This is a genomic window from Actinomadura sp. 9N407 (genome assembly GCF_044326315.1).
Taxonomy (GTDB): Bacteria; Actinomycetota; Actinomycetes; order Streptosporangiales; family Streptosporangiaceae; genus Spirillospora.
Window position 1 is genome coordinate 56,214 of sequence record NZ_JBIRAW010000022.1, and the last position, 105,364, is coordinate 161,577.

The following is a 105,364-nucleotide window of genomic DNA, read 5'->3' on the forward strand; positions in this document are numbered from 1 at the left end:
CTCGCGCTGGACGCAACCCGTGAGCATGCCCACGGTGGCCCGGCGCTCTCCGCGCGCGGCGACGCGTTCGGGAAGCTTGGGCGAGGGGCCCAGCGGCGGTGCGAGCCGTTCCATCGCCGCCAGGGACGGGGACAGCCGTTCCAGCAGGCCGCTGCGCCGTACGAGGCGGTCCAGACCCGCCTTCTGGTACGCGCGGAGCGGTCCTCGCAAGGCGCGCAGACGCCTCGGGTACGGGAACAGCTGGAAGATCGTCTCGCGGAAGGCCCGTTCGGGGAGCGAGCGCGGATGCTCCCTCTCCACCTTGGCGCGGGTCGTCTCGATGAGCTTGTCGTACTGGACGCCGGACGGGCACGCGGTCACGCATGCCATGCAACCGAGGCACTGGTCGAAGTGCTGCACCATCGGCGCCGACAGCGGGGCGCCCTCCAGGTTCTGCTCCATCAGGTGGATGCGCCCGCGAGGGGAGTCCATCTCCTCGCCCCACAGGACGTAGGTGGGGCACGTCGGCAAGCAGAACCCGCAGTGGACGCAGTCGCCGAGCAGCTTGGGCAGGTCCTCGTCGTTCATCGCCATCAAAGCCCTCCCACGAAACGGCCAGGGGACAACCGGTGCTCCGGATCGAACTGGTCCTTGACCCTTCGCATCAGGGAGAACGCGGGCACGGGCCCCCACAGGTCGATCGCGTTCCGTACGGCCTCGGGGGCGTAACGCACCACCGCCCCGCCACCCGGGTGCTCCCGGAGGCGTTCAAGAGTCCCTGCGATGTGCTCGGGCGTCGCTTCAGGCGACACCCCCATGTAGCCGCGCCCGTCCGCGGACCATGTGAGGGAGACCCCTCCGGCCTGTTCGTTTTCGGCCTGCTCCTTGAGGAGAAGGGGCAGCGCCGTAGGCGGGGCGGTCACGTCGATCAGGGTCGTCCCGTCCGGATAGACGCCCCACCACTCGGGAGGCTCGTCGGCCGTCTGCGCGTCCGTGCCCAAGAGGCTGGTGATCTGTCCCGTACGGGCCGCCACACCCTCCGGTATCCCTTCCAGGAGGACCCCTAGCGTGATGCCGCTCCCCGCTGGGGAGACGACCTCGACGGCGCTTGGGGCGGTGGGGGAGTGCAGCACCGCTTGGACCGCCTCGTACGCGCGCGTGGCATCGGGCAAGCGGCAGGTGATGTACGCGCGGGCCGCCGGGATCGGATGGAGCCGGAACGTCGCCTCCACGATCAGCCCGAGCGTCCCGGACGAGCCGCTGAACAGTCGGCCCAGGTCGTATCCCGCCACGTTCTTGACGACCTTGCCGCCGGAACGGGCCACCTGGCCGTCCGCGCGGATCACCGTGAGGCCGATGACCAGGTCGCGGGGCGTCCCGTACAGCAGGCGCAGCGGCCCGGCGGCGGCCGTGGCGACCGTCCCGCCGATCGTGGAGCCCGGCAGCGGGGTGTCGAGCGCGAGCCGCTGCCCCCGCTCGGCCAGGGCCTCGGCGAGCCGTTCCACCGGCAGGCCCGCCTCGGCCTTCACGACCAGATCACCGGCCGCGTGCTCGATCACGCGGTCCAGGCGGGCGGTGTCCAGCAGCAGATCGCAGCGCCGCGGCGGCGTGCCCCAGTCGAGCCGGCTCTCCCCGCCGCGCGGAACGACGGCCAGGCCCTTCGCGGCGGCCGTCCGCATCACCTCGGCCGCCTCCGCCACGGTCGCCGGCGCGGCCACGACGGCCGGGACGACGCCGAGCACGCCCTCCTCGGGCTCGCCCGGCCGGACGTCGCCGCAGACCTTCGCGAGCGCGTCCAGCGCTCCGGCGCCCGGGGGGCCGCCTGCCGAACCTTCAGGGCCGCCCATCAGAACTGCTCCGCCTTCCCCTGCTCGACCAGCGGATGCACACCCTTGCGGAACCCCGGCACCTCGCCGCACAGCCGCGGTGTCGGGAACACCTTGCCCGGATTGCACAGCCCGGCCGGATCGAAACCGCACCGCACCATCTGCATCGTGTCGAGATCGGTCTCGGTGAACATCCGGGGCATGTAGCGCGACTTGTCCACCCCCACCCCGTGCTCCCCGGTGATCGACCCGCCGTGCTCGATGCACAGGTCGAGGATCCGCCCCGAGACCTCCTCGGCCCGCTCGGCGGCGCCCTCCTCGGCGTCGTCGAACAGCACCAGCGGATGCAGGTTGCCGTCACCGGCGTGGAACACGTTCGCGACCCGTACGCCCGACGCGGCCGACAGCGCGTCGATCCCCGCCAGCACCTCGGGCAGCGAGGTCCGCGGGATGACGCCGTCCTGGACGAGGTAGGCCGGGCTGATCCGGCCCACCGCCGCGAACGCCGACTTGCGGCCCTTCCAGATCAGCGCCCGCTCGGCGTCCCCGGCGGCGACCCGGATCTCGAACGCGCCCGCCTCCCGGCACAGCCGCTCCACCTCGGCGAACTGGTGCCCCACCTCGGCCGCCGGGCCGTCCAGCTCCACGATCAGCACCGCGCCCGCACCGGGCGGGTAACCGCAGCTCACGGACGCCTCGGCCGCCTCGATCGACAGCGCGTCCATCATCTCGATCGCGGCCGGCACCATCCCGGCCCCGATGATCGCCGACACCGCCGTACCGCCGGCCTCGATCGAGCCGAACGCCGCCAGCAGCGTCTGCACGGTCTCCGGGACGCGGGTCAGCCGTACCGTGATCTTGGTGGTGATGCCGAGCGTGCCCTCCGCGCCGACGAACACGCCCAGCAGGTCGTAGCCGGCGCCGTCCAGCGACAGCTCGGTGATCTCGCCGTCCGGGGTGACGATCTCGCAGGCCAGCACGTGGTGCGCGGTGAACCCGTACTTCAGGCAGTGCGCGCCGCCGCTGTTCTCGGCCACGTTCCCGCCGACCGAGCAGATCTGCTGGCTGGACGGGTCGGGCGCGAAGTAGTAGCCGTACGGCCGGGCCGCCTTCGACACGTCCAGGTTGATCACGCCCGGCTCGACGACCGCCCGCCGGTTCGCGATGTCGATCTCCAGGATCCGGCGCATCCGGGAGGTCACGATGAGCACCCCGTCGGTCCGGGGCAGCGCGCCGCCGGACAGGCCGGTGCCCGACCCGCGCGCCACGTACGGGATCCCGGCATCGACGCACGCGCGCACGACGGCCGCGACCTGCTCGGCCGTCTCGGGCAGCACGACCAGCCCGGGAGTGGCCCGGTGGGTCGTCAGGCCGTCGCAGTCATAGGTGCGCAGCCGTACCGGATCGGAGATCACCGCTCCGGGCCCCAGCAGCCGCGCGAATCGCCCGGCCAGCGCCCGGAGTGCGGGGGGTGCCTGTTCCATCGTGTCCACCATGCTCCCGTGCGTTCCCGACCGCAAGATCGGGCCGGTGCCGCCCGCGCCCGGGGGACGCGGGCGGCACCAGGGGGTCAGGGCATCCGCTCGTACGCCGGGGTCGTGAGGAACTCCGAGTACTCCTCGGCCAGCGTGACCTCCTTGAACAGGGCCACCGCCTGCTCGTAGCGCGGCGCGTTGTACGCCTCGCCGAGCTCCTCGCGGATCTTGCCGAGCTCCTCCTCGAGCAGCCGCTCGACCAGCTCCCTGCCGACCTTCGGCCCGTCCTTGAGCTGGACCTCGTTGTAGATCCACTGCCACACCTGGGAGCGGGAGATCTCCGCGGTCGCGGCGTCCTCCATCAGGTTGTGGATCGCCACCGCGCCCGCACCGTCCAGCCAGGTGGCCAGGTAGCGCAGCGCCACGTCGATGTTGTTGCGCAGGCTGGTCTCGGTGATGTCGCCCGGCGTCGCCGCGACGTTCAGCAGGTCGGCGGCCGAGACCGTGACGTCCTCGCGCAGCCGTTCGCGCTGGTTGGGCCGGTCGCCGAGCACGCCGTCGAAGACCTCGCGGCAGATCGGCACCAGGTCGGGGTGGGCCACCCAGGACCCGTCGAACCCGTCGCCCGACTCGCGCGTCTTGTCGGCCCGCACCTTCTCCAGCGCGACCTTGTTGACCGCCTCGTCCCGGCGGGACGGGATGAACGCCGCCATGCCGCCGATCGCGTGCGCGCCGCGCTTGTGGCAGGTGCGCACCAGCAGCTCGGTGTAGGCGCGCATGAACGGCGCGGTCATCGTGATCGCGTTCCGCTCGGGCAGCACGAACGAGCGGCCCCGGTCCCGGAACTTCTTGATCACCGAGAACAGGTAGTCCCAGCGGCCCGCGTTCAGCCCGGCGGAGTGCTCGCGCAGCTCGTAGAGGATCTCCTCCATCTCGAACGCGGCCGGGATCGTCTCGATCAGCACGGTGGCCCGGATGGTGCCGCGCGGGATCTCCAGCGCGTCCTGGGCCAGGTTGAACGCGTCGTTCCAGAGCCGCGCCTCCAGGTGGCTCTCCATCTTCGGCAGGTAGAAGTACGGGCCCTTGCCCTTGTCCAGCTGCCGCCGCGCGCTGTGGAAGACGTACAGGCCGAAGTCGAACAGCGAGCCCGACATCGGCTCCCCGTCGATCAGCAGGTGCTTCTCCTCCATGTGCCAGCCGCGCGGCCGCACCACGATCGTCGCCAGCTCGCCGTCGTCCTTGAGCGCGTACGACTTGCCGCTCTTGGGGTCGGTGAAGTCGATCGTCCGGTCGAGGGCGTCGCGCAGGTTGAGCTGCCCCTCGACCATGTTGTTCCACAGCGGGGTGTTGGCGTCCTCGAAGTCGGCCAGCCACACCTTGGCGCCCGAGTTGAGCGCGTTGATGGTCATCTTCCGGTCGGTCGGGCCGGTGATCTCGACCCGGCGGTCCTCCAGGCCCGGCGCCGGGTCGGCGACCCGCCAGCCCTCGTCCGCGCGGACGTCCGCCGTCTCCGGCAGGAAGTCCAGCGTGCCGCCCGCCGACAGCCGCCGCTGCCGCTCGGCGCGGGCCTGGAGCAGCTCCTCGCGGCGGGCGCCGAACGCGCGCTGCAGGGCGGCGAGCAGGCCGAGCGCCTCGGGGGTCAGGATCTCGTCGTATCGGTCGTGGAGGGTCCCGTTGACCTGGATCCCATCGAGTGCAGCCATCTGCCTGCCCTTTCGTGTCCGTGTGCCGTGCTGGTCCGTGTCGTGCCGTGCTGAGCTAATTTCGTATGCCGAAATTCAACTTCTGTTATGTGGAGAACGCTACTCGGCGGTACCGCCCCCGGTCAAAGCGCCCCCGCCCGTCCGGCACCCGTTCGGCGGCCGGTTCGGCCGGGCGGTCCCGCCGGAGCCCACGCAGGCGGTCTTCCCTCCACCCACCCGTCAACCGCCCCGGCCGGCATACGCGCCGGGCACCGGATGTTCTCCCTGGTCGTACGGCATCGCGGGGAACCGGGCGGAGGGGGATAATCGGGTGACCTCCGCGAACCCGCGTGAGACGATCGCCCGGCGGACCACGGCAGGGACGGCCGGGGGAAGACTCAGCCGCCCTGCGGCGTTGACAGAGGACATATGACGCGAACCTTTTCCGAAGACGAAGGCCGAGAGACCCGAGTGACCGACACGTTCGAGGACCCCTCGTTCGGCTCCGACGCCGACGACGCCGGGTTCGGCCCTGACATCGAGGGCGCCGACGGCGAGCTCGAGCTCGAGGAGCGGCGCGCGCTGCGCCGCGTCGCCGGGCTGTCCACCGAGCTGACCGACGTCACCGAGGTCGAGTACCGCTCGCTCCGGCTGGAGCGGGTCGTCCTGGTCGGCGTCTGGACCGAGGGCACCGCCCAGATGGCCGAGAACTCGCTGCGCGAGCTGGCCCTGCTCGCCGAGACCGCCGGCTCCGAGGTGCTCGAGGCCCTCATCCAGCGCCGCGTACGGCCCGACCCCGCCACCTACATCGGCTCGGGCAAGGCCGACGAGCTGCGCGACGTCGTGATCTCCACCGGCGCCGACACCGTCATCTGCGACGGCGAGCTGGCCCCCAGCCAGCTGCGCCACCTGGAGGAGACGGTCAAGGTCAAGGTGATCGACCGGACCGCGCTGATCCTCGACATCTTCGCCCAGCACGCCAAGAGCCGCGAGGGCAAGGCCCAGGTCGAGCTGGCCCAGCTCGACTACCTGCTGCCGCGGCTGCGCGGCTGGGGCGGCAACCTGTCCCGGCAGGTCGGCGGGCGCGCCGCCGGCGGTGTGGGCATCGGCGGCCGCGGCCCCGGTGAGACCAAGATCGAGCTGGACCGGCGCCGGATCCGGACCCGGATGGCCAAGCTGCGCCGCCAGATCGCGGGCATGTCCAAGGCGCGCGACACCAAGCGCGGCGAGCGCCGCCGCCACCAGGTGCCCGCCGTGGCCATCGCCGGCTACACCAACGCCGGCAAGTCCTCGCTGCTCAACCGGCTGACCGGGGCGGGCGTCCTGGTGGAGAACGCGCTGTTCGCCACCCTCGACCCCACCGTCCGCCGGGCCGAGACCCCGGGCGGCCGCGCCTACACGCTGGCCGACACCGTCGGGTTCGTCCGGCACCTGCCGCACCAGCTCGTGGAGGCGTTCCGCTCCACGCTGGAGGAGGTCACCGACGCGGGACTGATCCTGCACGTGGTGGACGGCTCCGACGCCGATCCCGAGTCGCAGATCGACGCGGTGCGCGAGGTGCTGCGCGAGATCGGCGCCGACGGGATCCCCGAGATCATCGTCATCAACAAGGCCGACGCCGCCGACGACCTGACCATCGCCCGGCTGCGCCGCCGCGAGCCGCACAACGTGGTGGTCTCGGCCCGTACCGGCGCGGGGCTCCAGCGGCTCCGCGAGGCCATCGAGGCCGACCTGCCGGGCCTGGAGCGCGAGTTGCACGTCCTGCTGCCGTACGAGCGGGGCGACCTGGTCGCCCAGATCCACGAGCGCGGCGAGGTGCTCAAGCAGGAGCACGTGGCCGAGGGCACCGTCCTGCACGCCCGCGTGTCCGCCGACCTCGCCGCCGACCTGGAGCGGTACGAGGATCTCGCTGTGTCTTGAAGACCTAGCCCAGGTACTCGTGCGAGCGCGGCATCGCTTCGCGATCTGCCGGGTGAGGCTCGCCTCCGGCGTCGCCCCACCCGGCAGGTAACGCGCTCGCGCGGTAGTCCGTTCCAGGTTCCGTGGCCGGTTCTAGGTCGTCCGAAATAGGGCAATTGATCGGGCGAAAAGCCAAATGGCGGTCGCCGAACGGTGACGGCTTTCTGGATTCCGCTTGACGGCGGGCCTGGAATCCGTACGGTCATAAGACCAGGTGGGGCGAGGGCGGCGATGCGCGATGACCGTACGGTGTAGGGGCCATTTGCTATTGTGCGACCATTGTCAGGTCATCTTGCTTCGGTGACCTGCGGTAACGTGCGGCCCGCCCCGTCCGCCGCCGGCCGCCTCCAGGAACCATTCCGGCGGTGGCCGCGTTCGCCGAACAGAGGTTGTCGGCCGGGCCTCCAGTGCACTACCGTGACGAAACCGATATCTCCGGTCTCGTTGCTCCCGGTGATCATTCGATCACCAGACCCTCCAGTGGTGAACCGCCGGCACCCAGTCGGCGTTCCGGAACGAGAGCAGGTGGCCCAGTCCATGGCAGGTCCGTATCCGGGTCGTGCGATGACCCACACAGGCCGGTGAAGCGATGACGGTACGGCTGTTGACGAACATCGGCCGGCTCTGGACCGGCACCGATGTCTGCAGCAACGCCGCCGTGCTCATCCACGACGACCGCATCGTCTGGGCCGGCCCCGCCTCGGACCTCCCGCAGAGCGTCCCCGGCATCATCGACGACATCGTGGACGTCGACCATGTGGAGAACCTCGGCGGCGGGCTCGTCACCCCCGGGCTGATCGACGCGCACGCCCATCCGGTCTACGCGGGCAACCGCTGGGCCGAGCTCGCGATGCGTACCAGCGGCTCCTCGCACTCGGCGATCGCCGCGGCGGGCGGCGGAGTCAACTCCACCGTGACCGTCACCCGGGGCACCGACCCCTGGACCCTGTGCAACGGCGTCCGCGAGCGTCTGCGCCAGTGGATCCTCGCCGGCACCACCACCGTCGAGGCCAAGACCGGCTACCACCTCACCCGCGACGGCGAGCTGGCCGACATCCGGATGCTGCGCTCGCTGGAGGGCGAGCCCTCGATGCCCCGGATCCACGCCACGTTCCTGGCCGCGCACATCCTGCCGCCGGAGTTCTTCGGCCGCCGCCGCGACTACATCGAGGCCGTCCGCCAGTGGGCCGGCGACGCCGCCGTGGCCGGTGCCGACGGCATCGACGTCTACTGCGACGAGGGCCACTTCACCGCCGAGGAGGCCCGCGCCCTCCTGCTCACCGGCAAGCGCGCCGGCCTGAAGGCGCGGATGCACGCCTGCGCCAACGAGCGCGTCGGCGCCGCCCAGGTCGCCGCCGAGGTCGGCTGCGCCTCCGCCGACCTGCTCACCCAGGCCAACGAGGACGACATCAAGGCCCTCGCGCACGCCGGCGTCACCGCCACCGTCTGCCCCGGCAGCGCGCTCAACAGCGCCCGCCCGCCGGCCCCGGTCCGCGCCATGCTCGACCGCGGCGTGACCGTCGCCCTCGGCACCGACCACAACCCGGGCCAGTGCGGCATAACGTCCATGCCGCTGGTCATCGGCCTGTCCGTCGCCATGTTCGGGCTCAGCGTCACCGAAGCACTGCGCGCCGCCACCCTCGGCGGCGCCTCCGCCCTGCAGACCCGCGACCGCGGCACGCTCGCTCCCGGCATGCTCGCCGACATCGTGCTGTGGGACGCCGACCACGAGGGCGCGTTCGCCTGGGCCTTCGGCCTGCGCGCCCTGCGGGTCTGGCGCGGCGGCGTCCCCGTCCAGCCCTGATGCCGACCGCCGTCGTCACCGACTCCACCGCCTACCTCCCGCCCGGCCTCGCCGAACGGCACGGGCTGATCCTCGTCCCGCTCCAGATCGCGGTCGGCGCCGAGCTGCGCGACGAGAACGAGATCAGCACCGCAGAGGCGCTCCAGCGTCCCGCCACGACCTCCAGTCCCGCCCCCGGCCGCTTCGCCGCCGCCTACGAGGCCGCCGCCTCCGCCGGCGCGACCGCCGTCGTCTCCGTCCATCTCGCCGCCGCGATGTCCGGCACCCTGGACGCCGCCCGCCTCGCCGCCAAGGACGCCCCCGTACCGGTCCATGTCGTCGACTCGGGCAGCATCGGCATGGGCCTCGGCTTCGCCGCCCTCTCCGCCGCCGCGGCCGCCCTCCAGGGCGGAACACCCGCCGAGGTGGCCGCCGCCGCCGAGCGCCGCGCCCGCCTCACGCACTCCCTCTTCTACGTCGACACCCTCGAACATCTCCGCCGTGGCGGCCGCATCGGCGCCGCCGCCTCCCTCCTCGGCTCCGCCCTCATGGTCAAACCCCTGCTCGGCATCGACGACGGCCGGATCGCCCCCCTGGAAAAGGTCCGTACGTCCTCCCGCGCCATCGCCCGCCTGGAGGAACTGGCCGTCGCCCGAGCGGGCGACCTTCCCGTCGACCTCGGCATCCAGCACCTGGCCGCCGGTCCCCGAGCCGAAACCCTCGCCGCCCGCCTCCGCGACCGCATTCCCCAGGTCGCGGACGTCTACGTAGGCGAAGTCGGCCCCGTCATCGGCGCCCACGTGGGTCCCGGCATGCTCGGCGTCGTGGTGGCCCCCCACCTCTGACTCCGCGGCGAGTTATCCACAGTCAGCCGACCCTCTCCCGCCCCGCCACCCGCGTCCATACCGTCGAACGCATGAAGCGTCCCGACCAGTCGATGCGCTTGAGAACCCTCTCCCCACGGCTCGTCCCGTACACCCCTGGCCCCCCGGCCGAGAGCGGGACGAACCCGCCGCCCACGGCGCCCCAGAAGCCCACCTCCCCCCGTTCGCCCGTGGCTCTGGCCACAAGCCGCCGGACGGCCCACCCCGAGCCTGCCGCGCGTGCGGGGAAGTCTCCAGCGTCGCCGGTGCTGCGGGCCAGGACCGCGCGTTCCGGTGGCGGTGCGGAGGTCATCTCGATCGGCGGCGATCGGCAGGCTCGGGCCGAAGGTGATGGGTCGGAAGCCCGCGATAAGGCGGCTCGTTCCGGGGACGAGACGGACCCGCCATCGGCGGACGCTCCGCCGGCCACGCGGTTGCGGTCATCGCCCGATCCTCCAGGCGGGGCGCGCGCCTTCATCGAACGGGCCGTTCTCGGCCGGCGGCTGGATCCGGGAGCGCCCGGAGCACGCGTTCTGGTGCTGCTCGGAGTGCTGGCCGCGCTGGTCGCGGCCGGCTATCTCTGGATGGCCCGGCCACGCCCCGAGCCGGCCGCCGGCCCCTCCCTGGCCCCTGCGCCGGCCACCCCCGCAACGTCCGCGCAAGCCCAGGGCGGCACGGTGGTCGTTCACGTGCACGGCAAGGTGAGGCGGCCCGGGGTGGTCACCCTGCCCAAGGGGTCCCGGATAGCGGACGCGATCAGATCCGCCGGCGGAACGCGTCCCGGCGTCGACACGGGCGCGCTCAACCTGGCCCGCACGCTGGTGGACGGCGAGCAGATCCCTGTCGGTGTACGCGCTCCGGTCCCCGCGGCCGTTCCCTCCTCCACGACAGGAGCCGCCGGAACCTCGCTGGATCTCAACACGGCGACCGTTCAGCAACTGGACCAGCTTCCGGGCGTCGGTCCCGTCCTCGCCCAGCGCATCATCGACTACCGCACCCAGCGCGGCGGGTTCCGGTCCGTCGACCAGCTCCAGGAGGTCTCGGGCATCGGCGCCAGGCGCTTCGCCGACCTCAGGAACCTGGTCCGTGTATGAGCGAGGACGAGCGCCCTGGGCATGACCTGCGCCTGGTCGTCCCGGCGATGGCGGTATGGCTGGCCGCCGCCGTCACCATCGGGGCGCCTCCGGCCATCACGTACACGATCACAGCGACCGCAGCGGTCCTGGCCCTCTTCATGCTGCTCTCGCCAAGGCGAAGCCGCAGCTCTGCGGCAGCGTCGCGGACGGTGGCCGGGGTCGTGCTCGCCTGCGTTGCGGCCTCCTCCATGGCCGTTGGAATGCGGGCATCCGCAGTGGGGTCCGGGCCCGTACACGAGCTTGCCCAACAACGAGGCAGGGCGACGGTCGAGGTCGTTCTCACAAGCGATCCGCAGGCGGCGGTACGTCCCGGGCGGCCGATGGTCCTGATGAGGGCCAGGGTCGAGGCCGTCGATGTCCGCGGCCACCGCGTACGGGTGCGGGTACCGGTTCTGCTGGTCGCCGATGACCGCCGATGGCTGGGGTCACTGCCGAGCCAGCGGGCACGGCTGAACGGAAGCCTGGCCCCTCCCCGCCGGGCCGAGTTACTCGCCGCCGTCATCTTCGTACGCGGACCGCCGGGGGCACTGGGGCGGCCGTCGGCGGTGCAGCGGGCCGCGGAGTCGGTACGCGCGAAGCTGCGCGAGGCCGTGGAACGGCTGCCGCCCGACCAGCGCGGGGTGCTGCCCGGGATGGTGGTGGGCGATACCTCGCGGCTCGATCCGGAGCTGGCGGAGGACTTCCGCACCGCGGGGCTGGCCCATCTCCTCGTGGTCTCCGGCGCGAACCTCGCCATCATCATCGGGGCCGTCCTCGGGCTCTGCCGGTTCGCCGGGCTCGGACGGCGGCGCGCGCCGCCGCTGGCCGTTCTGGCGGTCCTCGCCTTCGTGGTGGTGGCGCGGCCGGAGCCCAGCGTCCTCCGGGCGACGGTGATGGGGCTGATCGGCCTGCTCGCGCTGGTGACCGGAAGGCAACGGCAGGGGCTGCCCGCGCTCGGCGCCGCCGTGCTGGTGCTGGTCCTCATCGATCCCGCGCTGGCCCGCTCGTACGGGTTCGCGCTGTCGGTGCTGGCCACGGCGGGGCTGCTGCTACTCGCCCCCGCATGGAGGGAGCGGCTGGGGCGGCGGCTGCCAGGTCCGCTGGCCGACGCGCTCGCGGTCGCGGCGGCGGCACAGGTCGCGGTCTCGCCCGTCCTGGTCATGCTCTCAGGGGAGGTGGGAGTGGTCGCCGTCGCCGCCAACCTGCTGGCCGCCCCGGCGGTCGCGCCCGCCACGCTCCTGGGCGCGCTCGCCGCCGTGGTCGCGCTGGTGTCCCTGCCGCTGGCCCGGTTGCTGGTGTGGCCCGCCGGGTTGGCTGTGGGCTGGATCACCGGCATCGCCCGTACCGCGGCCGACCTTCCGTACGCCACCCTGCCCTGGAAGAGCGGTGGCCTCGGGGCGGCCGGCCTGGTCATCGCCCTGGCGGTGGCGGTGCTCGTACTGCGCTCCCGCCCGGTACGGCTGATCGCGGCCGCCGCCATGGCGGGAGTCCTCGTCGCCGTCATCGGCCTGCGCATGGCGGCTCCCGGATGGCCCCCGCCCGGATGGACGCTGGTGGCCTGCGACGTCGGCCAGGGCGATGCCCTGATCCTGGCGGCCGGCCAGGGGAGAGGCGTCGTGGTGGACACGGGACCTGATCCCCGTGCCGTGGACCAGTGCCTGGCGCGCCTCGGCGTACGGGACGTACCGCTGCTCGTCCTCACCCATCCGCATGCCGACCACATCGACGGCACCGCCGGTGTCAGGCGTGGCCGTACGGTCCGGATGGTCCTGATCACCGCGTCGGGCTTCGGCCGGGAAGCCCGCCGTACCAATGGCCTGGCCGTACGCCCGGCACAGGCGGGCCAGAACTGGAGCGTCGGCGACCTCACCCTCTCGGTCCTGGGGCCGCCCCCGAACGCGCCCCTTCTCTCGGCCGCCGACGAGGGTTCCGCGATGAACAATGCCAGCATCGTCCTGGTGGCACGCAGCCCCGGTTTCAGTGCCCTCCTCAGCGGCGACGCCGAGGTCGAGGCCCAGCGCGCATTGGCGCCGAGCGTCCCGCCCGTTCAGGTCTTCAAGGTCCCGCACCACGGTGCTCGCCGCCAGGATCCGGCCTTCTTCGCGGCCGCCCGTGCCTCGGTGTCGATCATCTCCGCCGGAAAGGAGAACGACTACGGCCACCCCGCCCCCGCCACCCTCGACCTCCTGAAACGCCACGGCATGCGCGTCCACCGCACCGACCAGGAGGGAGATGTCGCCATCGTCCGTACAGCCGGAGGCCTGGCCGTTGTGACCCGCCACTGACCACCCACCGGGCCGGAGGCGCGTGGTCGTCTCGGCGCCGTGCCCACTCACGGCGCGGACTCGTGGACGGGATGTGCTCGGTGTTGCTAGGCCGGGGCCATCAAGCACTGCCGGGGGGCGGCTTGGAACAGGGGGTGGGCGTGGGATGCTGCTGGGGTGTCTGCTGATGCCATCACCCTGATCGTGGGGGACGAAGAGTTGCTCGTGGAGCGGGCGATCGGTGATGTGGTCGCCGTGGCCCGGGCGGACGATCCCGAGACCGAGGTGATCGACCTGGGGCCGGGCGGGCTGGAGCCCGGGCGGCTGGCGGAGCTGACGTCGCCGTCGCTGTTCGGGAGCGGGAAGGTGCTGGTGCTGCGGGCGGTCCAGGACCTGGGCAAGGACCTGAGCGCCGAGGTGCTCAGGTACGTGCAGCGGCCGGCCGAGGAAGTGGCGCTGGTGGCGGTCCATCATGGCGGGGCCAAGGGGAAGGCGCTGGTGGACGGGCTGGCCAAGGCCGGTGCGCGCCGGGTGTCGTGTCCCAAGGTCAGCAAGCCGGGAGACCGGATCGACTTCGTGCGGGCCGAGATCCGGCGGGCCGGGGGGAAGATCACGGCGGACGGGGCGCGCGGGCTGCTGGACGCGGTCGGCAACGATCTGCGCGAGCTGGCCGGGGCGTGCAGCCAGCTGGTGGCCGACACCGGGGGCAAGGTCGATGACGTGGCCGTCGCCCGGTACTACCGGGGGCGGGCCGAGGTCAGCGGGTTCGCGGTGGCCGACAAGGCGATCGAGGGGCAGCCGGCGGAGGCGCTGGAGCATCTGCGCTGGGCCCTGTCGACCGGTGTGGCGCCGGTGCTGATCGTCAGCGCGCTGGCGCAGGGCGTCCGGGGCCTGGCCAAGGTCGGCGGGGCGCCGCGCGGCGCGAGGGGTCCGTCGCTGGCCAAGGAGCTGGGCATGCCGCCGTGGCGGGTCGACCGGGTGCAGCGGCAGCTGCGGGGCTGGTCGGGCGAGGGCGTGGCGCGGGCGCTGAGCGCGGTCGCGGAGGCGGACGCTCAGGTCAAGGGCGGTGCGGCCGACCCCGCGTACGCCCTGGAGAAGGCGGTCGCCGAGATCATCGCGGCGCGGCGGATCAGGACTCGGCCAGGCGCTTGAGGCCCTCGGCCTCCATCGTGACGTAGCGCCGGATGAGGCGCCCGTACAGGAGCCCCAGCAGGGGAGCCGCCGCGCCCTTCTGCGTGAGGCTCAATGTGACGCCGTCGTCGGTGACGATGTGGGCGCCGGTCGTCACGATCCCGGGCGTACGGGACTCCCAGACGAACGATCGGCCGGGTTCGAACTCGGTGACCGTCCACACGGCGGGCTGGAGCTTGGGCTGGTCGACGCGGACCCGGCTGCCCTTCCCGAACGCTCCGTCGTCCAGCCGCTGGGCCTGGGTCACCGATGCGGTCATCCGCGGCCAGTGCTCGATGTCGATCAGCAGGTCCCAGATCGTTTCGGGGGCGGCGTCGATGCCGACGGTGATCTCGAAGCGCATGCGCGTCCGTTCAGGGGAGGGTGAGGAAAGGTGGGGGGACGGCGTCGACGAGCCAGACCCCGTTGGCGCTGACGCGGAACTCGTGGCCCGCGGCGGCCATGCCGGCGGCGTCGACGGTGAGGACGACCGGGCGGCCCCGGCGGGCGCCGACGCGGGTGGCCGTCTCCTCGTCGGGGGACAGGTGGACGGCGTGCCGGTTCATGGGCAGCAGGCCGTCCCGCCGGATGGTGGGCAGGGAACCGGCCACGGTGCCGTGGAAGAGGACCTCGGGCGGGGCGACGGCGGGCAGGTCGAGGTCGACCGGGATCGAGTGGCCCTGGCTGGCCCGGATCCGCTCGCCGGTCTCGTCGAACGCGAAGCGCTGCTTGTCGTTCGCCGCGACGACGTGGGCGAGCTCGTCGCGGGTGATCGGGAAGTCGTGCGCGGCGGTGGCGGCCAGCAGGTCGGCCACGGCGGTCCAGCCGGCCGGGTCGAGGGTGAGGCCGATCCGCTCGGGCTGGTGCCGCAGGTGCTTGGAGAGGTACTTGGAGACCTTCACCACACGGCGCTCGTCCATGATCTCTAGCTTAGGGGGCCATCACTCGCCAGGGACGGGGATTCCCGGGCATGACGAAGCCGCGGTGCCCCCCGAAGGGGACCCGCGGCTCTGTCGTGGAGCTCTCAGCCGACCTGCAGGGCGGCGGTTCGCTTCGCGATCGCCGACTTGCGGTTGGCGGCCTGGTTCTTGTGGATGACGCCCTTGCTCGCGGCCTTGTCGAGCTTGCGGGCGGCGTTGCGCTGTGCCGTGACGGCCTTGTCGAGGTCGCCGGCCTCGGCGGCCTCACGGAACTGGCGGATCGCCGTCTTCAACTCGGACTTGACGGCCTTGTTGCGCAGCCGGGCCTTCTCGTTCTGCTTGTTGCGCTTGATCTGGGACTTGATGTTAGCCACGTCGTAGTGCCTCAGCCTTGGTTGCGATCCTGGCCTGCCGCGCAGCGGGCGACAGGCTCCAACGTTCGATAGACGGGGGCGACGGTGCCCCAGGGCACGACGGTACGCCACACGCAGTGTCACAGCGTACCAATCCTGCGGCCCGCGCCCAAACCGGGTGCCGTACGGAGCATCCGGCCACGCATGGGACCATGGGATACGGCAAGATCTGCCATATCCCTGCCCACCAGCGAGCTGTGAACGGACCCCGGTGCCAGCGCCTGAGCCTAACAACACCGATCCCGCGATCATCCGGAACTTCTGCATCATCGCGCACATCGACCATGGAAAGTCGACGCTCGCGGACCGCATGCTGCAGCTGACCGGAGTCGTCGAGGAGCGCCGGATGCGCGCGCAGTACCTCGATCGGATGGACATCGAGCGCGAGCGCGGAATCACGATCAAAAGCCAGGCGGTCCGGCTGCCGTGGACCGGCCCGGACGGCACCGGCTATGTGCTCAACCTGATCGACACCCCCGGCCACGTGGACTTCTCGTACGAGGTGTCCCGGTCGCTGGCGGCGTGCGAGGGCGCGGTGCTGCTGGTGGACGCCGCCCAGGGCATCGAGGCGCAGACGCTGGCCAACCTCTACCTGGCGATCGAGGCGGGGCTGCACCTCATCCCGGTGCTCAACAAGATCGACCTGCCCGCGGCGCAGCCCGACAAGTACGCCGCGGAGCTGGCCGGGATCATCGGCTGCGACCCGTCCGACGTGCTGCGCGTCTCCGGCAAGACCGGCGAGGGCGTCAAGGAGCTGCTCGACCGGATCGTGGCGACGGTCCCGCGCCCGATCGGCGACCCGGACGCGCCGGCCCGGGCGCTGATCTTCGACTCGGTGTACGACACGTACCGCGGCGTGGTCACCTACGTGCGGATCATCGACGGGCGGCTGTCGCGGCGCGAGAAGAGCACGATGATGTCCACCGGCAACTCGCACGAGACCCTCGAGGTCGGGGTGATCTCGCCGGAGCCGCAGGCGGTGGGCGGGCTCGGCGTCGGCGAGGTCGGTTACCTGATCACCGGTGTGAAGGACGTTCGCCAGGCGCGGGTCGGCGACACCGTGACCACGTCCACGCGGGGGGCCACCCAGGCGCTGGGCGGTTACCGCGACCCCAAGCCGATGGTCTACTCGGGCCTGTACCCGCTGGACGGCGACCAGTATCCCGAGCTGCGCGACGCGCTCGACCGGCTGCAGCTGAACGACGCCGCGCTGGTCTACGAGCCGGAGACGTCGGCCGCGCTGGGCTTCGGGTTCCGCTGCGGTTTCCTCGGGCTGCTGCACATGGAGATCGTCCGGGAGCGGCTGGAGCGCGAGTTCGGGCTGACGCTGATCTCCACCGCGCCGAACGTGATCTACCGGGTCGTCATGGAGGACGGCACCGAGCACACGGTCACCAACCCCAGCGAGTTCCCCGAGGGCAAGATCAGCCAGGTGTACGAGCCGGTCGTCCGGGCCACCCTGCTGTCCCCGAGCGAGCACATCGGCGCGATCATGGAGCTGTGCCAGGGGCGGCGCGGCGTGCTGCTCGGCATGGACTACCTGTCCGAGGACCGCGTCGAGATCCGCTACACGCTGCCGCTGGCGGAGATCATCTTCGACTTCTTCGACCAGCTGAAGTCGCGCACCCGCGGCTACGCCTCGCTCGACTACGAGCCCAGCACCGAGCAGGAGTCCGACCTGGTCAAGGTCGACATCCTGCTGCAGGGGGAGTCGGTGGACGCGTTCAGCCAGATCGTGCACCGCGACAAGTCGCGCGAGTACGGGCTGATGATGACGGCCAAGCTCAAGGAGCTCATCCCGCGCCAGCAGTACGAGGTGCCGATCCAGGCCGCGATCGGTGCCCGGATCATCGCCCGGGAGAACATCCGCGCCATTCGCAAGGACGTCCTGGCCAAGTGCTACGGCGGCGACATCTCCCGCAAGCGCAAGCTGCTGGAGAGGCAGAAGGAGGGCAAGAAGCGGATGAAGACGATCGGCCGTGTCGACGTCCCGCAGGAGGCCTTCGTGGCCGCGCTCTCCACCGGCGACACCTCGCCCGCCGACAAGGGCAAGAAGTAGCCCGCACGGGCCGACCGCACGGGCCGGCCGCATGTGTCGATCGCACGGGCGGCGGGAGCGAAGTTCTTCCCGATACGGCAAAGCGGTGGTGACGTAGCGTCCGCACGAGGACACTGGGCGTTGTGACTCACACGTTGCTGCATCAGGTCCTCGTCTCCGGCCTGGTGGTTCCCGTCGGGCTGGCGGAGACGGCGGAGCAGAGGTCGTCGACGGGCACCGGTGCGTGGCTCGGCGACGACACCTGGATCCGCGCCGATCTCGTGGTCTTCCGCAAGGAGCAGGCCGACCCGTCGCTCCGGTACGTACGGGGCGTGCCGCTGCTGGCCGTCGAGGTCACCTCGGACGCCTCGCGCGAGCCGGATCTGGGCGACAAGATGCGGCTGTACGAGCGGTTCGGGGTGCCGTCCTACTGGGTGGTGGACGTCAAGGGCGACGAGCCCGAGCTGCTGGTGTACGAGCTCAGCGACGACGGCCGCTACGCCGAGGAGGCCCGGGTGACCTGGGGGCGGTCGTGCACCGTGACCCGGCCGTTCCCGATCGAGATCGCCCCCGACAAGATCTTCCGCCGGCTGCCCCGCCGGCCCGCCCCCAGGAGGCCGATGACCGTGACCGACCAGATCCAGGCGGAATGGCTCCAGACGGGGCACACCGGGCCCGATCTGCCGCACAGCGAGGACCCGATCCTGATCGACGTGTTCGGCCGGCGGTGGCCGACGGGCGCGGAGAAGGTCGAACTCTGGGACGGCTGCCCGGTCTTCTACGGCGACTGGGACGAGCGGGACGTCGAGATCGCCGAGCGCGCCTATCCCGGCCGGGTCGTACGCCTCGACCAGCCGCCCGGGGAGCCGGGCACGATGACCATCCTGCCCGGCCCGAGCGGGTCCTAGGCCGTCGAGACCGCCCGCTAGCGGCGGGTCTTGAGGAGGGGCCAGGCGACGAAGGGCGTGACCTGCCGGAACTCGCCGCGGTTGGCCGCGCGCCCCGCGTACACCAGGAAGAACATCACGGCGGCGGTGAAGCCGAGCGGTATCCAGATGAGCGCTTCCAGCAGCAGCGAGAGCAGGCCGAAGACCAGCCAGACCGAGATCGAGGCGAGGCCCATGTTGAGGCCCTGGGCGGCGTGCCGCCGGACGAAGGGCGAGCGGCCCTTGCCGAAGAAGACGACCACGGGGGCGATCGCGCCCACCAGGAACTGGCCCAGGTACGCCATGAGCGCCCAGGACTTGTCATCGTGGCTCACCGGGCCCTGGTGCTCGGGCATGGGGCTGGTACGCGGCGGCGGCTGCTGCCACCCGGGCTGCTGACCGTAGCCCGGCTGGCCGGGATTCTGCTGGCCGGGGTTCTGCTGCTGACCGTAGCCGGGCGATGGCGGAGGCCCGTAGGCCATGGCGCGTGTCCTCTCCGAGTGCGCTGCGAGGGCGCTTCAGGCTTTGGCGAAGTGTACGACTACTTGGACGCGCCTGAAGTTCGAGGGTTCCCGATGGTTCTCGATCGATTCGTCCACAGAACGGCGGTCGGGGCCTGTGGGGTGAGGGTGACGGATCCGGCCCATCGGACGGTGGACGGGCCCGGACGGTAGGCCCGGTCAAGGAAGAAGCCGCGCTGCAGTGCGGTGACTGTGGCGGGGGCGCCGTTGTCGCCGAGGCCCATGGGCGTTCGTATGGCCTCGATGCTCGCGATGTCGCCGACGGTGGTGCCGGGCGGCAACTCCACCGTGGTGGAGGCGGGTCCGTCACGTTCGATGGACCAGGCGCGCTCGCCGTGGTCGGAACGGTAGAGGCGGGCGTCTCCTTCAAGGCGGATCCCCAGGGAGACCCCCGGCGCCGAGCCCCAGGCGGTGGGCGCGCCCGTCGTTTTGGCGAGTTCGGCGAACAGGTACGTTCGCGGGTCGCCGACCTCCCGGGTGGCAGGGTCGGAGGGCTTCTCGATCCGGCCCTCGCGGAGCATCTCCTGGGCCATGACGCGATACGTCCAGGGCTCCATGACGACTTCGCGGGCGCGGTCGGCGGGACGCGTCCGTGAGGCGTCCGGGAGGAAGCGCAGGGGCGGGTCAGGGGAGATGACGTCGCACATGTTGTTGTTGGACGTGCACGTCTGCAGGACGGGATGGTCTCCCTCGTAGCGTCCGGTGAACTTCAGCGTGAAGTGCTGCGGTCCCTGGTAGACACCCGTTCCGCCTACGCGGCGGCCCTGCTCGTCCACCTCGACCTGGTAGACCCATTCGATGTCGGTCGAACGGCCCCAGCGCGCCATGAGGGCGGGGGTGTCGGTGCCGCCGTCCTCGTTGCTGAACACCATCGAGTACTCCAGGACGCGGTGCCCGGGAGTGGCCGCGGGGCGTGATTCGTGCCAGGCAAGGAGCGGGGTGTCGGTACGGGCGTTCTGGTACGGGTCGCCGAAGGGCCAGCCGGTACGTCCCACCACTATGGGGGAGTGCCGCAGCGCGACCTGGTCGGGCATGCGTACTTGGGGACGGGCCAGGGTGACGCGTTGCGCGGCCGGTGCGCTGCCCTTGGCGAACCGCAGGGTCACCTTGTGCGGGCCTTGCCGTACGGGTCCGAGGCCGAGGCTGCGCCGGGTGGGGTCGGCCCCGGGGACGACGAGGTCGGTGACGTGGCGGCCGTCCACGTCCACCGCCACGACGGCGGATTCGGCGCCCTTGCGGGCCCAGGAGACGCCGGGAGCGGCGGCCGTGAAGCCGATGACGGCCTCGCCGTCGCGGGCGGCGGTGAACGTGAACGTCCGCGCGGGGCCGCCGCGTTCGATCACGAAGGCGCCGGCCGCGACCGCCTGGCCGGGGAGGGCGATCAGCAGCGGGGCCCCGCCGACGGCGGCGGCGAGGGCGACGGCGGTGGCGCGCGCACGGGCTCTCATGATCGACGAATCTAGAGAAGCCGGATTGCGTTTGGGTGACGAACGGGCCCCTCGCGGATGTCGGACCCGTGAGGCCGTGAGGCTAACGCTGCCGGTTCCGGGAGGCGATGGTGGAGGGATGGGCCAGTGAGGCGCCTGTGAAGCGCTCAGCGGGCTCCTCGGCCGGTCTGTGCAGGGCCAGGCCCATCGCGGGCAGCCGGAAGCCGTGCCGGCCCCAGGGGAGGATCTCGTCGCCGAGATCGCGGAAGAGCGCGACGACGTCCGCGGCGGGCTCGTTCAGCAGGTCGATGCCGTTCAGCCGCAGCCGCAGCTCGGGATTGCCGCCCCAGCCGCCGCCGCGGACGCCGTGGATCTCGGCGACCCGTTCGGTGCCGTCGTCCCCGCGCTGCGTGGAGACGTCGAGACTGCCCCGGCCGACGCGCACGCTGCGGTGCCCGGTGTACCCGCACAGGAACGACGCGCTGGGCGGGGGCGTGCCGCAGCGCTCGGAAACGGCCGCGAGCGTCGTCCAGGCGTCGCAGGACAGCGTGGAGAACAGCAGGTGCGCATCGGGAAGCAGCGCGCCGCGTCCTGGCTCCAGGGTCACGATGAACGGGTCCACTTCGCCAGGGAAGCGGGCGGGATCGGGTTCGCGAAGGGTGATGAGGCCTTCCCAAGCCGCCGGTTCCTCTACGGCGAACCACGCGATGGTGGTTTCGGAGCCCAGTTCGGTGAACGCACGGTCCGTCAGCGTCCGTTCGATATGGCCGCGGAGCGCTTCGGCCGTCTCGTCCAGGTGGCGGCGCCACCACGGGGGCTCAGGGTCCTGGCGCCGGTGTCCCGTCGGGGCTTGCCAACGTACGCCGGGCCCGCCCAAGCGAACGTGTTCCTCGTCTCCATGCTGATCGACGACGGTGTAGCGCCAGCCGTCCGCCTCACCGCACAACAGCACGCGTGTGGGCACCCGCCCGTACTGCACCGCCCCCTGATCAGCCACCCGGACGACCTTATCGGCGCGACACGGCCACCGCTGCTCGACCTGGGGCGTGAGGTCGGTACGGTCGGGAGGGCAGTCACCTTTACCGTTCCGGAGGTTCGACCGTGGCGCACTCCGAGCAGGTCCTGCAGTCACCGAAGGAGCGGGAGGCGGTGAACGACGCCGTCCGCGCGCTGCGTTCGGCGGCCCCCGACGGGTGGGAGCGGCTCGGGTTCGAGTTCCGGGCGACGGTCGGCATCGACAGCGTCTCCTTCGAGGTGGTGGACGCCACGGGCGCGATGCGCACCGCCACCCCGCCCGGGCAGGCGGTCGGCAAGATGGACGAGCTGCGCCGGGCGATGTACCGGCAAGGCAAAGGGGCCTGGTTCACCGCCCGGCTGGACGTGCGGCGCGGCGGCCGGTTCAGCGCCGAGTTCGACTACGACGGCGAGCCGGAGTTCAACCCGCCGCTCAACCCGTCCGCGTACGCCATGGACCTTGAACGCTTCCCGCGCTCCGACGAGAACACCCCCGACTGGCTGCGCGACAAGCTCCGCGACGCCTAGACGCCTGACGGCGCGCCTGTAAGGCACATTCCGGGGCACGTTCCAGGGGGACGGAGCAGCGCGGCACGCACGGCAGACTGGACGTGTGCCCGCGACCCTGCCTGATGGCGACCCCGTCCCCGCCGATGGGGCGCTGCCCCCTGCCGCTCTCAAGGGCCTGGGGGAACGGCCGTTCGCGTTCTACGTGCACGTCCCGTTCTGCGTGACGCGGTGCGGCTACTGCGACTTCAACACCTACACGGCCACCGAGCTGGGGCCTGGGGCGAGCAGGGACTCCTACGCCGAGACGGCGATCCAAGAGGTTCGCCTGGCCCGGCGCGTACTGGGCGATGCGGCATTGCCGGTGGAGACGGTCTTCGTGGGTGGGGGCACCCCCACGCTGCTGTCCCCGGATGACCTAGGGCGCGTCCTCAAGGCGATCGACACGGAATTCGGGCTCGCGCCAGGCGCGGAGGTCACCACGGAGGCCAATCCGGAATCAGTGGACGAGCGCTACCTCGGCCGGTTGCGCGAGGTGGGGTTCACGCGGGTCTCGTACGGCATGCAAAGCGCACGCGAACACGTGCTGGCCGTTCTAGAGCGCACGCACACACCGGGCCGTGTGCCGCAGGTCGTGGAATGGACCCGCAAGGCGGGCTTCGAGCACATCAACCTGGATCTCATCTACGGCACCCCGGGCGAGAGCGACGACGACTGGAGGGCCTCCCTGGAGGCGGCCCTGGAATTGAGCCCTGACCACGTGTCGGCGTACGCGCTGATCGTGGAAGAGGGGACCCGGCTGGCCGCGCAGGTACGCAGGGGAGAGCTGGCCGCCCCGGATGACGACGCGATGGCCGACCGGTACCTCATGGCGGACGAGCTGCTGAGCGCCCAGGGCCTCCGCTGGTACGAGATATCCAATTGGGCCACCGCGCCCGAATCCGCCTGCCGGCACAACCTCCTCTACTGGACCGGGGCCGACTGGTGGGGCGTAGGCCCCGGTGCGCACAGTCATGTGGGCGGCACGCGCTGGTGGAACGTCAAGCATCCCGCCGCTTACGCCGCCCGCCTCGCGGAGCACGTCACACCCGCGCACGCCCGCGAGGTCCTCGCCGACGAGGACCGGCACGTCGAACGCGTCATGCTGGAACTGCGGCTGGCCTCCGGCTGCCCCGCGGAACTGCTGGACGGCGCGGCGGTACGGCGGGCGATCGCGGACGGGCTGATCGAGCCGGACCCCTACGAGCGGGACGGCCGCGCCGTTCTCACCGGGCGCGGCCGGCTGCTCGCCGACGCGGTCGTCCGCGATCTCACCTGATCCGGCTCACCTGATCCAGGCGGGCCAGGTCACTTGATCATGGGCCAGGCCATGAAGGACGGGAAGCGGTACCACTCGCCCCGGTTGCCGGCCACCGCGGCCATGACCAGGTAAACGATCTGGGCCACCCCCAGCGCGAAGGTCGGGATCAGCCAGAGCCCGAACGTGACCACGCTGAGCAGGAGGTTGATCATCAGGTACACGAACTGGCTGATCGCCAGATTGAGGCCCTGGGCGCCGTGGTGGCGCAGGAACGCCGACTCGTCCTTCTTGATCAGGTAGACCAGCAGCGGCGAGACGAACCCGATCAGGAACTGGCCGAGATGGCCCATCAGCGCCCACTGGCGCTCGTCCGGCGTCGTCTGCCCGTAGCCCTGGACCGCGGCGCCGTACGGCTGCATCTGCGCGCCGTAGCCCGGTGCCTGGCCGTACCCGGGCGCCTGCCCGTAGCCGGGCTGCCCGTACCCCTGCTGCCCATAGCCCGGCTGCCCGTACGCCTGCTGCTCGTAACCCGGTGCCTGGCCGTAGCCCGGCTGCTGCTGTTGCTCGTACCCCGGCTGCTGCGGCTGCTGTCCGTAGCCAGGTTGCTGTTGCCCATAGTCGGGCTGCTGCTGTCCGTACCCTGGTTGTTCCGGAGGCCCGTACGACATCGCGTGCTCCTCTGGGGGCTGGCGGCGATCAGGAAGGCGCGGGGGAGTGGGTGAGGGGCCGCTAGGGCTCCTCTGGGGCGGTGACGAAGTCGATGAGTTCCTCGACCCGGCCGAGCAGTGAGGGTTCGAGGTCGGTGAAGGCGCTCACCGAGCCGAGGATCCGCTTCCATCCTGCGCGCACGTCATCCTCCCAGCCCAGTGCGGCGAGCACCCCTTCCTTCCAGGGTACGCCGCGAGGCACGCGCGGCCAGGCGGAAATTCCGACCGCCGACGGCTTGACCGCCTCCCAGACGTCGATGAACGGGTGACCGGTGATGAGGACGTGAGGCGAGGACACCTGTGCGGCGATCCGGCTCTCCTTGGATCCCTGCACCAGATGGTCGACGAGCACGCCCAGGCGGCGTCCCGGGCCGGGCGCGAACTCGGCCACGATGGCGGGCAGGTCGTCGATCCCCTCCAGGTACTCCACGACGACGCCCTCGACGCGCAGGTCGTGCCCCCAGATCTTCTCCACCAGCTCGGCGTCGTGGACGCCCTCCACGTAGATGCGGCTCTCCTTGGCCACCTGGGCGCGCAGCCCCTGGACCGCGATCGAGCCCGACGCGGAACGCGCCGCCGCCCTGCCCGCGCCACCGGCACCGGTACCGGGGACGGGCCGTACGAGGGTCACCGGTTCGCCGTCGATCAGGAACGCCGCCTCGGTGAGCGGGAACACCCGCCGCTTGCCGAACCGGTCCTCCAGCGTCACGCCGAACTTGTCGCAGGCCACCACCGCGCCGCAGAAGCCGCTGCCGGGATCCTCCGCGACCAGCCCCGGGTCGGCGGGGATCTCCGGGATCTCGGGGGCCTCCGGGGGCCGGCTCGCGGGTACGGGCCCGCCGCGCGGGCCGCGTCCGAGCCGCCGGCCGCCGCGCCCCCGGCCACCGGACAGGATGTCGTCGCCATAGTCCTTGCTCCGCACGCTCAGGCACTCTAACGAGCCCTGACGCCGCCGGCACCTCCGAACTCGGCTCGGGTGCCCGTACACTTGGCACTCGGAAGTACGGAGTGCCAGTACGGGGCAGAGGAGGTGACCACGTGCTCGACGACAGGAAACTCGCGGTCCTGCGCGCCATTGTCGAGGACTACGTCTCCACCAACGAGCCGGTGGGCTCCAAGGCCTTGGTGGACCGGCACAACCTGGGCGTGTCGTCGGCGACGATCCGCAACGACATGGCCGTGCTGGAGGAGCAGGGGTACATCCACCAGCCCCACACCAGCGCCGGCCGCGTCCCCACGGACAAGGGCTACCGGCTGTTCGTCGACCGGCTGTCCACGATCAAGCCGCTGTCCAGCGCCGAGCGGCGCGCGATCGAGACCTTCCTCAGCGGCGCGTACGACCTCGACGACGTGGTGGGCCGCACCGTACGGCTGCTGGCCCAGCTCACCCGGCAGGTCGCGGTGGTGCAGTACCCCTCGCTGACCCGCTCGGCGGTGCAGCACGTCGAGCTGGTCCCGGTGGGCGCGCACCGGCTGCTGCTGGTGCTGATCACCGACACCGGCCGGGTCGAGCAGCGCATGATCGAGAGCCCCAACGAGCTGTCCGAGGAATCGATCGGGCACCTGCGGGCGTTGCTCAACACGTGCCTCGACGGCTGCGGGCTCGGCGAGGTCCCGAGCGCGGTGGCCGACCTGCCGGAACGGGTCCAGCCCGAAGACCGGCCGGTGCTGGCCGCGGTGCTCTCGGTGCTGCTGGAGTCGCTGGTGGAGAAGCACGATGAGAAGATCGTCTTCGCCGGCGCGGCCAACCTGGCCGCGGTGGACTTCTCCAAGAGCCTGCGCGAGGTGCTCGAGGCCCTGGAGGAACAAGTGGTGCTGATGAGGCTGCTCGGCGAGACCGGCGACTCCTCTACAGTTACGGTGCGGATCGGCACCGAGAACCCCGATGAGGGACTCCGATCCACGTCTGTGGTCGTGGCCGACTATGGCGTCGGCGACATGACCCTGGCCCGGCTGGGAGTGCTCGGGCCGACACGCATGGATTACCCCGGCACGATGGGAGCGGTACGGGCAGTGGCACGCTACGTCGGACAGATCCTGGCGGGGTCGTAAGTGGCAAACGACTACTACGCGACCCTGGGCGTCCGCCGCGACGCCGGCCCGGACGAGGTCAAGAAGGCCTATCGGCGGCTCGCCCGGGAGCTCCATCCGGACGTGAACCCGGATCCGGAGACCCAGGAGCGATTCAAGGAGATCACCCAGGCCTACGAGGTGCTCTCCGACCCCAAGAAGCGCGAGATGTACGACCTGGGCGCGGATCCGTTCGCGCCGGGCGGCGGTGGCGCGGGCGCCGGCGGCTTCGGCGGCGCCGGATTCCCGTTCAGCGACATCATGGACGCCTTCTTCGGCACCTCGGCCACCCGCGGCCCGCGCACCCGCGCCCGCCGCGGCCGCAACGCCACGCTGCGGGTCGAGCTCGACCTCGGCGAGAGCGCCTTCGGGACGACCCGCGAGCTGACCGTCGACACGGCGGTGGCCTGCACGTCCTGTTCCGGCTCCGGCTGCGCCCCCGGCACCCACCCCGACACCTGTGACACCTGTCACGGGCGCGGCGAGGTCCAGCAGGTGCAGCGCTCGTTCCTCGGCCAGGTCATGACGGCCCGCCCCTGCCCGCAGTGCGGCGGCTTCGGCAGCGTGATCCGGACCCCGTGCCCGGAGTGCTCGGGCGACGGCCGGGTCCGTACCCGCCGTACGGTCAAGGTCAAGATCCCGGCCGGCGTCGAGAACGGCATCCACATCCAGCTGGCGGGCGAGGGCGAGGTCGGCCCCGGCGGCGGCCCGGCCGGCGACCTGTTCCTGGAGATCGTCGAGAAGCCGCACGAGATCTTCGAGCGCGAGGGCGACGACCTGCACTGCACGGTGCAGATCCCGATGACCGCCGCCGCGCTCGGCACCAGCGTCACGATCGAGACGCTGGACGGCGCCGAGGACGTCGACATCAAGCCCGGCACGCAGTCGGGCCAGGTCATCACGCTGTACGGGCGCGGCGTCCGGCATCTCAACGAGAGCGGCCGCGGCGACCTGATGATCCATGTCGACGTCGAGACCCCGCACCGGCTCGACGAGGAGCAGGAGGAACTGCTGCGGGCGCTGGCCAAACTGCGCGGCGAGGAGCGTCCCCCCGGACGCTTCGCCCCTGGCCAGCGCAACGTCTTCTCCCGCCTGCGGGACGTCTTCAACCAGCATTGAAGAGTGACGGTGACGGCCTACCACGAGGGCCGCGACGAGGAACGGCGCTCATGACCGCGGGGAAGCGGTCATGAGCCCGCCGGTGTTCCTGGCCGACGACCTCGGCGGCGACCGCGTGACCCTCGGCGGCGCCGAGGGCCGGCACGCGGCCACCGTCAAGCGGCTGCGGCCCGGCGAGCGCGTCGACCTCACCGACGGCGCGGGCCTGCTGGCCGAATGCGTGGTCGTCACGGCCGACCGGGCCTCGCTCACCCTGGACGTCCTGGCCCGGCACCACCAGCCGGCCCCCGAGCCGCGCCTGGTGGTCGTCCAGGCCCTGCCCAAGGGCGACCGGGGCGAGCTGGCCGTGGAGACGATGACCGAGGTGGGCGTGGACGAGATCGTCCCGTGGGCCGCCTCGCGCTGCGTCACCCAGTGGCGACCCGAACGCCGGGAGAAGGCGCTGGGCCGCTGGCGCGGTGCCGCGCGGGAGGCCGCCAAGCAGGCGCGCCGCAGCCGGCTGCCGGAGGTCGCGGAGCTCGCCACGACATCCCAGGTGACCGAACGTCTCGCCGCCGCCGGGGCCGGTCTGGTCCTGCACGAGGAGGCCACCGGCCCGCTCAGCGCGGTGCGTCCCCCGGCTACGGGCGAGATCGTCATCGTGGTCGGCCCGGAAGGCGGGATCACCGAGGACGAGCTGGCCGCTTTCGCCGCCGCGGGTGCCCAGACCGTACGCCTCGGCCCCACAGTGCTGCGTACCTCCACGGCGGGCGTGGCCGCCGCCTCAGTGCTGCTGGCCGCCACCGGCCGCTGGTGACGCGGCACAGCCGTCCCACCCGCAGCCGACCCACCTGAAGCCGACCCACCGGACGCACCCAAAGCCAAAAGACCGGGCCCGCAGCCTCAAGGGCGGCGGACCCGGCCGGAACGTGCGGTCAGATCAGGCGGCGGGCTCTTCCGCACGCGCCGGGGCCGGCTGCTCCTCGGTGACCGGCGGCTCCGTCGTGTCGGGCGGGTTGGGCTGGGCGGAGCCGGAGTCCGACGGGCTCGGCGTCGGCGAGGTCGACGGGGTCCCGCTCGGGCAGGGCGTCGCGCCCGGGTCGGACCCGGCCTTGGTGCTCGGGCTGGCGCTCGCGGTGGGCGAGCCGGTCGCGGGCGGCGTGGCGCACGCGGTCGAACCCAGCGAGGTGTCCGGTGACGGCGAACCCGACTCGGCCGGGGCGCCGCTCTCGCTCGTGCCGGGCGACGCCGGCACCTGCGAGTTGGGCGGGACGCCCTGCGGGCCGCCCGGACCGCCGCCGGGACCGGCGTGCTGACCGGGATCGGACGGGCCGTTGCTGCCGGCGGACTGGATGAGGTCGATCGTCTGCGGGGCGGTGACGCCGATACCGGCGATCAGCACCGCGGCGGCGACGGCCAGGACAGGGCGGCCCCACGCCACGCCGAGGCCCGTACCGGAGAAGCCGAAGAACCAGTTCCAGCCGAACCGGCGCTGCGCCCGCTCGTCGACGCGGGTGCGGATCCGTTCCAGCCCGTCGGGCGCGGGGATGACCGCCTCCGCCTCCGCGTGCAGGGCGCGGCGGAGGATCTCGCCGTGCTCGTCGTGGGGCTCGGTGGTCATGAGAACTGCTCCAGGGTGTTGCGTAGCGCGGACATGCCGCGTGCCGTGTGACTCTTGACGGCACCGCGGGAGATGCCCATGGCCTGGGCGATCTGCGCTTCGGAGAGATCGGCGTAGTAGCGCAGGACGAGAGCCTCCCGCTGGCGGGTGGGGAGCTTGTGGAGCGCCTGGACGACCGCGGAGCGTTCGAGCTCCCCGATGGCCCCGGCCTCCGCGCTGGGAGCGTCGGGCAGTCCCTTGGGGGCGTACTTCTCGACGACCGCGCGGTGCCGCAGCACCGACCGCGACCGGTTGACCACCGACTGGCGCAGGTAGGACAGCGCCTTGTCGGGATCGCGCAGCCGCCGCCAGCCGCCGTGCATCGCCACGAACGCGTCCTGGACGACCTCCTCGGCCGTCCCGGCATCGCGTACGAGCATGGCCGCCAGCCGTACCAGCGAGCGGTAGTTGGCACTGTAGAGCGCGGTAACCGCCTGGTCGGCATCCCAGGCCACGGCCACCGCACCCGCCGTGCCCCTGGCCACGAGGGTCTCTGTCACGTCAGTGGGACGCCCACCCTCGTCGTCCGGTTTACGAAAGGGCATTTTCTGTCTTGCCTCAGTCAACCTGTCCGCCCTAGATGTAAAGGGCATGCTGTGCTGGTCCTGCCTCAGTCAACCCGTCCGCCCTAGATGTAAAGGGCATGCTGTGCTGGTCCCGCCTCGGTCACCTATCAGCCGCCTTCGCCGACCCCAGCCGCCTTCGCCGACCCCCGCCGTCCTCTCGGACGGTCTGTCCCCCGGCGGACGCGACGGGGTGAAGCGGCCGGTCGGGAGGCGTGGCGCCGCTTGCCGGGCCGGGGGTACGCCTGAGTTGACAACCCTAATCCAGCCGCGGGACGAAAAAGGTCCGAACCGGTCAGTAGTTGATCAATCCGCCTGTTGATCAGCGCGACCCTATCCGGGCCGACCACCCCGGGGCCATGGGCGGAGCGGTCTCGATAGGATCACCGGGATCGTGGCCACGCGCGGGAGGAGAACGATGACGGACTGCCTGTTCTGCAAGATCGTGTCGGGCGACGTGCCCGCGAAGATCGTTCGCGAGTCGGCGGGGACGGTCGCGTTCCGCGACATCAACCCGCAGGCCCCGACGCATGTCCTGGTCATCCCGCGTGCCCACCACCCGACCGCCGCCGAGCTCGCCGCCGCCGACGCCGGGCTGCTGGCGGAGGTGCTGGGCGAGGCGCACCAGGTCGCCGTGGACGAGGGCATCGCCGACACGGGCTACCGCGTCGTGTTCAACACCGGCGCCCAGGCCGGCCAGACCGTCTTCCACGTGCACGCCCACGTCCTGGGCGGCCGTGGCCTCAACTGGCCGCCCGGCTGATCCGTCGGCCGGCCGGCTGATCGGCGCCCCGCGGCTCCGACGTTTCGCGCGCGGCGAACCGGAATGAACAAGCGGAAAACCGGCGGCGTGACGTCGTGCACGGCCAGTACCATGGGAAGGGACACGAGCACGACACACCGCAGCGACAGAAGGCAGGTCGGAGAGGCCGCAAGGCCCGGCTGATGGTCGAATCAACTCACGCGGGACGCGGTGACGGGGCCCGCTCGCGGTCCCAGATCAAGATCGTGGTGCCGGACGACCATTCGATGGTGAGCCTGCTGGGCTCGCGGGATGAGTTGCTCCACGTCATCGAGCGCGCGTTCCACAGCGACATCCATGTCCGCGGCAACGAGATCACGGTGACCGGCGCCGGCTCCGAGACCGAGCTGGTGTCCCGGCTGTTCGCCGAGCTGATCGACCTGCTCAGGAGCGGGACCCAGCTCACCCCCGACGCGGTCGAGCGGAGCCTGGCGATGCTGCGCAACCCGGCCGAGGAGCGCCCGGCCGAGGTGCTGACCCTGGACGTGCTGTCCAGCCGGGGCCGCACGATCCGGCCGAAGACCCTGAACCAGAAGCGCTACGTCGACTCGATCGACAAGCACACGATCGTGTTCGGGATCGGCCCGGCCGGCACCGGCAAGACCTACCTGGCGATGGCCAAGGCCGTCCGCGCCCTGCAGGACAAGCAGGTCAACCGGATCATCCTGACCCGCCCGGCGGTCGAGGCCGGCGAGCGGCTCGGCTTCCTGCCCGGCACCCTCTACGAGAAGATCGACCCCTACCTGCGGCCGCTGTACGACGCGCTGCACGACATGGTCGACCCCGACTCCATCCCCCGCCTGATGGCCGCCGGCACCATCGAGGTGGCCCCCCTGGCGTACATGCGCGGACGTGCCCACCCAAACTCCACCAAAGTCCTCACCCCCGAAGGATTCCGACATATCGGCGACCTGGAGGTCGGTGACCTCGTGGTGGGGTCGAACGGTGAGCCCACCCCCGTGCTGGGCGTCTATCCCCAGGGGGAGAAGGAGATCTTCCGGGTCACCACCCAGGACGGGGCGTCGGTGCCGTGCACGGCCGAGCACCTCTGGGCGGTTTCGACGAGGGACGACCGCCGTCGCGGTAAGCCGCACCGCGTTCTCGAGACCCAGGAGATGATCGGCAATCTGCGTGCCGGGCACTATCACCGCTACGAACTGCCGCTCCTGAGCCAGCCCGTCGAGTTCCCCGCACGGGACATGCCGATGGACCCGTACGCGCTCGGTCTGCTGCTCGGGGACGGTTGCGTGACCGGATCCACGACGCCGAGCTTCTCCACCGAGGATCCGGAGCTGGTCGACTCGCTCGCCCGTCTGCTGCCCGGTACGGAGATTCACCGGACGAACCGCGTGGACCACGTACTGACGCGGGTCTCGGTACCCGGGCAGGTCATCACCATGGAGAATCCGGTGACCGCTGTGATGCGGCGCCTTGCTCTCGATGGCACGCGGTCCAACACCAAGTTCGTGCCTGAGCTGTATCTCTACAACTCTTCGGCGGTCCGGCTGGCCGTCCTCCAGGGGCTCCTGGATTCCGATGGCGGTCCGGTGACGCAGGCGTCCCGGACGTGTCGCATCCAGTACGCGACAACGTCGCCGCGTCTCAAGGACGATGTTCTCTTCCTGGTCCGGTCCTTGGGCGGCGTGGCCTATGAACGCGTGCGTCCGGCGGCCGGTCGCACGCCTGGCCGGGTGAAGGGCCGCTCTGTCGAGTATCGGCATGACGCCCACATCATCGACATTCGGCTGCCGGAGGGCATCGAGCCGTTCAGGCTCGGCCGCAAGCTCGAGAAGTTCAAGGCTGCGGGCGGCGGGCGTCCGCTGCGGTTCATCGAGAGCATCGAGCCCGAGGGTTCCGCCGAGGCCGTGTGCATCCAGGTGGCGGCGGCCGACTCGCTCTACGTGACCGAGGACTTCCTGCTCACCCACAACACGCTCAACGACTCGTTCATCATCTTGGACGAGGCGCAGAACACCTCGCCCGAGCAGATGAAGATGTTCCTGACGCGGCTGGGCTTCGGCTCCAAGGTCGTGGTGACCGGCGACGTGACGCAGGTCGACCTGCCCGGCGGCCAGCTGAGCGGGCTGCGCGTCGTCCAGGACATCCTGGAGGGCGTCGAGGACATCCACTTCTGCCGGCTCAACAGCAAGGACGTCGTCCGGCACAAGCTGGTGACCGACATCGTCGACGCCTACGGCCGCTACGAGTCGCGCGTCCCCGAGCTCAAGCAGGGCACCTCCCGCAAGCGGGGCCGCTAGATGAGGCGTCGAGCGGAGCGAGACTGATGAGCATCGAGGTGTTGAACGAGTCGGGCGCGGAGGTCGACGAGAAGGCGCTGCAGGCGCTGGCGCGGCATGTGCTGGACGGGATGCGGGTGCATCCGCTGGCGGAGCTGTCGCTGCTGCTGGTGGACGAGGCGGCGATGACCGAGCTGCACGAGAAGTGGATGGGCGAGCCCGGCCCGACCGATGTGCTGGCGTTCCCGATGGACGAGTTGCGGCCCGGGCACATGTCGGGCGGGGCCGATGAGGACGGTGAGCCCGATCCGGGGCTGCTGGGCGATGTGGTGCTGTGCCCGGCGGTGGCGGAGCGGCAGGCGGTCACGGCGGGCCATGGGCGGGACGACGAGCTGGAGCTGCTGTGCACGCACGGCATCCTGCATCTGCTCGGCTACGACCATGCCGAGCCGGAGGAGCACAAGGAGATGTTCGGCCTGCAGGCCGGCCTGCTGAACTCCTGGCAGGAGGAACGCGGGCAGCGATGATCGGGTACGGACCGCGATGAGCTCCACGCAGGGATGGCTGCTCGCGCTGGCCGTGGGCCTGGTGTGCCTGGCCGGGCTGCTGGCCGGGACCGAGGCGGCGCTGGCGCGGGTGTCGCGGGTACGGGTCGCGGACCTGGTCAGGGAGGGCCGCCGGGGCGCTGCGCGGCTGGCGGAGGTGGTGGCCGATCCGGCCCGCTACCTCAACATGGTGCTGCTGCTGCGGATCAGCTGCGAGCTGGTCGCCACGGTGATCGTGGCGGATCTGTGCATCTCGTGGCTGGACGAGACGTGGCGCGCCTACGTGGTGGCCGCCGCGATCATGATCGTGGTCAGCTACGTGGCGGTCGGGGTGGGCCCCCGTACGCTCGGCCTGCAGCATGCCGACCGGATCGCGCTGTCGGGCGCGGCGGTGATCCATCCGGTGACGCGGGTGTTCGGGCCGCTGCCCCGGCTGCTGATCCTGCTGGGGAACGCGCTGACGCCGGGCAAGGGGTTCCGGGAGGGGCCGTTCGCCTCGGAGGCGGAGCTGCGCGATCTGGTCGATCTGGCCGAGCAGCGCAGCCTGATCGAGCCGGACGAGCGGGAGATGATCCACTCGGTGTTCGAGCTGGGTGACACGCTGGTCCGCGAGGTGATGGTGCCGCGTACCGACATCGTGTTCATCGAGCGCGGCAAGACGCTGCGGCAGGCGCTGACGCTGGCGCTGCGCAGCGGGTTCTCCCGGATCCCGGTGGTGGGCGAGAACGAGGACGACGTGGTCGGCATCGCCTACCTCAAGGACGTGGTGCGGCGCAGCCACGAGCATCGCGAGGGCGAGTCGGTGGAGACGGTCGAGTCGGTGATGCGGCCGGCGACGTACGTGCCCGACAGCAAGCCGATCGACGAGCTGCTGCGGGAGATGCAGGCCCGGCAGATCCATGTGGCGATCGTGATCGACGAGTACGGCGGTACGGCGGGGCTGGTCACGATCGAGGACATCCTCGAGGAGATCGTGGGCGAGATCACCGACGAGTACGACGTGGAGACGCCGCGGGTGGAGTGGCTGGACGAGTCCACCGCCCGGGTGACGGCGCGGCTGCCGGTGGAGGACGTCGGGGAGCTGTTCGGCGCCGAGATCGAGGTCGAGGACGTCGAGACGGTCGGCGGGCTGCTGGCGCACGCGCTGGGCCGGGTACCGATCGAGGGTTCGACGGCGCGGGTGGCGGGGCTGTCGCTGCGGGCCGAGAGCATCGCGGGGCGGCGCAACCGGATCGGTACGGTGCTGGTGCACCGGCTGGAGGCGCCTTCCGAGGAGGGCGCCGAGGCTGGCCAGGCGGCGGGGCGGCCGGCCTCGGGTTGACCCGTTCCTCTCCGGGAACGGGGAGGTCATGGCGCGAATCGTTCCGCTGGCCGTGGCAGGGGTGGTCCTGCTCGTGGTCTTCAAGGGGTGCGGCAGGGAGGCGGAGTTCGACGAGCCGGGCGGTAACGCGGTGGCCGACGGTCCACGGACGCTGGCCCCGGCGCAGATGGGTGAGGCCGTGCTGACGCGCCCGGAGGTACCGGAGGCGTTCGCCCCGGCCGAGGACCGCGAGGTGTTCGCCGGGCTGCGGCCGGACGATCCCGACTGCGCCCGCCTGCTTCGCCTCGCCGATCTGCGGGACGGGGCGTCCTTGCAGGGACGTGAGGCGCATGCGGCGTTCTACCGGCCCCGGCCTCCGGCGTCGGTGGCCGAGCACGTGTTCCGGCTCGGGCCGGGTGAAGCCACGCGGTACGTCGCGAAGGCTCGTACGGCGGCGCGGGGATGCCCGGAGATCGGTATCCCTGCCGGGAGCCGGGAGGAGACCCTCGGACGTACGTGGCTGAGACGGCCTGCCGGGGTCAAGGACGCCGTGGGCGCCATCTATTCACGGGACGCCGTCTACTCACGCAGGCAGGGCGGGACCGCGTTGAGCATGTTGCTCGTACGGTCCCGCAACGATCTCCTGGTCCTGTCCTCCGCAGGCGAGGGCTTGGCCGGGGAGCCGATGGAGAAGCTCGCCGCCGGCGCCGTCCGCAAGCTCCAGGCGTTCCAGCTGGAACGGGCACGGCAGGCGACCCAGAAGACGCCCTGAGACCTCAGGTGAGGGTCGTACGCAGCGTTCCGTCGGGGGCTGCGACCAGGACGGGGGCCTTGGCGCCCAGATCCCGTACGGCGGCCACGTCGGGCGCGCGCGCGGTGTCGTCGGCGGTCACCACGGCGGCGGCCTCCAGGTCCTCGGCGCCGCTGGAGACGGCCATCGCCACCGCGACCTGCAGGGCGGTCAGTTTCAGCGAGGGCAGGTCGACGGTCGTGGCCGAGTAGGTGCGGCCGGTCTCGTCGCGTACCGCGGCCCCTTCCGCGGCGCCGGCGCGGGCGCGCGCCGAGCGGGCGAGAGTGATGATCTTGGCGTCCTCGGGGTTCATGTCGCTCACGGGTCCCAGACTAAGCCGTGCTGACCTGCGCTTGAAGCGGCGCCCGTACGGCCGCAAGCGAGCGGCAAGCGGCCGCCAAGAGGCGCGGGACAGGGTCGGAGACATCAACGGGCCCCTATCGCTGGGGCAAAGCTGCCATTGGGGAAAGCAGATGTCTCGACTTCTCTACCGCCTGGGGCGGGCCGCGGCGTTGCGGCCCTGGCGGTTCATCGTGGCGTGGGTGCTGGTCGTGGGTGCGGTGGGCGGTGTGGCCGCCGTGGGGGGCGGTGCGCTCCAGGACGACTACACCCTCGCCGGGACGGGGTCGCAGCAGGCGGCCGACCTGCTGAAGGAGCGGTTCCCGGACATGTCGGGGGCCGACGCGCGCGTGGTCGTACGCGCCGAGGACGGCGGTATCGACCAGGCCGGCGTGGCGGCGGCGCGCGAGCGCCTGGCGGCGCTGCCGCACGTGAGCGGGGTCGATCCGGCGCTGCCGAGCCGGGACGGGGCGACGACGCTGATCACCGTCCGGTACGACGTACCGGTCACCGATCTGGCGCCCGGCGAGACGCTCGACCATCTGCGCGCGGCCACGAACGGGCTGGCCGCGGGCCATCAGGTGGAGTTCGGCGGCCAGGTGCCCGAGAACGTGACCGCGCCCGGGGGCGTGGCGGAGGCGGTCGGGGTGGTCGCCGCGCTGGTGATCCTGCTGCTGGCGTTCGGTTCCGTCGTGGCGGCGGGGTTGCCGCTGGTGGTGGCGCTGGCCGGGCTGGGCGCCGGGGTCTCGGGGATCACCGTGCTCGCCGCGTTCGCGAACGTGGCGACGACGGCCCCGACGCTGGCGGTGATGACCGGGCTGGGCGTCGGCATCGACTACGCGCTGTTCATCCTCACCCGGCATCGGGAGGGCCTGGCCGAGGGACTGCCGGTGCCCGAGGCCGCGGGCCGCGCCAACGCGACCGCCGGCCTGTCGGTGCTGTTCGCCGGGTTCACCGTGCTGCTGGCGCTGTGCGGGCTGGTGCTGTCGGGCATCCCGGTGTTCATGACGATGGGCTTCGCCACCGGGATCGTGGTGGCGGCTACCGTGGCCAGCGCGGTCTCTCTGCTGCCCGCCGTACTGGGGCTGGCGGGACGCCGGGTGCTGCGCAAGCGCGACCGGGCCGAGGGCGCGCGGATCCCGACCGAGTCGCCCCGGGTACGGCGCTGGGCCGACCATGTGGGCCGCCACCCGTGGCCGTGGCTGATGGCCGCGCTGATCCTGATGCTCACGCTGGCCGCCCCCGCGCTCGGCATGCGCACCTGGCCCAGCGACGCCAGCAGCGAGCCGACGTCCAACACCGTGCGCCAGGCGTACGACATGGTGGCCGAGTCGTACGGCGCGGGCGCCAACGGGCCGCTGCTGGTGGCCGTCGACCTGCGCAAGGCCCCCGACACTGCCGGTCTGACCGAGCGGCTCGCCGCGACGCCCGGCGTGGTGTCGGTGGCGCCGCCGCAGGTCTCGCCGGATCGCGGTGCCGCCGTCATCGTGGTCACGCCGCGGTACGGCCCGCAGGACGAGCGGGCGCCCGGCGTGGTCGACCGGATCCGGGCGGACGTGCTGCCGCAGGGCGCGGAGATCACCGGGCTGACCGCCGCGTACGTGGATCTGAGCCGGACGCTGGACGAGCGGCTCTGGCCGGTGATCGGGGTCGTGGTCGCGACCTCGTTCCTGATGCTGATGATCGTCTTCAGGTCGCTGCTGGCCCCGCTGAAGGCCGCGGCGATGAACCTGCTGTCGATCGGTGCCGCGTACGGCGCGCTCACCGCCATCTTCCAGTGGGGGTGGGGGGCGGAGCTGCTGGGCCTGCCGCACAGCGTGCCGGTCTCCAGCTTCATCCTGCTGCTGATGTTCGCGGTGCTGTTCGGGGTCTCGATGGACTACGAGGTGTTCCTGCTCTCGAGGGTCCGGGAGGAGTGGCTGCGGACGGGCGACGCGCACGGCTCGGTGGCGACCGGGCTGGCCGTCACCGGCCGGGTGATCTCCAGCGCGGCGCTGATCATGGTCGCGGTCTTCCTCGGCTTCGCGCTCGACCCCGGCCTGGTGATCAAGCAGATGGGCGTGGGGCTGGCGGTCGCGGTCGCGCTGGACGCCACGGTGGTACGGCTGGTGCTCGTACCGGCGACGATGGCGCTGCTCGGCAAGGCGAACTGGTGGCTGCCGCGCCCGCTCGACCGGCTGCTTCCGAAGATCGACCCGCATGGCCACGTTCCGGCTCGGGCGGCCGGAACGGATGCCGAGAAGGCGGCACCCGAGCCGTCCCGGGTGTGATCTTGCCCGGCGTGTAACGGGGCCCACAGCATGAGCGCCATGTCCCGGTTTAGGCTGACCGGGACATGGCCAACGTGCGCGCGCTCGGGACCTTCGAGGCATGGCTGGACGGGGAAGCGGCCGATCTCGGCGGTCCCCGCCAGCGCTCGGTGCTGGCCAGGCTCGTGGTCGCGCGCGGCCGGATGGTCACGGCCGAGCGCCTCGTCGAGGATCTGTGGCCGGGCCAGGCGCCCCCGCGCGCCTCGGCGGGGCTCCAGTCGTTCGTGTCCCATCTGCGCCGCGCCCTGGAGCCCGGCCGCCCGCCCCGTACACCGGCACAGGTGCTGGTGACGGCGCCGCCGGGGTACGCGCTGCGGCTGCCGGACGACGGCGTGGACGTGTGGCGGTTCGAGACGCTGGTCGACCGTGCGGCCGGACGGCTGGAGGCGGGCGACCCGGCCGGTGCGCGCGGCTGCGCCGAGGACGCGCTGGCGGAGTGGCGGGGGCCCGCGTACGCCGAGTTCGCCGATCTGCCCTGGGCGGTCACGGAGGCCGCCCGGCTGGACGAGCGGCGCCGTACCGCCGTCGAGCGCCGCGCCGAGGCCATGCTGCGCCTGGGCGCCGCCGCCGAGGCCGTACCGGTCCTGGAGGCGCACGCGGAGGCCAACCCGCTGCGGGAGGACGCCTGGCGCCTGCTGGCCCTGGCCCTCTACCGGAGCGCGCGCCAGGGCGACGCGCTCGCGGCGCTGCGCCGGGCCCGTAGGGCGCTGGCCGAGGAACTGGGCGTCGACCCCGGCCCCGCGCTGCGCGGTCTCGAAGCCGACATCCTCGCGCAGGCACCCGGGCTCACCACCGGACCCGGGCCCACCACGGCACCCGGGCCCACCCGAGCGCCCGAGTTCGGCCCGCGACCGCGGCTGCGCCTCGCCCCCGCCGCCGACGAAACGATCTTCGTCGGCCGGCACGACGAGCTGGAACGGCTCGTCACGGCGGCCCGGAACGCGGCCGAGGGACGCTGCGGGCTCGTCCTCATCGGCGGGGACGCCGGAATGGGCAAGACCTCCCTCGCCGAACGCCTCGCCCCTACCCTTCCGGGCTGGACCGCAGGGTGGGGGCGCGCCTCCGAGACCGGCGGCGCCCCGGCGGCCTGGCCCTGGGCCGAGCTGCTGCGCGGGCTCGCCGCCGCCGAGCCGCCGCCCGCCGACCTGGCCGAACGGCTCGCGCCGCTGCTGTCGGACGGCGCGACTCCGCAAGCGGGCACGGGTTCGCAGGGTGGCACGGGTTCGCCAGGTGGCACGGGCGCGCAGGGCGGCACCGATGTCACCACCGGCCGCTTCCGCCTCCACCTGGCCGTCGGCGACTACCTGGCGGGGCTGGCCGGACGGGCACCGCTGCTGCTCGTTCTCGACGATCTGCACTGGGCCGACGAGGAGACCCTCGCGCTCCTGACCGTCCTGCCGCGCCGGCTGCGCGACCTGCCCGTCCTGCTGGTCGGGACGTTCCGGCAGACCGAGACGCCCGAACGCCTCACCGACGCGTTCGCCGCGCTCGCCCGGCACGAGCCGCTGCGGATCGCGCTGGCCGGGCTGCCCGCCGCCGACGTCGCCGCGCTCGTCCGCGCCACCTGCGCCACCGAGGTCGGCGACGACGAGCTGGCCGCGATCGCCGAACGCACCGGCGGCAACCCGTTCTTCACCCGCGAGACCGCCCGGCTGCTGGACGCCGAGGGCCCGGCCGCCGCGACCCGGCTCGTACCGGCGGGCGTCGGCGACGTGCTGCGGCACCGGATCGGACGGCTGCCCGAGTCCGCGCAGACGATCCTGCGGTACGCGGCGGTCGTGGGCCGCGAGGCCGATCTCGGCCTGCTCACCGACGTGTCCGGAGGTGACGAGGACGCGGTGATCGACGCCGTGGAGGCGGGCCTGGCGACCGGGCTGGTGACCGAGCCGGCAGCGGGGCGGATCAGGTTCGCGCACGCGCTCGTCCGCGACACCCTCTACACCGGCCTGTCCCGGGCCCGCCGCACCCGCCTGCACGGCCAGGTCGCCGGCGCGCTGGAGGACCGCCGTCCGGACGAGGTCGCCGCCATCGCCCACCACCATCTGGAGGCGGGCGCCGCCGACCCGGCCAAGGCCGTCCACTACGCCCGGCTGGCGGCCGAGGAGGCCGAGTCCCGCTTCGCGCACCGCGCCGCCGCCGACCTGTGGGTCCGGGCCGCCGAATCCCTGGGCGCCGGCGCCTCGCCGCACGAGCGGCTCGAGCTGGAGGCCGCCGCGATCCGCTCCAGCGCCCTGGCGGGCTCCGTCGTCAAGGCCCGCGAGCGCCGCCTGCGCGCCCTGCGCCAGGCCCGTACCCTCGGCGACCCCGCGCTGCTGGCCCGCGTCATCGTCAGCTTCGACGTCCCGACGCTGTGGACCAGCCGCGAGTACGGGACGCTCGACCAGGACGTCATCGACGCCGCCGAGGAGGCCCTGGCCGGGCTCGACGGCGATGCCGGGATGCGGATCCGGCTGCTGACCACGCTGGCGCTCGAACTGGAGGGCGAGCAGCACGACCGGGGCCTGACGGCCGCCGACGAGGCGGTCCGTACGGCCCGCGCGCTGGGCCGTCCCGAGCTGCTGGCGATCGCGCTCAACGGCCGCTACATCAACGGCTACCGGACCGCCGACGGGCTCCCCGAGCGGCACCGGCTCGCCACCGAGCTGCTCGACCTGGCCACCGCCCACGACCTGGGCACGTACCGCGTCCTCGGCCACCTCCAGCTCCAGCAGGCCTGCATCGCCGGGCGCGACCTGGAGGCCGCCCGCCGGCACCGCGAGGAGGGGATGCGGCTGGCCGAGCAGTACGGGCTGCCGCTGCTGGGCCTGATCGCCGACTGGTACGACGCGCTCGGCCACGCGTTCGCGGCCCGGTTCGGCGACGCCGAGCAGGCGTACCGGCGGGTCGGCGTCGCCATCGGCGAGACCGGCATCTGGAGCAGCGAGCGCGGCATGGCCCTCCTCGGGGTCTTCTGCCTGCGGCTGATCCAGGGCCGGGCGGGCGAACTGGTGGAGGAGGCCCGCTGGCTCTGGGAACGCTGGCGGCACGTCGGCGCCACCGCCGACCTGTACGCGCTCGCCCTGGCCGACGCGGGCCGTACCGCCGACGCCCGCCAGGTGGTGCGGGGCGCGGGCCCGGTCCGGCTCGACTACTTCTACGACCTCGTCATGGCCCTGCGCGGGCGCCGCGCGATCGCGCTGGACGACCCCTGTACGGCCGCCGAGGCGTACGAGGCGCTGCTGCCGTACCGGGACCACATCGCGGGCGGCGGCACCGCCGTGGTGACCATTGGCCCGGTCGCGCAGACCCTCGGCGACCTGGCGATCTTTCTGGACCGGCCCGGCGCGGCCGTCGGGCACTACCGGCACGCGGCCGGCATCGCGGCGCGGATCGGGGCGTCCTCCTGGACGGGTCTGGCACGCGAATCCCTGCGCGCGATGGGCGATCCGGCCGCCTGACCGGGCCGCGCCGGGTGCCTGTGGACGATCCATCCGCCGCGTACGCGACAATTGACAACGTGACATCGCTGGGAGAGACGACTCATCGGTCCGGCTTCGCGTGCTTCGTAGGGCGCCCCAACGTCGGCAAGTCGACGCTGATGAACGCCCTGGTCGGTACCAAGGTGGCGATCACCAGCAGCCGGCCGCAGACGACACGGAGGGCGATCCGCGGCATCGTGCACCGCCCCGACGCCCAGCTGATCGTGATCGACACCCCGGGCCTGCACCGGCCGCGCACGCTGCTGGGGGAGCGGCTGGACAGCCTGGTGCGCTCCACCCTCACCGAGGTGGACGTGCTCGGCTTCTGCGTGCCCGCCGACCAGACCGTCGGCCCCGGCGACAAGTTCATCGCCCGCGAACTGGCCGCCGTCAAGAACACCCCGATCGTGGCCATCGTCACCAAGACCGACCTCGTGCCGCCCGAGCGCGTGATGGAGCAGCTCGCCGCCGTGTCCGAGCTCGGGGACTTCGCCGAGATCGTCCCGTGCTCGGCCCAGAACGGCTTCCAGGTCGGCCTGGTCGCCGACCTGCTGATCCAGCGCCTGCCCGAGGGCCCGCAGCTGTACCCGGAGGGCGACCTCACCGACGAGCCCGAGCAGGTCCTGGTCGCCGAGCTGATCCGCGAGGCCGCCCTGGAGGGCGTCCGCGACGAGCTGCCGCACTCGATCGCCGTCGTGGTGGACGACATGGCCCCCCGCGAGGGCCGCGACGACCTCATCGACGTGTACGCGCACCTGTTCGTCGAGCGTCCCAGCCAGAAGGCGATCGTCATCGGCACCAAGGGCGCCCGGCTGCGCGACGTCGGTACCCAGGCCCGCAAGCAGATCGAGGCCCTGCTCGGCACCAAGGTCTACCTCGACCTCCGGATCAAGGTGGCCAAGGACTGGCAACGCGACCCCAAGCAACTCCGCCGGCTCGGCTTCGACTAGCTGTGTTCTAAAGCCCCGGCCCACGGCGACTCGCCTGGCGGCTCGCCGCCGTGACCGTGCCTTGTGCGAGCGCGGCATCGCTTCGCGATCTGGCCGCGTGAGGCTCGCCTCCGGCATCGCCTCACGCGGCCAGGTAACGCGCTCGCGCGACGGCTGAGGCCGTTTGAGACAGGCTTCTAGCGTCCCGGCTGCTCGGGCCCCTGCGGTGGCCCCTGCTCCGGCCACAGCGGCCACTGGGCCGCCTCCTGCTGTTGCCCCTGGCCCTGCGCCTGCTGCTGAGGCCACTGCCCCTGCTCAGGCCATTGCTGCTGGGCCTCTTGTGGTGGCTGCTGGGTGTGGGCGGCCTGCTCCGGTCGGGGTGTCGCGCGGTCGGCGCGGGCGGCACCGAGGCGGGCGGACAGTGGCCGGGCCAGGCTGAAGCCGATCACCAGCAGCGACATGGCCACCGCCAGGTACCACCCGGTGACGACGGCGACCTGGTATCCGACCGCGAGGTCGTCGGCGGCCAGCCGTTCCTTCAGATCGCCCAGGCGCAGCACGAACAGGCCGCAGACCACCAGCGAGAGGACGCCGGGGACGGCGCCGAGCGCCGAGATCCGGTCGTCCCGGCCGATGAGGCCCCAGAACGCCATGCCGACCGCGACCAGTGCCAGCACGGGGATGGCCACCACCACCCCGTCGGCCTCGATCCCGACCACCGTGCCCAGTTCGCGGACGATCCGGCGCCCGAAGATGTCGACGGAGATCCGTGCCTCGGCCCACGGCAGGAAGGCCGAGATCAGCAGCAGTACGGCCGACAGGATCACCGCGATGTTCCAGACGTTCCCCTGAGCGGCCGGAGCCCGTTCCGGTGGCGGCCAGGCGGCGGGATACTGCGGCTCCGCGTACCGATCCGCGGGCGGCAGGAACGCAGGCCGGGTCTCCTGCCCGCCCGCCGGATGGGCGCCGGCGGGCCGATCATCCTGAGCGGACGGATCATCCTGCGCGGGCGGGCCGGCCGAAGACGGGCCGGTGGGCTGCGGATCGCCCGGTGGCGGGCCTGCGGGCCGGCCTTCCGAGCCGGGATCGATGGGCGCCCAGTCGGCGGGATCGCTCGGGTGGTCCTCCCTGGAACCCTGGTCACCACTCATGCAGTCAGCGTACGGGGCCTGGCCGGTTGCGGTGGGGTGGGCACGACGGGGCCGGGCGATCGGTAGTTTGGAGGGAAGCCCGTTATAGGAGGAGAGTCCAGGTGTTCCTCATCTTCGGCCTGTCGGTGTTCTACCGGACCGTCAGCGAGGGGACGTTCTACTGTCCGCGCTGTGGCGGGGATCGCGCGTACCGGCGGAGGGCCGGGCGGCGCTGGTTCACGCTCTTCTTCCTGCCGGTGATCCCGCTCGGCTCGGTCGGCGAGGTCGCCGAATGCCGGACGTGCCGCTCCCGGTACACGACCGCGGCGCTGCGCTCGCCCACCGCGCAGCAGATGGCCGCGGCGCTCCCGGCGGGGATGCGTGCCGCGGCCGCCCTGGTGCTGCGGGCCGGGAACCCCTCGGACGCCACGGCGCGAGCCAAGGCCGTCGACGCCGTACGCGGCTACGGGGACGCGGCGTACGACGACAGGGGCGTGGAGGCCGATCTGGCGCTGCAGGGGCCGTTCCTGGAGGAGGAGGTGTCCAGCGCGGGCGCGCAGCTCGCGATGGAGGCCAAGGAGTGGTTCCTCGCGCAGGCGGCCCGGGTCGCGCTGGCCGACGGGCCGCTGAGCGACCCCGAGCGCCAGACCCTGCACCGGGTGGCCCACCTGCTCGGCATGTCGCACGCGCACGCGCTAGGGGTGATCGTCACCACCGAAGGCGCCGCCCGCTGACGGCGGCCCAAACGTTGCGAACGGCCCCAAGGGCTGCAAGATTGGTCGTCCGACGACATCAGCCCGCCTGCTCAAGCGGAACGAGCCCCAGGCGTTGCGAGCGCGTCCGAAGGCAGCCGAGATCAATGCCGAAGGCGAGATCAAGGCTGATCGCGAAGCGATGCCAGCGCTCGCCGCGTTCACGACAAGCGACGAGCGCCAGCGAGGAGCGCAGCTCGTGAAGGCAATAAACACTGATACAGCGTTGGTGAGGCGTCCTGGGCCGCGGCTGGCCGGCGGGATCGTGACGCATGTGGAGCGGCGTCCGGTGGACGTCGGCCTTGCCGGACGCCAGCACGAGGCCTACGTGGCCGCGCTGCGCGCGGCGGGCTGGAACGTGCGCGAGGTGGCCCCGGCCGACCGGTGCCCGGACGCGGTGTTCGTCGAGGACACGATGGTGGTCGCCGGTGGGACGGCCGTGCTGGGCCGTTCCGGGGCGGGACGGCGGCGCGCGGAGATCGGCGGGGCGGAACGGGCCGTACTCGACCTTGGCCTTGAGGTGTCGCGGATCAAGGCGCCCGGCACCCTGGACGGCGGTGACGTGCTGCAGGTGGGGGACACGGTCTACGTGGGCCGCGGCTCCCGTACGAACGAGGAGGGCGTCTGCCAGCTGGCCCATCTGCTGGGTGGGCGGCGCGTAGTCCCGGTGCCGGTGAACGGGGCGCTGCATCTGAAGTCGGCGCTGACGGCGCTGCCCGACGGGTCGCTGATCGGGCGGCCCGAGAACGTGGACACCTCGGTGCTGCCGTTCCTGCGGGTCGCGCCCGAGCCCTCGGGCGCGCACGTGGTGGTGCTGGGGCCCGAGCACGTGCTGATGGCCGCCTCCGCGCCGCGTACGGCCGAGCTGCTGGCGGCCGACGGCTGGCGGGTGACGGTGGTCGACATCGGGGAGTTCGAGGCGCTCGACGGCTGCGTCACCTGCCTGTCGGTGCTGGTCCCCGCGACCGGCTGAGGGCCGCACGGGTGCGGAGCGTCACGGTGAGACCTTCGTAAACCTCTTGTAACACGGCGATAGCCAGGCAGAAATCTATTTCCGGAGACTTGTCACAGAAAACGCTCGACCGGGGGCCTGTTCTGTGAGGAGTCACCGATGCGGAAAACATTTTGGCGACCTTTGGGCGTAGCGCTCGTGTTGCCGGCGGCGCTGCTCACCGCATGCGGTGGAGAATCCGGTGACGTCGCGAGTTCCGGAACCGACGGCAATACCATCAAGGTCGGGATCCTGCACTCGCTGAGCGGCACGATGGCCATCAGCGAGGTCACCGTCAAGAATTCCGAGACGCTGGCCATCGAGGAGATCAACGCCAAGGGCGGGATCCTCGGCAAGAAACTGGAGCCGGTGGTCGAGGACGGCGCGTCCGACTGGCCGACGTTCGCCCAGAAGGCCCAGAAGCTCATCAAGAAGGACAAGGTCGCGACCGTCTTCGGCGGCTGGACGTCGGCGAGCCGCAAGGCCATGCTGCCGGTGTTCGAACGCAACAAGGCGCTGCTGTGGTACCCCGTCCAGTATGAGGGGCTGGAGAGTTCCAAGTACATCTTCTACACCGGCGCGACGACCAACCAGCAGATCGTGCCGGGACTCGACTACCTCAAGGAAAAGGGCAAGAAGAAGATCTATCTGGTCGGCAGCGACTATGTCTTCCCGCGTACCGCCAACAAAATCATCAAGGCCTACGCGGCGGCCAACGGAATGCAGATCATGGGCGAGGAGTACACCCCGCTCGGGCACACCGAATACAGCACCCTGGTCAATAAGATCAGCCAGGCGAAGCCGGACGCGGTGTTCAACACCCTCAACGGCGACAGCAATGTCGCCTTTTTCAAGCAGCTCAAGAGCGCCGGTTACGGGGCCGACGAGTTGCCGGTGATGTCGGTGAGCATCGCCGAGGAAGAGGTCAAGGGCATCGGCGTCGACAACATCGCCGGGCAGCCGGTGGCGTGGAACTACTACCAGACCACCAAGGGGGCGGCGAACGAGAAGTTCGTCAAGGCGTTCCAGGCCAAGCACCCGGGCGCGGTGACCTCCGACCCGATGGAGGCCGGCTACAACGCCGTCCACCTGTGGGCCGAGGCGGTCAAGAAGGCCGGCAGCACCGACGTCGAGGCCGTGAGGAAGGCCGCCGCCGGGCTCTCCCTCGACCTGCCCGAGGGCAAGGTCACCATCGACGGCGCCACCCAGCACGTCCACAAGACCGCCCGGATCGGGATCGTCCAGCCGGACGGCCTGATCAAGGAGGTCTGGAGCTCGGACGAGCCGATCAGGCCCGACCCGTACCTGAAGTCCTACCCCTGGGCCACCGGGCTCTCCTGACGGCGGGAGCCTCATCGTGGAATCCCTGCTCAACCAGCTCCCGATCGGGCTCAGCATCGGCGCGGTGCTGCTGCTGATCGCGCTCGGGCTGACCTTCACGTTCGGCCAGATGGGCGTCATCAACATGGCGCACGGCGAGTTCATCATGGCCGGCGCGTACACCGCGTACATGCTCCAGGCCTGGGCCGGGAAGCAGGCCGTGCTGGTCGCGCTGCCGGTCGCGTTCGTCCTGGCGGGCGCGCTCGGCTGGATCCTGGAACGCACCGCCATCCGGCACTTCTACGGGCGGCCGCTGGACACGCTGCTGCTCACCTGGGGCGTCAGCCTCGTCCTGCAGCAGGCCGCGCGCGACATCTTCGGCGCGCCGAACGTCCAGGTCGTGGCGCCGGAATGGCTGTCGGGCCGGATCGAGTTCATGGGCGGCGGGCTGCCGTACTCGCGGCTGTTCATCATGGCCCTGGCCGTCGCCTGCGTGATCGGCATCTGGGCCTACCTGTCCCGCTCGAAGCAGGGCCGCCGGATGCGGGCGGTCATGCAGAACCGCGAGCTGGCCTCGGTCAGCGGCGTGGCGACCGGCCGGGTGGACCAGCTGACCTTCTTCATCGGCTCCGGCCTGGCCGGTGTCGCCGGGGTCGCGCTGACCCTGATCGGCCCGGTGGGCCCCTCGCTCGGTACGTACTACATCGTGGACGCGTTCCTGGTCGTGGTGGCCGGCGGGCTCGGGCAGCTGCGCGGGGCGGTGATCGCCGCGTTCGCGCTCGGCATGCTCAACTCCTACGCCGAGTTCTGGACCAGCGCCAGCCTCGCCAAGGTGATCGTGTTCGCGGCGATCATCGGCTTCCTGCAGGTCCGCCCGCAGGGCATGTTCGTGCTGCGGACCAGGGCGCTGACATGAGCGCCCGGATGCGCGGTTACGCGCTGTTCTCCCTGGTCAGCCTGCTCCTGCTGGTGGTGGCGCCGCTGGCGCTGCCGGCGTTCCGGCTGGACGAGCTGGCCAAGTACCTCTGCTTCGCCATCGCCGCCCTCGGCATCGGGCTCGCCTGGGGCCAGGGCGGGATGCTCACCCTCGGCCAGGGGGTGTTCTTCGGCCTCGGCGGCTACGCGATGGCGATGTACCTGAAGCTGCACGACGCGGGCGGCGACCTTCCCGACTTCATGGTCTGGAGCGGCGTCGAGCAGCTCCCCGCGCTGTGGAAGCCGTTCGGCGACCCGGTCGTGGCGCTCGCCGCCGTGATCGTCGTCCCGGTCGTGGTCGCGGTCGTGCTGGGCACGCTGGTGTTCCGGCAGCGGGTCCGCGGCGCGTACTTCGCGATCCTGACCCAGGCGCTCGCGGCGGCGTTCGTGATCCTGCTGGTGGGGCAGCAGGGCCTCACCGGCGGCACGAACGGCATGACCAACTTCTACGACTTCTTCGGCCGCGACCCCGAGGCCGAGAGCACCCAGCGGACGATGTACTTCATCACCGCGATCGTGCTCGGCGTCCTCTACCTGGGCGCCCGCCAGCTGGTGAAGAGCCGGTTCGGGCGGCTGCTGGTGGCCGTGCGCGACGGCGAGGACCGGGTCAGGTTCCTCGGCTACAACCCGGCGGCCGTCAAGACGATCACGTTCGCGATCTCGGCGGGGATGGCCGGCCTGGCGGGCGCGCTGTTCGTCCCGGTGGTCGGCATCATCTCGCCGTCCCTGCTGGGCGTCGTCCCGTCGCTGGAGCTGGTGGTCGCCGTCGCGGTGGGCGGACGGTACGCGCTGGCCGGCGCGATCCTCGGCGCCATCGTCATGAACTACGCCAAGACCTCGTTCAGCGAGGAATGGGCGGGCGGCTGGCTCTACCTGCAGGGCGCCCTGTTCATCCTGGTCATGACCCTGGCCCCCAAGGGCGCCGTGGGCCTGTACGAGCAAGCCCGGGACACCCTGGCCGCCCGCCGCCGTCCGAAGCCCGCGTCCCCCGTACCGGCCATCAAGGAGGAGGTCCCCGTATGAGTGACCGGAGTGATGAGGGAAAGCGCCGCCTTAAGGCGCTCCGGAGGCGAGCGGGGGGCACACCCATGAGTGAGCCGAGCATGAGCGCGCTGCTGGAGATCCGGGGGCTGGAGGTGGTGTTCGACGGGTTCCGGGCGATCGGCGGTGTCGATCTGACCGTCGAGCAAGGGGAGCTGCGCTTCCTGATCGGGCCCAACGGCGCGGGCAAGACCACGCTGATCGATGTGATCACGGGCCTGACCCGTCCCACCTCCGGGACGGTCCGGTTCGCCGGGACCGAGCTGACCGGCCGCAAGGAACACAAGATCGTCCGGCTGGGGATCGGCCGCACGTTCCAGACCTCGGTGGTGTTCGAGGAGCTGACCGTGGTCGAGAACCTCGATCTGGCCGCCGGGTTCCGCCGCCCGCTGCCGACGCTGCTGCGCCAGCGGCGCGGCATCTCCGGCCCGGTGACCTCCGCGCTCGACACGATCGGGCTGGGAGACCTGGCCGAGCGGCCCGCCGGCGTGCTCTCGCACGGCCAGCGCCAGTGGCTGGAGATCGGCATGCTGATCGCGCAGGGCCCCCGGCTGCTGCTCCTGGACGAGCCGGTGGCCGGAATGAGCCAGCAGGAACGGGAGCGTACCGGCGAGCTGCTCACCGAGATCGCCAGGGACCACACCGTGATCGTCGTCGAGCACGACATGCAGTTCCTGCGCCGGTACGCCTCGCAGGTCACGGTCCTGCACGAGGGCACGGTGCTGATGGAGGGCGACGTCGCGGCCGTCCAGGCCGACCCCCGCGTCCAGGAGGTCTACCTGGGCCGTTCGAGGGAGGAAGCGGCATGACCGAGCGAAGCGAGGGCATGAGCGCGGAGTTCTTGCCGGGGGGTGTGGGGGGTCGCCCCCCACAGCAGAGGGGCATGACCAAGCCCTTGCTGAAGGTCACGGGGATGGAGGCGGCGTACGGGCGGGCCCGGGTGCTGTTCGGAGTGGACGTGGAGGTCGCGGCCGGAACGCTGATGTGCGTGATGGGCCGCAACGGTGTGGGCAAGACCACGCTGCTGAACACGATCATGGGCGTGCTGAGCCCGAGCGCCGGGACGGTGCTCTTCGACGGCGAGGACGTCACCCGGCTGCCCACGCACGAGCGGGTTCGCCGCGGCATGGGCTACGTACCGCAGGGGCACGAGACGTTCCCGCAGCTCACCGTGTTCGAGAACCTCCAGGTCACGCTGGAGGCGTCCCGGCACCGCGACAGGGGCGCGATCGAGGAGGCGCTGGAGGTCTTCCCGAGGCTCAAGGAGCTGCTGGGCCGGCGGGCCGGGTTCCTGTCCGGCGGCCAGCAGCAGCAGCTCGCGATCGCCCGCGCGCTGGTCACCCGGCCCCGGCTGCTGATCCTGGACGAGCCCACCGAGGGCATCCAGCCGTCCATCGTGGCCGAGATCGAGGAGGCCGTGGAGCGCCTGCACAAGGAGAACGGCCTGGCGGTGCTGCTGGTCGAGCAGTACCTGGAGCTGGCGCTGCGGCTGGCCGACGGGTTCGTGATCATCGAGGGCGGCGCCGTCCAGTACGCGGGCGCCGCCGAAGACCTCCACGACGACCACGTCAAGCAACTCCTCGCCGTCTGACCCCGACCGCCCGCCCGCCCCGTTGACTCGTGGCGTGTTCGCCTTCCGGTACTGCCGGACGGGCGAACACGCCACGAGTCGGCGACGGGTGGGGTCTCAGATGGCGGACACCGTTTCGTGAAAGGTGGGGCCATCTGTTAACTTGACAAGCGTGTTGCGTGAGCTGCTCCTCCTTAGCGGCCGCAGCGGGGCCCCATAAAAGGTCGGCACCCTCGCTGCGGGTCATCTCCGTGCGCGCTAGCACGCCGATGTGAACGTCGGCCGCAGGATCTCGAGCAGAGGAACACCACGGATGTATCCGCAACAGAACGCTTCCGGCATGCCCTTCGAGCGCTACCGCGCCTTCGCGCCCATCGCGCTGCCCGACCGCACCTGGCCGGGCGCCGTGATCACCGAGGCGCCGCGCTGGTGCGCGGTGGACCTGCGGGACGGCAACCAGGCGCTGATCGACCCGATGGACGCCCAGCGCAAGCTGCGGATGTTCGAGCTGCTGGTCCGGATGGGCTACAAGGAGATCGAGGTCGGCTTCCCGGCCGCCAGCCAGACCGACTTCGACTTCGTCCGGCAGATCATCGATGAGGGCCGGATCCCCGACGACGTGGTGATCCAGGTCCTGACCCAGGCCCGGCCCGAGCTGATCGAGCGGACCTTCGAGTCGGTACGCGGCGCCAAGCAGGCGATCGTGCACCTGTACAACTCCACCAGCACCCTGCAGCGGCGCGTGGTGTTCGGCCAGGACCGCGAGGGCATCACCGCGATCGCGGTGGAGGGCGCCAAGCTGTGCGCCAAGCTGGCCGAGGACATGGGCGAGACCGAGATCTACTTCCAGTACTCGCCGGAGTCGTTCACCGGCACCGAGCTGGAGTACGCGGTCGAGATCTGCAACGCCGTCAACGACGTGTGGAAGCCGACCCCGGACCGCAAGGTGATCGTCAACCTGCCGGCCACCGTCGAGATGGCCACCCCGAACGTGTACGCCGACCAGATCGAGTGGATGAGCCGCCGGCTGGACCGGCGCGACTCGATCATCCTGTCGCTGCACCCGCACAACGACCGGGGCACCGCCGTGGCCGCCGCCGAGCTGGGCTACATGGCCGGCGCCGACCGGATCGAGGGCTGCCTGTTCGGCAACGGCGAGCGGACCGGCAACGTCTGCCTGGTCACGCTGGGCCTGAACCTGTTCACCCAGGGCGTCGACCCGCAGATCGACTTCTCCGACATCGACGACATCCGCCGTACCGTCGAGTACTGCAACCAGCTGCCGGTGCACGAGCGGCACCCGTACGGCGGCGACCTGGTCTACACCGCGTTCTCCGGCTCGCACCAGGATGCGATCAACAAGGGCTTCGGCCACCTGGAGCGCGACGCCGAGAGTGCCGGGGTCCCCGTGGACGCCTACGAGTGGGCGGTCCCGTACCTGCCGATCGACCCCAAGGACGTGGGCCGCTCGTACGAGGCGGTCATCCGGGTCAACAGCCAGTCCGGCAAGGGCGGCGTGGCGTACGTGATGAAGACCGAGCACGCGCTGGAGCTGCCGCGGCGGCTGCAGATCGAGTTCTCCCGGGTGGTCCAAGAGCACACCGACTCCGAGGGCGGCGAGGTCACCCCCGAGCGGATGTGGGAGATCTTCGAGACCGAGTTCCTGGCCAACGGCCCCCGGGCCGGGCTGCTGGCGCACCGCGCGACCTCGCGGGTGGACGAGAAGGACCTGCTCAACTGCGACGTCCGGATCGACGGCGAGATCCGCGAGATCGAGGGCGTGGGCAACGGCCCGGTGTCGGCGTTCGAGACGGCCCTGGCCACGGTCGGCGTCCACGTACGCGTGCTCGACTATGCCGAGCACGCGATGAGCGCCGGCGGCGACGCCCGCGCCGCCGCGTACGTCGAGTGCGACGTGAGCGGGACGACGGTCTGGGGCGTGGGCATCGACCACAACATCGTGACCGCCTCGCTCAAGGCCATGCTCTCCGCGGTCAACCGCGTGTCGCGGCAGTCTTTCTAAAGACCCGGCCCACTGCACTCGCCTGGCGGCTGTGTTCATAAGCCCCGGCCCACGGCGCTCGCCTGGCGGCTCGCACCGTGACCGGTTCTTGTGCGAGCGCGGCATCGCTTCGCGATCTGCCCGGATGAGGCTCGCCTTCGGCTTTGCCTCACCCGGGCAGGTCACGCGCTCGCGCGGTGGTTGAGGTCACTTTGAGGCGGCCCGAGCCGCTTTGGGGCGGGCCCTGGCCTGTGGCCGCGGTCAGCGGCTCTGGCCTAGGACGTGGTGGACGAGTTCGCGCAGCGGTCCCGCCAGCTGGGTCTCGCCGACGGTGGTGGTGTCGCCGTCGATGTCGATCTCGTACAGGAACTGGTCGGGGATCCGGCCGGGCGGCGGCAGTGCCGCCAGGTCGACCCGGTCGACCAGCCGGGACAGCAGGGGATCGGTGACGCTGTCGGACTGGCCGCGCCGCTCGATCCCGGCGAAGCCTCCGCTGCGGACCACTGTCACCCTCAATGCTCTCTCCCGCTCGCCTCGCGGCTCCCTCGCGGGTCGCCGGCCCGTCTCACCCGGGGACGGCCACCCCCACTCCCGCCCAGGCGTCCCGTACCGCGCGGGTCTCGGCTCCGTCGGCGCCGTACAGCCCGGCCGCGGTGGACACCGTGGCGGCCGCGAAACCGGCGAAGTCGGTCGCGGTCTGGATCCTGCCCCCGGTAAGGGTGTCGTACCACACCCGGCCCGCCTTCTCCCAGGAGCGGCCGCCGATGGCGGTGGCGGCGAGGTGGAAGGCGCGGTTGGGAATGCCCGAGTTGATGTGGACGCCGCCGTTGTCGCTGGTGGTCTCGACGTAGTCGTTCATGTGCCCGGGCTGCGGGTCCTTGCCGAGCCGGGGGTCGTCGTAGGCGGTCCCGGGCTCCTTCATCGAGCGCAGCGCCTTGGCGTTGACGCCCTCGGCGAACAGGCCCTGCCCGATCAGCCAGTCGGCCTGGTCGGCGGTCTGCTTCAGGTGCCACTGCTTGACGAGCGAGCCGAAGACGTCGGAGACCGACTCGTTGAGCGCGCCGGGCTGGCCCTGGTACTCCAGGTTGGCGGTGTGCTGCGTGATGCCGTGCACGAGTTCGTGGCCGGTGACGTCCAGCGGCCCGGTGAAGGCGAGGAACACCTTCCCGTCGCCGTCGCCGTAGACCATCTGCTCGCCGTTCCAGAACGCGTTCTCGTACGCGCGCCCGTAGTGCACGGTCGAGATCAGCGGGAGCCCGGCGCCGTCGATGGAGTTGCGCCGGTAGGCGGCCTCGAAGAAGTCGAACGTCGCGCCGAGCCAGTCGTAGGCCTGGTCGACGACCTTGTCGCCGGTGGCGGCGCCGCCCTCGGCGCGCGCCTTGTCACCGGGCAGGCGTTCCTGGTTCTTGGCGTCGTGGATGGTCCGGTTGGGGACGAAGTCCTCGTTGGGAGCGGGAGTCTCGACCGAGCGCGCCAGGCGGGCGGAGCGCTGCTCGGAGCTGAGGGCCAGGGAGCGGCGGGCGGAGTCACGCAGGGCCGGGTCTTCGGCCGCTTCGACGATCCGCTCCAGCATGTGGGGCGGCACGATGGTGCATCTCATAGAACAACGCTGCCACCTGAAAGTGATTCCGGCCACAGGTTCGTGAATACTCTGACGACCTAATGCGGTCACTTACGGTGATGCGAACCGGTCCGGCTTGGTACGGATGGGCCGCCGTTCGCTCCCCGGGACCTCGGTTCGGCACAGGGACGCCGGTACGGGACAATGGGGGCGTGACCCTCTACCGCGATGAAGGAATCGTCCTGCGCACCCAGAAACTGGGCGAGGCCGACCGGATCATCACGGTGCTCACCCGGCGCTCCGGGCGCCTCCGCGCGGCGGCCAAGGGCGTCCGCAAGACCAAGTCGCGGTTCGGTGCCCGGCTGGAGCCGTTCACCCATGTCGACCTGCAGCTGTACGAGCGGCGCTCGCTCGACCTGATCACGCAGGCCGAGACGCTGCGGCCGTACGGGGAGCTGCTGGTCACCGACTATCCCCGCTACACGGCCGGGACGGCGATGCTGGAGACCACCGAGAAGCTCACCGCCGAGGAGGGCGAGCCGGCACTGCGCCTGTTCCTGCTGCTGCTGGGCGGGCTGCGGACGCTGGGGGAGCGGGTGCACGACCCGCGGCTGGTCCTGGACGCGTTCCTGCTGCGGTCGCTGTCGGTGGCGGGCTGGGCGCCGGCGATCGACGAGTGCTGCCGCTGCGGCGACCGCGGCCGGCTGCGCGGGTTCGCGATCGCGGCGGGCGGCGCGGTCTGCGCCGGCTGCCGGCAGCCGGGCGCCGCGTCCCCCGCGCCGCCGACGTTCGCGCTGATGCTGGCGCTGCTGCGCGGCGACTGGGAGTACGCCGACGAGAGCCAGGGACGGCACCGGATAGAGTGCAGCGGCCTCGTGGCGGCCTACCTGCAATGGCACCTGGAGCATGGCATCCGGTCCTTGCGGCACGTGGAGCCCGAAGACAGGGGAGCCGGCCACGCCCGTCCCGGCGAGCATGACATGACGGGCCATGACATGACGGGCGAAGAGGACATGATCGGCGAGGGCGGTACGGCCGGCGCCGATGGTACGACCGACAGGGAGAGAGTTTGAGAAGGGCCGTTCAGTCCCCCGAGCCGCACAAGCATGGCGCGCGCCCGCCCGCGATCCCGGCGAACCTGGTGCCCCAGCACGTGGCCATCGTGATGGACGGCAACGGGCGCTGGGCCAAGGAGCGCGGGCTGCCCCGTACCGAGGGCCACAAGATGGGGGAGGACTCCCTCTTCGACGTGGTGATGGGCGCCATCGAGCTGGGCGTCCCGTACCTGTCGGCGTACGCGTTCTCCACCGAGAACTGGAAGCGCTCGCCCGACGAGGTCCGGTTCCTGATGGGGTTCAACCGGGACGTGATCCGGCGGCGCCGCGACCAGCTGAACGCGATGGGCGTGCGGGTGCGGTGGGCGGGCCGGCGGCCCAAGCTCTGGCGCAGCGTGATCAGCGAGCTGGAGGACGCGGAGGAGATGACCCGCGGCAACGACGTGCTGACGCTGCAGTTCTGCGTGAACTACGGCGGCCGGGCCGAGATCGCCGACGCGGCGGCGGCGATCGCCAGGGACGTCCGGGACGGCAGACTCAACCCGGACAAGATCACCGAGAAGGTGTTCGCCCGCTACCTGGACGAGCCGGGCATCCCCGATGTGGACCTGTTCCTGCGCTCGTCGGGGGAGCAGCGCACGTCCAACTTCCTGATCTGGCAGTCGGCGTACGCGGAGATGGTCTTCCTCGACACGCTCTGGCCCGACTTCGACCGGCGGCACCTGTGGCACGCCTGCGAGCTCTACGCCTCCCGTGACCGCCGGTACGGCGGCGCCGCCCCCAACCCGGTGGAGCCCGCCCCGGCCACCTGAGCCGGGGCGGACCGTTCCACGGTCGCGGGTCGGGTCGGTCGCGGGACGGCTCAGGCGAGCGCCGCGTCCAGGGTGATCTTGGTTCCGGTCAGCGCCTTGCTGACCGGGCAGTTCTCCTTGGCGTTCTGCGCGGCCTTCTCGAAGTCGGCCGCCGAGAGCCCGGGCACGTCGGCGCGGACGGTCAGGTGGATGCCGGTGATGCCCTCACCCGGCTGGAACGTCACCTCGGCCTTGGTGTCGACCTTGTTCGGCGGGGTGCCGGCGCCGGCCAGCCCGTGCGAGAGGGCCATCGAGTAGCAGGTGGAGTGGGCGGCGGCGATGAGCTCCTCGGGGCTGGTGCGGCCGTCCGGCTCCTCGGCCCGCGACGGCCAGGTCACCTCGAAGGTTCCGACCTTCGAGGAGTCCAGCGAGACCGTGCCCTGGCCGCCCATGAGCGGCCCTTCCCAGTGTGCGTTCGCGGTACGTGTCGTTGCCATGCCGCCGATTCTTCACCATGACCTGGGTGCGCGAGGCGGCAGGTGGCGGAAACGCCCCGTCCGGGCGGGGACGGGGCGTTTCCCAGGGGTGGGAGTGGTCGTCAGCCGACGTTGACCGCGGACCAGGCGGCGGCGACGGCGGCGCTCTGCGCGCTGCCTTCGCCGTAGAGGTCCTTGGCCGCGTTCAGCGTCGCGGTACGGGCGCCCGCGTAGTCGGTGCCGGACGTCATGTACGTGGTCAACGCCCGGTACCAGATGCGGGTGGCCGCGTCCCGGCCGATCCCGTCGATCGTCGACCCGTTGGAGGTCGGGCTGTCGTAGGCCACGCCGTTGACGGTCCTGGCTCCGCTTCCCTCGGCCAGCAGGTAGAAGAAGTGGTTGCCGACACCGGACGAGTAGTGCACGTCCAGGTCCTTCACCGTCGGCGACCAGAAGTCGGCGGAGCTGCCGTCCCGGCTGGGCCGGTCCATGAAGCGCAGCGCGTCCCGGCCGAACCCGGGCCGGACGATCTTCTCCCCGACGAGGTAGTCGCCGGGGTCGCCCGCGTTGCCCGCGTAGAACTCCACGGCGGCGGCCATGATGTCGGAGGTGGCCTCGTTCAGGCCGCCGGACTCCCCGCTGTAGGTCAGGTTCGCGGTGGCGGAGGTCACGCCGTGGCTCATCTCGTGGGCGGCCACGTCCAGGCTCGTCAGCGGCCCCAGGTTGGTGCCGTCACCGTCGCCGTAGGTCATGCAGAAGCAGCTGGGGTCCCAGAAGGCGTTGGCGTACGCGCTGCCGTAGTGGACGCGGTTGTACGAGCCCTTGCCGTCGTCGGCGATGCCGTTGCGCCCGAACGTGTCCTTGTAGAAGTCCCACGTGACATCGGTGCCATACTGCGCGTCCACGGCGACCGTGGCCCGGTCGGACATCGTGCCGTCGCCCCAGTGGTTGTCGGCGTCGGTGAAGACCTTCGAGGGTGCCCGGATGATGCACAGGACGAGGATGCAGACGTCGGTCCTGTTCTGGGCGTCTCCCGTGTAGGTGCCGCCACGGGTCGCGTCCTTGAGCTGGTAAGTGGACCCCGACTTGGTGGTCTGCAGGGGGACGGTGCCCGAGTAGAGGGACCTGCCGTCGCCCGCCTCGGTCTGGATGGTCTCCTCGCGCAGCAGCACCTTGCCGGTGGCGGCGTCCACGGAGGTGAACACGCGGCTGGGCGTACCGTCGGCCTGCTCGCCCTCGCTCCGTACGCGCCAGGCGAGGCGGGGCAGGTGATCGGCCGTCCTGGCCTCCACGACGAGCTGGGCCGTGCCGAGCACCTTGTGCTTGGCGTGGGCGGCCTTCCGCTTGGCGGCGCCGGAGGAGACCTCTGGGGCCGCGTCAGCGGGTGCCTTGGCCAGAGTGTGGCTGCCGCCCCGCCATGCGCCGCTCTTCGACTGGTGCACCACCAGGTCGCCGCCGAGCACGGGCAGGTTCTTGTACGTACGGGCCATCCGGGTGTGCGATGTCCCGTCCCGGTCGACCGCGATGCCGACGACCGTGAATTCCTGCCCGTCGCCGGCCGCCAGCCGCGCCCCCTGGGCCCGTACGGCGTCCAGGGCGCGCGTGGCCAGGGCTTGCGCGCTCGGCGCCTTGGGGGGCGGGGTGGGGTCCGCGGAGGCGGCGGGAAGGGTGGCCGCCGTCGCGGTACCGAACGCGACCGCAGCGATCAGGAGCCCGGATCGTCTTCTCATGTACGCCCTCTCAAACGAGCGCCATGGCTCCCCCGAGGGGCCCTCCGCAGGGCCCGCCGCGGCTCGTCCTGGACATTTATGGCATGTCCGGACGAAGTTTGCACTTGTGATAACTACACAAAAGAGCGGGCGTATTACTACGAGTTATGGCATCCCCGCAGGCCAACAGGTTGTGAGTGTGCGGCGCCGATGCGTGATGACGCCAGGTGAACGGCTCGCGTCAGAGGCCTGAAGAGCGCCCGGCGCGCTCGGCGGTGCGGGCTGGGGCGGGCTCAGCCCGTCTTGGCGCAGTCGGCGCAGGTCCCGAACACCTCGACGGTGTGGGTGATGTCGATGAAGCCGTGCTCGGCCGCGATCGCGTCGGCCCACTTCTCCACGGCGGGGCCGCCGACCTCGACCGTACGGCCGCAGGCCCGGCAGACCAGGTGGTGGTGGTGCTCCTCGGACCGGCAGGCGCGGTAGACCGCCTCGCCCTCGTCGGTGCGGAGCACGTCCACCTCACCGGAGTCGCTGAGCGCCTGCAGCGCCCGGTAGACCGTGGTGAGCCCGATCTTGGAGCCGTCCGACCGCAGATCGGCGTAGATGTCCTGGGCGCTGCGGAAACCCTCGCACCCGGCCAGCGCCTGCCGTACCGCGTTCCGGCGGGCCGTCGTCATCCCCGTGCCACCTCCGCCTCGGCTTCCCCTCCTGCCCGGACCGCGCCCGGACCTGGGCTCGGACTCGGTTTCCCGCCGGCGCTCACGTCCGCGCCGCTACCCGCGCCCACATCCGAGTTCGCACCCGCGGGCACGCGCCGGCGGCGCAGTACCGCGCCTCCGGCCACCGCGACCACGAACACCGCCAGTGCCAGCAGCACGATCGAGGGGCCGGGCGGCAGATCGTACTGGAACGACCCCGCGAGCCCGGACACCGCCGACAGTACACCGACTCCCATCGCCAGCAGCATCGTGCTCCGGAAACCCCGGGTCAGCTGCTGCGCCGCCGCCACCGGAACGATCATGAGCGCGCTCACCAGCAGCAGCCCGATCGCGCGCATCGCGATCACGACCGTGACCGCGGCGACGGCCGCGATCAGGATGCTGAGGAACCGGGTCGGCAGGCCCGACGCGCGCGCGACCTCCTCGTCCTGGCACAGCAGGAACAGCTCGCGGCCGAACAGCGCCACGATGCCGAGCACGGCCACCGCCAGCCCCGCCACCACATACAGGTCGCTCGCCGACACGCTGCTGATCGAGCCGAACAGGTACGACTGCAGGCTCGACGCGCCACCGCCCGCGGCGCTGGTGAGGATCACGCCCCCGGCGAGCCCGCCGTAGAACAGCAGGGCCAGCGCGACGTCCGCGCCGCTGCGGCTGCGGGCGCGCACCACCTCGATCGCGACCGCGCCGAGCACCGAGACGACCAGCGCGCCCAGGATCGGCGACGACCCGGTGAGCAGGCCGAGCCCGATCCCGGTCAGCGCGATGTGCCCGATGCCGTCGCCCAGCAGCGACAGCCTGCGCTGCACGATGAACGTGCCGACCGCGGGCGCGGTCAGGCCGATGAGCACCGCCATCACCAGGGCGATCCGCATGAAGTCGTACTGCAGCATCTCCATCATGACGCCCGCTCCAACACGGTCGTCGCCGTCTCACCGGCGATGCGGCCGTGGTCGAGGACCACGGTGCGGTTGATGAGCGGCGCGATGGGACCCAGTTCGTGCGCGACGAGCACGACCGTACGGCCGGCGCCGGTCAGCTCGCGCAGGGTGACCGCCAGCGCGGACTGGCTGGCCGCGTCCACGCCCGCCGTGGGCTCGTCCATCACGAAGACGTCCGGCTCGCCTGCCAGGGCGCGCGCGATGAGCACGCGCTGCTGCTGGCCGCCCGACAGCAGGTGGGCGGAGTCACGGGCCCGGCCGGACAGGCCGACCGACTCGATGGCGCGGTCGACCGCGGCCCGGTCGGCGGCCGTGGACGGGCGCCAGCGGGACTGCCGGGCGACCCGGCCAGACGCCACGACCTCCCGTACGGTCGCGGGCACCCCGCCGCCCATCGGCAACCGCTGCGGGACGTACCCGATCCGCTTCCAGTCACGGAACCGGGCGGGCGTGCGGCCGTAGATCTCGGTCCGGCCGGCCGCCAGCGGCAGCAGCCCGAGCAGCGCCCTGATCAGGGTCGACTTCCCGGCGCCGTTGGGGCCGAGCACGGCCAGCGCGTCGCCGGGCTCGACCACCAGGTCGACGCCCGACAGCACGTCACGGCCGTCCAAGCGGACATGCCCGCCGCTCATGATGAACGGCGGGCCGGATGGAACGGAGGGTGACTTCATGTGCATCCAAGGGCGGGCTTGAGCGTTTCCAGGTTCTTGCGCATGATCGAGAGGTAGTCGCCGGACGCCCCGTCCTTGATGCCCTCGATCGGATCGAGCACCGCGGTGCGGACCCCGGCCGAACGGGCGAGGGTCTCGGCGACCTTCGGGCTGACCAGCGTCTCGGTGAAGATCGTGGTGGCGCCGGACTCCTTGACCTCGTGCGTCAGATCCGCCAGCCGCCGGGGCGAGGGCTCGTTGCCCGGGTCCACCCCGGCGATGGAGACCTGCTTGAGGCCGTACCGGTCGGCGAGGTAGCCGAACGCCGCGTGCGCGGTCACGAGCGTCTTGCGCTCGCAGGTCTTCAGGCCGTCCTTGAACGCCTGGTCGAGCGCGGTCAGCTCACCGGCGACGGCGGCGGCGCGGGACTTGTAGCCGGCGGCGTCCGACGGGTCGGTGGCGGCGAGCCGGTCACCCAGGGAGGTGGCGATGGTGGCCATCCGGCTGGGGTCGAGCCAGATGTGCGGGTCCTGCGACTCGTCGGCGTGCTCGTGGCCCGGCTCGCCCTCGTCCTCGTGCTCGTGCCCGTGCTCGTCTTCGGCGGGGGCGGGCAGCGTCTTCACCACGCTCGCGGCGTCCAGCGACTTGTCCTTGGCGTGCTTGCCCACGGCCTCGTCCACGGCAGGCTGCACGCCCTTGACGTAGACGGCGAAGTCGGCCTTGCCGATGTCGGCGATCTGCCGGGGGGTGAGCTCCAGATCGTGCGGCTCGCTGCCCGGCTTGGTCAGCGTGTCGACCTGGGCGCCGGGGCCGCCGACCTTCCCGGCCAGCCAGCCGACCGGGTAGAACGACGCGACGATCCCGGTCTTGCTCGTGTCGCCGCCGGTGCCCGTCTCACCGCACGCGGTGAGACCGGCGAGCCCGGTGACGGCGAGCACGGCGATGGGGACGGCACGGAACCGCCTGCGAGCGGACGGCCTGCGAGAGGTGAACACCCCTCCAGTGTGGACGAAAGTGAAAACGGTTGTCAAAACCGATCAAAGAAAGGGATCCGGGTCACACCGCCACAGCCGTGTCACCACAGGTCACACGACATGATCCAGGGCGAACGCGGCGATCGCCGCCAGTGCCACGACGCGCAGCAGCCGTCCCGGGACGCCCAGCGCGGGCCAGTTGAGGTAGGCGAACCAGCCCAGCAGGACCAGCAGCACCAGCAGCCCGGTGGCCCCCACCCAGCCGCTGCCCGCCATCCCGGCCACCAGCAGCCCGAAGATCGCGACCAGCAGCGCCCAGCGCGGCAGCCGGCTCAGGTAGACCAGCGGCGTGGCGCTCCACCGTTCGACGGCCGCCCGCATCCCCGACGGTTCATCAGGTCTGTTCACCCGCCCTAACGTACGCCCCCGCGCCGCGCGGCACGTCCGGTGCCAGGATGGACCCGTGATTGCGATTACCCGGTACCGGGTGCCCGACCAGGAGGCCGCCGGCTTCGCCGAGACGATGACGGCGGTGCTGGACGCGCTGTCGGCCAGCCCCGGCTACCGCTCCGGGCGGCTGGCCCGTACGGTCGACGACCCCGAACTGTGGGCGCTGGTGACCGAATGGGAGGGCGCCGGCTTCTACCGCCGGGCGCTCGGCGCGTACGAGGTCCGGCTGAAGTTCATCCCGATGGCCGCGCTGGCGGTGGACGAACCGGGCGCGTACGAGATCGTGACCTCGCGCTGCGCGGGTCAACGTCCGGAAAAGAACCCGTGACGCCCGGTTTCGGGTGACCGACGGCGGTGATCACTGCCCCGTTGTCGTGATCAACTCGCGGGGGAGTCGTGATGCGCCATGGACCGGTACTCAGCGCCGTACTCGGAGCGGTGGCGATCTCACCCCTCGTCGCCGGGTCCGTCGGCGGGCCCGAGCCGTCCACCGCGCGGGCCCCGGGCGACCCGGCCGCCGCGCTGAAGGCGGCGGGCCGGGAATCCGGCGTGGTCGCCTACCGCGGGCTCCGGATCCCTGTCCCGGCGGGCTGGGCGGTGCACCGCCTCGACCAGGACCCGGGCCGCTGCGTGCGCAACGACGAGCGCGCGATCTACCTCGGCACGCCCGGGGACGCGCCCGACTGCCCGTCCCGCGTGGTCGGCGGGGCGGACGTCCTGCGCGTCGAGCCGATCCCGCCGGCCGCTGAGAGCACGGGGAGCGCGGAGGACACCGGGAGCACGGAGGGCACGGGCAGCACGGCCCGACGCCCTCATGGCCGCGCTCCCGTACGGACGGACCGGCTCGCCCATTTCACGATCGAGAAGACCGTCGATCACCAGGCGCGGGTACGGGTCCCCGAGGCGGGGGTCGTGATCAGCGGCTCGTACGGGCCCGATCCGTCGGCACTGGAGGACCTGATCCGGGCCACGAAGATCGACGCCGGCTGGGGCCGCGACGACCCGGACCCGGATTCCGACCCGGACCCGGACCCGGATTCGGACCCGGGTCCCAGCCCGAGCCCGAGCCCGAGCCCGACCGTGACCGGCAAGCCGGAGACGGAGACCGAGCCGACGGAGGAGCCCGCTCCTGCTGAGGTGTCGGAGAAGGCGTGGGCGAAGGGCAAGGGCTTCGACAGCTGTACGGCCCCGTCCGTCTCCGCCATGCGCGCCTGGCGGTCGGCGTTCAGCGTCTCCAACATGTACATCGGCGGCGCCTCACGCGGCTGCGCCCAGCCCAACCTGAACCGCAAGTGGGTACGGGCCGTACGAGCCATGGGGTACCGGCTCACGCCCACCTACGTGGGGCTTCAAGCGCCGTGCAGCAGGTACCGCACGCATTTCACGGCCAAGAACGCGACCAAGCAGGGCAGGAAGGCGGCGGTGGACGCGATCCGGAAGGCCAAGGCGCTCGGCATCCCGGAACGCAAGCCGATCTACTACGACATGGAGGCGTACAGCGGCAAGAACGAGGCGTGCCGCAAGGCCGTGCTGCGGTTTCTGCACTCCTGGTCGCGGAAGCTGAAGGCCGAACGGTACGTCCCGGCCGTCTACAGCAGCGTGAACTCCGCCATCGGCGACCTGGTCAAGGCCGAGGGCATCGTCCAGCCCGACGCCATCTGGTTCGCGCACTGGGACGGCAAGGAGTCGCTGTACAGCCACCCGGCCATTCCCGATCACCGGTGGCATCCGCACCGCCGCATCAAGCAGTACCGGGGCGGCCACAAGGAGACCCACGGCGGGGTCACGATCAACATCGACAGCAACAACGTGGACGGCCGCGTCTACTGACCATGTCCGCCGACCGTGTCCGCCGGCACCGGGTCGGCCGGCACGGTGCCGCCCGGCACGGTGCCGGCCGGCACCGGGTCCACGGATGCCGGGCGGCCGCACGACCTGCGACGACACGGCGTACAGGAGGGGGTGGGCGTGCTCTAAGCTGGAGAGCGCTCCCGGAGCGCAGGGGACGCGTTTCCGGCAGCGGCAGAGACACCGGGGATCACACTCGCCTTCGGACCGCCACCGTTCCGGCGGCACCGCGCTCGCCGCGGGCCGCACGACCGGGCGTGGCGGAGGGGCGTACGGACAATCCCGCCGACCGCCAGTTGGATGGAGAACCGCTCATGGCACGCCGTTCGGACGTGTTGGACACGATCGTCAACCTCGCCAAGCGCCGGGGCCTGGTCTACCCGTCGAGTGAGATCTACGGCGGGCTGCGCGCCTCGTGGGACTACGGCCCGCTCGGCGTGGAGCTCAAGAACAACGTCAAGCGCCAGTGGTGGAAGTCCATGGTGCAGGGCCGCGACGACGTCGTGGGCCTCGACTCGTGCGTGATCCTGGCCCGCGAGGTGTGGGAGGCCAGCGGGCACGTGAACGCGTTCGTCGACCCGCTGACCGAGTGCCAGTCCTGCCACAAGCGCTTCCGCGCCGATCATCTCGAAGAGGCCTACGCCGAGAAGCACGGCAAGCCGCCCGCGAACGGCCTGGCCGACATCGCCTGCCCCAACTGCGGCGTGAAGGGCTCGTTCACCGAGCCGAAGATGTTCAACGGGCTGCTGAAGACCTACCTGGGCCCGGTCGAGGACGAGTCCGGCCTGGCCTACCTGCGCCCGGAGACGGCCCAGGGCATCTTCATCAACTACCTCAACGTGCAGCAGTCGGCCCGGCGCAAGGTGCCGTTCGGCATCGGCCAGGTCGGCAAGTCGTTCCGCAACGAGATCACGCCCGGCAACTTCATCTTCAGGACCCGCGAGTTCGAGCAGATGGAGATGGAGTTCTTCGTCCGGCCCGGGTCGGACGAGGAGTGGCACCAGTACTGGATCGACGAGCGGATGCGCTGGTACACCGACCTCGGCATCACCAAGGAGAACCTGCGGCTGTTCGAGCACCCGCAGGACAAGCTCTCGCACTACTCCAAGCGGACCGTCGACATCGAGTACCGCTTCGACTTCGCCGGCGGCGAGTGGGGCGAGCTGGAGGGCATCGCCAACCGCACCGACTACGACCTGACCACGCACGCCAAGGCGTCCGGCGCCGACCTGTCGTTCTTCGACCAGGAGGCGGGGGAGCGGTTCGTCCCGTACGTGATCGAGCCGGCGGCGGGCGTCGACCGCTGCACGCTGACGTTCATGATGGACGCCTACGCCGAGGACGAGGCGCCCAACGCCAAGGGCAAGCTGGAGAAGCGCACCGTGATGCGGCTCGACCGGAGGCTGGCGCCGGTCAAGGTCGCGGTGCTGCCGCTGTCGCGCAACACCGACCTGTCGCCCAAGGCACGCGACCTCGCGGCCCGGCTGCGCCGCAGCTGGAACGTCGACTTCGACGACGCGGGCGCGATCGGCCGCCGCTACCGCCGCCAGGACGAGATCGGTACGCCGTTCTGCGTGACCGTCGACTTCGACACGCTGGAGGACGACGCGGTGACCGTACGCGAGCGCGACACGATGAGCCAGGAGCGCATCTCGATCGGCCAGGTCGAGGCGTTCCTCGCCGCGCAGCTGGTCGGCTGCTGACCGGCCGAGGGGGTTTCGGGTACGGGGCCGTCCGCCGAGGACGGCCCCGCCTCTTTCCGGCCCCACGCTCAGCCCGGCCCAGACTCAGGCCGCCGCCGGTTGAGGCACTGTTGACCTTGATTTAGTCTTGTAGTGGATTGTCCGGATACGGATTGATCCTGTCGGGCGGGTCGACGAGAGGGCGGGTGTGCGCGAACGACGTCGGCCGGTCCTTCCGCTGCTGGCGTTCGTGCTGTGCCTGTTCGGGCTGGTCTACGAGCCCGGCGGCCCGGTCGCGCTCGCCGCTCCGGTCCCCGCCGCCGCCCAGGCCACGCTCCACGCCGGCGCGGCACAGCAACCGCTGCACGAGACCGGCCACGATCCGGCCTTCCTCGCCAACCACGCCCAGGCCGCCGCCCCCGGTGACGGCCCGGCGCCGCCGGCCGCCCTGCCACCCGACGCGTTCACGCTGGACGTCCCGTGCGGGCCCCTCGTACGGCGGCCCTCCGCCCACCCGGTGTCCGGCGACCCGCACGCGCGGATCCGCCGGGCCCGCGCCCCGCCCGCCTCCGCAGGTTCCTGACGTCCTGTCGTCCCGGTGGCCGCGCGCCACCGGTCAGCCGCACGCGGCCATGGCCCCCGGGCCGTGCCCCCTGGGCTGTGTCCCTGGGCTGTCCCTGGGCTAGGCCGCGGCGGTGCTCCTGCCGGAGGTTTCTCTCATCCATCTCGCCGAAGCACTCATCGCTCTCGGCGGGGCGTTCCTGGTGGCCGGGCTGCTCACCCGTGCCGGAGTCAGGATCGGCCTGCCGACCATCCCCCTGTTCATGCTCGCCGGGATCCTGTTCGGGCCGCACACGCCCGGCCTGGCCCTGTTCGACGATCCCGCCGACCTGAAACTGCTGTCCGCCCTCGGCCTGGTCTTCCTGCTGTTCTACCTCGGCCTCGAGTTCCATCTGGACGATCTGGTCTCGGGAGGCGGCCGGCTGCTGACCGCCGGGGGCCTGTACCTGCTGCTCAACGTGGGCGGCGGGCTGGCCTTCGGATTCCTGCTCGGCTGGGGCGGCCGGGAGGCGTTCATCCTGGCCGGCGTGATCGGCATCTCCTCCTCGGCCATCGTCACCAAGGTCCTGATGGACCTGGGCCGGCTGGGCAACCCCGAGAGCAAGCTGATCCTCGGCATCATCGTGGTCGAGGACGTCTTCCTGGCCCTCTACCTGGCCCTGCTGCAGCCCATCCTCGGCGGCGCCGAGGGCTTCGCCGAGGCGGCGGTCGACTTCGGCAAGGCGTTCGGCCTGCTGGTCGTGCTCGCCTCCGTCGCCCGCTGGGGCTCGCGCTGGGTCGGCCGGCTGGTCGACATCAAGGACGACGAGCTGCTGGTGGTCACGTTCGTCGGCCTGGCGGTGCTGATGGCCGGGATCGCCGAGGAGTTCGGCGTCTCCGACGCGATCGGCGCGTTCATGATCGGCCTGATCCTGGGCGCGACCAAGTCCGCCGAGCGGATCCAGCGGCTGGTCCATCCGCTGCGGGACGCGTTCGCCGCGATCTTCTTCTTCGCGTTCGGGCTGCAGATCGCCCCCGGCGACCTGGCCTCGGTCGCGGGCCCGGTGGCGCTCGCCGTGCTGCTCACCCTCGTGCTGAACTCGGTCGCCGGGCTGCTGGCCGGGCGGATCCACGGTTTCCAGCGCGGCCCGTCCGCCAACGTCGCGCTGACCGTCCTGTCCCGGGGCGAGTTCGCGCTGGTGCTGGCCTCCATGGCGGCGACCGCCGGGCTCGACTCCCGGCTGGCGCCGTTCATCGCCAGCTACGTGCTGATCCTGGCCGTCGCCGGGCCGCTGGCCGCGACGCGGTCGGACGACCTGGCCCGGCTGCTGCCCGAGCGGCTGTTCCCGGCCGGCCGGCGCGAGGAACGGGACCGGACCCTGGCCTGACCGCGTGCCGCCCGCGCCGGGCGGGGCCCCGCATGGGCTAGCGTGATGCGGGTGCGTGACCTTCGGCGACCGGCGCTTCGGCGGCCCGTCCTGCCCGAGCCCCCGCCGTCCTGCCGGGACGAGCGGGGCCGGCTGGCACGGCTGCTGATCATCGCGCTGGGCCTGGTCGGCTTCGTGGCCGCACCGGCCGCCGGGGCACCGGCGGCCGGCGCGGGCGCCTTCTCCGGGGTACGGGCCGGCGCACCGCAGGCCGGGCCGAACGCCCCGGGCGCGCGGCCCGACGGGTCCTCGACCCGGCAGCGCACGCATCCGGCCGACCGCGCGACCGTGGCCGCCGCCGCGGCCAGGCAGCAGGCGCTCGCCCAGGCCACGGCGCCGGCGCTCGCGGTGCCCCCACCGGGCACCGCCGTCCGCCCGCCTTCCCGTCCGGCCGCACGGCTCCTGCCGGCCTCGCACGAGCCGCCGGCCGTCCCCGCCGCCGGTGGTCCGCGTGGGCGGGCTCCACCTCCCTCCACGTAGATCTGACGTTCCACAGATCTGACGTCACGCACAGACCGACGTCCCGCAGATCTGACATCGTCCGGCCGGTGTACGGCACCGGTGTCCCGCGGCGCCCGAGGCGCCGACACCTTCGTGGAGGTTGCTCCCTTGACTCGCGCCAACATGGTGCGGGCGTTGCTGGCGGTGGCGATCCTCGCCACCTCGCTCTCCTTCGCCCTGACAAAACCCGCCCGCCTGGGTCTGGACCTGCGCGGCGGCACCCAGATGGTCCTGGAGACCAAGGACTCACCGACGGCCAAGGCCAACCAGACGTCCACGGACCGCGCCAAGGAGGTGCTGCAGCGCCGGATCGACGCGCTCGGCGTCGCCGAGTCGACGATCACCCGGTCCGGCGAGCGGCGCATCATCATCGAGCTGCCCGACGTCCAGGACCCGACCAAGGCCGCCGAGGTCGTCGGCAAGACCGCGCAGCTCACCGCCCATCCCGTCCGGACCAACGACGGCAAGCCCAAGCCGGGCGAGAAGGTCATCCCCGACGAGCAGGGGCAGCCGATCCTGATCGGCCCGCCGGCGCTCACCGGGGACGGCATCGGCTCGGCCGAGTCCGGCATGGACCAGCAGAACGCCACCGGCTGGTTCGTCACGATCAAGTTCCGCGGCGGGGGCGGCACGGCCTGGGAGAAGGTCACCGCCAAGGCCGCCTGCGGGATGGGCGACGACCGCCGGATCGCGATCGTGCTGGACGGCGAGGTGATCTCCTCACCGGGGGTCACCCAGGACGTGGCCTGCAACGTCGGCATCACCGGTGGCTCCACCCAGATCACCGGCGACTTCACCGCCCAGGAGGCCAAGGACCTGGCCGCGCTCGTGCAGGGCGGCTCGCTACCCGTACCGGTGGAGATCATCGAGCAGCGGGTGGTCGGCCCGACACTCGGCGACGAGGCGATCGAGGCCAGCGCGCAGGCCGCGATCATCGGCGTGCTGCTGACCGGGCTGTTCATCATCGCGGTCTACCGGCTGGTCGGCCTGCTGGCCACCATCTCGCTGGCCTGCTACGCGCTGATCTCGTACGCGGCGCTGGTCGCGATCGGGGCCACCCTCACCTTGCCCGGCCTGGCCGGCTTCGTGCTGGCCATCGGGATGGCGATCGACGCCAACGTGCTCGCGTTCGAACGGGCCAGAGAGGAGTACGCCGCCGGTCCGGGCCGCGGCGTGCGGCGCGCGCTGGCGACCGGCTTCGACAAGGCGTGGTCGGCGATCGCCGACTCCAACATCACCACGCTGCTGGCCGCCGGGCTGCTGTTCTTCCTGGCCTCCGGACCGGTCAAGGGCTTCGGTGTCACGCTGTCGATCGGTGTCCTGGCCTCGCTGGTCTCGGCGATGCTGCTGAGCCGGGTGCTGACCGACGCCGTGCTGTCGCGCAAGTTCGTCGCCCGCCGGCCCAAGCTGACCGGGCTGGGCACCACCGGCCGGGTCCGGGACTGGCTGGAACGCCGCGACTTCAACATCATGAAGCACCGCAAGATCTTCCTGGGCATCTCGGCGCTGGCCGTGCTGCTGGCGATCAGCGGCATCTTCGTCCGCGGCCTGAACTTCGGCGTGGAGTTCACCGGCGGCCGGCTGGTCGAGTACTCCACCAGCAAGCCGCTGGACATCGACACCGCCCGCAGCGCCGTCTCCGACGCCGGGTTCCCGCGCGCCGTCGTGCAGTCCTCGGGCACCGACGACATCTCCGTACGGACCGAGGACCTCACCAACGCCGAGGTGACGGCCGTCCAGAAGGCGCTGAGCGAGAAGGGCGGCGGCGAGGTCACCAAGCAGCGCGACGAGCTGATCGGCCCCAGCCTCGGCTCGGAGTTGCGCACCAAGGCGCTGATCGCGCTGGCGGTCGCGCTGCTGGTCCAGCTGGCCTATCTGGCGTTCCGGTTCCGCTGGACGTTCGGGCTCGGCTCGGTGGCCGGCATGTTCCACGACGTCGTCATCGTCACTGGCATCTTCGCCTGGCTCGGCAAACCCATCGACGGCGTCTTCCTCGCAGCGCTCCTCACCGTCATCGGGTACTCGGTGAACGACTCGGTGGTGGTCTTCGACCGGGTCAGGGAACTGTGGGGTGCCCGGCCGAAGGCGACGTTCGCCGAGGTGGCCAACGCGGGTGCCCTGCAGACCGTGCCCCGTACCGTCAACACCGGTATGGGCGCGCTGTTCATCCTGGCCGCCCTGGCCCTGCTGGGCGGCGACTCGCTCACCGACTTCGCGATCGCACTGCTGATCGGCATCGTGGTCGGCACGTACTCCAGCGTGTTCACCGCGACACCGCTGGCGGTCGTCCTGGAGGGGTACGCCAAGTCCCCACCCCCGCGCCCGAAGACCAAGGCCAAGCCCCAGCGAGAGCGCACCGACTCGGGCGCGGTCATCTGACCCGCGGACGACAAGGTCGGCAAGGCTGACAAGGCCTGCAGGGCTGACAACGAAGAACGGGGCGGGGCCACGGCCCCGCCCCGTTCTCGTTGGCCCTGTCACTCTTGCCCGTTCTTGCTACCCGCTCGTCAGTCGGGGATGACGGAACGGGTCAGGTCGCGGTCCCTTTCGTCGGTGACATAGCAGAGAGCCAGGCGATCACCCTCGCTCCAGGTCTCCTTGGATGGGAAGAGGTACCAATGCTCGAGCCGGACCGGTGAGGGGTCCTTGCCGAACATCTTGTTCCACCGGGCCTCGCAGCCGGCGGCGGCCTTCTTCTCGACCGCCACGTCCCCTGGGAACGCGCCTGTGGGCAGCTCGAACCGGTGGGTGAGCTGGGCCCCGTGCGGCCCGTCACATGGGGCGAGCGTCACCGTGACCGCTTCTTCCTTGGGATCGGCGAAGCAGTTACCGGGCCGCAGTTCCTCCAGCGCGCGGGTTCGCGCGGGCCCTGAGCCGATCGGCCTGGTGAGGCTCTCGCCCTCGACGGCGACGACCGCGCAGTAGACCGTGCGGTCGCCGAGGCGCCAGCCCATCTTGTTGGGAGGCAGCGCCCAGCTTGCGCTGTTCTCGAGTGGTGCGCGGGTCTTGAAGCGGGCTCTGAAGCGCTGCTCGCAGCCTTCGTCGCTCAGGCGGGACAACTCCTTGTCGCCCGGCCAGGCTCCCTTGGGCAGTTTGAAGTGCAAGACCATTTCGGCATCGTGCGGCCGGTCGCAGGCCACCAGCGGGGGGTTCGGCGTGAACTGCTCGCCGGACAGGTCGAAGCACTGGCCCGGCTTCGGGTACATCTCGTTGGTGGAGCTTTCCAAGCCTTCGCGGAACCCTGCGCGGAAGTCACCGCTCAGGGCCGTGATCGCGAGGGCCACGGACACCATCAGCCACACCACGGAGGCGACGATGCCGCCGATGGCCAGACCCTTGCCGCGTTCCCCACGGCGGCTTATCTGGACGAGGGCGGCGATCCCGAAGCCCACGGCGAAAAGGACCAGCCCCAGCAGACCGGTGACCAGCGCCACGATGGCGAACCGGTTGGTCCTGCGCGCGCCCGGAGGTGGCCCGTACGGAATGGGCGGACCCGGAGGCGAGCCCGGGGACGCCGGGCCCGGGCCGGGGTAGGAGGGCGCAGGGGCCGCCCCGGGCGGCGGTGGCGCTGGTGCCGGAGACACGGGTGTCGGAGATGCTGCCGGAGAGGTGTCCGGAGGCGCCCAGCCCGGCGTGGCGTGGGCGCCGGGTTCGCGTGACGAGGACTCCGGTTCCTCATCAGCGTTCGGTGGCAGATTCACAGCCGCCGACGTTATGGGACACAGATCACAAAACGCGCATGTGTCCCATAACGCCAGGCGGCCGTTACCAACCTGTGAAGATCAAGCGCTGTGACGCCCAGGCCCTATGAACTTCAAAGCCCGGTGAACCTCAGGCCAGGTGAACCTCAGGCCAGGGGCGGCTGGCGTTCGTCGTCCTCGGCGTGGATGACCTGCATGACCGCGTTGATCAGCGCGAGGTGGGTGAAGGCCTGCGGGAAGTTGCCGAGATGCCGGCCGGTGTGCGGATCGATCTCCTCGGCGTACAGCTGCAGGGGACTGGCGTACGACAGCAGCTTCTCGCACAGCGCGCGGGCACGTTCCAGCTCACCGATCATCACCAGCGTGCTCACCAGCCAGAACGAGCAGATGGTGAACGTGCCCTCTTCGGAGCTGAACCCGTCGTCGGTGTCACTGGCGCGGTAGCGCAGCACCAGGTCGTCCTCGGACAGCTCGTCGGCGATGGCCAGCACCGTCTCGCGCACCCGCTTGTCGTCGGCGGGCAGGAAGCCCAGCAGCGGGATCAGCAGCGCCGAGGCGTCCAGCGCGGTGGCGCCGTAGTGGGCGGTGAAGACCCCGCGCTCGTCGATGGCGTTGGCGAGCACGTCGGCGTGGATCTCGTCGGCGGCGTCCTGCCAGCGGCGGGCGCGCTCGTTGTCGCCGCGGATGCGGGCCAGCCGGGCGCCGCGGTCGGCGGCCACCCAGCAGAACATCTTGGACGAGGTGAAGTGCTGCGGCTCGCCGCGGACCTCCCACATGCCGCAGTCGGGGGTACGCCAGTTGGCCAGGGCGTCCTCCACCTGCTTGACGACGATCTTCCAGAGCCGGTCGTCGAGCCGGTCGCGCTTCTTCACGAACATGTAGATGGAGCCGATGATCGCGCCCCAGACGTCATGCTGGGCCTGCATGTACGCCTCGTTGCCGATCCGGACCGGGCGGGCGCCGTCGTAGCCGCTGAGATGGTCCAGGGTGGACTCGGGCAGCTCCTCGCGGCCGTCCAGGCCGTACATGATCTGCAGCTTGCCCTCGGCGGCCTCGGCGACGTCGGTGATGAAGTAGAAGAAGTCGTTGGCCTCCCAGTCGTACCCGAGGGTGTAGAAGGCCCACAGCGCCATGGTGGAGTCGCGGATCCAGGTGTAGCGGTAGTCCCAGTTGCGGTCGCCGCCGGGCGTCTCGGGCAGCGAGGTGGTCGCGGCGGCCGCGACCGCGCCGGTCGGGGCGTACGTCAGGCCCTTCAGGGTGAGCGCGCTGCGCTGCAGGTGGCTGCGCCAGGGGTGGTCGGGGAAACGGCCCCGGTCGAGCCAGTGCTGCCAATGGTGGACGGTCCAGACCAGGCGCTCCTGGGCCTCCTCCCAATGGGACGGGGCGGCGTGCTCGCTCCAGGACAGCGCCACGAATCGGGCGTCGCCCTGCTTGAGCAGGGTCCGCGAGGTGGCCAGCGAGCCCTCGAAACCGACGTTCATGTCGGTGGACAGGCGCAGGTTGACGCCGTTGCCGCGGGCGAGGGCCTCGTGGTAGCCGGCGCCGGAGTGCTCCCAGCGGGCCGGGGTCTGGCCGTAGTCGAACACCGGCATGCAGTCGAGCCGCACCTGGACCTGGCCGTTCACGCACCGCACCATGCGCAGCAGCACGTGGTCGGCGTCGTAGTCGGTGGGGGCCCTGCGGTGGGTGTGGGACCGCTCGGTCTCGTGGTGCCAGGGCCCCATCAGCAGGGCGTCGGTCACCACCAGCCAGCCGCCGTGCACCCACCAGGTGGTCTCCATGACCATGGTGCCCGGGATGTAGCGCTGCGCCGCGGGGACCTCGACGCCGGCCGGGCCCAGCCGGAAGTACCCCGCGTCGCGGTCCAGGATCGACCCGAACACGCTGGGCGAGTCCATCTTGGGCAGGCACATCCACTCGATGTTGCCGCTCGGAGCCACCAGCGCGGTGGTCTCGCAATCCGACAGGAACCCGAAATCTGCGATCGGGGCGAACGGATCTCCCGCACGGCCACCGGCGACCTTCGGCCTCACGGCCTCACCTCCTGGCTCCATCATTCCCTCTCGATCGCAGTGGGTACGCCATGTCACGGCAGGGTTTCCGGCGGGTGACGGCCGGATGGCCGGCCCGAGAGCCCGCCGGCTGCGTGGTGTGTCTTTTTTGTCCATATTGGAATAGACCAGTACAGGGGGTCTGACCTGCGAGAACGGCGTCCTGGGCAGGGGGCGCCGAACCAAGCTCGGGTTCGCGGGTACAGTCCCGGCCAACAGGCGGCAGGAGGACTGGTGAGCAGTTCTCCGCGGCCGTGTTTCCGGGTGGAATCGGAGCGTTAAGGAGCACCCAGTGCCGAAGTTCGTGTTCGACTTCACTGAGGGGAACAAGGACCTCAAGGACCTGCTGGGGGGCAAGGGCGCCAACCTGGCCGAGATGACCAACCTCGGTCTCCCGGTGCCGCCGGGATTCACGATCACCACCGAGGCCTGCCGGCACTACCTCGAGCACGGATCCCTCCCCGAGGGCCTGGGCGACGAGGTGAACAGGCACCTGGCGGCGCTGGAGCAGCGGATGGGCAAGCGCCTGGGCGAGCCCGGCGACCCCCTGCTCGTCAGCGTACGGTCCGGGGCGAAGTTCAGCATGCCCGGCATGATGGAGACCGTCCTCAACATCGGCCTCAACGACGAGTCCGTGCACGGCCTGGCCGCGCAGGCCGGCGACGAGCGGTTCGCCTGGGACTCCTACCGGCGGCTGATCCAGATGTTCGGCAAGACCGTCCTGGACATCGACGGGGACCTGTTCGAGGACGCCATCGAGGCGGCCAAGGACGCCAAGGGCACCAAGGACGACGGCGACCTGGACGCCGCGGACTTCCGCGCGCTGGTCGGCCGGTTCAAGGAGATCGTCCGCGAGCACACCGGCCGCGACTTCCCGACCGACCCGCGCGAGCAGATGGACCTGGCGGTCAAGGCGGTCTTCGACTCCTGGAACGCCGACCGGGCCATCCTGTACCGCCGCCAGGAGCGGATCCCGGCCGATGTCGGCACCGCCGTCAACATCTGCTCGATGGTCTTCGGCAACCTCGGCATGGACTCCGGTACGGGCGTGGCGTTCACCCGCGACCCCGCGTCCGGCCAGCAGGGCATCTACGGGGACTACCTGCAGAACGCGCAGGGCGAGGACGTGGTCGCCGGCATCCGCAACACGGTCGCGCTGATCGAGCTGGAGCGGATCGACAAGGCCTCCTACGACCGGCTTCTCGAGATCATGGAGACGCTGGAGAACCACTACCTCGACATGTGCGACATCGAGTTCACGATCGAGCGCGGCAAGCTGTGGATGCTGCAGACCCGGGTCGGCAAGCGCACCGCCGCCGCCGCGTTCCGGATCGCCTGCCAGCTGCTCGACCAGGGGCTGATCGACGCCGACGAGGCCGCCACGCGCGTCACCGGCGACCAGCTGGCCCAGCTGATGTTCCCCCGCTTCGACGAGGCACGGCTGGCCGACGCCCGCCGCCTCACCAAGGGCATGAACGCCTCGCCCGGCGCCGCCGTCGGCAAGGCCGTCTTCACCACCGAGGCCGCCGTACGGGCCGCCGCGGAGGGCGAGGACGTGATCCTCGTCCGCCGCGAGACCAACCCCGACGACCTGGCCGGCATGGTCGCGGCCAGGGGCGTGCTCACCTCCCGGGGCGGCAAGACCTCGCACGCGGCCGTGGTCGCCCGCGGCATGGGCAAGACCTGCGTCTGCGGCGCCGAGGAACTGGACGTGGACGTCAAGGGCCGCCGGTTCACCGGGCCCGGCGGCGTGGTGGTGAACGAGGGCGACGTCGTCTCCATCGACGGCACCAGCGGCGAGGTCTACCTCGGTGAGGTCCCGGTCGAGGACTCGCCGGTCGTGCTGTACTTCGAGGGCCGGCTCACGGACTCGGAGGGCGGCGAGCTCGTCCAGGCCGTGCACCGGCTCATGCGGCACGCCGACGAGCGCGCCGGGATGACGGTACGGGCCAACGCCGACAACGCCGAGGACTCGGCCCGGGCCCGCCGGTTCGGTGCCCAGGGCATCGGGCTGTGCCGTACCGAGCACATGTTCCTCGGCGACCGCCGGCAGCTGGTGGAGAAGCTGATCCTGGCCGGTGACGCCGAGGAGCGCACGGCCGCGCTGGACGCCCTGGAGCCGCTGCAGCGCAGCGACTTCGAGGGCATCTTCGAGGCCATGGACGGGCTGCCGGTCACGATCCGGCTGATCGACCCCCCGCTGCACGAGTTCCTCCCCGACATGACCGAGCTCGCGGTCAAGATCGCCCTCGCCGGTGACGGCGCCGACCCGCAGGACCGGCGGCTGCTGGAGGCGGTACGGCGCCTGCACGAGCAGAACCCTATGCTCGGACTGCGCGGCGTGCGGCTGGGTTTGGTGATTCCCGGCCTGTTCTCGATGCAGGTACGGGCGATCGCCGAGGCGGCGGCGCACCGCCGGGCGGCCGGCGGCGACCCGCGGCCGGAGATCATGATCCCGCTCGTCGGCGCCGTCCAGGAGCTGGAGGCCATCCGCGAGGAGGCCAAGGGCGTGCTGGCGGAGGTCGCCGAGGCCTCCGGTGTGGACGTACCGGCGCTGATCGGCACCATGATCGAGCTGCCCCGGGCCGCGCTGACCGCAGGCCAGATCGCCGAGGCGGCCGAGTTCTTCTCCTTCGGTACCAACGACCTGACCCAGACCACCTGGGGCTTCTCGCGGGACGACGTGGAGGCCGCGTTCTTCTCCCGCTACCTGGACCTCGGGATCTTCGGGGTCTCCCCGTTCGAGACCCTGGACCGCGAGGGCGTCGGCCGGCTGATCAGGATCGCGGTGGAGGAGGGCCGGCGCACCCGGCCGGACCTCAAGCTCGGGATCTGCGGGGAGCACGGCGGCGACCCGGACTCGGTGCACTTCTGCCACGAGGTCGGCCTCGACTATGTCTCGTGCTCGCCGTTCCGGATCCCGGTGGCGCGGCTGGAGGCGGGCCGGGCGGCGATCGCGGCCGCCACGGGCTGATCCGGGCGGACTGGCGGACCCTGGCGGACACGGCCGGTCCGGGCTGACACGGCCGGGCCGGCACGGTGTTCTGTTTTCGGTGGCCGGGGCCGGACAGAATGTGATGTGAAACCGGTCGTCATCGGCGCGAACCGTCGGCGAGGACCGGACCATCTAACTAACGTGTCGAGTGCGATGACGTTGGAATTCGAATTGCCGGAGCGCGGGCGCCCGGACTCGGGTGCGCCGGACTCCGGGCCGCCGGAGCCGGGCCCGCACGAGCACGGGTCGCCGGAGCCCGACCGCGCCGATGGTCCGGCGGACCCGCCGCCCGGGGACGACGACGACCGTTCGGACGGCCGCCGCCGGCGGCGGCCGTCCTGGTTCAGGATCTTCATGCTGGTGCTGGCGGGGGTGCTGGCGATCGCGGTGCTGACGCCGCTCACCGTGGCCGGCCGGGTCTGGTACCAGGCGCGCCAGGACGAGCGGCCGAAGTCGGACGCGATCATCGTGCTGGGGGCGGCGCAGTACAACGGCCGGCCCTCGCCCACCCTGCAGTGGCGGCTGCAGCACGCGCTCGAGCTCTACCGCGACGGCACCGCCAAGGCGATCGTGACCGTCGGCGGCAAGCGGCAGGGCGACAACTTCACCGAGGCCGGCGCCGGCAGGAAGTGGCTGATCGAACGGGGCGGCGTCCCGGCCGACAAGGTCATCGCGGTGCCGGTGGGCAACGACACCCTGGAGAGCTTCAAGGCGGTCGGGCGCGAGTACGACCGGCTCGGCTGGACGTCGGGGATCATCGTGACCGACCCCTGGCACGGGCTGCGGTCCAAGAAGATGGCCGAGGACAACGGCATCGAGGCCGCGGCCTCGCCGACCCGCAGCGGCCCGAGCGTGCAGACCCGCGAGACGCAGTTCAACTACATCGTCCGCGAGACCGGCGGCTACCTGTCCTACGTGCTGTTCGGCAAGAGCGTCCAGGTGCCCAGCGAGACGATCAAGACGGTCCCGGAACAGACCCCGACGCCCTAAGGGAAAGCCCCCACGGCCCCCACGCCATCGAAAAGGCCATCCCTGGCCGCCTCCGGGCCGCGCCGAATCCACCTTTGCCGGGTGCGGCCCGCATACGCTGGGAGCGATGACGGACTATTCGGGCCGCGACCGGGAGCGCTGGGCGCCCGAGGCGGCCAAACGGCGCGATCGCACGGCGTTCGAGCGCGACCGGGCACGGGTGCTGCACAGCGCCGCGCTGCGCCGGCTGGCGGGCAAGACCCAGGTCGCCTCGCCCGGGGTGGACACGCCCGGCAGCGTGCAGAGCCTGCGGACCCGCCTCACCCACTCGCTGGAGTGCGCCCAGGTCGGCCGGGAGCTCGGCAAGGCACTGGGCTGCGACCCCGACCTGGTGGAGACGGCCTGCCTCTCCCACGACATCGGGCATCCGCCGTTCGGGCACAACGGCGAGACCGCGCTGGACGCCGTCGCCCAGCGGTGCGGCGGCTTCGAGGGCAACGCCCAGAGCCTGCGGGTGCTGACCCGGCTGGAGCCCAAGTCGTTCGCCGCGCCGGGCCCGCCCCTGTACGGGCGCGGCGTCGGCCTCAACCTCACCCGCGCGGCACTGGACGCGGCGATGAAGTACCCCTGGCCGCAGGCGGACGCGGTGAACGGGAAATTCGGCGTCTACCAGGACGACGCGGACGTCTCGGAGTGGGTACGCGCGGGCACCCCGGGCACCAAGACGTGCTTCGAGGCCCAGGTCATGGACTGGAGCGACGATGTCGCCTACTCCGTCCACGATCTGGAGGACGCCCTGGTCGCGGGCCATGTCGACTTCGGCAGGCTGGCCGATCCGGCCGAGCGCCGGCTGGTCGCGCAGACCGCGATCAAGCTCTACTGCGACGACGCCACGCTGCCCGAGCTTGAGCAGCGGTTCGGGGCACTGCTGGACGAGCCGTACTGGCCGGACCGCTACGACGGCACCCCGCGCACGCTGGCCGCGCTGAAGAACCTCACCAGCACGCTGATCGGCCGGTTCTGCCTGGCCGCCGAGGACGCCACCCGCGCCGCGTACGGCGACCGCCCGCTCACCCGCTACGCCGCCGACCTGATCGTGCCGCGCGCGCAGCGGCTGGAGTGCGCGCTGCTCAAGGGCGTCACCGCGCACTACGTCTGGATCAGCCACGAGGAGACCCGGGCCCGCCAGCGCGAGCTGATCCTGGAACTGGCCGACCTCACGATGGCCGGGGCGCCCGGCACGCTCGATCCGCTGTTCCGCGCCGCGTTCGTGGACGCGCCCGACGACGGGGCCCGGCTGCGCGCGGTCGTCGACCAGATCGCCTCGCTCACCGACACCTCCGCCATCGAACGGCACCGCCTGCTGCGCGCCGCCGCGCCCTGACCGGGGACTGGGCCCGCGTACGGAAATCTTGGCCGCCGGGTGGCGCACTTCATGCTCCCAAGTGGCGATAGGCGGGCCTTGTCTTGGTAATGACGCCGCTGTAGGGATACAAGAACGACACCATGCGGTGTGCACCCTCAGGAGGTCGCCATGTCCCAGGAGACGTTCGTCATCGTCGGCGCGAGCCTGGCGGGTGCGAAGGCGGCGGAGACGCTGCGCGCGGAGGGCTTCGATGGACGGGTCGTGCTGGTCGGCGAGGAGATCGAGCGGCCCTACGAGCGGCCCCCGCTGTCGAAGGGCTTCCTGCTGGGCAAGGATCCCCGGGACAAGGCGCACGTCCATGACGCGGACTGGTACGAGAGCAACGGCGTCGAGTTGAGACTCGGCGTACGGATCGAGGCGATCGGCCGCGAGCAGAAGGAGGTGCGGCCGGCCACCGGCGAGCCGATCCGCTACGACCGGCTGCTGCTGGCCACCGGCGCCTCGCCGCGGCGGCTGGACGTGCCGGGCTCCAAGCTGCAGGGCATCCACTACCTGCGCTCGATGGCGGACGCGGCGGAACTGCGCGAGGCGCTGTCGCACGGCGGGCGCCGCGTGGTGGTGGCCGGGGCCGGCTGGATCGGCCTGGAGACGGCGGCCGCGGCCCGGACGTACGGCAACGACGTGACGGTCATCGAGCACGAGCCGACGCCGCTGCACGGGTCGGTCGGCCCCGAGGTGGGCGGCCTGTTCGCGGACCTGCACCGCCGGAACGGCGTGGACCTGCGGCTCGACCAGGGCGTGGCCGGGTTCTGGGGGGCCGGCCAGGTGTCGGCGGTGGTGACCTCGGGCGGCGCGGAGGTCCCGGCGGACGTGGTGATCGTCGGGATCGGCGTGCGGCCCAACACCGGGCTGGCCGAGGCGGCGGGCCTGGAGGTGTCCGACGGGATCCTGGTGGACGCCTCGCTGCGCACCTCCGACCCGGCGATCTTCGCGGCGGGCGACGTGGCCAGCGCGTACCATCCGCTGCTCGGCCGCCGGATCCGGGTGGAGCACTGGGCCAACGCCCTGAACGCCGGACCGGCCGCGGCCCGCGCGATGCTCGGCCAGGAGGTCTCCTACGAGCGGATCCCGTACTTCTTCACCGACCAGTACGACCTCGGCATGGAGCTGTCGGGCGTCGCGACGCCGGGCGAGTACGACGACGTGGTCTTCCGCGGCGATGTGGACGGCCTGGAGTTCCTCGCGTTCTGGCTGCAGGACGGCCGGGTGGTGGCCGGGATGAACGTCAACGTCTGGGACGTGACCGACGACGTCCAGGCACTGATCCGTTCCGGTGACCCCATCGACCCCGCCCGCCTGACCGACCCGAAGGTCCCGCTGGCCGACCTGATCCAGCCGATCTGATCCAGCGTCCTGAAGGTACGAGGACCTGCCTCGAAGCGGCCTCAGCCACCGCGCGAGCGCGTTACCTGCCCGGGGAGGCAACGCCGGAGGCGAGCCTCCCCGGGCAGATCGCGAAGCGATGCCGCGCTCGCACAAGGACCGGAGGCCGGGACTGAGAAAACACAGGTGATCATCCGGCTGCCGGGCACGTAGGGTCGATCGGATGGCGACGGGGACGGTCGGGGTACTGGGGCGGGCGCGGACCGCGGTGGTCGTGGCGTTCGTCGTGCACGGACTCATCGCGGCCGCCTGGGTCGTGCGGATCCCGCAGATCAAGCGCGAGCTGGGGCTGAGCGAGGGCGCGCTGGGCGTGGCGCTGCTGGGCGCGCCGGTCGGGGTGGTACTGGCGGTACGGTTCGCGCGCTGGACGATCGTGCGCTGGGGCAGCCGGGCTACGACGGTGGCGGCGGGCGTGGCCGGGGCCCTGTCGCTGGTACCGCTCGGGCTCTCGTGGAACATGGGCTCCTTGACCTGCTCGCTGGTCCTGATGGGCGGCTCGCTCGGCCTGATGGACGTGGCGATGAACGCCCAGGGCGTGGCCGTCGAGCGCGGCTACGCCCGCCCCCTGATGTCGGGGATGCACGGCGCGTACAGCCTCGGGACGCTCGCCGCCGCGCTGATCGGGGCGGGTGTCGCGCATCTGGGCGTCCCGGTGGCCGTCCACCTGGGCGTCATGGCCGCCGTGCTGGCGGCGATGATGCTGCTGGGCTGCCGGGGGCTGCTGGATCGTTCCGCCGACGAGGACCCGGTGCCGGTGACGGACGCGGCGGCGGGGGCCGGGGCGACCGCCGCCCCGAAGGTACGGGCCGGACGCTGGACGCTCGCGCTGCTGGGACTGATCGGGCTGTGCTCGTTCGTCGGCGAGGGCGCGATGGCCGACTGGAGCGCGGTCTACCTGCGGGAGACGCTGCACACCGGGCCCGGCGTCGCGGGGCTCGGCTATGCCGGCTGCGCGGTGGCGATGGCGGCCGGGCGGCTGGCCGGGGACCGGATCGTGGCCCGGTTCGGCCCGGTCCCGGTGCTGCGCGCCGGCTCGCTGATCGCCGCGTCCGGGCTCGCGCTGGGCCTCCTGGCCGGGCATCCGGCGGTGGCCGTGATCGGATTCACGCTGTTCGGGCTGGGGGTCGCCCCGGTGGCGCCGGTCACGTTCAGCGCGGCGGGCAATCTGCCCGGCATCCCCGCCGCGACGGGCATCTCGCGGGTGACAGCGGTCGGCTATCTCGGCCTGCTGGGCGGGCCACCGGTGATCGGGTTCGTGGCCCAGGGGGTGGGCCTGACCTGGGCGCTGGCGGTGCCGGTGGTGCTGGCCGCGGCCATCGTGGCGGTGGCCGGGGCGGCCTCGGCGGCGAGCCGCTGATCGTCTTTACCCGGGGGCACCCTCGCCGTCCGGGCGGCTCGGGTAAGGTCGGGGCGAGTGAGCATCCTGCAGCGGTCAACGCCGGTCGAAGCGATGCCCGGCGCCGCCGCGGCGCCCGGCGTCCCTGTCCAGCGCGCCTTCCTGCGCGAGCTCGCCACGTTCGGCTTCGTCGGTTTCATCGGCACGGTGATCAGCATCGGCGGCGCGAACCTGATGCGGCACTGGATGGACGGCGGCCCGGTCACCAGCGTGATCGTCCCCACCATCGCCTCCACGCTCACCTCGTACGTGCTCAACCGGCACTGGACGTTCCGGCACCGCGACAGCGAGGGCACGGGCCGCGAGGTCGTGGTCTTCTTCGGGCTGAACGGCATCGGGATGGCGATCCAGGCCGCCTGCACCGGCTTCACGCACTACACGCTGGGCCTGCACGGGACGCTCGCGTACAACGTCGGCCTGGTGACGGGCCTCGGGCTGGCGTCGGCGTTCCGCTACTGGTCGTACCGCAAGTGGGTCTTCACCCCGGCCACCGCCTGAGCCCGTCCGGGCCCGCCGAACGGCGGAAGGCCCCGGCGGTACGCGGTACGCGCACGTACCATCGCACCACCGGGGCCCAGATCACTGGATCAGTGGGCCGCCAGGATCAGTGGCGGTCGAAGTAGTCGGGCTGTGTCTGGGCGTTCAGCTCATCGAGCCGTACGCGCGCGCCCTTGTCGGTGCGCTTGTCCCTGATCTGCAGGACGTCCAGGCCCTTCTGGATGTCGTTGGAGAAGATGTAGCCGTTGTAGTAGTACGCCGACCACGATCCGGCGATCTGCAGCCGGTCGGAGAACGTCCCGCGCTCCCAGAAGCCGATCTCCTTCGGCCGCCGCGAGTCGGTGAAGTCCCAGACCGAGATGCCGCCCTGGTACCAGGCCTGGACCATGATGTCCTTGCCCTTCACCGGGATCAGCGTGCCGTTGTGGGCCACGCAGTTCTCGGTGTCGGCGTTGGCCCGGGCGATCTTGTAGTAGCTGCGGAACTTCAGCTCCCGCTTGTCGCCCTTGCCGACCACGTCGTAGATCGCGTTCGCGCCCTTCTCCGGGCCGATCTCGGCGTTGCAGGTGGCCGCGCTGCCGCCACCCAGCTCGTCGGTGAAGACGATCTTGTTGGCCTTGTTGTTGAACGTCGCCGAGTGCCAGAACGCGAAGTTCTCGTCGTCCCGGACGCTGGTGATCGTGCGCGGCCGTTCCGGGTTGGAGATGTCGAACAGGACCCCGTCGCCCATGCAGGCGCCGGCCATCAGGTCCTTGTCCGGGTACGAGGTCAGGTCGTGGCAGCCGGTCGTCGCGGACGTGCCGTTCGGCCACGGCGTGCCCGGCGGGTCACCGGGGTTGCCGCCGTCCGGGAACAGGTTCGGCTCGGCGATGACCGCCGCCGCCGTCGGGTTGCGCAGCGGGACCTTGATGATCGAGATCAGGTCGTGCGGCGGCTGGCAGTCGGGGAAGGTGTCGCTCGGGCGGTACGAGGACACGTAGATGTACGCGGTGCCCCGCTTGCCCGGGACCATCGTGTTGGTGTGGGACCCGCACTTGGTCTCGACGGCCTTGACGTAGCGCGGGTTGCGCACGTCGCTGATGTCGAAGATCTTGATGCCCTCCCAGGCGGTCTTGTCCGTGGCGGGCTTGGCCACGGCCTGGCAGGAGTCGTCGCTCATCGAGGCGTCGGTCGACAGGAACAGCAGGTTCCCGGCGATCGTGATGTCGTTCTGCGGGCCGGGGCAGTGCACCACGGAGACGACCTTGGGCCGCGCGGGGCGGCTGATGTCGTAGACCGTGAAGCCCTCGTAGTTGCCGCCGAACGCGTAGTCGCCCTTGAACGCCCAGTCCGATCCCCAGGCGGCCTCGCCGGCGAGCGGTCCCTGCTTGGGGATGTTCGCCAGCTGGTGCATGTTCGGGGACTTGACGATCTCGTCCTTGCCGGGGATGTCGGCCGAGGCCGCGGGCGCGACCAGGATCGTGGAGATCGCCAGGACGAGCGCCGAGAGGGTGCCCAGCAATGTCCTGCGGGTGGTTCTTCGTCCAGGGAATGGTGCCACTCTGCACTCCTAGTCCGGGTGCCACGTGATGAGCCGGTGCCACGGGTTACCTGGCACAGATCATCCGGAGTATGACCAAAAGCGACCCTCTTGGAAAGATCTGAACATATCCGTGAGCTTCTTGAGATCTGCAGACCTTTCGGGTAATGCGTCCGCTGGATTACGGTCGCGGTATCCGAGGGGTGGAGGTCTGGATGCGGCAGCGGATCATGCCGGTGGTGATGGTTCCGGTACTGGTCGCGGGGGTGCTGGCCGGATGCGGCGGCGGTGACGAGGACGACGGGGCGGCGCCGGAGAGCACCGTCCTGGTCCCGGGCCGTCCGGGCGAGCCGAACAAGACCGCGGTGAAGGGGCCGGCCACGCCCGCGCCGCCGACCGCCGCCGAGATCCGGTTCATGGAGATGATGATCCCGCACCACCGGCAGGCGGTGGAGATGGCCGCGCTGGCGCCCGCCCAGGCCGAAGGCGCGCAGGTCAAGTCGCTGGCCGAACGGATCAAGGGGGGTCAGCAGGCCGAGATCTCAGCCATGCAGGCATGGCTGGCCAAGAACGAACGGCCGTCCGCGGGCGGGCACGGCGGCCACGGCACGCCCTCCGCCTCGGCCTCCGGGGGGTCGCACGCGGGCATGGCCGGAATGGCGACGCCGGAGCAGATGGCGCGGCTGAAGGCGGCCGAGGGCGGCGCGTTCGACCGGCTCTTCCTGACTCTGATGATCACGCACCACCAGGGCGCGCTCACCATGGTCAAGGACGTGCTGGACAAGGGAACGGACGTCGTCGTCCAGGAGACCGCGCGCGACGTCGAGGCGGGCCAGCAGGTCGAGATCGACCGGATGCGCGCCCTGCTGCGCGGGTAGAAGCCCGGAAGCGGGAGTCCGGAAGCGGCCGTGCCGTGACCGCTTCCGGACTCGCTGCCGATCCCTGCCGATCCCTGCCGATCCCTGCCGGTCGTCAGCGACCGGCAGGGACGAGCTTCCCGGTCTGGGCCAGTGCCTCGCCCAGCAGTCCGGCCAGGTCCTGGCCCGTTCCCTGCGAGAAGATCACGTGGTCGATGCCCGCCTCGGCGAGCCGCCCCACCGCGTCCACGGCCTGGTCCACCGACGGCTTGTCCGTCTGCATGAACGTCAGTGACGTCTTCTCGATCTCGGCGTAGTCGCGGCCCTCGCGCTCGCAGTGCGCGCGCAGCACGTCCAGCTTGCGCGGCAGGTCATCGCCGTCGAAGAGGTTGCAGGCGTCGGCGTACTTGGCCACGAACCGCAGCGTCTTCTTCTCGCCGGTCCCGCCGATGAGCACCGGCGGATGTGGCCGCCGGACCGAGGCCGGCGAGTCCATCGGCCGTTCCAGCTGGAAGTGCTCGCCCTCGAACGGGCTCTGGTCGCCCTCCCACATCCGGTGCGCGATCCGCAGCGTCTCCTCCAGCTTCTCGAACCGCTCGGCGACCGGCGGGAACGGGACGCCGAGCCCCCGCGACTCCTCGTCGTTCCAGGCGGCGCCGATGCCGAGCCAGGCTCGCCCGCCCGACAGCACGTCCAGCGTGGTGACCGTCTTGACCAGGATCCCGGGATGCCGGTACGTCACGCCCGTGACCAGGGTGCCGAGGGTGATCCGCTCGGTGAGCGCCGCCGCGTACGCCAGCGCCGAGTAGCCCTCCAGCATCGGCTCCTCGGGGGCGCCCACGTAGGTGATCTGGAAGAAGTGGTCCATCACCCAGAACGAGGCGAGCCCGGCCTGGTCGGCGTCGCGGGCGATCCGCCCGTACTCCGGGCCGATCCGTTCCGGCCCGCCGGGAAAGGTGAAGCTGGGGACCTGAAGTCCGATGCGCATGTGTCGATCCTTCTGTGTGGTGCCGGGTGTCGTCCGGTCGCCCGCGCCGGCGTCGCCCGAGTCAGGGTCAGCGTTGCCCGCGTCAGCGTCGTCCATGTCAGCGTCTGCCATGTTCAGGGTCGTCAATGTCCAGCGTCGTCAATGTCCAGCCTGCGATCTGGAGTGCGCTCCAGGTCAAATCACGCTGGGCCCGGCCGGCATTGACCTGGAGTGCACTCCAGGTGGGACGCTGGGACCGTGCGTTCTTACTCCCCGGCACAGGCGGCCGAGAAAAGCGGCTTCAGCATCGACACCCTGCGCTACTACGAGAAGATCGGGCTGCTGTCGCGGATCGCGCGCAACGCGTCCGGGCGGCGCGTGTTCAGCGACGACGACCTGGCCTGGCTCGGGATGCTGCGCTGCCTGCGCGAGACCGGCATGCCGATCGCGGAGATGCTGCGCTACTCCGAGCTGGTCCGCGGCGGCGACGCGACGCTGCGGGAACGGATCGAGCTGCTCCAGGAGCACGACCGCCGGGTCGAGGAGCGGATCGCGCGGCTGCGCGGCCAGCAGGGCCAGATCCACTGGAAGATCGATCTCTACCAGGGCCTGACCGGGGCGGGCCGGGGCGTCAGCGCCGTACGGACGTGATCCGGCGGCCGTCGGCGGCGAACAGCAGCAGCCGGTCCAGGTCCACGTCCAGCAGGATCTCCTCGCCGCGGGCGGGGCGGTCCGTACCGCTGCGGAAGATCAGGTTCGAGCGCCGGTGATGCCCTTCGTGCTCCTCGGGTACGGGCTGCCGGGCCCGTGACGTACGCCGGAGCAGCCCGCGCAGGCGCCCTCCCGAGGCCGGCCCCGGCTCGGCCGGCACGGGCACCGGCCGTCCGACGGTGTTGGGGTCGATGGTGGGGATGCCGGCCTCCGCGTACGCGAGCCAGTCGTGCCCGTGGAACTCCAGCACGCGCACCCGCCCGACCAGCGTCCGGCCCTCCCGGACGTCGGCGACCGGGGTCAGCGCGTCCGGGCGCACGCCTACGATCACCGGCCCGCCATGGTGGCTGATCAGCGCGGGGGAGCGCGGATCGTTCCACGGTACGGTCAGCCGCTGCGCGCCGAAGTCCAGCACCACGCCCTGATCCTGGACGGCCCACGCGGTCGCCTGGAGCAGGTTGATCGGCGGTGTACTGAGGAACGCCGCCACGAACACCGTGGCCGGATCCCGGTAGATCTGCTCGGGCGTGCCCACGTCCTCCAGGACGCCGTCGCGCAGGACCGCGATCCGGTCGGCCATCGTCATCGCCTCGACCTGGTCGTGCGTGACGTACACCGTGGTCGTGCCGGTGGAGCGGACGAGCCCGGCGATCTCCAGCCGCAGTTCGGTGCGCAGGCCCGCGTCCAGGCTCGACAGCGGCTCGTCCATCAGGAACAGCGACGGCTCGCGGATCAGCGCCCGGCCGATCGCGGCCCGCTGCCGCTGCCCGCCCGACAGGGTGGCCGGCAGCCGGTCGGCCATCGGGCTGAGGCCCAGCGCCCGCGACAGCTCGGCCACCCGCTCGCGCGCCTGCGCCCGGTCGTCGCCCGCCACCTCCAGCGGGAACATCATGTTCCCCGCGACGGTGCGGTGCGGGTAGAGGGCGCCGTCCTGGAAGACCATCGCGACGTTGCGCTCGCGCGGCGACAGGTCGTTGGCCACGCCGCCGTTCAACCACAGCTCGCCGGAGGTCGTCTCCTCCAGGCCCGCGATCATCCGCAGGATCGTCGACTTGCCGCAGCCCGACGGGCCGAGCAGGACGAACAGCTCCCCGTCGTTGATGCGGAGCCGCACGTCCCGTACGGCGTGCTGGCCGCCGGGATACACCTTGCCGACACCGTCGAGCACGACATCCGTCATCAGGGCCACCTTGGGGGGCGGGCGGAACTCTGGCCCCTGATCTCACCGGCTACCCACCGGTTTGTCCAGTGCCGTCACCCACCGTGATCTTCACTCAGTCCCAGGCGACCCGCAGGACCGTGGTGGCCGCCAGAGGGTCCTCGCCCCGGTGGGTGGCCAGGATGCCCTCGCCTTCGGCGGAGGAGGTGAAGACGGCCTCGCCCGCGGAGATCCAGGTGTTCCAGGCGGCGACGAACGCGTCGGTACGCCTGCGGTTCTGGCCGAAGACGGCGGGGACGGAGTGGTAGACGACCCCGTCGGCCCTGGCCTCGTGCCGAGACCAGGCCAGGGCGCGTTCGCGCAGATCGGAGCCGGTAAGGGGATGCACGATGTAGCGGGGGACCACATAGCGCGGGGTGGCCATCGGCCCGAGGACCTCGTCGAGGGCGACGGCGAACCGCTGCGACGTCGCGGTGTCCACGCCCGCGAGGGAGAAGCGGTACGTACCGTCCGGCTCGGGCTGGACCGCGACGCCCTCCGCGCCCCGCCGCGACAGTTTCGCCCTCTTGAGAGCATCGGCGACGGCGTAGGCCAGCCTCGTGACGGGAGGCTCGCCGGCCAGTTCGGCGAGCGCCTGCGACGACCGCTCGATCGCGCGTTCCCTGGCCCGCCGGGACAGCGCGACCCTGCGCGCCTCCCGGACCCGGCGGCCGGCCTCCAGGATCGCGGTCAGCGCCACGACGGTCAGCCACGAGACCAGCCACACGGTGAGCCCGAACCCCATCGTGAACACGGCGGCGGAGAAGGCCAGGAACAGCCCGATCATCGTGATGTGGCCGTCCCGGGACGGCTCGTACAGGGGCGGCAGCGGGGGAGGGAACAGGGCGAGGTTCCAGCCGGGCACGCGGGCGGGCGGATCGGGTGTGATCGTGCGCGAGACCGCCGCTGCGGGGACCGTCAGGGAGCGGGCCGGGCGGATCCGGAGCGTGTGGACGAGCTCGTCCCGGAACCGTGTCCCGAGCCGCCAGGCGTCGCGGGTCGCGGCGCGGTCCTCGGCACGGGCCAGCATCGCCACGTTGAGTCCGTCGAACGACTCGGTCCCGGGCGGCGCGTACGGCGAGAACGACGCCTCGACATGGGCGACCCCGGACACGATCTCCCCATTCGGCGCGGCGGCCAGGTAACCGCTGTGTTTGCGGACGAACCGGTCCCAGTCCGCCGCACCCTTGGGGTGCCGGTCGGACACGCACACGACCGTCCACGTGTTGGCGGTCTTCTCCGGCCAGCCGGGATCCAGCCGCAGCGCCCGGCCGCGGGTCTGGACGACCGAGGTCGGGGTCGTCGCGGTGGTGAGATCGATCAGCGTGTTGATGCCCCGGGCGTCCCAGCCCTCGCCGAGCAGGCCCCGCGTCCCGACCAGTACCTGGCAGGCGCCGGCCTCGAAGAACGCGGTGATGAGCCGTACCCAGACCCGCGACGACCAGGGCCCGGTGATCCGCGCGATGCCGTCGCCCACCGGCTCCAGCGTCAGCCCGCGCTCATGGTGCTCCAGGACGAAGGCCCGCGCGGTCTCCTCGGCGGCGGCGACCGTACGGCCGGTGACCAGCATGGGGGCGAGCGCCCGCGTACGGGGATCGGCGACCAGGCCGCGCAGCATCAGCCAGGCCGACCCGGCCTCGGCGTCGAGCACGTCCCGCAGCCGGGCCGGGAGGGTGGCGCCGGCGCGCTCGTGGTCGCACAGCACCAGGCAGCGCAGCCGGGAGCCCAGCGAGGCCGCCTCCAACGCCGCGATCTCCACCGCGCCGTACGACTTGGCGGCGCTGCGGGCCAGCACGCGGTCCACGGGTGAACGGGCGGCGCGGATCCCGCGCCTGGTCAGCTGGTAACCGACGGCGGGCAGCGCGCGCTTGACCGCCTCCAGCGCCACCTCGTCCTTCTTCCGCTTGCTGGGCATCAGGCAGTGCAGGACGTAGTCGTTCAGCAGCGCGACCCAGTCCTCGGCGGTGGGATCGTGCCGGTGCTCCTCGCGCATCCTGGCTCCGGGCGGGAGCGCGAGCAGCCCCGCGTGATGGAACCGCAGCGCGGCGGCGGCGATCTGCGGCTCGGCCGTCTCGAGCCGTGCCCAGGAGACCGCGCCATGCCCACCCGCCGGCCGGTCGCCCGCCGGCTGGTCTGCCATCGAGTCACTTGCCGTCGCGTCACTTGCCGTCGCGTCACCGGCAGTCGAGTCACCGGCCGTCGAGTCACTGGCCGTCGAGTCACTGGCCGTCGAGTCACTGGCCGTCGAGTCACTGGCCGTCGAGCCACCGGCCAGGCGGTCGACCATGCGGGCGTCCAGCCATTCCAGCAGGCCGGTCGAGGTGAACCCGGGCTCGATCAGGCCCGCGGTCAGCTCCGCGAAGCGCTCCGCCTCGCCGCCGACGTAGCCGGCCTCGACGGCGGTCGGCGCGGTCAGCCAGACCAGCTCGGCGAACGGCGCGAGGTAGCCCCTGCGGACCATCGCCGGGATGGAGGCGCCCAGGATCGGCGTCCCGAACAGCGCGTCCACGAGCGTGGACTCGTCCGGGGTCAGCGACTCGGGCGGCGTCGCGGTCAGCCCGATCACCCGCGCGTCGGGCAGCTCCTCCAGGATCTCGGCGAGCAGCCGCCCCCACACGTCCAGCAGGTGATGGCACTCGTCCAGGACCAGCGTCAGCGGCCCCGCGTCATGCAGCGCGCCGACGAGCGCCCGCCCGTTGTCGTGCAGGAGCCGGACGAGCCCGCCGCGCCGTCGCTTCTGCCGCCCTTCCTCGTCGGTCTCGGCGTCCGGGTCGAAGACCGCGAGCGACTGGTACGTCAGCACCGTGACCGGATGCCGCAGCTCACGGTCCGTCCCGGCCTCGCCGCCGCACTTGCGCCAGTGGGCGACCCACTGGTTCTGGATCGCGGTGTTGGGGACGAGGACGACCGTGCGCCGTTCCAGGCGCCGGGCCGCCTCCAGCCCGACGAGGGTCTTGCCCGTCCCTGGCGGCAGCACCACCCAGGCCCTCCGGTGCCCGCCGTTCCAGGCCTGGTCCAGCTTGGCCAGCGCCTTCTCCTGGTACGGCCGCAGCTCACCCGGCCACCGCGCACCCGCCCACTGTGCACCTGGCAACCGTGCACCCGCCTGCTGTGAACCGTCGGCTCCCATCGGATCATTCTCGCCCCTGGACCGCACTTCTCGCCTCTGGGACCGCACGCCCGCGCCCTACGCCCGCGCCCTACGCCTGCCCCCTATCGTGGTGCGGTGATCAGTTCAGTCGACCACCTCGTCTACGCGGGACCGGACCTGGCCGAGGCGGTGGGCCGGATCGCCGAGCGGGCCGGTGTACGGCCGGTCGAGGGCGGCCCGCACCCAGGGCTCGGGACGCGCAACTTCCTCCTCGGCCTCGGCGGCCGTTCCTACCTGGAGATCGTCGGGCCCGACCCGGACCAGCCCGTCCCGTCCCGTCCCCGCCCGTTCGCCGTCGACACACTGGCCGCGCCGGCCCTGGTGGGCTGGGCGCTCGCGGTCGAGCCCGGCACGCTGGACGAACGGGTGGCCCGCGCGCGCGGCGCCGGGCACGACCCGGGGACACCCGCCGCCATGTCGCGGCGCAGGCCGGACGGCACGCTGCTCGCCTGGCGGCTCACCCCGCCGCGGACCGGGCCGTTCCCGTTCCTCATCGACTGGGGCGACACACCGCACCCGGCGGCGGCGCTCCCCGTCGTACCGCTGGACTCGTTCGAGATCACCCATCCCGATCCGGAGGCCGCCCGCGCGGCCCTGGCGGCGCTGGGCGTGCCCGACGCGCCCGTCGCCGAGGGCGAGCCGGGCCTGCGCGCGCGGATCATCGGCCGGGACGGGACGTTCACGCTCTGACAGAGTCCACGCTCTGACAGAGTCCACGCTGTGACCCGGGGTTCACGCTCTGACGGGCAGGCGTTCTCCCCACATCAGGCGGCGGCGCAGCTCCGCTGAGTCCGCCGCCGTGGCGGTGATCAGTACGCCCGGCCCGGCCAGCGGCAGCACGGACACTCCCTCGCCGGTACGGGGCTCGCGCGGCAGGCCGGGCCCGACCAGCAGGACGCTCCCCACGGCACCCGCGTCGCCCAGGACGGCCCGGCTCCCATGGACACCGGAGTCCAGCCGCAGCTCATGACGGAGCAGCGGAACACCGCCGACGGTCACGTCGAACCGGCTGGTGTGCCGCCCCGGACGCTCGCCGTGCCGTCCCAGCACCAGCTCCTCGTACCAGCGCAGCGTGGCCCCCTCCGCCAGCGTGATCACGGCGCTCGCACGATGGTCGCACCCGGCCGCCGCCACGGCCGGCTCCGGGGCGAAGTCCAGATGCCCGCCGGCTTCGACCTCCGCCCGTACGGTCATCCGGGACTCGCCGTCGCCCGGCAGCGCGACCGAGGTCGCGGCCGAGCGCAGCGCGAGCGAGGCACCCGCCCGTACCGCGATCTCCAGCTCCAGGTCATCGCCGCCGAGCGGTCCCGCCGCCGCCCCGACCAGGTAGACGGCGTCGGCCGTCTCCCGCAGCGCGAGCGGCCCGTCCGACCGCAGCCGCGAGAGCCGGACCCGCCCCGGGCCGTCCTGTTCGGCCGTCACGGCGGCCCGAGCGGTGTACCCCCGCGTCACGGCGCCGCCGCGTGGACCGCTTCGCGCGCTTCACGCAGCACGGCTCGGACCCAGCTCGTGACCTCGGGTGCGCCGGGACGTTCGCGTAGCGACGTGAACGCGACCGGCCTGCCGTCGCGGACGCGCGCGGCATCGCGGGCCATCATGTCCAGGTCGCTGCCGACCAGCGGGGCGAGGTCGGTCTTGTTGATGACGAGCAGGTCGGCCGCCGCGACGCCGAGCCCGCCCTTGCGCGGGACGTCGTCGCCGCCCGCCACGTCCAGGACGAAGATCTGCCGGTCGGCCAGGCCCCGGCTGAACAGCGCGGTCAGGTTGTCGCCGCCGCTCTCGACGATGATCAGGTCCAGGCCGCCGTGCCGTTCCTCCAGGTCCTCGACCGCGTCCAGGTTGGCGGAGATGTCGTCGCGGATCGCGGTGTGCGGGCAGGCACCGGTCCGTACGGCGGTGATCCGGTCGTCGGGCAGCACCGCCTCGCGGCGCAGGAAGTCGGCGTCCTCGGTGGTGTAGATGTCGTTGGTCACCACCGCCAACTCCAGCTCGCCCCGCAGCGCGCGGCACAGCGCCGCGGTCAGCGCGGTCTTGCCGCTGCCGACCGGACCGCCGATGCCCAGGCGCAGTGCCCGGCCACGCGCCGGTACGGCGTCGTAAGGGTCGTGGCCGTCATGGGAGTGATCGTGATCGGCACCCAAGAGATCCTCCGTGCAGTCTGATGAGGCGTGCAGTCTGATGAGACGTGCAGTTCGATGAGGCGTGCGGTTCGATGACGCGAGAAGCCGGCTCAGGACTCGAACAGGCGCAGGTCGGCGCCCAGATGCAGTTCGGCGTACAGGTCCAGGAGAGGTGCGGAGAGCGCCGGCAGTGCGGCCCAGTCGTCGGTGTTGCTCGCCGCCTGTACGGCGACCGCGTCCATGTCGGGGGCGAGGTCGGCCAGGGCGCGGTGTACGGACAAGGGGTCGAGGCCTAGGAGCCGTACGGCGGCCGAGGCGGGGCCCGTCACCGCCCCATACGCGCTGATGGCCGCCGCCTCCGCCGGGCCACCGCCTGCCGCCGCCGACGCGACCCCCTGTACGAGTGGCTGGTGCGGCTCGCGTCCTACGGAGGAGGCAAGCGCGTCGAGAGCGGGATGGGGCCATGTCCGGCGAGCGGCCCGGAGCAAGGACTTCCCTTGGGCGTGCGAGGCCTTCCGTTGGGCGAGGGAGGGCGTACGGGCGTCCGCCTCCATGTCGAGTACCTCCCACCTCCACGTTGGGGCGGAGACGTGGGCACATGCGGCAGCGGCCAATCCAGCGGCGACGAGACCGGCCGTCGCGAGCCGTCCACGAAGGAAGTCGGCCAGCCCTTCGACGTCCCGGACGACCCCGGCCGCGACGGCCGGTTCGAGCCCGCCCGAGTGGGCGTGCCCACCCGCCGGAAGCCGCGAGTCGGCCAGCAGCAGCAACTGCGCGGAAAGTGTCATCGCACGTGTTCCCCAAGCACGTGCTCACCAGGCACGTGTTCACCAAGCACGGGTTCACCAGGCACGGGTTCACTCAGCACGTGTTCACTCAGCACGGGCCAGGCCATCAGAACAGGAAGTAACGCTGGGCCATGGGCAACTCGGCCACCGGAGCCGGCTCGATCTCGTCGCCGTCGATCCTGACGGTGAACGTGTCGGGGTCGACCTCGATGCGGGGCAGCGCGCCGTTCAGCGGCATGTCGGACTTGGACAGGCGCCGGGTGTCCTTGACCGGGACCATCGCGCGCCGTACGGCCAGCTTCTCCGCGAGCCCGTCGTCGATCGCGGCCTGCGAGACGAAGTGCACCGACGTACTGGCCGCGACCACCGGCGCCGCACCGAACATGGGCCGGGGCAGCACCGGCTGCGGCGTCGGGATCGAGGCGTTCGCGTCGCCCATCGCCGCCCAGGCGATCATCCCGCCCTTCACCACCACATGCGGCCGCACGCCGAAGAACGCCGGATCCCACAGCACCACATCGGCCAGCTTGCCCGGCTCGACCGACCCGATCTCGTCGTCCAGGCCATGCGCGATCGCCGGGTTGATCGTGTACTTCGCCACGTACCGGCGCGCCCGCAGGTTGTCGGCCGGACCCTCCAGCGCGCCCCGGCGCCGCTTCATCACATGCGCGGTCTGCCACGTACGGATCACCGTCTCGCCGATCCGGCCCATCGCCTGCGAGTCCGACCCGATCATCGAGATCGCGCCCAGATCGTGCAGCACGTCCTCGGCGGCCATCGTCGTCGGGCGGATCCGCGACTCGGCGAACGCCAGGTCCTCGGGCACCGACGGATTGAGGTGGTGGCACACCATCAGCATGTCCAGATGCTCGTCGAGCGTGTTGACGGTGTGCGGCCGCGTCGGGTTGGTGGACGAGGGCAGCACGTTCGGGTGCGCCGCGACCGTGATGATGTCGGGCGCGTGCCCGCCCCCCGCGCCCTCGGTGTGGTACGCGTGGATCGACCGCCCGCCGATGGCCTCGAGCGTGGACTCCACGTACCCGGCCTCGTTCAACGTGTCGCTGTGCAGCGCCACCTGGACGCCGGACGCGTCCGCCACCCGAAGGCACGCGTCGATCGCGGCGGGCGTGGAGCCCCAGTCCTCGTGCAGCTTGAACCCGGACGCCCCCGCCCGCAGTTGCTCCCACATCGCGTCCTCGGACACGGTGTTGCCCTTGCCGAGCAGCGCCACGTTCACCGGATGGCCGTCCAGGGCCTCCAGCATCCGGTGCAGGTACCAGGCGCCGCTGACCGTGGTCGCCTTGGTGCCCTCCGCCGGACCGCTACCGCCGCCGACCAGCGTGGTCACCCCCGCGCCGAGCGCCTCGTCCAGCAACTGCGGGCAGATGAGGTGGACGTGCGAGTCCACCGCCCCGGCCGTCAGGATCTTCCCGTTGCCCGCCAGCACCTCCGTCGACGGTCCGATGACCAGATCGGGATGGACGCCGTCCATCGTGTCGGGATTGCCGGCCTTGCCGAGCGCGACGATCCGGCCGTCCCGTACGCCCACATCGGCCTTCACCACACCCCAGTGGTCCAGCACCACCGCGCCGGTGATCACCAGATCGAGCGCGCCCTCGGCCCGGGTGGCGCGGGCCTGCCCCATCGACTCGCGGATCACCTTCCCGCCGCCGAACACCGCCTCGTCCCCGGCCCCCGCCGGGCCCCGGCTGCGGTCCTCGGTCACCTCCACGAACAGATCGGTGTCGGCCAGCCGAATCCGATCACCCGCCGTCGGCCCGTACAACGCCGCATAACGCCCCCGCGCCAGCTGAGTGCTCATTTGCCTCGCTCCGCTCCGCGCCCAAGCTCAGTCATCAAGCGATCCGTTCCGTTCCATCCGCAGGCCGGGAACGACGCGTTCGCCGGCGAGCGGGACGAGGGGCACCTCGCGGGTCATGCCGGGCTCGAACCGCACCGCCGTACCGGCGGGCACGTCGAGCCGGTGACCCCATGCCGCGTCCCGGTCGAAGTCCAGCGCCGGGTTGCAGACGGCGAAGTGGTAGTGCGACCCGACCTGTACGGGACGGTCGCCGGTGTTGACGACCGTCACGGTGACGCGCGGCCGGCCGGGATTCAGCTCGACCGGCTCGGGGCCGGTCACGACCTCGCCCGGGATCACGGGATGGGCCGGTGTACGGTGACGAGCTTGGTGCCGTCGGGGAACGTCGCCTCGATCTGGACCGGGTCCAGCATCTCGGGGACACCCTCCATGACGTCGTCGCGGCCGAGGACGGCGCGGCCGGACTCCATCAGCTCGGCCACGGTGCGCCCGTCCCGGGCGCCCTCCAGCAGGTGCACCGCGATGATCGCGGTCGCCTCGGGATGGTTGAGCCGCAGCCCGCGCGCCCGCCGATCGCGGGCCACCCGGGCGGCCACATGGATCAGCAGGCGTTCCTGCTCGTGTGGGGTGATCAGCACAAGTCGAGACGCTATCCCCCTTCTGACCTGCGAGGGAACGGCCGCGTTGCGCATTTAACGCCCTTTTCACAAAGCCCGGAAAGGGAAACTCGCCCGTCATCGCGATCTCACACGACCGCAACAGGACCGTGAGCGGCCGGCGAGATCCACGACCCCGCCGGTGGGTTCTGCAGAGCCGAACGGGGGGATGACGATCACGACCATGAGCATCATCGGCAGGCGGGCCGGCGGACGGAAGATCGTCGTGGCCGGTCCGCGGCCGCCGTGCTCGTCGGAGCGGTCGGCGCCGCTCCCGCCGCATCCCCCCGCCAAGCCGCTGCTGGTCAACCCCGCCGGGCCCGCCCGGGTCACCCACGAGATCGAGAACCTGCCGGTCGCCGGCCGGCAGGTCGAGGTGGAGGTGGTCGCCGCCTTCCGGCAGCGCTGACCCCGTGCCCGAGAACGCCCGGCGGTCCATCCGTCCGCCGGATGCTCTCGTTCTCTCACGAAGGTTCTCTCACGAAGGAGAGCTCCCATGCCCGACTCCGTCCAGCCCGCCAACGCAGTCCGGCCCGCCGGCCCCGTGCAGCCCGCCGACCCCGCCCGATCCGCCGACCCCGTCAGCCGCCGCACGTTCCTGCACCGCACCGGGGCCGGGGCCGTCCTGCTCGCCGGGGGCGTCTTGGCCGGCGGTACGGCCGCCGCCGCGCCCCTCACGCGGGCACGCCGGATCGCATCCGCCGACCTCGACTCGATGGCCCTGCTCAAGAAGATGCTCGCGTTCGACACCCAGAACCACGGCGAGGGCGGGATCACGCGCCCGCACGCCGAGATGCTCAAGGCGGTCTGGGACTCGGCGAACGTCTCGTCGGAGATCATCCCGACCCCGAAGAAGGACAACGTCCACCTCATCGCCCGGATCGAGGGCACCACGTCCGCCGCTCCGCTGCTGCTGCTCGGGCACTCCGACGTCGTGCCGGTGGAACGCGCCAAGTGGACGGTCGACCCGTTCGCCGGGGTCGTCAAGGACGGCGAGATCTACGGCCGCGGCGCCCTGGACATGAAGGGCGCCAACGCCGCGTTCGTCTCCGCCCTGCTGCGCCACCTCAACGAAGGGGGGAGGTTCGAGCGCGACATCATCGTGCTGACCGACACCGACGAGGAGGCCGGCCCGCACGGCTCGCGCTGGCTGGCCGAGCACCACTGGGACAAGATCAACGCCGGCATGGTGCTCACCGAGGGCGGCTGGTTCCTGGCCCAGAAGGACCGGGCGACACCGATGCTCATCACGGTGACCCGCCAGGACAAGGTCTACTTCAACCTCGACCTCGTCGCCGACGGCACCGCGACCCACTCGTCCAAGCCCAACCCCGACTCGGCCATCGCCAAGCTGTCGCGTGCCGTCGCCCACCTCGACACCTGGCTCGCTCCCGTCACGCTGACCCCGGTGACGCGCGAGTACTTCACCGCCCTGGCCAGGGCCACCGGCGACGCCCCGTTCAGGCGGGCGATCGAGCTCATGCTCGCCGCCCGCTCCCGGCCCGCCCGCGAACGGGCCGCCGCCCTCGTGGTGAAGCGCAGCTCGTACCCCTGGCTCCACCGCGCCCTCCTCCGTACGACCCACGCCTTCGTCATCGAGGACGCGGGCTACAAGGAGAACGTCATCCCGTCCACGGCCACCCTCCGCGTCAACTGCCGGGGCGTACCGGGAGGCCAGCGCCCCCGTGACTTCCTCGCCGACGTCCGGGGCCGTCTCAAGGACAAGGACGTCACGGTCAAACTCGTCGGCGACCCGGGCGAATCCGAGGAGGACGCCCTCAAGCGCCTGGACGAGACGTTCGCCAAGCCCCCGTCCAGCATCGACTCACCGCTCTACCAGGCCATCGGCGACGCCGCCGCCAAGACCTACCCCGGCGCCGTCTTCGCCCCGGCCCTCTTCGAGGCGGGCACCAGTCTCGCGCCCTGGACGTCCCGCGGCGTCCCCGGCTACGGCGTCTACCCGTACGTCCTCGACAACGACCAGCTGATCGGCATGCACGGCAACGACGAGCGCATCGCCGTCGCGGCCCTCAAGCAGGGCACCGACTTCATGTACCGCCTGTTCGACCGCTTCAGGGAGAGATGATTCAGGCCCGCTGATTCAGGCCCGCTGATTCAGGGCGCGGGCACCATCCGGCCGATGGACGGATAGTCCAGCACCAGCCCGTCCTGGAATTCGATCTCCTCGCTGAACCCCGGGCTGGAGAACCGGACCACCGTCCGGTCGCCGTCCCGGCGGACGCGCTCGTACGTCTGCCGGGACGGCGACACGGCCAGATCCGGTACCGACACCCAAGCCATCAGATGGTCGACGGGCCCGTCCCCGTCCCAGTCCCCGTCTCCGGCTCCGGCTCCGTTCAGGCGGAGCACCGGCATCGTGTTGGTCAGCGGCGACAGACCGAGATCGCAGTCCAAGGCGCCGCGCAGGGCCTCTGCGTCCCCGCCCGGCGGCGGCATCCCGACCAGCCCCTCGGCTCGGGCACTGATCGTCCACTCGCCCTCGGGGCGGTCGACCAGCTCCAGCCACCGCCGCCACGGCCCCGTCGCGGGGTCGGTCCCGTACGACTCGACCAGCAGCCGCGCCGTCACGTACCGGTCCCCGGTGGTCAGCTCGTACTCGAGCCGGTACGGCAGCGGATCGCCACCGATCGCCGCCCCCGCGGCCGTCAGCCGACCGCCGGCGATCTCCACCTCCGCGATCTCGGCCCCCTCCGGCTTCACCCACACGACCGCCCGCGCCATGCACCCTCACCCACCTCTTGCAGGACTCACCTTTGCAAGACCCACCTTTTGCACGACTCACCTCATACGAGCCTGCCCGGATACAGGCCCGCTCAGGTCCAGGCCCGCTCAGGTCCAGGCCCGCTCACCTCATCCGGGCCACTTCATGCACCCTCGCTCACCCGGATCATGGCCGGAACGACGTCGTCCCAGACGCGGCGGGGCAGCTCCTGTCCCGTTCCGGACAGCCGCAGCAGCTCGGCCTTGGGGATCTCGCGGGCCAGCGCCTCGCCGTTCCCGATGGGGAAGAACGGGTCGTCCTCGCCGTGGACCACCAGCGCCGGGACGGAGATCTCGCCCAGCCGCTCGCGCCAGCGGTCACCGGAGTCCATGGCCGCGAAGGCGGTGCCGAAGTGGTTGGAACGCCGGACGCCCGGAGAAGCGGCCTCCGGGACCCGGTCGAAGATCCGCCCGGCCTGCTCCCGTACCTCCGCCTCGTCGATCCCGGCGGAGCCCGCCATGTGCCGGGCGCTCTCGACCATGGCCTCGACCACCGAGGCGCGGTCGGTCCAGTCGGGCTCGGGCGCCGACATGATGTGCTCCATCAGCTCAGGTGCGTGGTCGGGCAGGTCGGGATCCACCGGCCCCGGCGGGAGCGCACGGGCGGCGATCAGCGTGAGCGAGGCGACCCGTTCGGCATGGTCGAGGGCCAGTAGCTGCGCGATCCAGCCGCCCACTCCGAACCCCGCCACATGCGCGCGGGGAAGGCCGAGCGCGTCCAGCAGCCCGGTCGCGTCCGAGACCAGGTCACGCAGCGTGTAGCCCGGCGCGTCCGGGTCGGCCGTCGTGGAACGGCCCGTGTCGCGCAGGTCGTACCGCACCACCAGGCGCGGCCCCTCCCCGGCCAGCCGCTCGCACAGCCCGTCCGGCCAGGTCAGCATCGTGTTGCCGACCAGCAGGAGTGGCGTGTCCCCGGCCTCTCCGAACGTCTGCACGCACAGCTCGACCCCGTTCACAGGGACCAGGCGCTCGTCGCTCATCGTTGATCCCTCTCAGTAGTTCTCTCAAGCGGTTCCCTAGATGGACCTGCCTGTAAGGGAAAAGTCATCGCGGGTGGGAGGCTCGGGCCCGGGATGTCCCATGGCGGGATTAGACTCGCCGCCGTGGCAGGCCGGATTCGTAATGAGGACATAGCGCTCGTACGGGAGCGGTCACCCATCGATGACGTGGTCGGGGAGTACCTCCAGCTCCGTAACGCGGGCGGCGGCAACCTCAAGGGGCTGTGCCCCTTCCACGACGAGAAGTCGCCGTCGTTCAACGTGACCCCGAGCCGAGGCCTCTTCTACTGCTTCGGCTGCGCGGCGGGCGGTGACGTCATCAAGTTCGTGCAGGAGATCGACCATCTGTCGTTCTCCGAGTCCGTGGAGCGGCTGGCGGTCAAGGCCGGGGTCCAGCTCCGGTACGAGGAGGGCGGCTACACCCCCCGGCAGGATTCGGGCCAGCGCGCCCGGCTGCTGGAGGCGCACAAGGCGGCGGAGGAGTTCTACACCGGCCAGCTCGGCTCGCCTGAGGGGATCATCGGGCGCAAGTTCCTGTCGGAGCGCGGGTTCGAGGCCGCCGACGCGGCCCGGTTCGGCGTCGGGTTCGCGCCGCGCGAGTGGGAGGGGCTGGTCCGGCACCTGCGCGGGCGCGGGTTCGCGGACAAGGAGATGATCGCCGGCGGGCTGGCCAAGGAGGGCCGGCGCGGGCCGATGGACCGGTTCCGGGGCCGGCTGATGTGGCCGATCCGCGATCTGAGCGGCGATGTGATCGGCTTCGGGGCGCGCAAGCTGTACGACGATGACGAGGGCCCCAAGTACCTCAACACCCCCGAGTCGCCGCTCTTCCACAAGGGCGCGGTGCTGTACGGCGCCGACCTGGCCAAGAAGGAGATCGCGCGGCGCCGGCAGGCGGTGGTGGTCGAGGGCTACACCGATGTGATGGCCTGCCACCTGTCCGGGGTGACCACGGCCATCGCCACCTGCGGTACGTCGTTCGGCGACGAGCACATCAAGGTGCTGCGCCGGCTGCTGATGGACCAGGACGAGTTCCGCGGCGAGGTGATCTTCACCTTCGACGGCGACTCGGCCGGGCAGAAGGCGGCGCTGCGCGCGTTCGCCGACGAGCAGAAGTTCGTGACGCAGACGTTCGTGGCGGTGCAGCCGGACGGGCTCGACCCGTGCGACCTGCGGATCCGCAACGGCGAGGCGGCGGTGCGCGATCTGGTGGCGGCCCGGCTGCCGCTGTTCGAGTTCGCGATCCGCAGCGCGATCCAGCAGCACGATCTGGACACCCCCGAGGGCCGGCTGGGCGCGCTGGACGCGGCGGCCCCGGTGGTGGCGGCGATCAAGGACCGGTCGCTGCGGCAGATGTACGCGGTCAGCCTGGACCGCTGGCTCGGCATCATGGACGAGCAGTTCGTGCTGCGCCGGGTGGGGGAGCTGACGGCCCGCCGGGCGCCCAACGGCCGCCAGGGCGGCCCCCGCAACGGTCAGCAGGGCCAGCAGGGCCAGTACGGTCAGCAGGGCCGGCAGGGGCAGGGCGCGCCGGGGCAGGAGCAGGCCGAGCGTCCCGCGTTCGATCCGAACGATCCCGACGTGCGCCGCGAGCGCGAGTTGCTCAAGCTGGCGGTGCAGCGGCCGGCGCTGCTGGGGCCGGAGTTCGACCAGGTCCCGGCCGACGCGTTCATCGCGCCGCCGCACGCGGCGGTCCGGGAGGTCATCGCCGCGGCGGGCGGGGTCGCGATCGCGGGCGGGCCGCACGAATGGGTGAACGCGCTGCTGGAGCTGGCCCCGAACGACCAGGTCAGGGCGCTGGTGACGCAGTTCGGAGTCGAGCCGGTGCACTCCGCTCAGGAAACGGATGACCGTTACGCCGGTGAATTGCTGGCCCGTATCCTGGAACGCCAGCTCACACGCTTGATCACCAACGCGAAATCTAAACTCGGACGGCTGAATCCGGTCGAGCAGGCCGAGGAGTACAACCGGCTGTTCGGCGATCTTGTCGCGCTTGAGCAGCAGAGACGAGTGATGCGGGAGCGTGGCCTCGGGTCACAGTGAGTCAAGGATCCGCAAAATGGGTCCTGTGATCTTGGACCTGCGTGACGCAGACTGTCCCCGTGGGCCCTTCGGTGCTGCCAAGCGAGGCGCCATCGGTTGACCAGGTGGCGGACCTTGTCGCGCGCGGCAGAGAGCGCGGCGGTGTGACCGTCGACGACGTAGCCGCTGCACTCGATCGCTCAGACTTGCCGGACGACTCCCTGGAACGGGTCGTCCGGATGCTCGCAGAGCAGGGGGTAGAGGTCCTCGAATCTCCGCCGGAGACCGAGGACGTCACGCGAGCGGACGAGGGAGACCTCGGCAAGCGGGCGCCGACGAGCGATCTGGTCCGGATCTATCTGCGGGAAATCGGTCGCGTACCGCTCCTCACGGCAGAAGATGAAGTCGAACTAGCGAAATCGATCGAGGCGGGACTGTTCGCCGAGGAGAAGATGGCGCACGCCGTCATCCTCTCCCGGGTAGAGCGGATCGACCTCGAACTGCTCGCTCGCCAGGGGGCACGGGCGAAGCAACGACTGATCGAGGCCAACCTCCGGCTGGTGGTCTCGATCGCCAAACGCTACGTGGGCCGGGGAATGCTGTTCCTCGACCTGATTCAGGAGGGAAATCTCGGACTCATCCGCGCGGTCGAGAAATTCGACTACACGAAGGGGTTCAAGTTCTCGACGTACGCCACCTGGTGGATCCGCCAGGCGATCACGCGAGCGATCGCCGACCAGGCCAGGACCATCCGTATCCCGGTGCACATGGTGGAGACCATCAACAAGCTGGTGCGGGTGCAGCGCCAGATGCACCAGGACTTCGGCCGGGAGCCGACGCCGGAGGAGATCGGCCTGGAGATGGGGCTGACGCCGGTACGGGTCGTGGAGATCCAGCGGATCGCCCAGGAGCCGGTCTCGCTGCAGTCGCCGATCGGTGAGGAAGACTCCGATCTCGGCGACTTCATCGAGGACGCCGACGCGGTCGTGCCGATCGAGGCGGCGGCGTTCATCCTGCTGCAGGACCAGCTGGAGGACATCCTCGGCACCCTGTCGGAAAGGGAGCAGCGCATCATCCAGCTGCGCTTCGGCCTGACCGACGGCCATCCCCGGACGCTGGAGGAGGTCGGCCGGGAGTTCGGGGTCACGCGGGAGCGGATCCGCCAGATCGAGTCCAAGACGCTGGCGAAACTGCGCCACCCGTCCCGTGCGCAGACCCTGAGGGAGTATCTGGACTGACCCGTTCGCCCAGTGATTCGCCCGATTGACGGACGACCCCTTCGTCCCCTGACTTCTGCCGTGGCCGCGGACGCCCCCGCGGCCACGGCAGAAGCCCGTCCACGCCCGGCGCCTCCGCCGCTGCGCCTCTGCCCGCGGCCTCTGCCTGCGGCCTCCGCCCGCGGCCTCCGCCCTGGCCTCCGGCCGGACGGCCGGAACGGCCGGAACTTCGCATTCCCCCTCCCGGGTGGATTACCGTGGGGACATGCTGATCGTGACGACCGATGGACTGGCGGGGTACGAGATCCGCAGCGTGCTGGGAGAGGCGCTGGGAGTGGCCGTCCAGACCGATCAGGCGCGGGGCGCGGCCCCCGGGCACTCGGGGAGCAGCGCGACGTTCCGGATGACCGGCGAGACGCCGGCGGCCGGTCTGGCCGGTGCCCGGCGCGAGGCCGTCGACCGGCTGGGCGAGGAGGCGCGCCGCAAGGGCGCCAACGTCGTGCTGGGCATGCGCTTCGAGACCGTGGCCCTGGCCGGAGGCGGCCACGAGGTCTGCGCGTACGGAACGGCGGTATGGGCGGAGGCCGTCCAGAGCTCCCAGCAGGGCCACTCGGCCTCGATTCCCCAAGCGCAGCAGCCACAACAGCCCCACCAGCAGCAGAGCAACATGCCGCCGTACGGCGACTCCCAGCCGGGCGGGCCTCCGATGGCCGCACGCAACCTCACCATCGGCCTGCACGACCGTCCCCGGTAGGGCCCGGCCAGAAGGCCGACACTGGACGATCGCCGCGTCTGTCGCTCCCGCTGTCCAAGGGGCGACGGTAAGAGCTTGAAAGCCATGCTTGAAAGTCATGCTTGAAAGCCTCGCGAGTCCCCTGGAGAGCCCATGCGTCTTGTCCGTGCCCTGGCGTGCGTGAGCGCGGCCGTCCTGCCGATGACCGTCCTGGCCGCCTGCGGTGACGACGGCGGCGACGCCGCAGGGGCGGGCGGTGCCAGCGGTAGCGGCGGTGCGGGCGGTACGGGCGGCGCGGTCGCGATCAAGGCCTCGGACGACACGTGCGAGGTCGCGAAGAAGGAGTTCACCGCCGGGACGATCGACTTCCGCGTCACCAACGCGGGCGGCAAGGTCACCGAGGTCTACGTGTACGCCCCCGGCGACAAGATCATCACTGAGCGGGAGAACATCGAGCCGGGCGGCAGCGTGACGCTCACCGTCCAGCTCGGCGCCGGCAACTACCAGATCGCCTGCAAGCCCGGCATGGTCGGGCATGGCATCCGGCAGGACATCGTGGTCAGCGGGCAGGCCGACCACGCCACCGATCCGCGCCTCAGCAAGGCACTGGCCGACTACCGGGCGTATGCCGTCCAGCAGACCGACGACTCCATCGCCGGGGCCCGGAAGTTCGTGGCCGCGTTCAAGAAGGGCGACATCGCCGAGGCCAAGCGGCTGTACGCGCCGTCCCGCGTGGGCTGGGAGCGGATCGAGCCGGTCGCGGAGTCGTTCGGCGACCTCGACCCGAGAGTGGACGCGCGCGAGGCCGACCTGGAGCCGGGGCAGAAGTGGACCGGCTGGCACCGCCTGGAGAAGGCGCTGTGGAAGACCGGCTCGACCAAGGGCGAGGAGCGGTACGCCGACCAGCTGATGAAGGATCTGGGCGAGCTGCGGACCAAGGTGACCGCGGCGCAGCTGGACCCGCCCATCACGCCCGCGTCCATGGCCAACGGCGCCAAGGAGCTGCTGGACGAGGTCGCGACCGGCAAGGTGACCGGCGAGGAGGAGGCGTTCAGCCACACCGATCTCGTGGACTTCAAGGCCAACGTGGACGGTGCCAGGAAGGTCTACGAGCTGCTGAAGGCGGTCGTGGTCGAGAAGGACGCCAAGCTCGCCAAGGAGCTGGACGGAGCCTTCAACGGCGTCGATGCCCTGCTGTGGTGGTACGAGAAGCGCGACGGCCTGGGCGGGTACGTCTCGTACGACACGGTCCGCAAAGCGCAGCGCAAGGAGCTGTCGGACGGGGTGAACGCGCTGGGCGAGCCGCTGTCCCGGCTGGCGGCGGCGGTCGTGCGGTGAGTCGGGAAGCGAAATAGGGATGGGCCAGTGATGGAGGACGGCCTGTGACGCAGGTGGGGTCGCTGACCGAGGCAGTGCCGGTGACCGAGGCAGTGCCGGTGACCGAGGCAGTGCCATTAACCGAGCACGTGCCACTAACCGAGGACAGCCGATGACCGGAGTCTCCCGGCGCCGGATGCTCGGCTTCTCGGGCGCGAGCCTGCTGGCCGGCGCCGCAGCTGGGGCGGGCATCGAACGCGTCGCGTCCGCCGAGGGGGAGCGGAGCCCTGCCGCGATCCCGTTCTACGGCGAGCACCAGGCGGGGATCGCGACGCCCGTCCAGGACCGGCTGCACTTCGCCGCGTTCGATGTCGTCACCGAGGACCGGGGCAGGCTCGTCCAGATGCTCAAGGCTTGGACGGCCGCCGCGGCGGCGATGGCGGCGGGCGAGCCGGTCGGGGGAGGGGCCGTCGGCGGCCCGGGCGTGGCGCCGCCCGACGACACCGGCGAGGCCCTCGGACTGCCCGCGTCCCGGCTGACCCTGACCATCGGCTTCGGCCCGTCGCTGTTCGAGAAGGAGCACCTCGGCCTCGAAGCGCGGCGCCCGGCCGCCCTCGCGGACCTGCCGCACTTCTCCGGCGACAGGCTCGACCCGCAACGCGGCGGAGGCGACATCGCCGTGCAGGCGTGCGCCGACGATCCGCAGGTGGCCGTGCACGCCGTACGCAACCTGGCGCGCATCGGCTTCGGCGTGGTGGCGGTGCGCTGGTCGCAGCTCGGTTTCGGCAAGACGTCCTCCACCACCCCCGACGCCCAGACGCCGCGCAACCTCTTCGGTTTCAAGGACGGCACGGAGAACATCTCCGGCGACGACGCCGCGCTCCTGGACCGGCACGTCTGGGCGGCGGCGGGCGGCGGCTCCGGCTGGATGGCGGGCGGCTCGTACCTGGTGGCCCGCCGCATCCGGATGCACATCGAGACGTGGGACCGTACGCCG

At 71.6% G+C, this 105,364-nt stretch carries 93 protein-coding genes and 4 pseudogenes (1 of these 97 running past the window's edge); 56 read left to right on the plus strand and 41 right to left on the minus strand.

Annotated features, from left to right (window positions below; all coding sequences use genetic code 11):
* The 4 genes from ACH34Q_RS29820 to aceB form a co-directional block, all read right to left on the minus strand.
* Positions 1–573 carry the beginning of a heterodisulfide reductase-related iron-sulfur binding cluster gene (locus ACH34Q_RS29820; protein WP_395986414.1) on the minus strand. It extends 717 nt beyond the left edge of the window, so only the first 573 of its 1,290 coding nucleotides appear in the window; its start codon is at positions 571–573; its stop codon lies off the left edge, out of view.
* On the minus strand, positions 573–1,826 hold the full coding sequence (locus ACH34Q_RS29825) for an FAD-binding oxidoreductase (protein ID WP_395986415.1): 1,254 nt from the start codon (positions 1,824–1,826) through the stop codon (positions 573–575). The genes ACH34Q_RS29820 and ACH34Q_RS29825 overlap by 1 nt, the downstream gene beginning before the upstream one ends.
* Positions 1,826–3,289, minus strand: a complete 1,464-nt coding sequence (locus ACH34Q_RS29830; protein ID WP_395986416.1) for an FAD-linked oxidase C-terminal domain-containing protein — start codon at positions 3,287–3,289, stop codon at positions 1,826–1,828. Before ACH34Q_RS29830 ends, ACH34Q_RS29825 begins: the two co-directional genes overlap by 1 nt.
* 86 nt (positions 3,290–3,375) lie before the next feature.
* Positions 3,376–4,983, minus strand: coding sequence for a malate synthase A (gene aceB / locus ACH34Q_RS29835; RefSeq protein WP_395986417.1), 1,608 nt, complete (start codon positions 4,981–4,983; stop codon positions 3,376–3,378).
* A 408-nt stretch (positions 4,984–5,391) separates the two neighbouring features.
* Here aceB and hflX point away from each other — a divergent pair, with 408 nt between their 5' ends.
* The 3 genes from hflX to ACH34Q_RS29850 all read left to right on the plus strand — a co-directional run bounded on the left by hflX (position 5,392) and on the right by ACH34Q_RS29850 (position 9,549).
* Positions 5,392–6,882 carry a GTPase HflX gene (gene hflX / locus ACH34Q_RS29840; RefSeq protein ID WP_395986418.1) on the plus strand — a complete coding sequence of 497 codons (1,491 nt, stop codon included), beginning with the start codon at positions 5,392–5,394 and terminating at the stop codon, positions 6,880–6,882.
* A 628-nt stretch (positions 6,883–7,510) separates the two neighbouring features.
* On the plus strand, positions 7,511–8,725 hold the full coding sequence (gene hutI / locus ACH34Q_RS29845) for an imidazolonepropionase (RefSeq protein ID WP_395986419.1): 1,215 nt from the start codon (positions 7,511–7,513) through the stop codon (positions 8,723–8,725).
* On the plus strand, positions 8,725–9,549 hold the full coding sequence (locus tag ACH34Q_RS29850; RefSeq protein WP_395986420.1) for a DegV family protein: 825 nt from the start codon (positions 8,725–8,727) through the stop codon (positions 9,547–9,549). Before hutI ends, ACH34Q_RS29850 begins: the two co-directional genes overlap by 1 nt.
* A gap of 22 nt (positions 9,550–9,571) precedes the next feature.
* On the opposite strand, the gene ACH34Q_RS29855 is transcribed toward ACH34Q_RS29850, so the two are convergent.
* Entirely contained in the window at positions 9,572–9,880 is a 309-nt protein-coding gene (locus ACH34Q_RS29855) for a hypothetical protein (protein WP_395986421.1), read from the minus strand.
* A gap of 223 nt (positions 9,881–10,103) precedes the next feature.
* Here ACH34Q_RS29855 and ACH34Q_RS29860 point away from each other — a divergent pair, with 223 nt between their 5' ends.
* The 3 genes from ACH34Q_RS29860 (at position 10,104) to holA (ending at position 14,098) form a co-directional block, all read left to right on the plus strand.
* On the plus strand, positions 10,104–10,661 hold the full coding sequence (locus tag ACH34Q_RS29860) for a helix-hairpin-helix domain-containing protein (RefSeq protein ID WP_395986422.1): 558 nt from the start codon (positions 10,104–10,106) through the stop codon (positions 10,659–10,661).
* Positions 10,658–12,967, plus strand: a complete 2,310-nt coding sequence (locus ACH34Q_RS29865; RefSeq protein ID WP_395986423.1) for a DNA internalization-related competence protein ComEC/Rec2 — start codon at positions 10,658–10,660, stop codon at positions 12,965–12,967. Before ACH34Q_RS29860 ends, ACH34Q_RS29865 begins: the two co-directional genes overlap by 4 nt.
* 156 nt (positions 12,968–13,123) lie before the next feature.
* Positions 13,124–14,098 carry a DNA polymerase III subunit delta gene (gene holA / locus ACH34Q_RS29870; protein ID WP_395986424.1) on the plus strand — a complete coding sequence of 325 codons (975 nt, stop codon included), beginning with the start codon at positions 13,124–13,126 and terminating at the stop codon, positions 14,096–14,098.
* Here the strand turns inward: holA and ACH34Q_RS29875 are convergent.
* The 3 genes from ACH34Q_RS29875 to rpsT form a co-directional block, all read right to left on the minus strand.
* Entirely contained in the window at positions 14,076–14,480 is a 405-nt protein-coding gene (locus tag ACH34Q_RS29875) for an SRPBCC family protein (RefSeq protein ID WP_395986425.1), read from the minus strand. The two genes, holA and ACH34Q_RS29875, sit on opposite strands and share 23 nt — an antisense overlap.
* Before the next feature lie 10 nt (positions 14,481–14,490).
* The gene (locus ACH34Q_RS29880; RefSeq protein WP_395986426.1) at positions 14,491–15,036 is read right to left on the minus strand and encodes an RNA 2'-phosphotransferase; all 546 of its coding nucleotides are present in this window, start codon (positions 15,034–15,036) and stop codon (positions 14,491–14,493) included.
* Between the two features lie 104 nt (positions 15,037–15,140).
* A complete protein-coding gene (rpsT, locus tag ACH34Q_RS29885) occupies positions 15,141–15,410 on the minus strand; it encodes a 30S ribosomal protein S20 (protein ID WP_395986427.1) in 270 nt (89 codons plus the stop codon).
* A gap of 250 nt (positions 15,411–15,660) precedes the next feature.
* Between rpsT and lepA the strand changes: the two genes are divergently transcribed.
* Entirely contained in the window at positions 15,661–17,508 is a 1,848-nt protein-coding gene (gene lepA / locus ACH34Q_RS29890) for a translation elongation factor 4 (protein ID WP_395986428.1), read from the plus strand.
* A 122-nt stretch (positions 17,509–17,630) separates the two neighbouring features.
* Positions 17,631–18,395 (plus strand): Uma2 family endonuclease, encoded by a 765-nt coding sequence (locus ACH34Q_RS29895; protein WP_395986429.1) that lies wholly within the window; start codon positions 17,631–17,633, stop codon positions 18,393–18,395.
* 17 nt (positions 18,396–18,412) lie between these two features.
* On the opposite strand, the gene ACH34Q_RS29900 is transcribed toward ACH34Q_RS29895, so the two are convergent.
* The 3 genes from ACH34Q_RS29900 to ACH34Q_RS29910 form a co-directional block, all read right to left on the minus strand.
* A complete protein-coding gene (locus ACH34Q_RS29900; protein ID WP_395986430.1) occupies positions 18,413–18,895 on the minus strand; it encodes a DUF4870 domain-containing protein in 483 nt (160 codons plus the stop codon).
* Positions 18,896–18,954: 59 nt separating this feature from the next.
* Positions 18,955–20,382, minus strand: coding sequence for a hypothetical protein (locus ACH34Q_RS29905; protein ID WP_395986431.1), 1,428 nt, complete (start codon positions 20,380–20,382; stop codon positions 18,955–18,957).
* 82 nt (positions 20,383–20,464) lie between these two features.
* Positions 20,465–21,358 carry a hypothetical protein gene (locus ACH34Q_RS29910; protein ID WP_395986432.1) on the minus strand — a complete coding sequence of 298 codons (894 nt, stop codon included), beginning with the start codon at positions 21,356–21,358 and terminating at the stop codon, positions 20,465–20,467.
* A 104-nt stretch (positions 21,359–21,462) separates the two neighbouring features.
* Between ACH34Q_RS29910 and ACH34Q_RS29915 the strand changes: the two genes are divergently transcribed.
* Together ACH34Q_RS29915 and hemW are read left to right on the plus strand one after the other, a co-directional pair.
* The gene (locus ACH34Q_RS29915) at positions 21,463–21,903 is read left to right on the plus strand and encodes a hypothetical protein (RefSeq protein WP_395986433.1); all 441 of its coding nucleotides are present in this window, start codon (positions 21,463–21,465) and stop codon (positions 21,901–21,903) included.
* An 85-nt stretch (positions 21,904–21,988) separates the two neighbouring features.
* The gene (gene hemW / locus ACH34Q_RS29920; protein ID WP_395986434.1) at positions 21,989–23,200 is read left to right on the plus strand and encodes a radical SAM family heme chaperone HemW; all 1,212 of its coding nucleotides are present in this window, start codon (positions 21,989–21,991) and stop codon (positions 23,198–23,200) included.
* A gap of 29 nt (positions 23,201–23,229) precedes the next feature.
* On the opposite strand, the gene ACH34Q_RS29925 is transcribed toward hemW, so the two are convergent.
* The gene (locus tag ACH34Q_RS29925) at positions 23,230–23,850 is read right to left on the minus strand and encodes a DUF4870 domain-containing protein (protein WP_395986435.1); all 621 of its coding nucleotides are present in this window, start codon (positions 23,848–23,850) and stop codon (positions 23,230–23,232) included.
* A gap of 61 nt (positions 23,851–23,911) precedes the next feature.
* Positions 23,912–24,811 (minus strand): DUF3097 domain-containing protein, encoded by a 900-nt coding sequence (locus ACH34Q_RS29930; protein WP_395986436.1) that lies wholly within the window; start codon positions 24,809–24,811, stop codon positions 23,912–23,914.
* Positions 24,812–24,927: 116 nt separating this feature from the next.
* Here ACH34Q_RS29930 and hrcA point away from each other — a divergent pair, with 116 nt between their 5' ends.
* The 3 genes from hrcA (at position 24,928) to ACH34Q_RS29945 (ending at position 27,874) form a co-directional block, all read left to right on the plus strand.
* Positions 24,928–25,941, plus strand: a complete 1,014-nt coding sequence (hrcA, locus tag ACH34Q_RS29935) for a heat-inducible transcriptional repressor HrcA (RefSeq protein WP_395986437.1) — start codon at positions 24,928–24,930, stop codon at positions 25,939–25,941.
* Positions 25,942–27,078 carry a molecular chaperone DnaJ gene (gene dnaJ / locus ACH34Q_RS29940; protein ID WP_395986438.1) on the plus strand — a complete coding sequence of 379 codons (1,137 nt, stop codon included), beginning with the start codon at positions 25,942–25,944 and terminating at the stop codon, positions 27,076–27,078. It abuts the gene before it with no gap.
* Positions 27,079–27,148: 70 nt separating this feature from the next.
* A complete protein-coding gene (locus tag ACH34Q_RS29945) occupies positions 27,149–27,874 on the plus strand; it encodes a 16S rRNA (uracil(1498)-N(3))-methyltransferase (protein ID WP_395986439.1) in 726 nt (241 codons plus the stop codon).
* 123 nt (positions 27,875–27,997) lie between these two features.
* On the opposite strand, the gene ACH34Q_RS29950 is transcribed toward ACH34Q_RS29945, so the two are convergent.
* Entirely contained in the window at positions 27,998–28,678 is a 681-nt protein-coding gene (locus ACH34Q_RS29950; protein ID WP_395986440.1) for a hypothetical protein, read from the minus strand.
* Positions 28,675–29,262, minus strand: a complete 588-nt coding sequence (locus tag ACH34Q_RS29955) for a SigE family RNA polymerase sigma factor (protein WP_395986441.1) — start codon at positions 29,260–29,262, stop codon at positions 28,675–28,677. The genes ACH34Q_RS29950 and ACH34Q_RS29955 overlap by 4 nt, the downstream gene beginning before the upstream one ends.
* A gap of 436 nt (positions 29,263–29,698) precedes the next feature.
* On the opposite strand from ACH34Q_RS29955, the gene ACH34Q_RS29960 reads away from it, so the two are divergent.
* The 7 genes and pseudogenes from ACH34Q_RS29960 (at position 29,699) to ACH34Q_RS29990 (ending at position 34,936) form a co-directional block, all read left to right on the plus strand.
* Positions 29,699–30,043: a histidine triad nucleotide-binding protein gene (locus ACH34Q_RS29960; RefSeq protein WP_395986442.1), complete on the plus strand. Its 345-nt coding sequence runs from the start codon at positions 29,699–29,701 to the stop codon at positions 30,041–30,043.
* 182 nt (positions 30,044–30,225) lie between these two features.
* Positions 30,226–30,963: pseudogene (locus ACH34Q_RS29965) on the plus strand (PhoH family protein); the annotation flags it as partial.
* Between the two features lie 540 nt (positions 30,964–31,503).
* Positions 31,504–31,749 (plus strand): annotated as a pseudogene (locus ACH34Q_RS29970) (LAGLIDADG family homing endonuclease); the annotation flags it as partial.
* A 261-nt stretch (positions 31,750–32,010) separates the two neighbouring features.
* Positions 32,011–32,340: pseudogene (locus tag ACH34Q_RS29975) on the plus strand (PhoH family protein); the annotation flags it as partial.
* Positions 32,341–32,366: 26 nt separating this feature from the next.
* Positions 32,367–32,846 (plus strand): rRNA maturation RNase YbeY, encoded by a 480-nt coding sequence (gene ybeY, locus ACH34Q_RS29980; protein ID WP_395986443.1) that lies wholly within the window; start codon positions 32,367–32,369, stop codon positions 32,844–32,846.
* A gap of 16 nt (positions 32,847–32,862) precedes the next feature.
* A complete protein-coding gene (locus ACH34Q_RS29985; RefSeq protein ID WP_395986444.1) occupies positions 32,863–34,185 on the plus strand; it encodes a hemolysin family protein in 1,323 nt (440 codons plus the stop codon).
* Positions 34,186–34,213: 28 nt separating this feature from the next.
* A complete protein-coding gene (locus ACH34Q_RS29990) occupies positions 34,214–34,936 on the plus strand; it encodes a hypothetical protein (protein WP_395986445.1) in 723 nt (240 codons plus the stop codon).
* A gap of 4 nt (positions 34,937–34,940) precedes the next feature.
* On the opposite strand, the gene ACH34Q_RS29995 is transcribed toward ACH34Q_RS29990, so the two are convergent.
* The gene (locus tag ACH34Q_RS29995) at positions 34,941–35,267 is read right to left on the minus strand and encodes a cytidine deaminase (protein ID WP_395986505.1); all 327 of its coding nucleotides are present in this window, start codon (positions 35,265–35,267) and stop codon (positions 34,941–34,943) included.
* A 160-nt stretch (positions 35,268–35,427) separates the two neighbouring features.
* Between ACH34Q_RS29995 and ACH34Q_RS30000 the strand changes: the two genes are divergently transcribed.
* The 3 genes from ACH34Q_RS30000 to era all read left to right on the plus strand — a co-directional run bounded on the left by ACH34Q_RS30000 (position 35,428) and on the right by era (position 42,010).
* A complete protein-coding gene (locus ACH34Q_RS30000) occupies positions 35,428–37,563 on the plus strand; it encodes an MMPL family transporter (protein ID WP_395986446.1) in 2,136 nt (711 codons plus the stop codon).
* 65 nt (positions 37,564–37,628) lie between these two features.
* Entirely contained in the window at positions 37,629–41,039 is a 3,411-nt protein-coding gene (locus tag ACH34Q_RS30005; RefSeq protein ID WP_395986447.1) for an ATP-binding protein, read from the plus strand.
* A 59-nt stretch (positions 41,040–41,098) separates the two neighbouring features.
* Positions 41,099–42,010, plus strand: coding sequence for a GTPase Era (gene era, locus ACH34Q_RS30010; protein WP_395986448.1), 912 nt, complete (start codon positions 41,099–41,101; stop codon positions 42,008–42,010).
* A 176-nt stretch (positions 42,011–42,186) separates the two neighbouring features.
* Here era and ACH34Q_RS30015 read toward each other — a convergent pair whose 3' ends face one another.
* Positions 42,187–43,140 carry a hypothetical protein gene (locus ACH34Q_RS30015; protein WP_395986449.1) on the minus strand — a complete coding sequence of 318 codons (954 nt, stop codon included), beginning with the start codon at positions 43,138–43,140 and terminating at the stop codon, positions 42,187–42,189.
* 101 nt (positions 43,141–43,241) lie between these two features.
* Here ACH34Q_RS30015 and ACH34Q_RS30020 point away from each other — a divergent pair, with 101 nt between their 5' ends.
* Positions 43,242–43,853, plus strand: a complete 612-nt coding sequence (locus ACH34Q_RS30020; RefSeq protein WP_395986450.1) for a zinc-ribbon domain-containing protein — start codon at positions 43,242–43,244, stop codon at positions 43,851–43,853.
* A gap of 58 nt (positions 43,854–43,911) precedes the next feature.
* Here ACH34Q_RS30020 and ACH34Q_RS30025 read toward each other — a convergent pair whose 3' ends face one another.
* Positions 43,912–44,145 carry a hypothetical protein gene (locus ACH34Q_RS30025; RefSeq protein WP_395986451.1) on the minus strand — a complete coding sequence of 78 codons (234 nt, stop codon included), beginning with the start codon at positions 44,143–44,145 and terminating at the stop codon, positions 43,912–43,914.
* Here ACH34Q_RS30025 and ACH34Q_RS30030 point away from each other — a divergent pair, their 5' ends adjacent.
* From ACH34Q_RS30030 to leuA, 7 genes are all read left to right on the plus strand, one after another.
* The gene (locus ACH34Q_RS30030; protein WP_395986452.1) at positions 44,146–44,844 is read left to right on the plus strand and encodes a dimethylarginine dimethylaminohydrolase family protein; all 699 of its coding nucleotides are present in this window, start codon (positions 44,146–44,148) and stop codon (positions 44,842–44,844) included.
* A 138-nt stretch (positions 44,845–44,982) separates the two neighbouring features.
* Positions 44,983–46,203 carry an urea ABC transporter substrate-binding protein gene (urtA, locus tag ACH34Q_RS30035; RefSeq protein ID WP_395986453.1) on the plus strand — a complete coding sequence of 407 codons (1,221 nt, stop codon included), beginning with the start codon at positions 44,983–44,985 and terminating at the stop codon, positions 46,201–46,203.
* A gap of 16 nt (positions 46,204–46,219) precedes the next feature.
* The gene (gene urtB / locus ACH34Q_RS30040) at positions 46,220–47,098 is read left to right on the plus strand and encodes an urea ABC transporter permease subunit UrtB (RefSeq protein WP_395986454.1); all 879 of its coding nucleotides are present in this window, start codon (positions 46,220–46,222) and stop codon (positions 47,096–47,098) included.
* On the plus strand, positions 47,095–48,180 hold the full coding sequence (gene urtC, locus ACH34Q_RS30045; protein WP_395986455.1) for an urea ABC transporter permease subunit UrtC: 1,086 nt from the start codon (positions 47,095–47,097) through the stop codon (positions 48,178–48,180). The genes urtB and urtC overlap by 4 nt, the downstream gene beginning before the upstream one ends.
* Before the next feature lie 65 nt (positions 48,181–48,245).
* Positions 48,246–49,007, plus strand: a complete 762-nt coding sequence (urtD, locus tag ACH34Q_RS30050) for an urea ABC transporter ATP-binding protein UrtD (RefSeq protein ID WP_395986456.1) — start codon at positions 48,246–48,248, stop codon at positions 49,005–49,007.
* A gap of 74 nt (positions 49,008–49,081) precedes the next feature.
* Positions 49,082–49,789: an urea ABC transporter ATP-binding subunit UrtE gene (gene urtE / locus ACH34Q_RS30055; RefSeq protein WP_395986457.1), complete on the plus strand. Its 708-nt coding sequence runs from the start codon at positions 49,082–49,084 to the stop codon at positions 49,787–49,789.
* A gap of 292 nt (positions 49,790–50,081) precedes the next feature.
* Positions 50,082–51,791 carry a 2-isopropylmalate synthase gene (gene leuA / locus ACH34Q_RS30060; protein WP_395986458.1) on the plus strand — a complete coding sequence of 570 codons (1,710 nt, stop codon included), beginning with the start codon at positions 50,082–50,084 and terminating at the stop codon, positions 51,789–51,791.
* 240 nt (positions 51,792–52,031) lie between these two features.
* Here the strand turns inward: leuA and ACH34Q_RS30065 are convergent, their stop codons facing one another.
* Positions 52,032–52,280: a protealysin inhibitor emfourin gene (locus ACH34Q_RS30065; RefSeq protein ID WP_395986506.1), complete on the minus strand. Its 249-nt coding sequence runs from the start codon at positions 52,278–52,280 to the stop codon at positions 52,032–52,034.
* Between the two features lie 55 nt (positions 52,281–52,335).
* On the minus strand, positions 52,336–53,370 hold the full coding sequence (locus ACH34Q_RS30070) for a M4 family metallopeptidase (RefSeq protein ID WP_395986459.1): 1,035 nt from the start codon (positions 53,368–53,370) through the stop codon (positions 52,336–52,338).
* A 173-nt stretch (positions 53,371–53,543) separates the two neighbouring features.
* Here ACH34Q_RS30070 and recO point away from each other — a divergent pair.
* A pseudogene (recO, locus tag ACH34Q_RS30075) lies at positions 53,544–54,266 on the plus strand (DNA repair protein RecO); the annotation flags it as partial.
* Between the two features lie 134 nt (positions 54,267–54,400).
* Positions 54,401–55,198: an isoprenyl transferase gene (locus ACH34Q_RS30080; RefSeq protein ID WP_395986460.1), complete on the plus strand. Its 798-nt coding sequence runs from the start codon at positions 54,401–54,403 to the stop codon at positions 55,196–55,198.
* Between the two features lie 50 nt (positions 55,199–55,248).
* Here the strand turns inward: ACH34Q_RS30080 and ACH34Q_RS30085 are convergent, their stop codons facing one another.
* From ACH34Q_RS30085 to ACH34Q_RS30115, 7 genes are all read right to left on the minus strand, one after another.
* Entirely contained in the window at positions 55,249–55,674 is a 426-nt protein-coding gene (locus tag ACH34Q_RS30085) for an OsmC family protein (protein ID WP_395986461.1), read from the minus strand.
* A 101-nt stretch (positions 55,675–55,775) separates the two neighbouring features.
* Positions 55,776–57,383, minus strand: a complete 1,608-nt coding sequence (locus ACH34Q_RS30090) for a M4 family metallopeptidase (RefSeq protein WP_395986462.1) — start codon at positions 57,381–57,383, stop codon at positions 55,776–55,778.
* 272 nt (positions 57,384–57,655) lie between these two features.
* Positions 57,656–58,039 (minus strand): Fur family transcriptional regulator, encoded by a 384-nt coding sequence (locus ACH34Q_RS30095; protein WP_395986463.1) that lies wholly within the window; start codon positions 58,037–58,039, stop codon positions 57,656–57,658.
* A complete protein-coding gene (locus tag ACH34Q_RS30100) occupies positions 58,036–58,983 on the minus strand; it encodes a metal ABC transporter permease (RefSeq protein ID WP_395986464.1) in 948 nt (315 codons plus the stop codon). The genes ACH34Q_RS30095 and ACH34Q_RS30100 overlap by 4 nt, the downstream gene beginning before the upstream one ends.
* A complete protein-coding gene (locus ACH34Q_RS30105; RefSeq protein ID WP_395986465.1) occupies positions 58,980–59,693 on the minus strand; it encodes a metal ABC transporter ATP-binding protein in 714 nt (237 codons plus the stop codon). Before ACH34Q_RS30105 ends, ACH34Q_RS30100 begins: the two co-directional genes overlap by 4 nt.
* Positions 59,690–60,667 carry a metal ABC transporter substrate-binding protein gene (locus tag ACH34Q_RS30110; RefSeq protein ID WP_395986466.1) on the minus strand — a complete coding sequence of 326 codons (978 nt, stop codon included), beginning with the start codon at positions 60,665–60,667 and terminating at the stop codon, positions 59,690–59,692. The genes ACH34Q_RS30105 and ACH34Q_RS30110 overlap by 4 nt, the downstream gene beginning before the upstream one ends.
* 90 nt (positions 60,668–60,757) lie before the next feature.
* Positions 60,758–61,201, minus strand: a complete 444-nt coding sequence (locus tag ACH34Q_RS30115; protein WP_395986507.1) for a DUF6703 family protein — start codon at positions 61,199–61,201, stop codon at positions 60,758–60,760.
* On the opposite strand from ACH34Q_RS30115, the gene ACH34Q_RS30120 reads away from it, so the two are divergent.
* From ACH34Q_RS30120 to secD, 7 genes are all read left to right on the plus strand, one after another.
* Positions 61,110–61,424 (plus strand): antibiotic biosynthesis monooxygenase family protein, encoded by a 315-nt coding sequence (locus ACH34Q_RS30120; protein ID WP_395986467.1) that lies wholly within the window; start codon positions 61,110–61,112, stop codon positions 61,422–61,424. The two genes, ACH34Q_RS30115 and ACH34Q_RS30120, sit on opposite strands and share 92 nt — an antisense overlap.
* 71 nt (positions 61,425–61,495) lie before the next feature.
* Positions 61,496–62,926, plus strand: coding sequence for a DUF1906 domain-containing protein (locus tag ACH34Q_RS30125; RefSeq protein ID WP_395986468.1), 1,431 nt, complete (start codon positions 61,496–61,498; stop codon positions 62,924–62,926).
* 332 nt (positions 62,927–63,258) lie between these two features.
* Positions 63,259–64,647, plus strand: a complete 1,389-nt coding sequence (locus ACH34Q_RS30130) for a glycine--tRNA ligase (protein ID WP_395986469.1) — start codon at positions 63,259–63,261, stop codon at positions 64,645–64,647.
* Positions 64,648–64,834: 187 nt separating this feature from the next.
* Positions 64,835–65,209, plus strand: a complete 375-nt coding sequence (locus ACH34Q_RS30135; protein ID WP_395986470.1) for a hypothetical protein — start codon at positions 64,835–64,837, stop codon at positions 65,207–65,209.
* A 112-nt stretch (positions 65,210–65,321) separates the two neighbouring features.
* On the plus strand, positions 65,322–66,554 hold the full coding sequence (locus ACH34Q_RS30140) for a cation:proton antiporter (RefSeq protein WP_395986471.1): 1,233 nt from the start codon (positions 65,322–65,324) through the stop codon (positions 66,552–66,554).
* Between the two features lie 51 nt (positions 66,555–66,605).
* The gene (locus ACH34Q_RS30145; RefSeq protein ID WP_395986472.1) at positions 66,606–67,073 is read left to right on the plus strand and encodes a hypothetical protein; all 468 of its coding nucleotides are present in this window, start codon (positions 66,606–66,608) and stop codon (positions 67,071–67,073) included.
* A 129-nt stretch (positions 67,074–67,202) separates the two neighbouring features.
* Positions 67,203–69,473 carry a protein translocase subunit SecD gene (gene secD / locus ACH34Q_RS30150; protein ID WP_395986473.1) on the plus strand — a complete coding sequence of 757 codons (2,271 nt, stop codon included), beginning with the start codon at positions 67,203–67,205 and terminating at the stop codon, positions 69,471–69,473.
* 128 nt (positions 69,474–69,601) lie between these two features.
* On the opposite strand, the gene ACH34Q_RS30155 is transcribed toward secD, so the two are convergent.
* Together ACH34Q_RS30155 and ACH34Q_RS30160 are read right to left on the minus strand one after the other, a co-directional pair.
* Positions 69,602–70,528, minus strand: a complete 927-nt coding sequence (locus tag ACH34Q_RS30155; protein WP_395986474.1) for a septum formation family protein — start codon at positions 70,526–70,528, stop codon at positions 69,602–69,604.
* 413 nt (positions 70,529–70,941) lie between these two features.
* Positions 70,942–72,828 (minus strand): glycoside hydrolase family 15 protein, encoded by a 1,887-nt coding sequence (locus tag ACH34Q_RS30160; RefSeq protein WP_395986475.1) that lies wholly within the window; start codon positions 72,826–72,828, stop codon positions 70,942–70,944.
* A 310-nt stretch (positions 72,829–73,138) separates the two neighbouring features.
* Here ACH34Q_RS30160 and ppdK point away from each other — a divergent pair, with 310 nt between their 5' ends.
* From ppdK to ACH34Q_RS30190, 6 genes are all read left to right on the plus strand, one after another.
* Entirely contained in the window at positions 73,139–75,820 is a 2,682-nt protein-coding gene (gene ppdK / locus ACH34Q_RS30165; RefSeq protein WP_395986476.1) for a pyruvate, phosphate dikinase, read from the plus strand.
* A 174-nt stretch (positions 75,821–75,994) separates the two neighbouring features.
* The gene (locus tag ACH34Q_RS30170) at positions 75,995–76,831 is read left to right on the plus strand and encodes a YdcF family protein (protein ID WP_395986477.1); all 837 of its coding nucleotides are present in this window, start codon (positions 75,995–75,997) and stop codon (positions 76,829–76,831) included.
* 106 nt (positions 76,832–76,937) lie between these two features.
* Positions 76,938–78,194, plus strand: coding sequence for a deoxyguanosinetriphosphate triphosphohydrolase (locus ACH34Q_RS30175; protein WP_395986478.1), 1,257 nt, complete (start codon positions 76,938–76,940; stop codon positions 78,192–78,194).
* A gap of 150 nt (positions 78,195–78,344) precedes the next feature.
* On the plus strand, positions 78,345–79,580 hold the full coding sequence (locus ACH34Q_RS30180; RefSeq protein ID WP_395986479.1) for an NAD(P)/FAD-dependent oxidoreductase: 1,236 nt from the start codon (positions 78,345–78,347) through the stop codon (positions 79,578–79,580).
* 202 nt (positions 79,581–79,782) lie between these two features.
* Positions 79,783–80,976, plus strand: coding sequence for an MFS transporter (locus ACH34Q_RS30185; protein ID WP_395986480.1), 1,194 nt, complete (start codon positions 79,783–79,785; stop codon positions 80,974–80,976).
* Positions 80,977–81,033: 57 nt separating this feature from the next.
* On the plus strand, positions 81,034–81,513 hold the full coding sequence (locus tag ACH34Q_RS30190; protein ID WP_395986481.1) for a GtrA family protein: 480 nt from the start codon (positions 81,034–81,036) through the stop codon (positions 81,511–81,513).
* 106 nt (positions 81,514–81,619) lie between these two features.
* Here the strand turns inward: ACH34Q_RS30190 and ACH34Q_RS30195 are convergent, their stop codons facing one another.
* Positions 81,620–83,053, minus strand: coding sequence for an LVIVD repeat-containing protein (locus ACH34Q_RS30195; protein WP_395986482.1), 1,434 nt, complete (start codon positions 83,051–83,053; stop codon positions 81,620–81,622).
* Positions 83,054–83,247: 194 nt separating this feature from the next.
* Here ACH34Q_RS30195 and ACH34Q_RS30200 point away from each other — a divergent pair, with 194 nt between their 5' ends.
* A complete protein-coding gene (locus tag ACH34Q_RS30200) occupies positions 83,248–83,910 on the plus strand; it encodes a DUF305 domain-containing protein (RefSeq protein ID WP_395986483.1) in 663 nt (220 codons plus the stop codon).
* 94 nt (positions 83,911–84,004) lie between these two features.
* On the opposite strand, the gene ACH34Q_RS30205 is transcribed toward ACH34Q_RS30200, so the two are convergent.
* Positions 84,005–84,877: an LLM class F420-dependent oxidoreductase gene (locus ACH34Q_RS30205; RefSeq protein ID WP_395986484.1), complete on the minus strand. Its 873-nt coding sequence runs from the start codon at positions 84,875–84,877 to the stop codon at positions 84,005–84,007.
* 237 nt (positions 84,878–85,114) lie between these two features.
* On the opposite strand from ACH34Q_RS30205, the gene ACH34Q_RS30210 reads away from it, so the two are divergent.
* The gene (locus ACH34Q_RS30210) at positions 85,115–85,507 is read left to right on the plus strand and encodes a MerR family transcriptional regulator (RefSeq protein ID WP_395986485.1); all 393 of its coding nucleotides are present in this window, start codon (positions 85,115–85,117) and stop codon (positions 85,505–85,507) included.
* On the opposite strand, the gene ACH34Q_RS30215 is transcribed toward ACH34Q_RS30210, so the two are convergent.
* The gene (locus ACH34Q_RS30215) at positions 85,488–86,747 is read right to left on the minus strand and encodes an ABC transporter ATP-binding protein (protein WP_395986486.1); all 1,260 of its coding nucleotides are present in this window, start codon (positions 86,745–86,747) and stop codon (positions 85,488–85,490) included. The two genes, ACH34Q_RS30210 and ACH34Q_RS30215, sit on opposite strands and share 20 nt — an antisense overlap.
* Before the next feature lie 94 nt (positions 86,748–86,841).
* Positions 86,842–89,895 (minus strand): DEAD/DEAH box helicase family protein, encoded by a 3,054-nt coding sequence (locus tag ACH34Q_RS30220; protein ID WP_395986487.1) that lies wholly within the window; start codon positions 89,893–89,895, stop codon positions 86,842–86,844.
* A 96-nt stretch (positions 89,896–89,991) separates the two neighbouring features.
* On the opposite strand from ACH34Q_RS30220, the gene ACH34Q_RS30225 reads away from it, so the two are divergent.
* The gene (locus ACH34Q_RS30225; protein ID WP_395986488.1) at positions 89,992–90,606 is read left to right on the plus strand and encodes a VOC family protein; all 615 of its coding nucleotides are present in this window, start codon (positions 89,992–89,994) and stop codon (positions 90,604–90,606) included.
* 42 nt (positions 90,607–90,648) lie between these two features.
* Here ACH34Q_RS30225 and ACH34Q_RS30230 read toward each other — a convergent pair whose 3' ends face one another.
* The 6 genes from ACH34Q_RS30230 to ACH34Q_RS30255 all read right to left on the minus strand — a co-directional run bounded on the left by ACH34Q_RS30230 (position 90,649) and on the right by ACH34Q_RS30255 (position 95,284).
* Entirely contained in the window at positions 90,649–91,368 is a 720-nt protein-coding gene (locus ACH34Q_RS30230) for an urease accessory protein UreD (RefSeq protein WP_395986489.1), read from the minus strand.
* A complete protein-coding gene (gene ureG, locus ACH34Q_RS30235) occupies positions 91,365–92,057 on the minus strand; it encodes an urease accessory protein UreG (protein WP_395986490.1) in 693 nt (230 codons plus the stop codon). The genes ACH34Q_RS30230 and ureG overlap by 4 nt, the downstream gene beginning before the upstream one ends.
* A gap of 89 nt (positions 92,058–92,146) precedes the next feature.
* Positions 92,147–92,824 (minus strand): urease accessory protein UreF, encoded by a 678-nt coding sequence (locus tag ACH34Q_RS30240; RefSeq protein ID WP_395986491.1) that lies wholly within the window; start codon positions 92,822–92,824, stop codon positions 92,147–92,149.
* Between the two features lie 106 nt (positions 92,825–92,930).
* Positions 92,931–94,646 (minus strand): urease subunit alpha, encoded by a 1,716-nt coding sequence (locus ACH34Q_RS30245; RefSeq protein ID WP_395986492.1) that lies wholly within the window; start codon positions 94,644–94,646, stop codon positions 92,931–92,933.
* 27 nt (positions 94,647–94,673) lie between these two features.
* The gene (locus ACH34Q_RS30250; protein WP_395986493.1) at positions 94,674–94,985 is read right to left on the minus strand and encodes an urease subunit beta; all 312 of its coding nucleotides are present in this window, start codon (positions 94,983–94,985) and stop codon (positions 94,674–94,676) included.
* Entirely contained in the window at positions 94,982–95,284 is a 303-nt protein-coding gene (locus tag ACH34Q_RS30255; RefSeq protein WP_395986494.1) for an urease subunit gamma, read from the minus strand. Before ACH34Q_RS30255 ends, ACH34Q_RS30250 begins: the two co-directional genes overlap by 4 nt.
* 202 nt (positions 95,285–95,486) lie before the next feature.
* Between ACH34Q_RS30255 and ACH34Q_RS30260 the strand changes: the two genes are divergently transcribed.
* On the plus strand, positions 95,487–95,711 hold the full coding sequence (locus tag ACH34Q_RS30260) for a hypothetical protein (RefSeq protein WP_395986495.1): 225 nt from the start codon (positions 95,487–95,489) through the stop codon (positions 95,709–95,711).
* A gap of 87 nt (positions 95,712–95,798) precedes the next feature.
* On the plus strand, positions 95,799–97,388 hold the full coding sequence (locus ACH34Q_RS30265) for a M20/M25/M40 family metallo-hydrolase (RefSeq protein ID WP_395986496.1): 1,590 nt from the start codon (positions 95,799–95,801) through the stop codon (positions 97,386–97,388).
* Positions 97,389–97,417: 29 nt separating this feature from the next.
* Here ACH34Q_RS30265 and ACH34Q_RS30270 read toward each other — a convergent pair whose 3' ends face one another.
* Entirely contained in the window at positions 97,418–98,044 is a 627-nt protein-coding gene (locus ACH34Q_RS30270) for a putative glycolipid-binding domain-containing protein (RefSeq protein WP_395986497.1), read from the minus strand.
* A gap of 143 nt (positions 98,045–98,187) precedes the next feature.
* A complete protein-coding gene (locus tag ACH34Q_RS30275) occupies positions 98,188–99,063 on the minus strand; it encodes an alpha/beta fold hydrolase (protein ID WP_395986498.1) in 876 nt (291 codons plus the stop codon).
* Positions 99,064–99,186: 123 nt separating this feature from the next.
* Between ACH34Q_RS30275 and dnaG the strand changes: the two genes are divergently transcribed.
* The 5 genes from dnaG to ACH34Q_RS30300 form a co-directional block, all read left to right on the plus strand.
* The gene (dnaG, locus tag ACH34Q_RS30280; RefSeq protein WP_395986499.1) at positions 99,187–101,121 is read left to right on the plus strand and encodes a DNA primase; all 1,935 of its coding nucleotides are present in this window, start codon (positions 99,187–99,189) and stop codon (positions 101,119–101,121) included.
* 71 nt (positions 101,122–101,192) lie between these two features.
* Positions 101,193–102,338 carry an RNA polymerase sigma factor RpoD gene (gene rpoD / locus ACH34Q_RS30285; protein WP_395986508.1) on the plus strand — a complete coding sequence of 382 codons (1,146 nt, stop codon included), beginning with the start codon at positions 101,193–101,195 and terminating at the stop codon, positions 102,336–102,338.
* 244 nt (positions 102,339–102,582) lie between these two features.
* Positions 102,583–103,071 (plus strand): YbjQ family protein, encoded by a 489-nt coding sequence (locus tag ACH34Q_RS30290; RefSeq protein WP_395986500.1) that lies wholly within the window; start codon positions 102,583–102,585, stop codon positions 103,069–103,071.
* A gap of 132 nt (positions 103,072–103,203) precedes the next feature.
* Positions 103,204–104,388: an iron uptake system protein EfeO gene (gene efeO / locus ACH34Q_RS30295; protein ID WP_395986501.1), complete on the plus strand. Its 1,185-nt coding sequence runs from the start codon at positions 103,204–103,206 to the stop codon at positions 104,386–104,388.
* A 151-nt stretch (positions 104,389–104,539) separates the two neighbouring features.
* A partial coding sequence (locus ACH34Q_RS30300; protein ID WP_395986502.1) for a Dyp-type peroxidase occupies positions 104,540–105,364 on the plus strand: 825 nt, incomplete at its 3' end.

Excerpts from the sequence above, each read along its gene's own strand:
- ACH34Q_RS30215 (WP_395986486.1), bottom strand. The coding sequence starts at position 86,747 with ATGACGGATGTCGTGCTCGACGGTGTCGGCAAGGTGTATCCCGGCGGC.
- ACH34Q_RS30240 (WP_395986491.1), bottom strand. The coding sequence starts at position 92,824 with ATGACACTTTCCGCGCAGTTGCTGCTGCTGGCCGACTCGCGGCTTCCG.
- ACH34Q_RS30265 (WP_395986496.1), top strand. The coding sequence starts at position 95,799 with ATGCCCGACTCCGTCCAGCCCGCCAACGCAGTCCGGCCCGCCGGCCCC.
- ACH34Q_RS30100 (WP_395986464.1), bottom strand. The coding sequence starts at position 58,983 with ATGATGGAGATGCTGCAGTACGACTTCATGCGGATCGCCCTGGTGATG.
- ACH34Q_RS29985 (WP_395986444.1), top strand. The coding sequence starts at position 32,863 with ATGAGCTCCACGCAGGGATGGCTGCTCGCGCTGGCCGTGGGCCTGGTG.
- urtC (WP_395986455.1), top strand. The coding sequence starts at position 47,095 with ATGAGCGCCCGGATGCGCGGTTACGCGCTGTTCTCCCTGGTCAGCCTG.
- ACH34Q_RS30175 (WP_395986478.1), top strand. The coding sequence starts at position 76,938 with ATGACGGACTATTCGGGCCGCGACCGGGAGCGCTGGGCGCCCGAGGCG.
- ACH34Q_RS30290 (WP_395986500.1), top strand. The coding sequence starts at position 102,583 with ATGCTGATCGTGACGACCGATGGACTGGCGGGGTACGAGATCCGCAGC.
- urtD (WP_395986456.1), top strand. The coding sequence starts at position 48,246 with ATGAGTGAGCCGAGCATGAGCGCGCTGCTGGAGATCCGGGGGCTGGAG.
- ACH34Q_RS30105 (WP_395986465.1), bottom strand. The coding sequence starts at position 59,693 with ATGAAGTCACCCTCCGTTCCATCCGGCCCGCCGTTCATCATGAGCGGC.
- ACH34Q_RS30025 (WP_395986451.1), bottom strand. The coding sequence starts at position 44,145 with ATGCGTCACGATCCCGCCGGCCAGCCGCGGCCCAGGACGCCTCACCAA.
- ACH34Q_RS30220 (WP_395986487.1), bottom strand. The coding sequence starts at position 89,895 with ATGGGAGCCGACGGTTCACAGCAGGCGGGTGCACGGTTGCCAGGTGCA.
- ACH34Q_RS29945 (WP_395986439.1), top strand. The coding sequence starts at position 27,149 with ATGAGCCCGCCGGTGTTCCTGGCCGACGACCTCGGCGGCGACCGCGTG.
- ACH34Q_RS30200 (WP_395986483.1), top strand. The coding sequence starts at position 83,248 with ATGCGGCAGCGGATCATGCCGGTGGTGATGGTTCCGGTACTGGTCGCG.
- ACH34Q_RS29850 (WP_395986420.1), top strand. The coding sequence starts at position 8,725 with ATGCCGACCGCCGTCGTCACCGACTCCACCGCCTACCTCCCGCCCGGC.
- ACH34Q_RS29875 (WP_395986425.1), bottom strand. The coding sequence starts at position 14,480 with ATGCGCTTCGAGATCACCGTCGGCATCGACGCCGCCCCCGAAACGATC.
- ACH34Q_RS30005 (WP_395986447.1), top strand. The coding sequence starts at position 37,629 with ATGGCCAACGTGCGCGCGCTCGGGACCTTCGAGGCATGGCTGGACGGG.
- ACH34Q_RS30245 (WP_395986492.1), bottom strand. The coding sequence starts at position 94,646 with ATGAGCACTCAGCTGGCGCGGGGGCGTTATGCGGCGTTGTACGGGCCG.
- ACH34Q_RS30000 (WP_395986446.1), top strand. The coding sequence starts at position 35,428 with ATGTCTCGACTTCTCTACCGCCTGGGGCGGGCCGCGGCGTTGCGGCCC.
- ACH34Q_RS29950 (WP_395986440.1), bottom strand. The coding sequence starts at position 28,678 with ATGACCACCGAGCCCCACGACGAGCACGGCGAGATCCTCCGCCGCGCC.
- ybeY (WP_395986443.1), top strand. The coding sequence starts at position 32,367 with ATGAGCATCGAGGTGTTGAACGAGTCGGGCGCGGAGGTCGACGAGAAG.
- ACH34Q_RS29865 (WP_395986423.1), top strand. The coding sequence starts at position 10,658 with ATGAGCGAGGACGAGCGCCCTGGGCATGACCTGCGCCTGGTCGTCCCG.
- ACH34Q_RS30260 (WP_395986495.1), top strand. The coding sequence starts at position 95,487 with ATGAGCATCATCGGCAGGCGGGCCGGCGGACGGAAGATCGTCGTGGCC.
- ACH34Q_RS29855 (WP_395986421.1), bottom strand. The coding sequence starts at position 9,880 with ATGACCTCCGCACCGCCACCGGAACGCGCGGTCCTGGCCCGCAGCACC.
- ACH34Q_RS30275 (WP_395986498.1), bottom strand. The coding sequence starts at position 99,063 with ATGAGCGACGAGCGCCTGGTCCCTGTGAACGGGGTCGAGCTGTGCGTG.
- ACH34Q_RS30085 (WP_395986461.1), bottom strand. The coding sequence starts at position 55,674 with ATGGCAACGACACGTACCGCGAACGCACACTGGGAAGGGCCGCTCATG.
- ACH34Q_RS30185 (WP_395986480.1), top strand. The coding sequence starts at position 79,783 with ATGGCGACGGGGACGGTCGGGGTACTGGGGCGGGCGCGGACCGCGGTG.
- ACH34Q_RS29880 (WP_395986426.1), bottom strand. The coding sequence starts at position 15,036 with ATGGACGAGCGCCGTGTGGTGAAGGTCTCCAAGTACCTCTCCAAGCAC.
- urtA (WP_395986453.1), top strand. The coding sequence starts at position 44,983 with ATGCGGAAAACATTTTGGCGACCTTTGGGCGTAGCGCTCGTGTTGCCG.
- ACH34Q_RS30170 (WP_395986477.1), top strand. The coding sequence starts at position 75,995 with ATGACGTTGGAATTCGAATTGCCGGAGCGCGGGCGCCCGGACTCGGGT.
- ACH34Q_RS29825 (WP_395986415.1), bottom strand. The coding sequence starts at position 1,826 with ATGGGCGGCCCTGAAGGTTCGGCAGGCGGCCCCCCGGGCGCCGGAGCG.
- ACH34Q_RS29905 (WP_395986431.1), bottom strand. The coding sequence starts at position 20,382 with ATGAGAGCCCGTGCGCGCGCCACCGCCGTCGCCCTCGCCGCCGCCGTC.
- ACH34Q_RS29955 (WP_395986441.1), bottom strand. The coding sequence starts at position 29,262 with ATGCCCTTTCGTAAACCGGACGACGAGGGTGGGCGTCCCACTGACGTG.
- ACH34Q_RS29830 (WP_395986416.1), bottom strand. The coding sequence starts at position 3,289 with ATGGAACAGGCACCCCCCGCACTCCGGGCGCTGGCCGGGCGATTCGCG.
- ACH34Q_RS30095 (WP_395986463.1), bottom strand. The coding sequence starts at position 58,039 with ATGACGACGGCCCGCCGGAACGCGGTACGGCAGGCGCTGGCCGGGTGC.
- ACH34Q_RS29990 (WP_395986445.1), top strand. The coding sequence starts at position 34,214 with ATGGCGCGAATCGTTCCGCTGGCCGTGGCAGGGGTGGTCCTGCTCGTG.
- efeO (WP_395986501.1), top strand. The coding sequence starts at position 103,204 with ATGCGTCTTGTCCGTGCCCTGGCGTGCGTGAGCGCGGCCGTCCTGCCG.
- ACH34Q_RS29925 (WP_395986435.1), bottom strand. The coding sequence starts at position 23,850 with ATGTCGTACGGGCCTCCGGAACAACCAGGGTACGGACAGCAGCAGCCC.
- ACH34Q_RS30125 (WP_395986468.1), top strand. The coding sequence starts at position 61,496 with ATGCGCCATGGACCGGTACTCAGCGCCGTACTCGGAGCGGTGGCGATC.
- ACH34Q_RS29900 (WP_395986430.1), bottom strand. The coding sequence starts at position 18,895 with ATGGCCTACGGGCCTCCGCCATCGCCCGGCTACGGTCAGCAGCAGAAC.
- ACH34Q_RS30205 (WP_395986484.1), bottom strand. The coding sequence starts at position 84,877 with ATGCGCATCGGACTTCAGGTCCCCAGCTTCACCTTTCCCGGCGGGCCG.
- hflX (WP_395986418.1), top strand. The coding sequence starts at position 5,392 with ATGACGCGAACCTTTTCCGAAGACGAAGGCCGAGAGACCCGAGTGACC.
- ACH34Q_RS29995 (WP_395986505.1), bottom strand. The coding sequence starts at position 35,267 with ATGAACCCCGAGGACGCCAAGATCATCACTCTCGCCCGCTCGGCGCGC.
- urtE (WP_395986457.1), top strand. The coding sequence starts at position 49,082 with ATGACCAAGCCCTTGCTGAAGGTCACGGGGATGGAGGCGGCGTACGGG.
- ACH34Q_RS30130 (WP_395986469.1), top strand. The coding sequence starts at position 63,259 with ATGGCACGCCGTTCGGACGTGTTGGACACGATCGTCAACCTCGCCAAG.
- ACH34Q_RS29960 (WP_395986442.1), top strand. The coding sequence starts at position 29,699 with ATGACGGACTGCCTGTTCTGCAAGATCGTGTCGGGCGACGTGCCCGCG.
- aceB (WP_395986417.1), bottom strand. The coding sequence starts at position 4,983 with ATGGCTGCACTCGATGGGATCCAGGTCAACGGGACCCTCCACGACCGA.
- leuA (WP_395986458.1), top strand. The coding sequence starts at position 50,082 with ATGTATCCGCAACAGAACGCTTCCGGCATGCCCTTCGAGCGCTACCGC.
- ACH34Q_RS30180 (WP_395986479.1), top strand. The coding sequence starts at position 78,345 with ATGTCCCAGGAGACGTTCGTCATCGTCGGCGCGAGCCTGGCGGGTGCG.
- hutI (WP_395986419.1), top strand. The coding sequence starts at position 7,511 with ATGACGGTACGGCTGTTGACGAACATCGGCCGGCTCTGGACCGGCACC.
- ACH34Q_RS30015 (WP_395986449.1), bottom strand. The coding sequence starts at position 43,140 with ATGAGTGGTGACCAGGGTTCCAGGGAGGACCACCCGAGCGATCCCGCC.
- ACH34Q_RS30070 (WP_395986459.1), bottom strand. The coding sequence starts at position 53,370 with ATGAGATGCACCATCGTGCCGCCCCACATGCTGGAGCGGATCGTCGAA.
- ACH34Q_RS30090 (WP_395986462.1), bottom strand. The coding sequence starts at position 57,383 with ATGAGAAGACGATCCGGGCTCCTGATCGCTGCGGTCGCGTTCGGTACC.
- ACH34Q_RS30270 (WP_395986497.1), bottom strand. The coding sequence starts at position 98,044 with ATGGCGCGGGCGGTCGTGTGGGTGAAGCCGGAGGGGGCCGAGATCGCG.